90 protein-coding genes and 3 tRNA genes (2 of these 93 only partly in view) are annotated in these 115,343 nt (G+C 54.7%); 54 read left to right on the top strand and 39 right to left on the bottom strand.

Annotation, left to right across the window (positions count from 1 at the left end; translation table 11 throughout):
* Window positions 1-354, bottom strand: the 5' portion of a protein-coding gene (gene folX / locus OCH02_RS00840; protein ID WP_012146035.1) for a dihydroneopterin triphosphate 2'-epimerase. The gene continues 18 nt to the left of window position 1, outside the view; the window shows 354 of its 372 coding nt (coding positions 1-354); its start codon is at window positions 352-354; its stop codon lies beyond the left edge, outside the window.
* 104 nt (window positions 355-458) lie between these two features.
* Window positions 459-1,088 carry a GSH-dependent disulfide bond oxidoreductase gene (gene yfcG / locus OCH02_RS00845; RefSeq protein ID WP_261429280.1) on the bottom strand — a complete coding sequence of 210 codons (630 nt, stop codon included), beginning with the start codon at window positions 1,086-1,088 and terminating at the stop codon, window positions 459-461.
* Window positions 1,089-1,335: 247 nt separating this feature from the next.
* Here yfcG and yfcE point away from each other — a divergent pair, with 247 nt between their 5' ends.
* Entirely contained in the window at window positions 1,336-1,887 is a 552-nt protein-coding gene (gene yfcE / locus OCH02_RS00850; RefSeq protein WP_261429281.1) for a phosphodiesterase, read from the top strand.
* A 90-nt stretch (window positions 1,888-1,977) separates the two neighbouring features.
* The gene (gene yfcD / locus OCH02_RS00855) at window positions 1,978-2,535 is read left to right on the top strand and encodes an NUDIX hydrolase YfcD (protein ID WP_012146032.1); all 558 of its coding nucleotides are present in this window, start codon (window positions 1,978-1,980) and stop codon (window positions 2,533-2,535) included.
* A gap of 66 nt (window positions 2,536-2,601) precedes the next feature.
* Here the strand turns inward: yfcD and pta are convergent, their stop codons facing one another.
* Together pta and ackA are read right to left on the bottom strand one after the other, a co-directional pair.
* Window positions 2,602-4,764 carry a phosphate acetyltransferase gene (pta, locus tag OCH02_RS00860; protein ID WP_261429282.1) on the bottom strand — a complete coding sequence of 721 codons (2,163 nt, stop codon included), beginning with the start codon at window positions 4,762-4,764 and terminating at the stop codon, window positions 2,602-2,604.
* Between the two features lie 196 nt (window positions 4,765-4,960).
* A complete protein-coding gene (gene ackA, locus OCH02_RS00865) occupies window positions 4,961-6,163 on the bottom strand; it encodes an acetate kinase (RefSeq protein ID WP_012146030.1) in 1,203 nt (400 codons plus the stop codon).
* Window positions 6,164-6,517: 354 nt separating this feature from the next.
* Here ackA and yfbV point away from each other — a divergent pair, with 354 nt between their 5' ends.
* The 4 genes from yfbV to OCH02_RS00885 all read left to right on the top strand — a co-directional run bounded on the left by yfbV (window position 6,518) and on the right by OCH02_RS00885 (window position 10,219).
* The gene (gene yfbV, locus OCH02_RS00870) at window positions 6,518-6,973 is read left to right on the top strand and encodes a terminus macrodomain insulation protein YfbV (RefSeq protein WP_261429284.1); all 456 of its coding nucleotides are present in this window, start codon (window positions 6,518-6,520) and stop codon (window positions 6,971-6,973) included.
* Between the two features lie 147 nt (window positions 6,974-7,120).
* Window positions 7,121-7,615: a YfbU family protein gene (locus OCH02_RS00875; protein ID WP_153859661.1), complete on the top strand. Its 495-nt coding sequence runs from the start codon at window positions 7,121-7,123 to the stop codon at window positions 7,613-7,615.
* 16 nt (window positions 7,616-7,631) lie between these two features.
* Window positions 7,632-8,288 carry a sugar phosphatase gene (locus OCH02_RS00880; protein WP_261429285.1) on the top strand — a complete coding sequence of 219 codons (657 nt, stop codon included), beginning with the start codon at window positions 7,632-7,634 and terminating at the stop codon, window positions 8,286-8,288.
* Between the two features lie 98 nt (window positions 8,289-8,386).
* Entirely contained in the window at window positions 8,387-10,219 is a 1,833-nt protein-coding gene (locus tag OCH02_RS00885) for an SLC13 family permease (protein ID WP_261429286.1), read from the top strand.
* Between the two features lie 30 nt (window positions 10,220-10,249).
* On the opposite strand, the gene yfbR is transcribed toward OCH02_RS00885, so the two are convergent.
* Window positions 10,250-10,849, bottom strand: a complete 600-nt coding sequence (gene yfbR / locus OCH02_RS00890; protein ID WP_017893493.1) for a 5'-deoxynucleotidase — start codon at window positions 10,847-10,849, stop codon at window positions 10,250-10,252.
* A 208-nt stretch (window positions 10,850-11,057) separates the two neighbouring features.
* Window positions 11,058-12,272 (bottom strand): pyridoxal phosphate-dependent aminotransferase, encoded by a 1,215-nt coding sequence (locus tag OCH02_RS00895; RefSeq protein ID WP_261429287.1) that lies wholly within the window; start codon window positions 12,270-12,272, stop codon window positions 11,058-11,060.
* A gap of 863 nt (window positions 12,273-13,135) precedes the next feature.
* Here OCH02_RS00895 and lrhA point away from each other — a divergent pair.
* The 14 genes from lrhA (at window position 13,136) to nuoN (ending at window position 29,991) form a co-directional block, all read left to right on the top strand.
* Window positions 13,136-14,071: a transcriptional regulator LrhA gene (gene lrhA, locus OCH02_RS00900; RefSeq protein WP_261429289.1), complete on the top strand. Its 936-nt coding sequence runs from the start codon at window positions 13,136-13,138 to the stop codon at window positions 14,069-14,071.
* 712 nt (window positions 14,072-14,783) lie between these two features.
* Complete coding sequence (locus OCH02_RS00905) at window positions 14,784-15,224, top strand: NADH-quinone oxidoreductase subunit A (protein ID WP_012146022.1); 441 nt, start codon at window positions 14,784-14,786, stop codon at window positions 15,222-15,224.
* 23 nt (window positions 15,225-15,247) lie between these two features.
* The gene (locus OCH02_RS00910) at window positions 15,248-15,922 is read left to right on the top strand and encodes a NuoB/complex I 20 kDa subunit family protein (protein WP_012146021.1); all 675 of its coding nucleotides are present in this window, start codon (window positions 15,248-15,250) and stop codon (window positions 15,920-15,922) included.
* Window positions 15,923-16,017: 95 nt separating this feature from the next.
* On the top strand, window positions 16,018-17,814 hold the full coding sequence (nuoC, locus tag OCH02_RS00915) for an NADH-quinone oxidoreductase subunit C/D (RefSeq protein WP_012146020.1): 1,797 nt from the start codon (window positions 16,018-16,020) through the stop codon (window positions 17,812-17,814).
* A gap of 2 nt (window positions 17,815-17,816) precedes the next feature.
* Window positions 17,817-18,368 carry an NADH-quinone oxidoreductase subunit NuoE gene (gene nuoE / locus OCH02_RS00920; RefSeq protein WP_012146019.1) on the top strand — a complete coding sequence of 184 codons (552 nt, stop codon included), beginning with the start codon at window positions 17,817-17,819 and terminating at the stop codon, window positions 18,366-18,368.
* Window positions 18,365-19,717 carry an NADH-quinone oxidoreductase subunit NuoF gene (gene nuoF, locus OCH02_RS00925; RefSeq protein ID WP_012146018.1) on the top strand — a complete coding sequence of 451 codons (1,353 nt, stop codon included), beginning with the start codon at window positions 18,365-18,367 and terminating at the stop codon, window positions 19,715-19,717. Before nuoE ends, nuoF begins: the two co-directional genes overlap by 4 nt.
* Before the next feature lie 79 nt (window positions 19,718-19,796).
* On the top strand, window positions 19,797-22,535 hold the full coding sequence (gene nuoG / locus OCH02_RS00930; RefSeq protein WP_261429290.1) for an NADH-quinone oxidoreductase subunit NuoG: 2,739 nt from the start codon (window positions 19,797-19,799) through the stop codon (window positions 22,533-22,535).
* The gene (nuoH, locus tag OCH02_RS00935) at window positions 22,532-23,509 is read left to right on the top strand and encodes an NADH-quinone oxidoreductase subunit NuoH (protein ID WP_261429291.1); all 978 of its coding nucleotides are present in this window, start codon (window positions 22,532-22,534) and stop codon (window positions 23,507-23,509) included. The genes nuoG and nuoH overlap by 4 nt, the downstream gene beginning before the upstream one ends.
* Before the next feature lie 14 nt (window positions 23,510-23,523).
* Window positions 23,524-24,066, top strand: a complete 543-nt coding sequence (gene nuoI / locus OCH02_RS00940; protein ID WP_004947256.1) for an NADH-quinone oxidoreductase subunit NuoI — start codon at window positions 23,524-23,526, stop codon at window positions 24,064-24,066.
* Between the two features lie 13 nt (window positions 24,067-24,079).
* Entirely contained in the window at window positions 24,080-24,640 is a 561-nt protein-coding gene (gene nuoJ, locus OCH02_RS00945; protein WP_174353862.1) for an NADH-quinone oxidoreductase subunit J, read from the top strand.
* Complete coding sequence (nuoK, locus tag OCH02_RS00950; RefSeq protein ID WP_012146014.1) at window positions 24,637-24,939, top strand: NADH-quinone oxidoreductase subunit NuoK; 303 nt, start codon at window positions 24,637-24,639, stop codon at window positions 24,937-24,939. The genes nuoJ and nuoK overlap by 4 nt, the downstream gene beginning before the upstream one ends.
* The gene (nuoL, locus tag OCH02_RS00955; RefSeq protein ID WP_261429292.1) at window positions 24,936-26,783 is read left to right on the top strand and encodes an NADH-quinone oxidoreductase subunit L; all 1,848 of its coding nucleotides are present in this window, start codon (window positions 24,936-24,938) and stop codon (window positions 26,781-26,783) included. The genes nuoK and nuoL overlap by 4 nt, the downstream gene beginning before the upstream one ends.
* Before the next feature lie 214 nt (window positions 26,784-26,997).
* On the top strand, window positions 26,998-28,527 hold the full coding sequence (gene nuoM, locus OCH02_RS00960) for an NADH-quinone oxidoreductase subunit M (protein ID WP_012146012.1): 1,530 nt from the start codon (window positions 26,998-27,000) through the stop codon (window positions 28,525-28,527).
* A 6-nt stretch (window positions 28,528-28,533) separates the two neighbouring features.
* The gene (nuoN, locus tag OCH02_RS00965) at window positions 28,534-29,991 is read left to right on the top strand and encodes an NADH-quinone oxidoreductase subunit NuoN (protein WP_261429294.1); all 1,458 of its coding nucleotides are present in this window, start codon (window positions 28,534-28,536) and stop codon (window positions 29,989-29,991) included.
* A gap of 60 nt (window positions 29,992-30,051) precedes the next feature.
* Here the strand turns inward: nuoN and OCH02_RS00970 are convergent, their stop codons facing one another.
* Window positions 30,052-30,927, bottom strand: a complete 876-nt coding sequence (locus OCH02_RS00970; protein ID WP_153859670.1) for a LysR family transcriptional regulator — start codon at window positions 30,925-30,927, stop codon at window positions 30,052-30,054.
* 336 nt (window positions 30,928-31,263) lie between these two features.
* On the opposite strand from OCH02_RS00970, the gene OCH02_RS00975 reads away from it, so the two are divergent.
* The 5 genes from OCH02_RS00975 (at window position 31,264) to OCH02_RS00995 (ending at window position 36,713) form a co-directional block, all read left to right on the top strand.
* On the top strand, window positions 31,264-33,093 hold the full coding sequence (locus OCH02_RS00975; protein WP_261429295.1) for a thiamine pyrophosphate-binding protein: 1,830 nt from the start codon (window positions 31,264-31,266) through the stop codon (window positions 33,091-33,093).
* 90 nt (window positions 33,094-33,183) lie between these two features.
* The gene (locus OCH02_RS00980) at window positions 33,184-33,609 is read left to right on the top strand and encodes a cupin domain-containing protein (protein ID WP_017893486.1); all 426 of its coding nucleotides are present in this window, start codon (window positions 33,184-33,186) and stop codon (window positions 33,607-33,609) included.
* Between the two features lie 92 nt (window positions 33,610-33,701).
* Entirely contained in the window at window positions 33,702-34,565 is an 864-nt protein-coding gene (locus OCH02_RS00985; RefSeq protein ID WP_261429296.1) for a DMT family transporter, read from the top strand.
* Between the two features lie 148 nt (window positions 34,566-34,713).
* Window positions 34,714-35,958 carry an MFS transporter gene (locus OCH02_RS00990; RefSeq protein WP_261429297.1) on the top strand — a complete coding sequence of 415 codons (1,245 nt, stop codon included), beginning with the start codon at window positions 34,714-34,716 and terminating at the stop codon, window positions 35,956-35,958.
* Between the two features lie 260 nt (window positions 35,959-36,218).
* On the top strand, window positions 36,219-36,713 hold the full coding sequence (locus OCH02_RS00995; RefSeq protein WP_261429300.1) for a DUF1097 domain-containing protein: 495 nt from the start codon (window positions 36,219-36,221) through the stop codon (window positions 36,711-36,713).
* A gap of 1 nt (window position 36,714) precedes the next feature.
* Here OCH02_RS00995 and OCH02_RS01000 read toward each other — a convergent pair whose 3' ends face one another.
* Window positions 36,715-37,698 (bottom strand): substrate-binding domain-containing protein, encoded by a 984-nt coding sequence (locus tag OCH02_RS01000; RefSeq protein ID WP_261429302.1) that lies wholly within the window; start codon window positions 37,696-37,698, stop codon window positions 36,715-36,717.
* A gap of 270 nt (window positions 37,699-37,968) precedes the next feature.
* On the opposite strand from OCH02_RS01000, the gene idnO reads away from it, so the two are divergent.
* From idnO to elaB, 4 genes are all read left to right on the top strand, one after another.
* A complete protein-coding gene (gene idnO / locus OCH02_RS01005) occupies window positions 37,969-38,733 on the top strand; it encodes a gluconate 5-dehydrogenase (protein ID WP_261429304.1) in 765 nt (254 codons plus the stop codon).
* A gap of 24 nt (window positions 38,734-38,757) precedes the next feature.
* Window positions 38,758-39,789 carry an L-idonate 5-dehydrogenase gene (idnD, locus tag OCH02_RS01010; protein ID WP_261430775.1) on the top strand — a complete coding sequence of 344 codons (1,032 nt, stop codon included), beginning with the start codon at window positions 38,758-38,760 and terminating at the stop codon, window positions 39,787-39,789.
* A gap of 265 nt (window positions 39,790-40,054) precedes the next feature.
* The gene (locus OCH02_RS01015) at window positions 40,055-41,215 is read left to right on the top strand and encodes an RNA-guided endonuclease InsQ/TnpB family protein (RefSeq protein ID WP_261430776.1); all 1,161 of its coding nucleotides are present in this window, start codon (window positions 40,055-40,057) and stop codon (window positions 41,213-41,215) included.
* Between the two features lie 119 nt (window positions 41,216-41,334).
* Window positions 41,335-41,646, top strand: coding sequence for a stress response protein ElaB (gene elaB, locus OCH02_RS01020; protein ID WP_026142458.1), 312 nt, complete (start codon window positions 41,335-41,337; stop codon window positions 41,644-41,646).
* 42 nt (window positions 41,647-41,688) lie between these two features.
* Here the strand turns inward: elaB and OCH02_RS01025 are convergent, their stop codons facing one another.
* Entirely contained in the window at window positions 41,689-50,331 is an 8,643-nt protein-coding gene (locus OCH02_RS01025) for a GH36-type glycosyl hydrolase domain-containing protein (protein ID WP_261429306.1), read from the bottom strand.
* Between the two features lie 287 nt (window positions 50,332-50,618).
* Here OCH02_RS01025 and menF point away from each other — a divergent pair, with 287 nt between their 5' ends.
* The 6 genes from menF (at window position 50,619) to menE (ending at window position 57,829) form a co-directional block, all read left to right on the top strand.
* Window positions 50,619-51,911, top strand: a complete 1,293-nt coding sequence (gene menF, locus OCH02_RS01030; protein WP_261429308.1) for an isochorismate synthase MenF — start codon at window positions 50,619-50,621, stop codon at window positions 51,909-51,911.
* A 252-nt stretch (window positions 51,912-52,163) separates the two neighbouring features.
* Window positions 52,164-53,837, top strand: a complete 1,674-nt coding sequence (menD, locus tag OCH02_RS01035; protein WP_261429310.1) for a 2-succinyl-5-enolpyruvyl-6-hydroxy-3-cyclohexene-1-carboxylic-acid synthase — start codon at window positions 52,164-52,166, stop codon at window positions 53,835-53,837.
* Complete coding sequence (gene menH / locus OCH02_RS01040; RefSeq protein ID WP_261429311.1) at window positions 53,834-54,604, top strand: 2-succinyl-6-hydroxy-2,4-cyclohexadiene-1-carboxylate synthase; 771 nt, start codon at window positions 53,834-53,836, stop codon at window positions 54,602-54,604. The genes menD and menH overlap by 4 nt, the downstream gene beginning before the upstream one ends.
* Window positions 54,605-54,615: 11 nt before the next feature.
* Window positions 54,616-55,473 carry a 1,4-dihydroxy-2-naphthoyl-CoA synthase gene (gene menB / locus OCH02_RS01045; protein WP_153859682.1) on the top strand — a complete coding sequence of 286 codons (858 nt, stop codon included), beginning with the start codon at window positions 54,616-54,618 and terminating at the stop codon, window positions 55,471-55,473.
* Window positions 55,473-56,456, top strand: a complete 984-nt coding sequence (gene menC, locus OCH02_RS01050; protein ID WP_261429313.1) for an o-succinylbenzoate synthase — start codon at window positions 55,473-55,475, stop codon at window positions 56,454-56,456. The genes menB and menC overlap by 1 nt, the downstream gene beginning before the upstream one ends.
* Window positions 56,444-57,829 carry an o-succinylbenzoate--CoA ligase gene (gene menE, locus OCH02_RS01055; protein WP_261429315.1) on the top strand — a complete coding sequence of 462 codons (1,386 nt, stop codon included), beginning with the start codon at window positions 56,444-56,446 and terminating at the stop codon, window positions 57,827-57,829. The genes menC and menE overlap by 13 nt, the downstream gene beginning before the upstream one ends.
* A gap of 98 nt (window positions 57,830-57,927) precedes the next feature.
* Here the strand turns inward: menE and OCH02_RS01060 are convergent, their stop codons facing one another.
* From OCH02_RS01060 to katA, 3 genes are all read right to left on the bottom strand, one after another.
* Complete coding sequence (locus OCH02_RS01060; protein WP_261429317.1) at window positions 57,928-59,103, bottom strand: hypothetical protein; 1,176 nt, start codon at window positions 59,101-59,103, stop codon at window positions 57,928-57,930.
* A gap of 45 nt (window positions 59,104-59,148) precedes the next feature.
* Window positions 59,149-60,135, bottom strand: coding sequence for an iron-containing redox enzyme family protein (locus OCH02_RS01065; RefSeq protein ID WP_261429319.1), 987 nt, complete (start codon window positions 60,133-60,135; stop codon window positions 59,149-59,151).
* 643 nt (window positions 60,136-60,778) lie between these two features.
* Window positions 60,779-62,215 (bottom strand): catalase KatA, encoded by a 1,437-nt coding sequence (katA, locus tag OCH02_RS01070; protein ID WP_261429321.1) that lies wholly within the window; start codon window positions 62,213-62,215, stop codon window positions 60,779-60,781.
* A gap of 327 nt (window positions 62,216-62,542) precedes the next feature.
* Here katA and OCH02_RS01075 point away from each other — a divergent pair, with 327 nt between their 5' ends.
* Window positions 62,543-63,085, top strand: a complete 543-nt coding sequence (locus OCH02_RS01075; protein ID WP_261430777.1) for a YfaZ family protein — start codon at window positions 62,543-62,545, stop codon at window positions 63,083-63,085.
* A 50-nt stretch (window positions 63,086-63,135) separates the two neighbouring features.
* Here the strand turns inward: OCH02_RS01075 and tyrP are convergent, their stop codons facing one another.
* Window positions 63,136-64,344, bottom strand: a complete 1,209-nt coding sequence (gene tyrP / locus OCH02_RS01080) for a tyrosine transporter TyrP (protein WP_012145991.1) — start codon at window positions 64,342-64,344, stop codon at window positions 63,136-63,138.
* A 243-nt stretch (window positions 64,345-64,587) separates the two neighbouring features.
* On the opposite strand from tyrP, the gene OCH02_RS01085 reads away from it, so the two are divergent.
* Entirely contained in the window at window positions 64,588-65,784 is a 1,197-nt protein-coding gene (locus OCH02_RS01085) for a nicotinamide mononucleotide deamidase-related protein YfaY (protein WP_261429322.1), read from the top strand.
* Between the two features lie 442 nt (window positions 65,785-66,226).
* Here the strand turns inward: OCH02_RS01085 and yfaE are convergent, their stop codons facing one another.
* The 4 genes from yfaE to ubiG form a co-directional block, all read right to left on the bottom strand.
* Entirely contained in the window at window positions 66,227-66,487 is a 261-nt protein-coding gene (gene yfaE / locus OCH02_RS01090) for a class I ribonucleotide reductase maintenance protein YfaE (RefSeq protein WP_261429324.1), read from the bottom strand.
* A 3-nt stretch (window positions 66,488-66,490) separates the two neighbouring features.
* Entirely contained in the window at window positions 66,491-67,621 is a 1,131-nt protein-coding gene (gene nrdB / locus OCH02_RS01095) for a class Ia ribonucleoside-diphosphate reductase subunit beta (protein ID WP_135317316.1), read from the bottom strand.
* Window positions 67,622-67,691: 70 nt separating this feature from the next.
* Entirely contained in the window at window positions 67,692-69,980 is a 2,289-nt protein-coding gene (gene nrdA / locus OCH02_RS01100; RefSeq protein WP_017893469.1) for a class 1a ribonucleoside-diphosphate reductase subunit alpha, read from the bottom strand.
* A gap of 437 nt (window positions 69,981-70,417) precedes the next feature.
* Complete coding sequence (ubiG, locus tag OCH02_RS01105; RefSeq protein ID WP_261429326.1) at window positions 70,418-71,143, bottom strand: bifunctional 2-polyprenyl-6-hydroxyphenol methylase/3-demethylubiquinol 3-O-methyltransferase UbiG; 726 nt, start codon at window positions 71,141-71,143, stop codon at window positions 70,418-70,420.
* Between the two features lie 212 nt (window positions 71,144-71,355).
* Between ubiG and gyrA the strand changes: the two genes are divergently transcribed.
* Window positions 71,356-74,004: a DNA topoisomerase (ATP-hydrolyzing) subunit A gene (gene gyrA / locus OCH02_RS01110; protein ID WP_261429328.1), complete on the top strand. Its 2,649-nt coding sequence runs from the start codon at window positions 71,356-71,358 to the stop codon at window positions 74,002-74,004.
* Between the two features lie 163 nt (window positions 74,005-74,167).
* The gene (gene rcsC / locus OCH02_RS01115) at window positions 74,168-77,041 is read left to right on the top strand and encodes a two-component system sensor histidine kinase RcsC (protein ID WP_261429330.1); all 2,874 of its coding nucleotides are present in this window, start codon (window positions 74,168-74,170) and stop codon (window positions 77,039-77,041) included.
* Window positions 77,042-77,092: 51 nt separating this feature from the next.
* Here rcsC and rcsB read toward each other — a convergent pair whose 3' ends face one another.
* Genes rcsB through OCH02_RS01130 form a run of 3 tightly spaced genes read right to left on the bottom strand, consistent with a single transcriptional unit; the run spans window position 77,093 to window position 81,614 of the window.
* Entirely contained in the window at window positions 77,093-77,743 is a 651-nt protein-coding gene (rcsB, locus tag OCH02_RS01120; RefSeq protein WP_004947156.1) for a response regulator transcription factor RcsB, read from the bottom strand.
* Entirely contained in the window at window positions 77,736-80,438 is a 2,703-nt protein-coding gene (gene rcsD / locus OCH02_RS01125; RefSeq protein ID WP_261429331.1) for a phosphotransferase RcsD, read from the bottom strand. Before rcsD ends, rcsB begins: the two co-directional genes overlap by 8 nt.
* A gap of 21 nt (window positions 80,439-80,459) precedes the next feature.
* Entirely contained in the window at window positions 80,460-81,614 is a 1,155-nt protein-coding gene (locus OCH02_RS01130; RefSeq protein WP_261429332.1) for an MFS transporter, read from the bottom strand.
* An 830-nt stretch (window positions 81,615-82,444) separates the two neighbouring features.
* Between OCH02_RS01130 and OCH02_RS01135 the strand changes: the two genes are divergently transcribed.
* Window positions 82,445-83,557 (top strand): porin OmpC, encoded by a 1,113-nt coding sequence (locus OCH02_RS01135; protein ID WP_261429333.1) that lies wholly within the window; start codon window positions 82,445-82,447, stop codon window positions 83,555-83,557.
* Between the two features lie 158 nt (window positions 83,558-83,715).
* Window positions 83,716-84,132, top strand: a complete 417-nt coding sequence (locus tag OCH02_RS01140; RefSeq protein WP_261429334.1) for a VOC family protein — start codon at window positions 83,716-83,718, stop codon at window positions 84,130-84,132.
* Here OCH02_RS01140 and OCH02_RS01145 read toward each other — a convergent pair.
* Window positions 84,126-84,704, bottom strand: coding sequence for a TetR/AcrR family transcriptional regulator (locus OCH02_RS01145; protein ID WP_261429335.1), 579 nt, complete (start codon window positions 84,702-84,704; stop codon window positions 84,126-84,128). The genes OCH02_RS01140 and OCH02_RS01145 overlap by 7 nt on opposite strands.
* A gap of 115 nt (window positions 84,705-84,819) precedes the next feature.
* Between OCH02_RS01145 and OCH02_RS01150 the strand changes: the two genes are divergently transcribed.
* Window positions 84,820-85,287: a nuclear transport factor 2 family protein gene (locus tag OCH02_RS01150; protein ID WP_261429337.1), complete on the top strand. Its 468-nt coding sequence runs from the start codon at window positions 84,820-84,822 to the stop codon at window positions 85,285-85,287.
* A 6-nt stretch (window positions 85,288-85,293) separates the two neighbouring features.
* On the opposite strand, the gene OCH02_RS01155 is transcribed toward OCH02_RS01150, so the two are convergent.
* Window positions 85,294-86,196 (bottom strand): LysR family transcriptional regulator, encoded by a 903-nt coding sequence (locus OCH02_RS01155; protein ID WP_261429338.1) that lies wholly within the window; start codon window positions 86,194-86,196, stop codon window positions 85,294-85,296.
* Between the two features lie 79 nt (window positions 86,197-86,275).
* Between OCH02_RS01155 and blaSPR the strand changes: the two genes are divergently transcribed.
* Window positions 86,276-87,172, top strand: coding sequence for an SPR family subclass B3 metallo-beta-lactamase (gene blaSPR, locus OCH02_RS01160; protein ID WP_261429340.1), 897 nt, complete (start codon window positions 86,276-86,278; stop codon window positions 87,170-87,172).
* Window positions 87,173-87,239: 67 nt separating this feature from the next.
* Here the strand turns inward: blaSPR and OCH02_RS01165 are convergent, their stop codons facing one another.
* On the bottom strand, window positions 87,240-87,803 hold the full coding sequence (locus OCH02_RS01165) for a DUF2946 domain-containing protein (protein WP_261429342.1): 564 nt from the start codon (window positions 87,801-87,803) through the stop codon (window positions 87,240-87,242).
* Between the two features lie 29 nt (window positions 87,804-87,832).
* Between OCH02_RS01165 and OCH02_RS01170 the strand changes: the two genes are divergently transcribed.
* From OCH02_RS01170 to OCH02_RS01190, 5 genes are all read left to right on the top strand, one after another.
* Window positions 87,833-89,245 (top strand): PepSY-associated TM helix domain-containing protein, encoded by a 1,413-nt coding sequence (locus OCH02_RS01170; protein WP_261429343.1) that lies wholly within the window; start codon window positions 87,833-87,835, stop codon window positions 89,243-89,245.
* 67 nt (window positions 89,246-89,312) lie between these two features.
* On the top strand, window positions 89,313-89,642 hold the full coding sequence (gene osmE, locus OCH02_RS01175; protein ID WP_012145974.1) for an osmotically-inducible lipoprotein OsmE: 330 nt from the start codon (window positions 89,313-89,315) through the stop codon (window positions 89,640-89,642).
* A 156-nt stretch (window positions 89,643-89,798) separates the two neighbouring features.
* Window positions 89,799-89,886 (top strand) — tRNA-Ser (locus OCH02_RS01180).
* Between the two features lie 6 nt (window positions 89,887-89,892).
* Window positions 89,893-89,968, top strand: a tRNA-Thr gene (locus tag OCH02_RS01185).
* A gap of 151 nt (window positions 89,969-90,119) precedes the next feature.
* Complete coding sequence (locus tag OCH02_RS01190) at window positions 90,120-90,326, top strand: DUF2767 family protein (protein ID WP_017893457.1); 207 nt, start codon at window positions 90,120-90,122, stop codon at window positions 90,324-90,326.
* 302 nt (window positions 90,327-90,628) lie between these two features.
* On the opposite strand, the gene OCH02_RS01195 is transcribed toward OCH02_RS01190, so the two are convergent.
* The 3 genes from OCH02_RS01195 to OCH02_RS01205 form a co-directional block, all read right to left on the bottom strand.
* Window positions 90,629-90,705: transfer RNA gene (locus tag OCH02_RS01195), tRNA-Pro, on the bottom strand.
* 78 nt (window positions 90,706-90,783) lie between these two features.
* Window positions 90,784-92,565 (bottom strand): LPS biosynthesis-modulating metalloenzyme YejM, encoded by a 1,782-nt coding sequence (gene yejM, locus OCH02_RS01200; RefSeq protein WP_261429344.1) that lies wholly within the window; start codon window positions 92,563-92,565, stop codon window positions 90,784-90,786.
* A 9-nt stretch (window positions 92,566-92,574) separates the two neighbouring features.
* Window positions 92,575-92,802 (bottom strand): YejL family protein, encoded by a 228-nt coding sequence (locus OCH02_RS01205; protein WP_017893455.1) that lies wholly within the window; start codon window positions 92,800-92,802, stop codon window positions 92,575-92,577.
* A gap of 292 nt (window positions 92,803-93,094) precedes the next feature.
* Between OCH02_RS01205 and yejK the strand changes: the two genes are divergently transcribed.
* Window positions 93,095-94,105 carry a nucleoid-associated protein YejK gene (gene yejK, locus OCH02_RS01210; protein ID WP_261429345.1) on the top strand — a complete coding sequence of 337 codons (1,011 nt, stop codon included), beginning with the start codon at window positions 93,095-93,097 and terminating at the stop codon, window positions 94,103-94,105.
* An 84-nt stretch (window positions 94,106-94,189) separates the two neighbouring features.
* Here the strand turns inward: yejK and rplY are convergent, their stop codons facing one another.
* Together rplY and OCH02_RS01220 are read right to left on the bottom strand one after the other, a co-directional pair.
* Complete coding sequence (rplY, locus tag OCH02_RS01215) at window positions 94,190-94,474, bottom strand: 50S ribosomal protein L25 (protein ID WP_261108634.1); 285 nt, start codon at window positions 94,472-94,474, stop codon at window positions 94,190-94,192.
* Window positions 94,475-94,680: 206 nt separating this feature from the next.
* Window positions 94,681-96,438, bottom strand: coding sequence for a DEAD/DEAH box helicase (locus OCH02_RS01220; protein ID WP_261429346.1), 1,758 nt, complete (start codon window positions 96,436-96,438; stop codon window positions 94,681-94,683).
* A 309-nt stretch (window positions 96,439-96,747) separates the two neighbouring features.
* Here OCH02_RS01220 and rsuA point away from each other — a divergent pair, with 309 nt between their 5' ends.
* The 3 genes from rsuA (at window position 96,748) to OCH02_RS01235 (ending at window position 99,660) form a co-directional block, all read left to right on the top strand.
* A complete protein-coding gene (rsuA, locus tag OCH02_RS01225; protein ID WP_017893452.1) occupies window positions 96,748-97,461 on the top strand; it encodes a 16S rRNA pseudouridine(516) synthase RsuA in 714 nt (237 codons plus the stop codon).
* Window positions 97,462-97,482: 21 nt separating this feature from the next.
* Entirely contained in the window at window positions 97,483-98,709 is a 1,227-nt protein-coding gene (locus OCH02_RS01230) for a Bcr/CflA family multidrug efflux MFS transporter (RefSeq protein ID WP_261429347.1), read from the top strand.
* Window positions 98,710-99,315: 606 nt separating this feature from the next.
* Window positions 99,316-99,660 carry a YejG family protein gene (locus OCH02_RS01235; RefSeq protein WP_135317298.1) on the top strand — a complete coding sequence of 115 codons (345 nt, stop codon included), beginning with the start codon at window positions 99,316-99,318 and terminating at the stop codon, window positions 99,658-99,660.
* A 9-nt stretch (window positions 99,661-99,669) separates the two neighbouring features.
* Here OCH02_RS01235 and yejF read toward each other — a convergent pair whose 3' ends face one another.
* From yejF to OCH02_RS01275, 8 genes are all read right to left on the bottom strand, one after another.
* A complete protein-coding gene (gene yejF, locus OCH02_RS01240) occupies window positions 99,670-101,262 on the bottom strand; it encodes a microcin C ABC transporter ATP-binding protein YejF (RefSeq protein ID WP_261429348.1) in 1,593 nt (530 codons plus the stop codon).
* A 1-nt stretch (window position 101,263) separates the two neighbouring features.
* Complete coding sequence (locus tag OCH02_RS01245) at window positions 101,264-102,289, bottom strand: ABC transporter permease (RefSeq protein WP_261429349.1); 1,026 nt, start codon at window positions 102,287-102,289, stop codon at window positions 101,264-101,266.
* Window positions 102,286-103,380, bottom strand: coding sequence for a microcin C ABC transporter permease YejB (locus OCH02_RS01250; protein WP_261429351.1), 1,095 nt, complete (start codon window positions 103,378-103,380; stop codon window positions 102,286-102,288). Before OCH02_RS01250 ends, OCH02_RS01245 begins: the two co-directional genes overlap by 4 nt.
* A gap of 10 nt (window positions 103,381-103,390) precedes the next feature.
* Window positions 103,391-105,199 carry an extracellular solute-binding protein gene (locus OCH02_RS01255; protein WP_261429353.1) on the bottom strand — a complete coding sequence of 603 codons (1,809 nt, stop codon included), beginning with the start codon at window positions 105,197-105,199 and terminating at the stop codon, window positions 103,391-103,393.
* 89 nt (window positions 105,200-105,288) lie between these two features.
* A complete protein-coding gene (locus OCH02_RS01260) occupies window positions 105,289-106,875 on the bottom strand; it encodes a cyclic di-GMP phosphodiesterase (protein WP_261429354.1) in 1,587 nt (528 codons plus the stop codon).
* A 340-nt stretch (window positions 106,876-107,215) separates the two neighbouring features.
* On the bottom strand, window positions 107,216-107,791 hold the full coding sequence (mepS, locus tag OCH02_RS01265) for a bifunctional murein DD-endopeptidase/murein LD-carboxypeptidase (RefSeq protein ID WP_135317292.1): 576 nt from the start codon (window positions 107,789-107,791) through the stop codon (window positions 107,216-107,218).
* 414 nt (window positions 107,792-108,205) lie between these two features.
* A complete protein-coding gene (locus OCH02_RS01270; RefSeq protein WP_261429355.1) occupies window positions 108,206-108,910 on the bottom strand; it encodes a phosphatase PAP2 family protein in 705 nt (234 codons plus the stop codon).
* A 51-nt stretch (window positions 108,911-108,961) separates the two neighbouring features.
* Window positions 108,962-109,936 (bottom strand): CobW family GTP-binding protein, encoded by a 975-nt coding sequence (locus tag OCH02_RS01275; protein ID WP_261429356.1) that lies wholly within the window; start codon window positions 109,934-109,936, stop codon window positions 108,962-108,964.
* 296 nt (window positions 109,937-110,232) lie between these two features.
* Here OCH02_RS01275 and OCH02_RS01280 point away from each other — a divergent pair, with 296 nt between their 5' ends.
* Window positions 110,233-110,541, top strand: a complete 309-nt coding sequence (locus tag OCH02_RS01280; RefSeq protein WP_261429357.1) for a type 1 fimbrial protein — start codon at window positions 110,233-110,235, stop codon at window positions 110,539-110,541.
* 194 nt (window positions 110,542-110,735) lie between these two features.
* On the opposite strand, the gene OCH02_RS01285 is transcribed toward OCH02_RS01280, so the two are convergent.
* Window positions 110,736-112,217 (bottom strand): mannitol dehydrogenase family protein, encoded by a 1,482-nt coding sequence (locus tag OCH02_RS01285; RefSeq protein ID WP_261429358.1) that lies wholly within the window; start codon window positions 112,215-112,217, stop codon window positions 110,736-110,738.
* Window positions 112,218-112,554: 337 nt separating this feature from the next.
* On the opposite strand from OCH02_RS01285, the gene uxuA reads away from it, so the two are divergent.
* Window positions 112,555-113,748, top strand: coding sequence for a mannonate dehydratase (gene uxuA, locus OCH02_RS01290; RefSeq protein WP_261429359.1), 1,194 nt, complete (start codon window positions 112,555-112,557; stop codon window positions 113,746-113,748).
* 132 nt (window positions 113,749-113,880) lie between these two features.
* Here uxuA and yeiP read toward each other — a convergent pair whose 3' ends face one another.
* Both yeiP and mtr read right to left on the bottom strand, forming a co-directional pair.
* The gene (yeiP, locus tag OCH02_RS01295) at window positions 113,881-114,453 is read right to left on the bottom strand and encodes an elongation factor P-like protein YeiP (RefSeq protein WP_261429360.1); all 573 of its coding nucleotides are present in this window, start codon (window positions 114,451-114,453) and stop codon (window positions 113,881-113,883) included.
* Window positions 114,454-114,581: 128 nt separating this feature from the next.
* On the bottom strand, window positions 114,582-115,343 hold the 3' portion of the coding sequence (gene mtr / locus OCH02_RS01300) for a tryptophan permease (RefSeq protein WP_261429361.1). The gene runs 483 nt beyond the window's last position; only the last 762 of its 1,245 coding nucleotides appear in the window; its start codon lies off the right edge, out of view; the stop codon is at window positions 114,582-114,584.

Genomic DNA, 115,343 nt, shown 5'->3' on the forward strand with positions numbered 1-115,343 from the left:
CATGGTCATCGAAACCGAGTCGGCGTAGCGCAGGGCCAATAGTTTATCTATCTCCACTTCAGCATAGGTTACCCAGGCGTGTTGTTTCACGATATCGAGCACATCCTGAGTTAATTTTTCCAGCAGGGCGAAGCGGTTATCTTCCACGTGACGAATGATGGCCTTGGTGATGGTGCGGTAGTTGAGCGCGTCGTCGATATTTTCACTGTCGCGCGCCTTATCCGCCGGGTAGTGGATCACCACGTTAATCAGGATGTCCTGACGGTTGTTGATTTCTTCTTCCTTGATACCGATGAATGTACGCAACCGCAGATTTTTTATACGAATAATGGCGTCGGGTTGACTGAATGACATCAGAGAATCTCCACAGGTCTGATTATTGGTGCTCAGAATACACGGAAAGCAGGGAAATGATAACGAGCCGGGGGAAACTCCCCGGAGGCCGGGGAGTCGGAAAATTAACCCTGCTCAGCCAGCTTGTAGGCACGCTCGGTTGCCGGGCGGTTGCTGATGCGTTCGAACCAGTTGCGTACCGCCGGATAATCCGCCAGATCGATGCGCTGACGCGGGTGTGACACTACCCAGGGATAAGTGGCGATATCGGCAATGCTGTAGTTGTCACCGCCCAGATAAGGGTGCTTTTGCAGCTCGGCTTCCAGTACCGCATACAGACGTTTGGTTTCCAGGTGATAACGTTCGATGGCATAGGGCACCGGCTGCGGCGCGTAGTGGTTGAAGTGGTGGTTTTGCCCCAGCATCGGCCCAAAGCCCGCCACCTGCCAGAACAGCCACTGTAGCGTGGCTGCACGCTCGCGTAGCCCTTTGCTCAGCAGCTTGCCGGTTTTCTCCGCCAGATACAGCAGAATTTCGCCGGATTCGAAAAGGCTGATTGGCGTACCGCCATCGACCGGCTGATGGTCGACGATCGCCGGAATTTTGTTGTTGGGTGAAATGCTCAGAAAATCCGACTTGAACTGATCGCCGGCGCTGATATTTACGCGGTGGATACGGTAGGGTAAGCCAACCTCCTCCAGAAACAGGGTAATTTTGTGACCATTGGGAGTAGGCGCGTAATACAGGTCAATCATGTTGCCTCCTGCGGTAAGGTGATCTGTAAGTCATTACACGTTGTTGCGGTCTTCGCCGCGCACAAAGGTATATCAGAGATCTTTATATAGGGTACCAACAATAGCAGCTAAGAATAGCAGGCTATGTGAGATTCGTCCGATGCTATCGCCACAAGATGCATTACAATTTTCTGCAGGCACATCTGTGGGTTGTCGCGCAGCGATGGCGCGCTAAAATAGGGCCTATTTGCTTATCAGGGACAAGGTTATGAAGCTGATATTTGCCTCGGATATACATGGTTCGCTTCCCGCCACCGAAAGCCTGTTGGCGCGTTTTGAACAAAGCGGCGCCGACTGGCTGATCCTGCTGGGTGATTTGCTGAATCATGGGCCGCGCAATGCACTGCCGCTGGGGTATCAGCCAGCGCAGGTTGCCGAACAATTGAATCGCTATAGCGACAAGATCATCGCCGTTCGCGGCAACTGCGACAGTGAAGTCGATCAGATGCTACTGTCTTTCCCTATCACTGCGTCTTGGCAGCAGGTGCTATTACAAAAAAGACGATTGTTTTTAACCCACGGTCACCTTTATCATCCCTCGGCACTGCCACCGTTATCTGCCGGTGATGTGCTGGTCTATGGACACAGCCATTTGCCGCAGGCGGAACGGCAGGGGGATATTTACTGCTTTAATCCAGGCTCGGTCAGCATTCCGAAAGGGGGCTTTCCTGCCAGCTATGGCATACTGGAGGACGGCGTTTTAAGTGTGGTCACTTTGCTCGGCGGCAAGGCTGTTGCAGAGGTGGCATTAACGCACTAATTTATACACACACAATAAAAATCTTTGAAAAACACTCATTGATTAACCAGTGCGCGGGATGCATCGCGCCAAAATAGAAGGTTTTAGAGGATGGCGGAACAGGATCAGGCTGCAGATACCGAGTGGGTTGATATCGTCAACGAGCAAAACGAAGTGATTGCTCAATCCAGTCGCCAACAGATGCGTGCCCAACGGCTGCGTCATCGTGCTACCTATATTGTGGTGCATGATGGAATGGGAAAAATTCTGGTGCAGCGTCGCACCGATATTAAAGATTTCTATCCGGGCTGGCTGGACGCCACTGCGGGTGGGGTAGTACAGAGCGGCGAGAACGTGCTGGATTCTGCCCGTCGCGAAGCGGAAGAGGAGCTGGGCATTGCCGGCGTGCCTTTCGCCGAACACGGCCTGTTCTACTTCGAAGAAGATCAGTGCCGGGTATGGGGCGCATTGTTCAGTTGCGTATCGCACGGCCCGTTTGCCCTGCAGGAAGAAGAAGTGGTTGAGGTGAGCTGGCTGACGCCGGAAGAAATCACCGCACGCTGCGACGAATTCACGCCGGATTCGCTAAAAGCGCTGTCGCTGTGGCTGACGCGCAACAACGAACAGGCTTATGGCAAGCCGCTACGCGATAGCGATGAAAATGCCTGATGTGTTCGCGCAAATAAAAAAACCGGTCAATTGACCGGTTTTTTTTATCTGATAATTCAGAAATTATCAGGCTTTGGCTGCTGCTGCATCAGCCTGGGAAGACTGGATGGCGGTCAGCGCCACGGTGTAAACGATATCGTCTACCAGTGCGCCACGCGACAGGTCGTTCACCGGCTTGCGCATGCCTTGCAGCATTGGCCCGATGGACACCAGATCAGCAGAACGCTGTACCGCTTTGTAGGTGGTGTTACCCGTGTTCAGATCCGGGAAGATGAACACGGTAGCCTGGCCTGCAACCGGCGAGTTAGGTGCCTTGGACTTGGCTACGTCAGCCATGATCGCGGCGTCATACTGCAACGGACCGTCGATGATCAGGTCAGGACGTTTTTCCTGCGCCAGGCGGGTTGCTTCACGCACTTTTTCAACGTCGCTGCCTGCACCTGAGTTACCGGTGGAGTAGGAGATCATCGCTACGCGTGGTTCGATGCCGAAGGCGGCAGCAGAGTCGGCTGACTGAATGGCGATCTCAGACAGCTGCTCGGCGGTTGGATCCGGGTTGATCGCACAGTCGCCGTACACCAGAACCTGGTCAGGCAGCAGCATGAAGAACACGGAGGACACCAGCGAGCTGCCCGGTGCGGTTTTGATCAGCTGCAGCGGTGGACGAATGGTGTTGGCGGTGGTGTGAACCGCGCCGGAAACCAGCCCGTCAACTTCGCCTTTCTCCAGCATCAGGGTGCCGAGAACCACGTTGTCTTCCAGTTGCTCACGCGCAACCACTTCGGTCATGCCCTTGCTCTTGCGCAGCTCAACCAGACGCGGCACATACTGTTCGCGGACGGCGACCGGATCAACAATCTCGATGCCTTTGCCCAGTTCAACGCCCTGAGCGGCAGCAACGCGCTGGATCTCTTCCGGATTACCCAACAGCACGCATTCTGCGATACCACGTTCGGCACAGATAGCCGCCGCTTTCACGGTACGTGGTTCGTCGCCTTCAGGCAGCACGATGCGTTTGCCGGCTTTACGTGCCAGTTCGGTCAGCTCGTAACGGAACGCTGGTGGTGACAGACGACGTGAACGCTCGGAGGTGGCGGTCAGAGACTCGATCCACTCGGCGTTGATGTGGCTGGCCACGTAGTTCTGCACTTTCTCGATGCGCTGGTGGTCATCCGCCGGCACTTCGAGGTTAAAGCTTTGCAGGCTGAGCGAGGTCTGCCAGGTGTTGGTTTCAACCATAAATACCGGCAGGCCGGTCTGGAAGGCACGTTCACACAGCTTTCTGATAGGTTCGTCGATGGCATAGCCACCGGTCAGCAGGATAGCGCCGATCTCTACGCCATTCATTGCTGCCAGACAGGCAGAAACCAGCACGTCAGGTCGGTCTGCCGAAGTTACCAGCAGTGAACCCGGACGGAAGTGTTCCAGCATGTGCGGGATGCTGCGCGCACAGAAAGTCACCGACTTCACGCGGCGGGTCATGATGTCGCCTTCATTGACCACAGAGGCCTTCAGGTGACGGGCCATGTCGATAGCGCGGGTGGCGATCAGATCGAAGCTCCACGGCACGCAACCCAGTACTGGCAGCGGGCTGTTGGCGAACAGCTGCGCCGGGTCAACGTTGGTCACGCTGGCCTTGGTGGAATCGTCGAAGATTTCGGACAGGTCAGGACGGGTGCGGCCCTGCTCGTCAACCGGGGCGTTCAGCTTGTTGATGATCACGCCGGTGATGTTTTTGTTTTTGCTGCCGCCGAAGCTGCTGCGCGCCAGTTCGATACGCTCTTTCAACTGTGCCGGGGAATCGTTGCCCAGCGCCAGCACGAAGACGATTTCCGCATTCAGCGTTTTGGCGATTTCATAGTTCAGCGCGTTGGCGAACTGGTGCTTACGGGTCGGCACCAGGCCTTCGATCAGCACCACTTCTGCGTCTTTGGTGTTCTCGTGGTAGCGAGCCACGATCTCTTCCATCAGCACGTCTTGCTGGTTGGAGCTCAATAGGCCCTCAACGTAGCTCATGCGCAGTGGTTCTGCCGCCGTGATGGTGGAGTTGCTGCTGCGGATGATGGTGGTGGTCTGGTCGAGCGAATCGCCGCCAGTACGTGGCTGTGCGATAGGTTTGAATACGCTCAGGCTAACGCCTTTTTGCTCCATGGAGCGAATGACACCCAGGCTGACGCTGGTCAGGCCGACGCTGGTGCCAGTGGGGATCAACATAATAGTACGTGACACAGAATAGTCCTCTTCACGATTTAACATGAGGCTATAGCCAAAATAATTGAAGTTGCAGCTAGGCGGCAAACGCATGAGGCCTGGGAGTTTAGATAACTAAATGACCAGGGTGAACGCGTGCAGTCAACGTGGCTGCGGCTTCAAGTATGAAGGCTAAAACAGCACCGTCAGCCTGGGCTGACGGTGTCGGAGTGCGTTACGCGGTCAGACGGGATGCGTCTTGCGCGATGACCAACTCTTCGTTGGTCGGGATAACCAGCGCCAGACGGCTACCGTCTTTGGTGATGGCACCGGATTTACCGAAGCGAGCAGCCATGTTGCGCTCGTGGTCAATCTCGAAGCCCAGCAGGCCCAGTTTGTTCAGGGTCAGCTCACGCACCATACCGGCGTTTTCACCGATACCGCCGGTGAAGATAACCGCGTCCAGACGGCCGTCCATCAGTGCGCTGTAGGCACCGATGTATTTGGCCAGGCGGTGGCAGAATACGTCCATCGCACGTTTGGCGTCGGCTTTGCTTTCGTAGTTGTCTTCAACATAACGGCAGTCGCTGGTGACTTCGGTCAGGCCCAGCAGACCGGACTCTTTGGTCAGCATTTTGTTGATTTGATCAACGCTCATGCCCAGGGAGTCGTGCAGGTGGAAGATGATGGCCGGATCGATGTCACCACTGCGGGTGCCCATGACCAGGCCTTCCAGTGGGGTCAGACCCATGGAGGTGTCAACGCATTTGCCGTTGCGCACTGCGGTAACGGAACCGCCGTTGCCCAGGTGGCAGGTGATCAGGTTGACTTCTTCAACCGGCTTGTTCAGGGCCTTGGCCGCTTCCTGAGTGACGTAGAAGTGGCTGGTGCCGTGTGCGCCATAGCGACGAACGCTGTGGTCGCGGTACAGGCTGTACGGCAGGGCGTACAGGTAGGATTCTTCCGGCATGGTCTGGTGGAATGCGGTGTCGAACACGGCAACGTTTTTATCCGCCAGTTTAGGGAAGGATTTCAATGCCTCGGCGATACCGATCAGGTGCGCCGGGTTATGCAGTGGTGCAAATGGCACCGAATCTTTGATACCCTGCAGAACTTCGTCGTTGATCACGGCAGAAGCGGTAAACTTCTCGCCGCCGTGCACAATACGGTGACCGATAGCGGTCAGCTGTGCAGAAAGCTCAGGTTTTTGTGCCAGAATAGTATTAACAATGTAGTTCAGTGCTTCGCTGTGCGCAGCGCCGGCACCCAAAGCCGCTTCGTGTTTGGCGCCGTCCATCTTCCATTTGAGGCGAGCCTCAGGCAGGTGGAAACATTCGGCCAGGCCGGAGAGGTGTTCTTCACCGTTGACAGCATCGATGATAGCGAACTTCAGGGAAGAACTGCCGCAGTTCAGGACCAGTACTAGCTTACTCGACATGGAAGTACCTACTTAAATAGTTCGTGTTGTTAAAGGAAAGACCAAAACACGTGGTGAATTAATCGTCAATCAGACAACAAGCGTAGCGCATAATGCCGTTGACATTTATGATTAACATCATGTGAATCGAACAAACCACATGACGATGAAAAAACCGATGATTTCTCTGCGGTTTAAATAATCTTGATTTTTATAGGGCTAAAAGTTGACAGAATTCTTGTCATCTTCTACCGGCCAAAAGGCCGGCTTAGGATACCGATAGCCTGAGGCAAACACAAAATAAATTTAAAGCTTCAACTTTTTTAGTATTGTGTTGGCTGTGTCCTTATTTTCTTTATGACGTTGAGGTACGCGATGACGAGCAAACCGTCCGGTTCCGTAAGCTGGTTTCAGGTCTTCCAGCGCGGGCAGCATTATATGAAAACCTGGCCGTCAGACAAACGTCTGGCTCCGGTCTTTCCGGAGAATCGCGTTGCGAGTGCCACCCGTTTTGCCGTCCGCTTTATGCCGCCGCTGGCGGTGTTTACCCTGACCTGGCAGATAGCCATGGGCGGCCAGCTTGGCCCGGCCATCGCCACTGCACTGTTCGCCTGCAGCATGCCGATGCAGGGGTTGTGGTGGTTGGGGCGCCGTTCGGTTACCCCGTTGCCGCCAACGCTGCTGCAATGGTTCCATGAAGTGCGTAACAAGCTGAAGGAAGCCGGCCAGGCAGTCGCGCCGGTAGAAGGCACGCCGACCTATCAGGCGTTGGCGGATCTGCTGAAACGCGCTTTCAAGCAGTTGGATAAAACCTTCCTGGATGATCTGTAACTTCAAAAATGGCCGCATTGATTGCGGCCTTGTTACCCGTTCCGGCCAATAACCCCGGTTTAAATCAAAGAACCGGCGAGTTGTGATTTCCTGCGATATTGCGCTGTGCGATGCTTCCGCCATAAGTAATTTATCGAGGAAATTATGATGGAAATGACCCACGCCCAACGGCTGATCCTGTCGAACCAATACAAGATGATGACCCTGCTGGACCCGGATAACGCCGAGCGTTATCGCCGTCTGCAAACTATTATCGAACGCGGTTTTGGCCTGCAAATGCGCGAGCTGGATCGTGACTTTGGCGAAATGAGCGAAGACGTGTGCCGCACCATTATCAACGTGATGGAAATGCACCATGCGCTGCAGGTTTCCTGGGACAACCTGAAAGAAAAACAGGGAATTGAGGCACGCCGCCTGGCGTTTCTCGGTTTTGATGCCGCGACTGAAGCGCGTCACCTGAGCTATGTGCGTTTCCTGGTGACCACGGAAGGGCGCTATACTCATTTCGATTCCGGCAGCCACGGCTTTAATGCCCAAACCAAAATGTGGGAAAAGTACCAGCGGATGCTGGCCATCTGGCTGTCATGCCCACGCCAGTATCATCTGAGCGCCGTAGAGATAGCGCAAATTATCAATGCCTGATTAAAAGAGGTTTCCTGTGGAGTGTAAGGGTTTTCTGTTCGATCTTGATGGGACGTTGGTTGATTCACTGCCGGCGGTAGAGCGCGCCTGGATTAACTGGGCCAAACGCCGCGGCATTAATCCGCAGGACGTACTGGATTTTATTCACGGTAAACAGGCCATTACTTCGTTGCGTCACTTTATGCCGGGTGAAAGTGAGGCGGCCATTCAGCAGGAATTTCTGCTGCTGGAGCAGGTGGAAGCGCAGGACACCGACGGCGTCACGGCATTACCGGGGGCCGCTGCCTTGCTCGAGTGCCTCAATCGCCTCGATATCCCATGGGCGATCGTTACCTCAGGGTCGATCCCGGTTGCCAGCGCCCGCCGTAACGCCGGTGGTTTGCCGCAGCCGGAGGTGTTCATTACCGCCGAGCAGGTGAAGCATGGCAAGCCGCAGCCGGATGCCTATTTACTGGGCGCCGAGCGCCTGGGGTTGGCACCACAGGATTGTGTGGTGGTGGAGGACGCCGCCGCAGGTATTCTTTCCGGGCTGGCCGCGGGCTGCCAGGTGATTGCGGTCAATGCGCCGGCCGATGCACCCAAGCTGGAGCAAGTCGATCTGTTACTGTCGTCGCTTGAACAGATTGCGGTAAGTAAAACCGAGCAGGGTGCGACGATTAGCCTGGTGGCATAACGGCCCTATCTTCACCCTAATTGATTAGACCCCGCATCGGCGGGGTTTTTTTATGCTAATTTTTAAGCCCTTGGATATCTCTGTCGGATGAGGCCGTTTTGAACAGCGAATTACTGTGGGTGCTGAGTTTACTGTTGATTGCCATCGTGCTGTTCACCACCAACAAACTGCGTATGGACGTAGTGGCGTTACTGGTGATCATCGCCTTTGTGCTGAGCGGCACGCTGACCCTGTCGGAGGCCACGGTGGGCTTCAGCGACCCCAACGTGATCCTGATCGCCGCGCTGTTCGTGATTGGTGAAGGGTTGGTGCGCACCGGCGTGGCTTACCAGGTGGGAGACTGGCTGGTGAAGGTGGCCGGCAGTAGCGAAACCAGGATGCTGATGTTGCTGATGGTCACCGTGGCCGGTCTCGGGGCTTTTATGAGTTCGACAGGCGTGGTGGCGATCTTTATCCCGGTGGTGCTCAGCGTGGCGGCGCGGATGAAAATTCCCCCCGGCAGGTTGATGATGCCGCTGAGTTTTGCCGGTTTAATTAGCGGCATGATGACGCTGGTGGCGACGCCGCCGAACATGGTGGTGAACAGTGAACTGGTGCGCGAGGGCATTGGCGGCTTTGGCTTCTTTGCCGTGACGCCGGTCGGCCTGGCGGTGCTGGTGCTGGGCGTGGGGTATATGCTGGTGGCGCGGCGCTGGCTGGGCAATGACGACGGTGATAAAACGCGTGAAACCTGGCAGCGCCGTACCTTCCGAGATCTGATCCGCGACTATAAGCTGACCGGCCGTGCCCGTCGGCTGGCGCTGCGCAGCGGCTCGCCGCTGGTAGGTCATTCGCTGGATGAGTTGCATCTGCGTGCCCGCTACGGTGCCAACGTGGTGGGGATTGAACGCTGGAAGCGCTTCCGGCGGGTGATGGTCAGCGCGTCCGGCAGCACCGAACTGCGTGAAGGGGATGTGCTGCTGCTCGACATGTCGGACAGCCAGGTCGATTTGCGCGAGTTCTGCAGCGAGCAGCAGCTGGAGCCGATGGTTCTGCGCGGCGATTATTTCTCTGAGCAGTCGCGTAACGTCGGCATGGCGGAAGTCTCGTTGATCCCCGATTCAACGTTGTTGGGCAAAAGCCTGCGCGAATCCACTTTCCGTAGCCGTTATGATTTGAACGTGGTCGGTATTCGCCGCAATGGCGAAACCCTGGCTGGCAAGCTGGTGGATGAGCCCCTGGCGTTGGGCGATATTCTGTTGGTGATCGGCGACTGGAAGGCGATCCGCCAGTTGCAGGCGAAAACCCATGATTTTATCGTGCTCCATCTGCCGGCCGAAGTGGACGAAGTGGCACCGGCCATCACCCAGGCGCCGCATGCCTTGTTCTGCCTGGCACTGATGGTGGCGATGATGCTGACCGATGAGATCCCCAACCCGATCGCCGCGCTGATTGCCTGTCTGCTGATGGGCAAGTTCCGCTGCATCGACATGGAAAGCGCCTATAAATCGATACACTGGCCGAGCATTATCTTGATTGTCGGTATGATGCCGTTTGCCCAGGCGTTGCAAAAAACCGGCGGGGTAGATTTGATCGTGCGTGGGTTAATGGACGTGGCCGGAGATGCCGGGCCGCGGGTGATGCTGGTGTGCCTGTTTGCGCTGTGCGCCACTATTGGCCTGTTTATCTCCAATACCGCCACTGCCGTACTGATGGCACCGATCGCCATTGCCGCTGCGCGCGAAATGGGCGTTTCGCCGTATCCCTTCGCCATGATTATTGCCATCGCTGCCTCGGCGGCGTTTATGACGCCGGTTTCTTCACCGGTGAACACGTTGGTGTTGGGGCCGGGGAATTATAAGTTTGGGGATTTCGTGCGTATCGGCGTGCCGTTCACGCTGTTGGTGATGTTGGTCAGCGTGATTATTGTGCCCTGGCTATATGCATTTTGATTAACGGCGCAGCGTGCTGCGCCATGAAAATTACAGGGAAGAGTCCAGGCTGATTTCATCCAGTGACAGGCTGAAGCTGGGGATAAACACCTTCATGAAATAATCCATCTCCGGGCTGCTGCGTTGTTGCAGGGTCTTTTCCAGCCGCGCTTTTGCCAGCTTGAATTCGTTATTGCCGGCAGATAACTCCTCCAGACATTTCAGGTAGGCGCACAGCGCATCGGCCTGTTTCACCACCAACTTTTCGTCTTCGGTATAATAGTGTTCATCGAGGATCGAGCGGAAGTCGTTACGCAATTCTTCCGGGATCATATCCAGCAGTTTCTGCTGGGCAATCTTTTCGATCTTCTTGTACTCGTGGGCGATCTGCGGATTGTAGTATTTGATTGGCGTCGGCATATCGCCGGTAATCACTTCGCTGGCATCGTGGTACATCGCCAGCAGGGCGACGCGATCGGCGCTCAGGTTGCCATTGAACTTGCGGTTTTTGATCACCGCCAGCGCATGGGCAACGAATGCCACCTGCAGGCTGTGCTCGGAAACGTTCTCGGTGCGGACATTGCGCATCAGCGGCCAGCGGTTAATCAGTTTCAAGCGTGACAGATGGGCAAAAAAGTGGCTCTGGCTCATGGTGCTCTCTTTTACAACGGCAAGTGAGGACTCCATTGTGAGCAGTGGCAGCAGGTTATGCAAATATCCTTCATGCTTCACGCTGCCTCTTTGTTGGCTGCCTTCACCCACCCCGGTCACATAGCTATCTATGCTCCCGGGGATGTGCTCAGTTGCCGCCTTGATGCAACGCGAAGCATTTCGGTTATTACGAGAGCGCGCTTAATTTTTACTGGTGATAGCCTTCCAGGAAACGACCCAGTTTGCCCACCGCCATTTCCAGTTCGTCCACACGCGGCAGCGTTACGATACGCACGTGGTCCGGGTATGGCCAGTTGAACGCGCTGCCCTGCACCAGCAGCACTTTTTCCTGCAGCAGCAGATCCAGCACCAATTTCTGGTCATCATGAATATTAAAGCGTTTGGCATCGATGCGCGGGAACATATACAACGCACCCTGAGGCTTCACGCAGGAAACGCCGGGGATCTGGTTCAACAGTTCCCAGGTGCGGTTACGCTGTTCATACAGACGGCCGCCGGGTTGAATAAATTCGTTGATACTCTGGTAACCGCCCAACGCCGTTTGGATCGCGTGCTGCATCGGCACGTTGGCGCACAGGCGCATCGACGCCAGCATTTCCAGCCCTTCGATATAGCCCTTGGCATGTTTCTTCGGCCCGTTCAGTACCATCCACCCCTGGCGGAAACCGGCTACGCGGTAAGTTTTGGACAGCCCGTTGAAGGTGACGGTCAGCAGATCCGGTGCCAGCGCTGCGATCGAATGGTGCTCGGCTTCGTCATACAGGATCTTGTCGTAGATCTCATCGGAGAAGATGATCAGGTTATGCTGACGGGCGATCTCAACAATCTGCTCCAGCAGTGCTTTGCTATAGACCGCGCCGGTCGGGTTATTCGGGTTGATGATCACAATGCCACGGGTGCGTGGGGTGATCTTGCTGATGATATCATCCAGATCCGGGAACCAGCCGGCTTCTTCATCACACAGGTAATGTACGGCTTTGCCGCCGGACAGCGAAACCGCCGCGGTCCACAGTGGATAATCCGGCGCCGGCACCAGCATTTCGTCACCGCTGTTGAGCAGCGCCTGCATGGATTGCACGATCAGCTCGGAAACCCCATTGCCGATGTAGATATCCTCAACGGTCACGTCACGTATGTTGCGCGCCTGGTAGTGCTGCATGATCGCTTTACGTGCCGAGAAGAGCCCTTTGGAGTCGGAATAGCCTTGCGCCGTGGGCAGATTGCGGATCACGTCGACCAGGATTTCGTCAGGGGCGTCAAAACCAAACGGGGCAGGGTTACCAATGTTCAGTTTGAGGACTTTATTGCCTTCTTCTTCAAGACGTTTAGCTTCTTTGAGCACCGGGCCGCGAATGTCATAACAGACGTTGTCCAGTTTGCTGGATTTCTCAATGGGGGACATAGAAAGTTGAGCCTTTTGCTGGGATGGGGGCGTTCCTACCGTGGAACACCGCAACCTGCCCAATGTACTCCTGGCGCTGACGCTTTTGAAGGGTTGTGCACGCCTTTGGTGCAAACGAAGGGCTCAGAGGTTGATTTCAGGGATGATAAACAATGTTAAAGTGTTTTATTGGTGTTTAATTCTTGTTTTTATTTGATTTGCAGTTATTTAAACTGATTCGATGGGGGTGCGCAGACGTATAAAGGCCCATGCCATCGGCGCTGAGCTAACGGAAGGGGCTTTACTGTTAAGCCACAGAGGGGATTTAACGGAGTTAAAATGTAAAGAAATGATAATGCCAGAGTCGTCTGATGGTCGCTTGCCCATCTGCGATCCAAACTGAATCATAATAAAATTCACATTAGCGCTATTTTAGTTTCTCTGTTAAGCCGCGTTTAAGTAGTTATTCCTTAGTTATTGACGGGATGAATGTTACTAATTGAATTTATTAATATCATTAAAAAATGTACCGGCTGTTACAACAGAAACTTCTTACTTTTTCGCGTATAGGAAGACGCTCAGGCCAGTCTGGCTGCGGAGGTTGAGCAGCACAATTGGTGTGGTAATCCCGCTATCTGAGTGAGTAAAATATAGTGTTCGGTAAAAATGAAACACTTACACCACTTATAACGTTAGTCGTTGTATAAGCATTCTCGATAGATCACATTTTAAAAGGCGATAGAGGTAACGAAATAAAAGTAATTTTTTTGCCCTCCACTAATGAGTGGGGTACTGTCATGTCTGACATCGTCCCTTTTAAACGATGTCTTAGAAACACACCAGGGTAGTTTGTAAATTAGAATTTAAAAAGTGAAGAAAACACTATGACAACTGCAAATCGTCCGATACTCAATCTCGACCTCGATCTGCTAAGAACCTTTGTAGCTGTTGCTGATTTGAATACTTTTGCGGCGGCGGCAGTCGCCGTTTGTCGTACTCAATCAGCCGTCAGCCAACAAATGCAGCGGTTAGAGCAACTGGTTGGCAAAGAGTTGTTTGCCCGTCATGGGCGCAATAAATTACTGACCGAACACGGTATTCAGCTTCTCGGTTACGCCAGGAAAATCCTGCGCTTCAACGACGAAGCCTGTACTTCACTGATGTACAACAATATTAAAGGTGTTCTGACTATTGGCGCTTCTGATGATACCGCCGATACCATCCTGCCTTTCCTGCTTAACCGCGTCACTTCGGTGTATCCAAAACTGGCGATTGATGTCCGGGTGAAACCCAGCTCGTTCATGATCGACATGCTGGAAAACGGTGAAGTCGATCTGGCGATCACCACTATGGCTACCGCAGATCGCCCGCACATTGTGCTGCGTACTTCGCCAACCCTGTGGTATTGCGCTGCGGATTACCATTTCCAGGCCGGTGAACCGATCCCGTTGGTGGTGATGGACGAACCCAGTCCGTTCCGCTCGATGGCTATCAAACATCTGGATGAGGCCGGGATCCCATGGCGTATTGCCTATGTGGCTTCGACGCTGTCCGCCGTTCGTGCCGCCTGCAAGGCCGGTTTGGGTATCACCGTTCGTCCGATCGAAATGATGAGCCCGGACCTGCGGGTGCTCGGTGCGATGGAAGGGCTGCCGTCACTGCCAGATACTCAATATAGCCTGTGCAAGGATACCCAGTGCGGCAATGAGCTGGCGATGGCGATTTTCAGCACCATGCAGAGCGGCAACGACAACTACAGCTTCAGTGGGCCGGGTACCTCGCTGCAAGATGACACCTGTCTGGTCGACGATGAGGAATAACGCCCAAAAGCGTTAAACCGGGTAAGAAAACCTCTGCTTCGGCGGAGGTTTTTTTTGCTCTGAATTTGATAAAAAGTCAGTTTATGAGAGCTTCGATTGATTTTCAAAGCGAAGTCACTATTTGTTTTACTCTAAGACGGCTAATGAGAACGGTTATCAGACGAAAAAATAGTCTTTCGGTTATTTTTTGAACAAATAATTATAAAGGTAAAGGCCTGGAATCAATATGGTTATTTTGGTAGTTTGTGGCGGGCCGATTTGACCGGCGGGATTGACAAAAATTATTAAAGGGCCACACTTTTTTTGAGGGTTTATGCTGAAAACGTGTCCTGGATCAAAAAAATACCCCTAGGTAGTGAGTGGAAGAACAGGAGATTCCTGAGACAATGGTATAGTAAAACTGAAATGAGCATGTTGGTTTATATCTATCTGTTTCTACACATCAATTAACTGACACGATTTAGCCTAAGCCGGTCGCATCAAATGTTAATTAAATGATGAGTATGTAAACTAGTGTGTAGATACTTTTGTCAAAGTTGACAAAAGGTTATAGAAAGGAGTAAAAAGCCCACAGTAAAACGCTGGCTAACTTGCTGTAATAGCAGTTTGTTTGTGTGGTTTATTTATCCTTCCCTTAAATCGATGTGGTGCACTAACTGCCAGAAACAAGAGCAGAGCGATCGACGCCACTTTTGATGAGTAAGCATAGAGTATGTCAACAACCACTGAAGTTATCGCTCATCACTGGGCGTTCGCCGTATTTTTTGTCGTGGCAATCGGGCTTTGCTGTTTAATGCTGATGGGCGCGTTCTTCTTGGGCGGGAGAGCCCGTGCGCGCGCCAAACATACCCCGTTTGAATCAGGTATCGACTCGGTCGGTACGGCGCGCATGCGTCTGTCCGCCAAGTTCTATCTGGTTGCCATGTTCTTCGTTATTTTCGATGTTGAAGCCTTGTATCTGTATGCCTGGTCGGTCTCCATACGTGAGAGCGGTTGGGTAGGCTTTATCGAAGCCGCCATTTTCATTTTGGTGTTATTGGCTGGGCTGGTTTATCTGGTGCGTATTGGCGCATTGGATTGGACTCCGGTGCGATCCAGACGCCAGAGCAAGCCAGGCACAATCAAAAACGCCACCAACAGTCATCCGCAGTAGTCGGTTAAAAACGAGGCATTAAGATGGACTATACGCTCACCCGCATAGACCCGAACGGTGAGAACGACCGTTACCCCCTGCAAAAACAGGAGGTCGTCGCCGATCCCCTGGATCAACAGGTTCACCGCACGGTTTACATGGGTAAACTCGAACATGCATTGCATGACATGGTGAACTGGGGGCGTAAAAACTCTATTTGGCCGTATAACTTCGGTCTTTCGTGCTGCTACGTGGAGATGGTGACGTCCTTTACCGCCGTTCACGACGTGGCCCGCTTTGGTGCTGAAGTTCTGCGTGCATCGCCACGTCAGGCTGACCTGATGGTGGTGGCCGGTACCTGCTTCACCAAAATGGCCCCGGTTATTCAACGTCTGTACGAACAGATGCTGGAGCCAAAATGGGTGATCTCCATGGGTGCCTGTGCCAACTCCGGCGGCATGTACGATATCTATTCCGTGGTACAGGGTGTGGACAAGTTCCTGCCGGTCGACGTGTACATTCCCGGCTGCCCACCGCGCCCGGAAGCTTACATGCAGGCACTGATGCTGTTGCAGGAATCTATTGGCAAAGAACGCCGCCCTCTGTCCTGGGTTGTCGGCGATCAGGGTGTTTACCGCGCCAACATGCAGTCTGAAAGAGAGCGTAAACACGGCGAGCGTATCGCGGTGACCAACCTTCGGACGCCTGACGAGATTTAAGACGTTCATTTAACGTCCATCTTAGTGCGCTATTGGTTAACACAGCGAAAAGTGAACTTGCGGCGAAATAACCCTTCAGTGTGGTGAAAAAAATTATGACAGATTCAACGACGCACGACGCATTGCCGGCCTGGCAAACCAGAGATCACCTTGACGACCCGGTGATTGGCGAACTGCGCAACCGTTTTGGGCCGGAAGCCTTTACTGTTCAGCCCACCCGTACCGGAATGCCCGTGGTATGGGTCAAACCTGACCAGTTACTGGAAGTAATGACGTTTTTGAGAAAACAGCCGAAGCCTTATGTCATGCTGTTCGATCTGCATGGCGTGGACGAGCGTCTTCGCACCCACCGCGACGGCTTGCCGGCTGCGGATTTTTCTGTTTTCTATCATCTGATTTCTATCGAACGCAACCGTGACATCATGCTGAAAGTGGCGCTGTCTGAAAAAGACCTGCACGTGCCCACAGCGACCAAGGTTTTCCCTAATGCCAACTGGTATGAGCGTGAAACCTGGGAAATGTTCGGTATTACCTTCGACGGCCACCCGCACCTGTCGCGCATCATGATGCCGCAAACCTGGGAAGGCCACCCGCTGCGTAAAGACTACCCGGCGCGCGCCACCGAGTTCGATCCCTTTGTGTTGACCAAACAGAAAGAAGATCTGGAAATGGAGGCGCTGACCTTCAAACCGGAAGACTGGGGTATGAAGCGCGGCACCGAGAACGAGGACTTCATGTTCCTTAACCTCGGTCCGAACCACCCGTCTGCGCACGGTGCATTCCGTATCATTCTTCAGTTGGATGGCGAAGAGATTGTCGACTGCGTACCGGATATCGGTTACCACCACCGTGGCGCCGAGAAGATGGGCGAGCGTCAGTCCTGGCACAGCTACATTCCGTACACCGACCGTATCGAGTACCTCGGCGGCTGCGTGAACGAAATGCCTTACGTGCTGGCGGTTGAGAAACTGGCCGGTATCAAGGTGCCGGATCGCGTTGACACCATCCGCGTGATGCTGTCCGAACTGTTCCGTATCAACAGCCACCTGCTGTACATCAGTACGTTCATTCAGGACGTCGGCGCGATGACCCCGGTGTTCTTCGCCTTTACCGACCGTCAGAAAATCTACGATCTGGTTGAAGCGATCACCGGTTTCCGTATGCACCCGGCCTGGTTCCGTATTGGCGGTGTCGCACACGACCTGCCGCGCGGTTGGGATCGCTTGCTGCGCGAGTTCCTTGAGTGGATGCCAAAACGTCTGGATTCCTACGTCAAGGCTGCGTTGAAGAACAGCATCCTGAAGGGCCGTTCCGTCGGCGTGGCATCCTACAATGCCAAAGAGGCGTTGGAGTGGGGCGTCACTGGCGCAGGTCTGCGTGCCACCGGTATCGAATTCGATGTGCGTAAATGGCGTCCGTATTCCGGCTATGAGAATTTCGACTTCGAAGTTCCGGTCGGTGACGGCAACAGCGACTGCTACACCCGCGTGATGCTGAAGGTGGAAGAGCTGCGTCAGAGCCTGCGCATTCTCGAACAGTGCCTGAACAATATGCCGGAAGGCCCGTTCAAGGCCGATCACCCGCTGACTACGCCGCCGCCGAAAGAGCGCACGCTGCAGCACATTGAAACGCTGATCACCCACTTCCTGCAGGTTTCCTGGGGCCCGGTGATGCCAGCCAACGAATCATTCCAGATGATTGAAGCCACTAAAGGGATCAACAGCTACTACCTGACCAGCGACGGCAGCACCATGAGCTACCGCACCCGGGTACGTACGCCAAGCTTTGCGCACCTGCAGCAAATCCCAGCGGTAATCCGTGGCAGCCTGGTCTCCGACCTGATCGTCTATCTGGGTAGTATCGATTTTGTAATGTCAGATGTGGACCGCTAACTATGCATGATCAAAAAGACAATCACGCGAATAACCAAGCGCTTGAACCTATCAATGCGGCCGCTCCCCAGAGCGGCGTTGATGCATTTGAGCTGAGTGCGGAAGAACGTGATGCGATCGAGCACGAAAAGCACCATTACGAGGATCCACGCGCCGCCTCCATTGAAGCACTGAAAATTGTGCAGAAGCAGCGCGGCTGGGTCCCGGATGGGGCAATTCATGCCATCGCGGAGCTGCTGGGCATTCCTGCCAGCGACGTAGAAGGCGTGGCCACGTTCTACAGCCAGATTTTCCGTCAGCCAGTAGGGCGCCACGTGATCCGTTATTGTGACAGCGTTGTTTGTCACATCACCGGTTACCAGGGCATTCAGGCCGCCATTGAGAAGAAGCTGAGCATCAAACCGGGTCAAACCACCTTTGATGGCCGCTTCACTCTGCTGCCAACCTGCTGCCTGGGCAACTGCGATAAAGGGCCAACCATGATGATTGATGAGGACACTCACAGTCAGCTGAAGCCTGAAGATATCGAGACGCTACTGGAGCAGTATCAATGATTAAAGACATTGTACGCACTCCCGAAATGCACCCGCTGACCTGGCGGCTGCGCGATGACAAACAGCCGGTCTGGCTGGATGAATACCGCAGCAAGAACGGCTATGCCGGTGCGGAAAAGGCCATCAAGGGCCTGGCCCCGGACGAGATCGTTACCCTGGTGAAAGACGCCGGGCTGAAAGGTCGCGGCGGTGCAGGTTTCTCCACCGGTTTGAAGTGGAGCCTGATGCCGAAAGACGAATCCATGAACATCCGTTACCTGCTGTGTAACGCCGATGAAATGGAGCCGGGTACCTATAAAGACCGCTTGCTGATGGAGCAACTGCCGCACCTGTTGGTGGAAGGCATGCTGATCTCGGCGTTCGCGCTGAAGGCCTATCGCGGCTATATCTTCCTGCGCGGTGAGTACATCGAAGCTGCGGTGCATTTGCGCCGTGCGATCGCCGAAGCTACCGAAGCCGGTTATTTGGGCAAGAACATCATGGGCAGCGGCTTCGACTTCGAACTGATTGTTCATACCGGTGCCGGTCGTTACATCTGTGGCGAAGAAACCGCCTTGATTAACTCGCTGGAAGGCCGCCGTGCCAACCCGCGTTCCAAGCCACCATTCCCGGCTTCCTCCGGCGTTTGGGGCAAACCGACCTGCGTCAATAACGTAGAAACCCTGTGCAACGTTCCGGCGATCCTGGCGAACGGCGTTGAGTGGTACAAGGGGATCTCCGCCGGCAAGAGTAACGATGCCGGTACCAAACTGATGGGCTTCTCCGGCCGGGTGAAAAACCCAGGCGTTTGGGAGCTGCCGTTTGGCACCACCGCACGTGAAATTCTGGAAGATTACGCCGGTGGCATGCGTGACGGCCTGCGTTTCAAAGCCTGGCAGCCAGGCGGCGCGGGCACCGACTTCCTGACCGCCGATCACCTGGATCTGCCGATGGACTTCGAGAGCATCGGTAAAGCCGGCAGCCGTCTCGGCACCGCGCTGGCGATGGCAGTAGACCACGAGATCGGCATGGTTCCGCTGGTGCGCAACCTGGAAGAGTTTTTCTCTCGCGAGTCCTGCGGCTGGTGTACGCCATGCCGTGACGGTCTGCCGTGGAGCGTCAAGATCCTGCGTGCGTTGGAAAACGGCGAAGGGCAGCCGGGGGATATCGAAACCCTTGAGCAGCTGTGCCGTTCTCTCGGCCCGGGCAAAACCTTTTGCGCCCACGCGCCAGGTGCCGTAGAGCCACTGCAAAGCGCAATTAAATATTTCCGTGAAGAGTTCGAAGCGGGCATCAAAGTGAAGCACTTCAGCAACGCGCATGCGATTGGCGGTATTCAGGCCAATAATCTGCTGAAACAACGCTGGTAAGCCGACTCGCCCCGACGACACGGCCAGAATTTTTGATTAACGCCTGCCGCAAGGCAGGCCACTTGGAAGCATGCTGACTATGGCTACGATTCATGTAGACGGCAAAGAATACGACGTAGATGGGGCCGACAACCTGCTGCAGGCTTGTCTCTCCCTCGGGCTCGATATTCCTTACTTTTGCTGGCATCCGGCGCTGGGAAGCGTCGGCGCTTGCCGCCAATGTGCGGTAAAGCAATACCAAAACGCGGAAGATACGCGTGGCCGTTTGGTGATGTCTTGTATGACACCGGCATCCGATGGAACCTTTATTTCCATCGACGATGGCGAAGCCAAACAGTTCCGTGAAAGCGTGGTTGAGTGGTTGATGACCAACCACCCGCACGACTGTCCGGTATGTGAAGAAGGCGGTAACTGTCACCTGCAGGATATGACAGTAATGACCGGCCACAGCTTCCGTAAATACCGTTTCAGTAAGCGTACTCACAACAACCAGGAGCTGGGGCCGTTTATCTCGCATGAGATGAACCGCTGTATCGCCTGTTACCGCTGTGTGCGCTACTACAAGGACTATGCGGACGGCACTGATTTCGGTGTTTACGGCGCGCACGACAACGTCTACTTCGGTCGTACCGAGAGCGGCACGCTGGAAAGCGAGTTCTCCGGTAACCTGGTGGAAGTGTGCCCGACCGGTGTGTTTACCGACAAAACCCACTCCGAGCGTTATAACCGTAAGTGGGACATGCAGTTTGCGCCAAGCATCTGCCAGCAGTGCAGCATCGGTTGTAACACCAGCCCGGGCGAGCGCTATGGCGAACTGCGTCGTATCGAAAACCGTTATAACGGCAGCGTGAACCATTACTTCCTGTGTGACCGCGGCCGCTTCGGTTATGGCTATGTGAACCAGAAAGATCGTCCGCGCCAGCCACAGCAACTGCGTGGCGACGACTGGATCACCCTGAACGCCGAGCAGGCGATGCAGGGCGCGGCGGACATCCTGCGTCAGGCGAAGAAAACCATCGGCATTGGCTCACCACGCGCCAGCCTGGAAAGTAACTTCGCACTGCGTGATTTGGTCGGTGCCGAGAACTTCTATACCGGTATCTCGCAGGCCGAACAGGGCCGTCTGGACCTGATGTTGAACGTGCTGCAAAACAGCGGCGTTCACACGCCTGCGCTGCGCGAAATCGAAGGTTACGATGCGGTGCTGGTATTGGGTGAAGACTTGACCCAGACCGGCGCTCGTATTGCCCTGTCGGTACGTCAGGCGGTGAAGGGCAAGGCTCGCGCCATGGCTGCGGCCCAACGCGTTGCCGACTGGCAGATTGCTGCGGTGCAGAACATCGGCCAGCACGCCAAACACCCGCTGTTTGTCACCAACGTGGATAACACCCGTTTGGACGACATCGCGGCATGGAACTACCGTGCACCGGTGGATGAGCAGGCGCGCTTCGGCTTCGCTATTGCCCATGCGCTGGATAACGCGGCACCGGCAGTCAACGATTTGGCTGACGGCCTGAACAAGAAAGTCGACATCATCGTGCAGGCGCTGACCGACGCGCGTAAACCGCTGATCATCACCGGCAGCAACGCCGGTAGCGAAGCCATCATCGAAGCGGCGGCCAACATCGCCAAGGCGCTGAAGGATCGCGGTTCTGACGTTGGCATCACCTTCGTAGCCAGCGCCGCCAACAGCATCGGTTTGTCGATGATCGGCGGCGGTTCGCTCGATCAGGCGCTGATCCAGTTGGAAAGCGGCGAAGCCGACACGGCCATCGTGATGGAAAACGATCTCTACCGGCATGCGCCGGCGGCGAAAGTGGACGCTGCACTGGCCAAGGTCAGTAACCTGATCGTGGTCGATCATCAGCGTACCGCCATCATGGATAAAGCTAATCTGATCCTGTCGGCGGCCAGCTTTGCGGAAAGCGACGGTACTCTGGTTAATCAGGAAGGCCGCGCCCAGCGTTTCTTCCAGGTTTACGATCCGGCGTACTACGACGACGCGAAGAAAGGCGTTTACACCGTGATGCTGGAAAGTTGGCGTTGGATGCACTCGCTGCATTCCACCTATACCAGCCGCCACGTGGATTGGACGCAGCTTGATCACGTTATCGAAGCCTGTGTTACCGCGTTGCCGCAGTTGCAGGGCATTGTGGACGCCGCACCGGACGCGAGTTTCCGTATCCGCGGTCAGAAACTGGCGCGTTCTCCGATTCGCTCCAGTGGCCGTACGGCGATGCGCGCCAATATCAGCGTGCACGAACCGCGTCAGCCGCAGGATAAAGACACCATGTTCGCCTTCTCAATGGAAGGGAACAACAGCCCGTTGGCCGACCGTCAACAGATCCCATTCGCCTGGGCACCAGGCTGGAACTCACCGCAGGCATGGAACAAGTTCCAGGCCGAAGTGGGCGGCAAGCTGCGTCATGGCGATCCGGGCGTGCGTTTGATAGAAGCGGGGGAGGGCAAGCTGGGTTACTTCGACCGCGTGCCTGCCGCCTTCGGTCAACAGCAAGGCTGGCGTGTTGCGCCGTATTACCACCTGTTCGGAAGTGATGAAATGTCACAGCGTTCCGGGGTGATTCAGCAGCGCATGCCGGAGGCCTATGTGATGGTCAATCCGACCGATGCTGCTGCGCTGGGCGTCAATGCCGGTGCGCTGGTGGAGTTCAGCTGTGCGGGCCAGACCTTGCGTCTGCCGGTGCGTCTGAGTGAAACCCTGACCCAGGGCCAGGTGGGCTTACCGCTCGGCTTGCCAGGGATCCCGCCGGTACTGGTGGGTGCAACGGTTGAAAATCTGCGGGAGGCGACACGATGAGCTGGTTTACCCCTGAGGTGATCGACATTCTGATCTCCATTGTTAAAGCGGTAGTGATCCTGCTGGTCGTCGTCACCTGTGGGGCATTCATGAGCTTCGGCGAACGCCGTTTGCTCGGTCTGTTCCAGAACCGTTATGGACCAAACCGTGTCGGCTGGGGTGGCTCGCTGCAGCTGGTCGCCGACATGATCAAAATGTTCTTCAAGGAAGACTGGGTACCGAAATTCTCCGACCGGGTGATCTTTACCCTGGCGCCGATGATCGCCTTTACTTCCCTGTTGCTGGCATTTGCCATCGTCCCGGTCAGCCCGACCTGGGCGGTGTCCGACCTCAACATCGGTATTTTGTTCTTCCTGATGATGGCCGGCCTGGCGGTATACGCCGTGCTGTTCGCCGGCTGGTCGAGCAACAACAAATACTCACTGTTGGGGGCAATGCGTGCTTCTGCGCAAACCCTGAGCTACGAAGTGTTCATCGGCCTGTCGCTGATGGGTGTGGTAGCGCAGGCGGACTCCTTCAACATGCAGGCGATCGTTGAATCTCAGGCGCATATGTGGAACGTCATCCCGCAATTCTTTGGTTTCATTACCTTTGCGATTGCCGGCGTGGCGGTGTGTCACCGTCACCCGTTTGACCAACCGGAAGCCGAGCAGGAACTGGCTGACGGTTACCACATTGAATATTCCGGCATGAAGTTCGGGCTGTTCTTTGTGGGTGAATACATAGGTATCGTCACCGTTTCTGCCCTGATTGTGACGTTGTTCTTCGGTGGCTGGCAGGGGCCTTTCCTACCGCCATTCATCTGGTTCGCGTTGAAAACGGCTTTCTTCATGATGATGTTCATTCTGATTCGTGCTGCTCTGCCACGTCCGCGCTATGACCAGGTGATGTCCTTCGGCTGGAAAGTCTGTCTGCCGTTGACGCTGCTGAACCTGCTGGCGACTGCCGCAGTCATTTTGTACAACGCTCAATAAGGGGTGAATAAACCATGACATTGAAAGAGTTATTGGTTGGTTTCGGCACCCAGGTGCGCAGCATTTGGATGATAGGCCTGCACGCCTTCGCCAAGCGCGAAACCCAGATGTATCCGGAAGAACCGGTTTACCTGCCGCCGCGCTACCGTGGCCGCATCGTGCTGACGCGCGATCCGGACGGCGAAGAGCGCTGCGTGGCTTGTAACCTGTGTGCGGTTGCCTGCCCGGTGGGCTGTATCTCGCTGCAAAAAGCAGAACAGAAAGATGGCCGTTGGTATCCGGAGTTCTTCCGCATCAACTTCTCGCGCTGCATTTTCTGCGGCCTGTGCGAAGAAGCTTGCCCAACTACCGCCATTCAGCTGACGCCGGATTTCGAAATGGGTGAGTTCAAGCGCCAGGATCTGGTGTACGAAAAAGAAGATCTGTTGATCTCGGGGCCGGGTAAATATCCGGAATATAACTTCTACCGGATGGCCGGTATGGCGATTGACGGCAAAGCCAAGGGCGAAGCCGAAAACGAAGCCAAACCGATCGACGTCAAAGGTCTGTTGCCTTAAGGAGCCAGCAAGCATGGAAATTGCCTTTTATCTGGCAGGTTTTATTGCGGTGATCGCGACAATTCGCGTGATCTCGCATACCAATCCTGTGCATGCGTTGCTGTATCTGATCGTTTCGTTACTGGCGATCTCTGCAGTCTTTTTCTCACTCGGCGCTTACTTCGCCGCGGCGCTGGAAATCATTGTCTACGCCGGTGCCATCATGGTGCTGTTCGTGTTCGTGGTGATGATGTTGAACCTCGGCAACGCGGTGCAGCAACAAGAGCGCGATTGGCTCAAACCGTCGGTGTGGATCGGCCCTGGCATCTTGTCGCTGGCGCTGTTGGTGGTGCTGATTGTCGCTATCCGCAGCGTGTCCGATCAGGGCATCAGCGGTGAGATGGTTGACGCTAAAGCGGTGGGGATCAGCCTGTTTGGTCCTTACGTTCTGGCGGTTGAGCTGGCTTCAATGCTGCTGTTGGCAGGTCTGGTTGTTGCCTTCCACATTGGCCGTGAGCACAAACCGGGTGAGGTGTTGAGCAACGCCCCGGCCAGTAGCGAAATGGCGAGAAGAAAATCGGAGGAGCAAGCATGATCCCTCTTCAACATGGCCTGATCCTGGCGGCAATTCTGTTCGTCCTGGGTCTGACCGGGTTGCTGGTGCGTCGCAATCTGCTGTTTATGCTGATCAGTCTGGAAGTGATGATCAACGCCGCGGCACTGGCATTTATCGTGGCGGGCAGCTATTGGGGCCAGCCGGACGGGCAGGTGATGTATATCCTGGCGATCAGCCTGGCAGCCGCCGAGGCCAGTATTGGTCTGGCACTGCTGCTGCAGCTTTACCGTCGTCGTCATACCCTGAATATTGATACTGTCAGTGAGATGCGCGGATGAACCTATTATATTTAACTATTCTGCTACCGCTGATCGGGTTCCTGCTGTTGGCCTTTTCCCGAGGCCGCTGGTCTGAGAACACCTCGGCAATCGTCGGCGTAGGCTCTATCGGCCTGGCTGCTTTGGTCACGGTTCACGTGGGTATGGACTTCTTCGCCCAGAAAGCCACCGGCGTGCAGCTGTTTGAGCAAAGCCTGTGGAACTGGATGAGCGTCGGTAACTTCAATATCGGTGTGACCCTGACGCTGGACGGCCTGTCGCTGACCATGCTGTCAGTGGTGACCGGCGTGGGCTTCTTCATCCACATGTTCGCTTCCTGGTACATGCGCGGTGAAGAGGGCTACTCACGCTTCTTCGCTTACACCAACCTGTTTATCGCCAGCATGGTGGTATTGGTACTGGCAGACAACCTGTTGCTGCTGTACCTGGGTTGGGAAGGCGTGGGCCTGTGCAGCTACCTGTTGATCGGTTTCTATTACAAGGATCCGGCCAACGGTGCGGCGGCGATGAAAGCCTTCATCGTGACTCGCGTCGGTGACGTGTTCCTGGCATTTGCGCTGTTCATCCTCTACAACGAGCTGGGCACGCTGAACATCCGCGAATTGATGATCCTGGCACCGCAAAAACTGGCGGTTGGCGATACGGCGATCACCTGGGCTACCCTGATGTTGCTGGGTGGTGCGGTCGGTAAATCGGCGCAGTTGCCGTTGCAGACCTGGCTGGCAGATGCGATGGCGGGTCCAACCCCGGTTTCTGCACTGATCCACGCAGCAACCATGGTGACCGCGGGCGTTTACCTGATTGCCCGTACTCACGGTCTGTTCCTGATGGCGCCGGAAGTGCTGCATCTGGTGGGCATTATCGGGGCAGTGACCCTGGTGCTGGCCGGCTTTGCCGCACTGGTGCAAACCGATATCAAGCGCGTGCTTGCCTACTCCACCATGAGCCAGATTGGCTACATGTTCCTGGCGTTGGGCGTGCAGGCGTGGGATGCGGCTATCTTCCACCTGATGACCCATGCGTTCTTCAAGGCGCTGCTGTTCCTTTCCTCCGGTTCGGTGATCCTGGCTTGCCATCACGAGCAGAACATCTTCAAGATGGGCGGCCTGCGCAAGAGCATTCCGCTGGTTTACGTCTGCTTCCTGGTGGGCGGCGCTGCGCTGTCGGCACTGCCGCTGATCACCGCAGGCTTCTTCAGTAAGGATGAGATCCTGGCCGGTGCGATGGCTAACGGTCACATCAACCTGATGATTGCCGGTCTGGTCGGTGCGTTCATGACCTCGCTGTACACCTTCCGTATGATTTTCATCGTGTTCCATGGCGAAGAGAAAATCAAAGCGCATGCAGGTTTTGGCATCACTCACCACCTGCCGCTGTTGGTTCTGCTGGTGCTGTCCACCTTCGTTGGCGCGATGATCGTTCCGCCACTGCAGGGCGTACTGCCAGACACCACCGAGCTGGCGCACGGTAGCGTACTGCAACTGGAGATTACCTCTGGCGTAGTGGCTATTGTCGGCATCCTGCTGGCGGCGGCGCTGTGGCTGGGCAAACGTAGCCTGGTGACCCGCATTGCCAATAGCGCACCGGGGCGTTTCTTCTCGACCTGGTGGTTCCATGCCTGGGGCTTCGACTGGCTGTACGACAAAGTATTCGTCAAGCCGTACCTGGGTATTGCGAAGTTGCTGCAGCGTGATCCGCTGAACTCGATGATGAATCTGCCGGCCATCTTCTCCCGCTGGGGGAACCGAGGTCTGACAGTGAGCGAGAACGGTCAGGTGCGTTGGTATATAGCGTCTATGGGTGTGGGTGCAGTGGTGGTGCTGGCTCTGTTGATTTTGGTTTAACAGAGAACGCAGACACAATTATCGGGCATAGCGCACGTTAACTTGGCGCTATGTACAATGTTTTTGCTTTATACCCAAGGATTTCAAGTTGGGGCTAGGCGGCAAGTGTGTGAATTCCCAGGAGCTTACTTAGGTAAGTGACTGGGATGAGCATACGTAGCCAACAACGCACCAGCTTGAAAGGCGAAGGGTAGAATAAGGGACACAAAACGCCATGCTATTACCTTGGCTAATTCTTATCCCCTTTATTGGCGGTCTGCTGTGCTGGCAGTTTGAGCGCTTCGGTACTAAGGTGCCGCGCTGGATTGCGTTGATCGCAATGGGGCTGACATTGGCGCTTTCTCTGTATCTGTGGATGCAGGGTGGCTACACATTGACTACGCCGAAAGGCATTCCGCAGTGGCAGTCTGAATTCCTGCTGCCGTGGATCCCACGCTTTGGTATTTCCATCCACCTGGCGCTGGACGGCCTGTCACTGCTGATGGTGGTGCTGACCGGCCTGCTGGGCGTGCTGGCGATCCTCTGTTCCTGGCGTGAAATCCAGAAATACCAGGGCTTCTTCCACCTGAACCTGCTGTGGATCCTGGGTGGGGTAATCGGCGTGTTCCTCGCCATCGACATGTTCCTGTTCTTCTTCTTCTGGGAAATGATGTTGGTGCCGATGTACTTCCTGATTGCACTCTGGGGTCACAAGGCGTCGGACGGGAAGACCCGTATCACTGCGGCTACCAAGTTCTTCATCTATACCCAGGCCAGTGGTCTGGTGATGTTGATCGCCATTATGGGCCTGGTGTTCGTGCACTATAACGCGACCGGCGTGTGGACCTTCGATTACGAAGACCTGCTGCAGACGCCAATGTCCCATAACGTGCAATACCTATTGATGCTGGGCTTCTTCATCGCCTTTGCGGTGAAAATGCCGGTGGTGCCATTGCATGGCTGGTTGCCTGATGCGCATAGCCAGGCGCCAACCGCAGGTTCTGTTGATCTCGCGGGGATCTTGCTGAAGACGGCGGCCTACGGCATGTTGCGTTTCAGCCTGCCGCTGTTCCCGGAAGCATCGCACGAGTTTGCGCCAATCGCCATGTGGCTGGGTGTGGTCGGTATCTTCTACGGCGCCTGGATGGCGTTTGCGCAGACCGATATCAAGCGTCTGATTGCTTACACCTCGGTTTCCCATATGGGCTTCGTGCTGATCGCTATCTACACCGGCAGCCAACTGGCTTACCAGGGTGCGGTGATCCAGATGATTGCGCACGGTCTGTCTGCGGCCGGTATGTTCATCATCTGTGGCCAGCTGTACGAACGTCTGCATACCCGTGACATGCGTGAAATGGGCGGCCTGTGGGGGCGTATCAAATACATTCCTGCGCTGTCGCTGTTCTTCGCAGTGGCGACCCTGGGGATGCCGGGTACCGGTAACTTCGTCGGTGAATTCATGATCCTGTTCGGCAGCTATCAGGTTGTGCCGGTGATCACCGTGATTTCTACCTTCGGTCTGGTGTTTGCTTCGGTTTACTCGTTGATCATGATGCAGCGCGCCTATTACGGCAAAGCCAAGTCTGACCAACCGTTGCCGGGCATGACCGCGCGTGAGCTTTTCATCATTCTGCTGCTGGTGGTGTTACTGGTTCTGCTGGGGGTTTACCCGCAGCCGATTCTGGATACTTCCAATGCGGCGATGAGCAACGTGCAACACTGGTTTGGTTCGTCAGTTTCAGCAATTTCAACAACAAGGCCGTAATTCGCCATGACAATAACTCCTCAACAACTGATCGCATTGTTACCACTGTTGATCGTCGGATTGACGGTGGTGGTTGTGATGCTAGGCATTGCGTGGCGACGCGACCACTTCATCAACGCCACCCTGACCGTGATCGGTCTAAACCTGGCGCTGCTTTCGCTGTACTTTGTCGGCCAGGCAGGCCCAATGGACGTCACCCCACTGTTGCGGGTTGACGGCTACTCGATGTTCTATACCGGGCTGGTGATACTGGCGAGTCTGGCGACCTGTACCTTTGCCTATCCTTGGCTGGTCGGTTACCCGGACAACCGCGAAGAGTTCTACCTGCTGGTGCTGATTGCTACCCTGGGTGGCATTCTGCTGGCGAGCGCCAACCATTTGGCGTCGCTGTTCCTCGGTATTGAACTGATCTCGCTGCCGCTGTTCGGTCTGGTGGGCTATGCCTACCGCCAGAAGCGTCCGCTGGAAGCGGCCATCAAGTACATGTTGCTGTCCGCTGCCGCGTCGTCATTCCTGCTGTTTGGTATGGCGCTGCTGTATGCCGAGTCCGGTGACCTGTCACTGGCCGGCCTGGGCAAAAGCCTGCAAGAAAACATGATGCACCAGCCGCTGATCCTGGCGGGTATGGGCATGATGATTGTTGGTCTGGGCTTCAAGCTGTCGCTGGTGCCGTTCCAACTGTGGACGCCGGATGTGTATCAGGGTGCGCCTGCGCCGGTTTCAACCTTCCTGGCGACCGCCAGCAAGATTGCAATCTTCGCCGTGGTGATGCGTTTGTTCCTGTATGCGCCGGCCGCCGACAACGAAGCGCTGCGCATGGTGTTGTCGATCATTGCCGTCTGCTCCATTTTGTTCGGCAACCTGATGGCCATCAGCCAGACCAACATCAAGCGTCTGCTGGGTTACTCGTCGATCGCCCACCTGGGTTACCTGCTGGTGGCGTTGATTGCGGTGCAAACCCATCAGCTGTCGTTGGAAACCGCCGGGGTTTACCTGGCCGGTTACCTGTTCAGCAGCCTGGGCGCGTTTGGCGTAGTCAGCCTGATGTCCAGCCCGTACCGTGGCCCGGACGCCGATTCACTGTTCTCCTACCGTGGTCTGTTCTGGCATAAGCCAATTCTGTCTGCCGTAATGACGGTGATGATGCTGTCACTGGCCGGTATCCCGATGACCCTGGGCTTTATCGGTAAGTTCTTTGTTATCGCGATGGGCGTCAGTGCTCACCTGTGGTGGTTGACCGGCGCAGTCGTGCTGGGCAGTGCCATTGGTTTGTACTATTACCTGCGTGTGACCGTCAGCCTGTTCCTCAATGCGCCGGAAGCGCTGCAGCGCGATACCCCGAACAACTGGGCGTTGACCGCAGGCGGTGTGGTCGTGTTGATCTCCGCCGCGTTGGTGTTGCTGCTGGGTGTTTATCCGCAGCCGCTGATTACGCTGGTGCAGATGGCACAGCCGATGTTCTGATTGGCATCAAGGCAATAAAAAAGGTCGCTTCGGCGACCTTTTTTTATGGCGCGGGTGAGATCAACCGGGATTGTTTTGAAACGAGGTTTCCAGCGCCTGCACTACGGCACGCACCCGCGCGGCACGCTGCAGATCGGGGTGCAGCACCAGCCAGATATCTACCCAGTCTTTATTCTCCGGGAAAATGCGTACCAGATCAGGATCCTTGTCCGCCAGGAAGGAGGACAGCAGGCCGATGCCCAATCCGTTACGCGTTGCCGAGCGTAACAGCAACTGTGAATTGCACTGCAAAACTACGTTGGGGTCGATCAGCGCTTCGCCACAAAAGTCGTTCCAGTGGCGCGGCACCAGCTCGCGTGGAAACATCAGCAGATCATGGCCGCGCAGGTGGTCGCCCTTGGTCGGCAGTCCGTGTTTGTCGAGATAGTCCTGCGTTGCATACAGCCCCATTTCGATGGTTGCCATACGTTTGATAATCAGCTCATCGGACTCAGGCCGTGCGCCACGGATCGCCAAATCCGCTCCTCGGTAGGAAATATCAGAGATATTCACCGCCGTCAGCAGGGTGACGGTGATTAACGGGTGTTGCTCCCGCAGCGCTTTCAAGGCTGGAATGACAAAGGCCTCGGCCATGGTGTCGGTGGTGGCGATGCGTACGTTACCGCACAGGCTGTCGTCGCCGCTGGTGGCTTTGCGGCCAATCGCCTGCACTGCATTTTCCATATTCATCACGTCTGCCAGCATTTCTTCTCCCAGAGGGCTGAGGGAGAATGATTTCGGCGTGCGGATAAACAGCTTGGACCCCAGGCTCTCTTCAAAAGCGGTAATGCGCCGTCCGACGGTGGCCTGGTCGACGTGTAGTTCATTGGCGGCCTTTCGTAAAGTGCCGCAGCGCGCTACTGCAAGGAAGAAGCGTGCATCATCCCAATTCATCATGCCATTTCCTTTATTCTGGCTTATCGGCCTTGTCGGTGTTCATTCTTGCGCAACCTTATGGGCACGGGTTTAGGCGACAGGTCAGGGCTGGTATCATAATTATTTATTATGTTTCAGGATATGAATAAATGCATTAACGTGAAGCAATTTTGCATCTTTATTTTTACCCGACAATCTTTATCCTTATCAACGTTTATGCTGTGATCTGGCGCACGTTTTGTGCCAATGTTACCTTAAACGCGAAAGCAGATGCGCATGAGAGCCTGTCTCTGTTGGCTAACAGCCTGGTGGGATCGACTCTGAATCAGGTTGGCCAACCACGACTGGACATTAAAAATGGAGTCTCACGCAGAGAAGTTATACACCCCCGTAGCACTGGCAACTGCGGACGGTGTCAGGGTTATTGCCACGCCCGGCACGAAAGCGGCGGAGCAAACAAACGCCGATGTGATTATCCAGGGTCTTGAAGCACGCGGCATTCAGCACATATTCCTGGTACCCGGCAAGCTGGTGTACCCACTGATTAAATCCATTGAACATTCGGCCATTAGCGGCATCGTCGGCGCTCATGAAACCGCCTGCGGCTTTATGGCCGACGGCTACGCCCGTGCCAGCCGCAAGTTTGGCGTTTGTCTTGGCATCTCCGGCCCCGGCACCATGAATTTCCTGCCGGCGATGGCCGCGGCTCAGGCCGATAAAATCCCGGTGCTGTATCTGGCCGGCGGTATCGCCACTTATCACGAAGCGCAGGGCGCTTTCCAGGACGGCAGCAATAGCGGCATTGATGAGCTGACTATTGTCAAACCGCTGCTGTCCGCCGCGATAGAAGTGAAAAATAATCTTACGTTGCAGCACGAGCTGCGGCGCAGTTTGTCCTGCCTGAACACCCAGCGGAAAGGCCGTGCTTATTTAAGCGTGCCGGTCGATATGCAAAAGAAAGCGGTGGCCGGCAATTACGAAGCCACCCCACAGCGTACGCCACAGTGCCGTGAAGCGGCGATCGACCAACAGGCGCTGGATCAGGTGTTGGATGATTATCTGCTGCGCGGGCTGAACGTTGCCTGCCTGGTGGGTAACCGCATGAATAATCCGTTGGATGCCGCACTGCTGCTGCGCCTGGCGGAGAAATACCGCTTGCCGGTTGCCACTACGCTGTCCGGCAAGGGCGCTTTTCCCGAAGGGCACGAGCTGGCGTTGGGGCTGTATGGTTTCGCAGGTCATACCCGCGCGGTGGAAACCATCAATGGTGACGAGGTTGATGTGCTGCTGGTACTGGGCTGCGATCTCAGCCAGCGCGACAGCCTGAACTGGAATCCACGGCTGCATGGCACCAAAACGCTGGTGGTGATCGATGAGGATTTCGACAAGGTCAGTTCGCATTATCAGCCGGACATGCAGATTTTCTCCAGCCTGACCGGCACGCTGCAGCACCTGCTGGATGCGGTCAGCGATGAAGATGAGCATCTGGTCGCCATCAAGAGCCTGCGCAATGGCTGGCTTGAACAGGTGCGTCAACTGCCACTGGAGCAACAGCAGCCCGATTTGCAGGCGCGCCTGGCCCTGGGTGAAGCCAATATGTACCCCGGCGATGCCATCAAACGCATTCGCAGCCGGATGGGCCAGGACACCAACGTAGTGGTCGATTCCGGTGCGCACCGTATCTTTATGGCGCACCATTGGCTGGCCAGTGGGCGTGGTGATTACCATACCTCAAGTTCCCTGGCACCTATGGGCTGGGCGATTTGCGCCGGCATTGGCATCAAGCTGGCGGCACCACATCGCGACTGCGTGGTGGTCACCGGCGATGGATGCATGTTGATGCACGGTATGGAGATCCAGACCGCCGCCCGTTATCAGGTCAAAATGACCTTTGTGGTGATGAACAACTGTGCACACGGGGCGATGCATATCGACACCTTGCAGAACCGTGGCGTATCGGCGGACTACACGGCCTTGCCAAACCACGACTGGAAGGCCTTCGCCAACAGTCTGGGGGTTTCCTCCGCCACAGCGGCAACGCTGGAAGAGCTGGACGAGGCACTGGTCGCGGCGGCTGAGCACGAAGGCCCGTTCCTGATAGAAGTGTTGGTGGGAAATCATGTGGCGCCTAATCGCTACTATGCCGAGAGCATCGTAGAATACGAGCAGCGTATCAAAGGCTTGTAAGGACGTAGCCCTGTTATTGCGGGAGTCGTCATTATTATCCTTTGTATCACGCCATTCTATTTTACTTACAGTAGTCATGGAGCGATAACGATGTATAAACTGACACTTCTGGCATTAATGATGGCATTTCAGGGCTATGCACAGGCCGCTGACGATCACGGCGAAGGCATTACCAAGGAAACCCTGCTGAAAACCGAGACCTCGTGGGAGGGATCGCCGTACCAGCACTATCCGGCCGGTGCCCCGCAGATCACCATGTTGAAGGTCACGGTAGAGCCGAATAAGGTGCTCGCCTGGCATACCCATCCGTGCATTAGCGCGGTGTATATGACCGGTGGCAGCGTCTCACTGACGGTTAAGAAAACCGGCGTGAAGCACACCTTCAAGCAGGGCGACTCTTTTACCGACACGGTAGATATCGTGCATCAGGGCGTTTCCGGCGATAAAGGTGCCGAGATGCTGGTATTCTTTGCCTGCGCTGATAACAAGCCCTTGACGGTGAAAGCCGCCGAATAATACGTTCACGCTGCGGTGCTGTCGCCGTAGGGGGCGAATCAATTCGCCCCGTTTTATTTTGTCGCCCATTGGGGCGGCACTCCGAGGAAATCATGGTTGCTTTGTGGATGGTTGTCGCCAGCGGGTTCTTTGCGCTGATGGGGGCCAGCATCAAACTGGCTTCGGCCAAGGTCGGTTTTTTCGACATCATTTTTTACCGTTCTGTGATTAACGTACTGATCGTTGCCGCGTTAATTCAGGTTAAAAAACTCGGTTTTCGCACCCGGCATCTGGGCCTGCATATGAAGCGTGCCGCCATCGGCAATGCGGCGATGTACTGTGGCTTCTACTCGCTGATCCATCTGCCGATCGCCACCGCCACCACGCTGGGCTATACCAACCCAATCTTTCAGTCGGCGATCGCCTTTGTCACCTCCAAAGGCCAGTTGACCGGCAAACTGCTGTTCTCGGTACTGCTGGGGTTTATTGGCATTCTGGTATTGCTGCGGCCTGATACGCCGAACGGGGAGTATGCCGCCACGCTGATTGGCCTGCTTTCCGGCCTGCTGACTGCGCTGGCCTATTTTAACGTCGGCAAGCTGGTGCGCACGGGCGAGCCGGAGCTGCGGGTGGTGTTTTACTTCTCACTGGTGGGCACGGTCGTGGGCGCTGTGATGACCACGGTGGTGGGGTTCAGTACGCTTGATAGCGCCATGATACTGTGCGTCTGTGCTATCGGCGTGTTCGGCAGCCTGGGGCAAATCACCATGACCCGTGCCTATGGCAGCGGCAACGCGGTGATAGTCAGCATTCTGTCCTACAGCACCATCATTTTCTCCACGCTGCTCGGTTATCTGCTGTTTGGCGAGAAACTGTCTTATATTGCCGCAGGCGGCATGGCGTTGATTATTCTTTCCGGTGCGCTGGCTATTTTGAAACGCGCCCCAGCGAAGGTCACCAAGGCTGAGGCCGTGTAATTTTGCATTCAACAGAATGCATTAATGAATCACTATGATGCATTCTTGGCTATTTTGACGGTTATACCCGAAAGGTATGATAAACGCGTTTCCTGATGAGTTTGGTTTCAGGACTTAGCGTTTATCCAGATTGTTTCGGGAGAGAAAAATGTCTGAAGGTGTGGCTGTTGATGAAGCGGCTAAAGCGAATTCGGGCACGTCGCATTTTGCCATTCTGCTGTTTTTAGCGCTGGCATTAATGTCTGCACTGCTCAACAGCAGTGCGCCGACGCCGCTTTATCCGCTTTATCAACATGAGTTGGCGTTAAGCTCGGTCAGCCTGACGGTCATTTATGGCGCCTATGCCGCCGGCGTACTGATCTCACTGTTCGGCGTGGGCAACATGGCCGGTAAGGTCAAAGACTTGCGCAGCATGATTGTGCCGGCGTTGCTGGTGGTGCTGGCCGGGGCTTTGCTGTTCTCGATGGCCGATTCGTTTCTGATGATGTTTATGGCGCGTTTGCTGGCCGGGATCGGCACCGGGGCATTAACCGGTGCGGCCAATATTGCGTTGGTACGTTTTGGGCCGAAAGACGGCGGTAAAAATGCGGCGTTGATTGCCACGCTGTCGTTTACCACCGGTCTGGCGTTGGGGCCGATTTTCAGCGGTGTGGCGCTGCAAACCGGGTTCCATACCACTTCGCTGCCGTTCATTATCATTATGGCGGTGGCGGCTGTGGCTGCGCTGGGCGTGATGCTGAAATGGCCGGTTGAAGTTGTGGTCGCGCCGTTAAGTGGGGCGACGGCGGCTGATGGCGCAGCGGAAAAAAGTTCATTGGCTGACGGCCTGCGTGCGACCGGTGGTAAGTTCTACCTGTGTGCCGGTGCATTGTTTATCTGTTGGGCGGTGGCCGCCAGCATTTTGGCGATTGGCCCGAGCGTGTCGGAAAAGCTGTTGGGCATGCATAGCCGCGGCGTTTATGGTTACGTGATTGCGGTTTACCTGGTGATTGCCGGTATCAGCCAAATCCTGAGCCGTCGCGTTAATGCCCGTCATTCGCTGATGTTTGGCTGTCTGGCGCAGGCGTTGTCGGTAGTGGTGTTCGCCGAAGCGATTCAAATTCACTCGTTGGCCCTGGCCAGTGCCGGTATGGTGATTGCAGGGTACGCCTACGGGGCAATTTTTGTCGGCAGCGCCACGCTGGTGAACCTGATTTCGCCGAAGGCCAGCCATGCAAGACTGATTTCGCTGTTTTATGTTATTGCTTATATCGCCAACTGGGTACCCATTCTGTTGGGGGTAGTGATCGACCATGCCAGCCTGCATCTGGCGGTCAACCTGTTATTTATGGTCAGTGCCGTGGTGTGCTTGATTTTGAGCTTTATGGTGACCCGTGCGGGCTTCCCGCGCTGAAATATTCTTGCTCTTTTAAGCTGAGGTCGTGCTGACTGAAACTTGAAATTAATATGTTCTCGCTGCGCAATGTGGCGAACCGATTTCCCTGGTGTTGTTGTGTGTTATTTCCAGCGTGCTTGCCACGCTGGTTTTTTTTGTGACAAATTCCACATCTCTGTAATTTTCATGTTTCTCATTACATATTTTATGTGAAATGCATCACATAAAAATGCCGATTTTCGAGTAAACTGCGCGCTTTCTCTGCTGCGGGTCGGTTTATGAACGTTATTTTTGCCATTGCTGTGACAACCGGGATCCTCTCCGGCATTTGGGGCTGGGTGGCCGTCAGCCTGGGGTTGATTAGCTGGGCTGGTTTCCTCGGCTGTACGGCCTACTTCGCTTGCCCGCAGGGGGGGTTAAAAGGGTTATTGACCAGCGCGCTAACCTGTTGCAGTGGGGTATTTTGGGCAATGGTGATTATTCACGGCAGTGAGTTGGCCCCAGGCTTGAGCCTCCTCGGCTACCTGCTGACCGGCGCCGTGGCATTCCTGATGTGTATTCAGGCAAAGCAGCAGTGGTTGGCGTTTGTACCCGGTACCTTTATTGGCGCCTGTGCCACCTTCGCCGGTGGTGGCGACTGGCCGCTGGTGACCCTGTCTCTACTGGTGGGATTGGTGTTCGGCTACGCGATGAAAAACAGCGGTCTTTGGCTGGCAGCACGCAACGAGAAACCGAAACAAACGGGTGCTGTTACCGAGCATGTTAACCGCTGATTTAAATGGTGCCCCCGAGTGAAATGCGATAGTGCAGGTCAACGCGCTCGATGCATGGCACCCCTTTGATGCGTTTGAGTAAAATCTCTGTGGCGACTTTACCCATATCAAACCTTGGGGTGATCACGCTGGCGATGCCCGGCGTGGTGGCCTTGCCAATATCCAGACCGTGAAAACCTGACAGCGCAATGTCCTGTGGAACCTGCAATCCGAGCCGCAAACACGCCTGCAACACGCCAACCGCCAGATCGTCATTGGTACACAAGATGCCGTCCAGATCGGGGTAGAGCTGGCGGGCCATCGCCAGCATGTCGGAGCCGACCGAGACTGACGAGACCCGATGCGGCGTGATTTGCCGTGGCGTCAGTCCCTGATTTTCCATCGCCCGGCAGTAGCCCTGGAAACGTTTGGTGTCGCGTGCGTCGGACATGGCACCAAAGTAAACCACCTGGCGTTTCCCGCTGGCGAGCAGCGCTTCGGTCATGTCAAAACCCGCCTGATAGTTATCGAACCCCACGGCGATCCGACCCTCGGGCCCTTCAAGGCTCATCACCTGTGCCACCGGGGTTTTAGTCGCCGCCAGATATTTTTCCGCCCGCAGAGTGTGCTCGGAATCGGTGAGGATCAACCCGGCGATGGGGTAGGCCAGCAGCTGGATAATGTGTTCCTCTTCCCGCTGCCGGCTGTAGTCATAGTTAACCACCAGAGTTTGATAACCGTGCTCAAGCGTGATGGATTCGATGCCGGCCAACAGATCGGCAAAAATCTGGTTGTTGAAGGAGGGGATCAGCACGCCAATGCGCGGCTTTTGGGACGATCGCGCCTCATCGCTGTCGGTGAAGTTAACTTCTTTCATCACCTGGGCAATTTTCGCAGCGGTTTCGGCAGCCACCTTGTCCGGCGTGCGCAGATAGCGGCTGACGGTCATTTTGGTCACACCGGCGAGCAGTGCAATATCCTGCAGCGTGACGCGTTGGTTCTTCATTCAGTGGCCTTAACAGGGTGGGGCGGAAAGATCGTGAATTCTGCCATGTTAACAAATCGATCTGGTGATAACAATCGACGTTGTAAAGTATAAAAACCCTATTTTTCAATGAAATGAATTAATTATCGGTCACGCTGTGATGCGTGGCGTCACGTTAAAGGTAACAGCTTTTAGTAACACGATTTTAAGTGATCTTTATCACGTTTTTACCGGCGATGATCCGTTGAGATAGGCGTCAGTCCTATCCAAATGACATCGCCGGGGAACGTTATGAACAATTTATTTTCACTGGATAACAAAAAAATACTGATTACCGGCGCTTCTCGGGGCATTGGTTTTCTGTTGGCGCGGGGGTTGGCACAGTACGGCGCCCATATTTTGGTTAATGCTACTACCCAGGAGAATGCCCAGCGCGCCCTTGAAACACTGCGGCGAGAAGGTTTCCGCGCCGATGCTGCGGCTTTTGACGTCACCGATTCGCAGGCTATCCATGCCGCCATTGAACGGATTGAAGTGGAAAACGGCGGCATTGATGTGCTGATCAATAACGCCGGGATCCAGCGCCGCCATCCCTTTACCGCGTTCCCTGAAAAAGACTGGGATGACATTATCGCCGTTAACCAGAAGGCGGTATTTATAGTGTCGCAAACCGTAGCTCGCCATATGGTACAACGCCAAAGCGGCAAAATTATCAATATTGGCTCGATGCAGAGCGAACTGGGCCGCGACACTATCACCCCGTATGCCGCCTCCAAGGGCGCGGTAAAAATGCTGACGCGGGGCATGTGCGTTGAGCTGGCGCGTTACAACATTCAGGTCAATGGCATCGCGCCGGGCTACTTCAAAACCGAAATGACTCAGGTGCTGGCGGACAACCCGGAGTTTACCGCCTGGCTGACCAAGCGCACCCCGGCCGCCCGCTGGGGTGACCCGCAAGAGCTGATTGGTGCGGCGGTGTTCCTGTCGTCCCAAGCTTCCGATTTTGTTAATGGTCAGCTGCTGTTTGTCGATGGCGGCATGTCCGCTGCGGTATAGCCGCCTGCTCAGGAGAAAATCATGATGAAAATTCAAACCCAATCCTGCGTGGTGAACGGCAAATATGACGTGGCGGTGGTGGAGCAGGAAGTGGATTATCAGGGGGTCGGTACACTGGTGAAAATCACCCGTGGTGGTATCTGCGGTTCCGACCTGCATTATTACCAGGAAGGCAAGGTCGGCAGTTTCCAGGTGCGCCAGCCGATGGTGCTCGGCCATGAGGTGATCGGTGAAGTGGTGGCCAGTGACACTGTGCGACTGCCTGTGGGGCAGAAAGTGGCGTTAAACCCCAGCAAGCCCTGTGGCCAGTGCAAGTATTGTCTGGCAGATCAGCAAAATCAGTGTACTCAGATGCGTTTCTTCGGCAGCGCGATGTACTTCCCGCATGTTGACGGTGCTTTCACCCAGTACAAAGTGGTCGATAGCGCGCAATGTATTGCTTTTGACGCCGATCGTGATGAAAAGGTGATGGTGTTTGCCGAACCGCTGGCGGTGGCGATACATGCGGCGAAGCAGCCCGGCGCAGTGACAGGGAAAAAGGTGTTTGTCTCCGGTGTTGGTCCAATTGGCTGCCTGCTGGTGGCGGCATTGAAGGCGCTGGGTGCCGGCGAAATTGTCTGTGCCGATCTCAGCCCACGTTGCCTGGATATTGCCCAGAAAATGGGGGTAACCCGTTGTCTGCATGCCGGTAATGACGACTTTAGTTTCTATCAGCAGGAAAAGGGGTACTTTGATATCGCTTTTGAAGTCTCCGGCCATCCGTCGTCGTTGCAGCGCTGTCTGGAAGTCACCCGTGCCAGGGGCACTGTCGTGCAGGTCGGGATGGGGGGCAGTTTCCCGGATTTCCCGTTGATGTTGCTGATCGCCAAAGAGTTGAACTTGCTGGGCTCGTTCCGTTTTGTTGAAGAATTTGATTTGGCGGTGGCCTGGTTAGCGGAAGGGACAGTCAATCCACTGCCGCTGCTTTCGGCCGAGTTTGATAACCAGCAACTGGCGCAGGCGTTGGCCTTTGCCGCTGACAAGAGTCAGGCGGCCAAAGTGCAACTGGTGTTCTGATTTTAGTATTTGCCCCGTAAACCCTCGCCCCCTCGGGCGGGGATATAAGGGGAGCTAATCAGGTATTTTCTGCGATGGTACATAGGTTTTCAGTGTTTCGATTGTTGCGCTGTGGTGAGATAAAAACTCGTCCAGAATGGACAACACATTTGCTGCCCCAATGGCAATGGCGAAGATAACCGGTCAATTTATAGCGATGCACATTTTCTGGTCAAATGTTTCCTAAGGTCATACAGTACAAGCTTATTATATGTGAGCGTCCATGATGAAAAGAGCCACTAAAGTACGCCTGTACCCGACGACCGAACAGGAAGCATTCTTGAATGCTCAGTTTGGCGCGGTGCGTTTTGCGTACAACAAGGCTCTGCATATCAGCCGCCACAGGTACCAGCGGCACGGCATCTCTGTCAGTGTTAAGCGTGACCTGAAACCATTACTGGCTGTAGGAAAAAGGTCCCGCCGTTACCACTGGCTGAAAGACTATGACTCACTGGCGTTACAACAGGCGGTGATTAATCTTGATACCGCTTTTGGACACTTTTTCAAGCGACGAGCTCGTTTCCCCACCTTTAAGCGCAAACATGGCAAACAATCCAGCTATCACCCCAACGGCAAAGTGTTAATCGACGCGATCCAGTTGCCAAAAATGGCACCAATTAAAGCGGTTATTCATCGCGATATTATCGGGAAGGTGTCCAGCATTACCGTCAGCCGTGGTGCGACAGGAAAATATTACGCCGCAATACTTTGTGACGATGGGCTGGCCGCGCCAGCCAAACCCGTACTGATAACCCACGTAATCGGCTGTGATTTGGGCCTGTCCCATTACCTGATCCAGTCGAACGGCAAAAAAATAGCCAACCCACGGCCTCTGGTACGTGCCAGCCGTAATCTGCGGCGCAAACAAAAAGCGCTGTCACGAAAGATAAAAGGCAGTGCAAACCGGGCAAAAGCGCGTTTACTTGTGGCGAAATGCCACGAGCATGTGGCGAATTCCCGTGCTGACTTCCAGCATAAATTGTCTCGTACATTGGTTGACGAAAACCAAGCGGTCATTGTTGAGACACTGAAAGCAGCGAACATGATGAAAAATCACAAGCTGTCGCGGCACATTGCGGATGCGTCGTGGTTTGGGTTCGTGATGAAACTGGAATACAAAGCGGAGCAGGCCGGCAAACATCTGGTGAAAATTGATCAATGGTTTGCCAGCACTAAAACCTGTCATTGTTGCGGTTATAAAATGGCGGAAATGCCGCTGAATAAACGTATCTGGCCATGCCCGGCGTGTGGTGTTGAGCATGACCGCGATATTAACGCGGCCATCAACATCCAACGCAAGGGTATAACGGATTTACAGGCGGCGGGACTCGTCGTTTCTGCCCACGGAGGCCAGCGTAAATCTGTCATATCGACGGTTGCGGCCTGAGAAGTGGGAAGCCTCGCCGTTTACGGCGGTGAGCAGTCACCCAATAGTCTGATGGCGAAGAGCGGCGATCCTTGTCTATAGTTAAGGACCGTATCATTTTTAATCACGGAGAACTTAACATGGCGAGAAATACGGATAGGGATCAAACCACGCTCGATGACGATCTGAGAATGCTGAGCGACACGCTGGAAGAAGTGTTGAAGTACTCAGGCGATCGCGCCGATCAGGCCTATATCGACATCAAGTCACATGCCGAAGAGGCATTGAGCGAGGTCAAGTCGCGACTGGCTGATACTACCGAGTCCTACTATGCGCGAGCCAAGGACGCGGTTTGCCGCACCGACGGTTACGTGCGTGAAAACCCATGGCACAGCGTGGGTATTGGTGCGACGGTCGGTCTGGTGCTGGGCTTGCTGCTGTCACGTAAATAAGCGCCCTGGATGTTGGGCGCGGCCACTGCCGCGCCCCGATATTTATTGCCCCAGCGTCACCTCCACCTGATGGGTTTTGCCATCGTCTACCAGCGTTATCACCGCCTCCGGCTGTAATTCACCGTCGATAGTCACCTGTGCCGGTCCCTGACCCTGACGGACGGTCAATTGATACTCGCTGCCACCTTCCCGATAATTCAGTGTCACCTGCGGCCAGTCCGCCGGCAGACGGGTATTGAGGGTAAGTCGTCTGCCATGGCGTTTCAGCCCCAGCAGTGACTCGACGATCAGCCGGTACATCCAGCCGGCGGATCCGGTATACCAACTCCAGCCGCCACGGCCAACGTGAGGTGCCACCGCGTAAATATCGGCGGTAACCACGTAAGGCTCGACCTTGTAGCGTTCGGCGGCGGTGCTGTCCAGGCTGTGGTTGATCGGATTGATCAGCGCCATCAGCTCCCAGGCGCGTTCAATATTGCCCATCTCGGCAAAGGCCATCACTGCCCATACCGCGCCGTGGGTATACTGGCCGCCGTTCTCGCGCACGCCGGGCAGGTAGCCGCGGATATAGCCCGGATTCGGACCGTTGCCGTCAAACGGCGGCGTCAGCAGTTTGATCAGCCCGGCCTGGTCGTCGACCAGATGTTTATCCAGCGATTGCATCGCCTGCAGGCTGCGTGGCGCATCACCGGCTCCGGACAGCACCGACCAACTCTGGGCGATGGCATCGATACGGCACTCTGTCGATTCATGGGAACCCAGCGGTTCCCCACTGTCGAAATAGCCCCGGCGATACCACTCGCCATCCCAGGCGTGATTGCGCAGGTTTTCGCGCAGGGTGGTGGCCTGTTGGCTGCACTGCGCGGCCAAGCCGGTATCGTTGCGACGCTGTGCCAGTTCGCCGTAACGCTGCAGAATATGGAACAGGAAGAACCCCAGCCACACGCTCTCACCGCGGCCTTCCAGGCCGACCATATTCATGCCGTCGTTCCAGTCACCGGCCCCCATCAGCGGCAGGCCATGCTCACCAAAGGTTAACCCGTGTTTCAACGCCCGCACGCCATGTTGGTACAGCGTCTCCTGTATCGCACTGGGTGCCGGTTGTTCGTAAGAGGACTCCTCGCCCGGCGCCAGTTTGCGCGCCTCCAGATAGCCCACCTGTTCCTCCAGAATGGCGTGATCGTCGGTGGCGTCCAGGTAGTGGCAAATCGCCAGCGGCAACCACAGATAATCATCCGAACAGCGCGTGCGTACGCCATTACCCTGCGGCGGATGCCACCAGTGCTGTACGTCGCCTTCGATAAACTGGCGTGAGGCGCACAGCAGGATCTGTTCTCGCAGGCGTTCGGGGGCGGCGTGGGTCAGCGCCAGCGTATCCTGCAATTGATCGCGGAAGCCAAAGGCCCCGCCGGATTGATAGTAACCGCTGCGTGCCTGAATGCGGCACGAGAGGGTCTGGTACAGCAACCAGCCGTTGGCCAGCAGGTTGACGGCCGGCTGTGGCGTGGCTATTTGCACCTTGTTGAGAATTGCGTCCCAATGCGCTGCGACCTGCTGCAGTTCATCCTGCAGGCTGTCTTCCCGCAGGTATTTTTGCAGCAGCGCTTCGGCCTCATCGGCGTTTTGTCCAAGGCCCAGTGCGAAGACAAAGCTGCGCTGATCGCCGTCGATCAGGCTGATGGCTGACTGAACCGCACCGCAAGGATCCATGCCCGCGCCGGTCTTGCCGGACAGCCGCCGCAGCTTCAGCACCGCCGGACTGGTTAACGTTCCATTGCGGCCAATGAATTCACGCCGATCGCCACTGACAGAACAGTGCGCACCGGTCACGCCAAAGAAAGCCGTTCGTTCCGATCCGCTGCTGCCGTAGTGGTTGGTGGCCAGGATGCCGCAGCCGCTATCGAGCGTAGCCGCCTGGGTGACGATGTGCATGGCCGATTTTTGCCGCAGATCGCCGAGGATGAATTCCACATAGCCGGTGGCCGACAGCTTGCGCGTGCGTCCGGAGGTATTGGTCAGCGTCAGCAGGAACAGTTTGACCGGTGCCTCTTTGGCCACCAGCACCTTGAGCTGGCTGTCGATGCCGTTCTCGCGGTGATCGAACACGCTATAACCGAAACCGTGACGGGTCAGATAGTGGCCGCGGCCACGGGCAGGCAGCGGTGTCGGTGACCAGAAGTGACCGTTCTCTTCGTCACGTAAATAAAAGGCTTCCCCGCTGCGGTCACAGACAGGATCGTTATCCCAGGGTGTCAGTCGGTATTCGTGGGCATTTTCATACCAGGTGTAGGCCTGTCCGCTTTCCGAAATTACCGAGCCGAACATCGGGTTGGCTATCACGTTTGACCAGGGGGCCGGGGTGATCTTGCTTTCGTTCATCGCAATGACGTATTCACGGCCATCTTCCGAGAATCCACCAAGGCCGTTATAGAACTGCAGGGCGTCGATGGCGGGCAACTGCGGTGAATGCAGGTTACGCGGCAGATTATCCACCGTTGCCAGTTTCGACGAGGCGGTGACTGGCGACAGCGGTTGTTGCAGAACCTGCGGCAGTTGCAGGCGTTGGTTGAGCTGTTCGGTCAGTCCGCCGCGCCGATCGTCGAGATAAATTCGTGCCACGCTGAGCAGCAGCCGGTGATCTTCCGGTGACATATGCTCGCTGGTGCGTACGAAGATACCGCCGGGTTTGTCGGTTTGGGTGGATTCCATGCCGGCGGCGATCAGGCTCATGATTTGGTTCTGCAGTTCCTGGCGGTAGCCGCCGACGTCTTCGTTGAGGATCACCAAATCGACCTGCAGGCCTTTCAGGCGCCAGTAGTTGTGGGCCTGGATCAGCTGTTGCACCAGCTCGATATTTTCGCCGTCGGTGACGGTCAGCAACACAATGGGCAGATCGCCGGAGATCGAATGTCCCCACAGCCCTGACTGGCCGCGACGGTTCTGGATGATCTCGTTGCTGGCGGCGCGCATTTCCTGTGCCGGGAACACGACTGCGCTGGCCAGACGGTTGAACAGGTTGGCATCTTCCTCATTGGCGTTCAGTTGGCGCAGTACCACCTGGCTGTGTGACCAGGCCAGTTCAAACACGCGGTCCGCCAGATGACGGTCGCGGTATTTTTCCAGCATCGCCAGGCCACTGGCGCGGTCTTCACTGACGCCGTAGAAAATATCCAGCGTCAGCGGTACGTTCGGCTCCAGAACCACGCGCTGGCGGATAGCGATGATAGGGTCAATGACCGGCCCGGCGCTGTTGCTCAGCGGCGTGTTTTGATACAGCGCCTGTGGGTTGGCGGGGGTACGGCCACGGCCGATAAACCTGGCGCGATCGGTTTCAAACGACGTTTGGCTGGAACGCCCCTGTACCGTCATCATATGCAGTAACCACGGGCATTTTTCCTTGGGTTCACGCGGGCGGCGGTGGCATAAAATGGCGTCCTGATCCGGTAGCAGTTCGGTTTGTACAAACAGATTGCTGAACGCCGGATGAGCCAGATCGTTACCCGCCGGTGCCAGCACCACTTCCGCATAGCTGGTAATTTCGAGGGTACGCGGTTGTTTACCGCGATTGAGCAACGTCACCCGACGCAGCTCGATATCGTCTTCCGGCGAGACCACGATCTGCGTTTTGACCGACAGCGCCCCCTGCTGGCGCTGGAATTCGGCGCCGGCATCATTGAACACGGCGCTGTAGCCCTTGGCAGCCCCCCCGATCGGTTGCCAGGTGTTACTCCATACCTCGCCAGTTTGCGGATCGCGCAGGTAGCAGAATGCTCCCCAGTTGTCGCAGGTAGCATCTTCGCGCCAGCGGGTCAGCGCCAGGTTTTGCCAGCGGCTGTAGCTGCCGCCTGCCTGGGTCAACATCAGGTGATAATTGACGTTGGACAGTAGCTGCACTTCCGGGATCGGCGTGTCCACCCGGTTAAATTCGCGTGCGGCGAAGCTGGCCGGGGTAATGGTGCCTTCATGCGTTTCGAAATGGCGGCGGGCGCTGTACAGCTCAACCGCATCCGGCACCCGTTCCTGCAGCAGTAAACGTGCTGACTGGAACGCCGGATAGTCGGCAAAGCGCGAGACCATCGGCGCATCCAGCAGCAGGTGCGACAGGGCCAGAAAGCTCATTCCCTGATGGTGCGCCATATAAGAACGGATAATCACGTACAGTTGGCCACGGCTGAGGCGAGCGGTGGTGTAATCCAGCGCTTCGTAGAAACCGTAACGGCCTTTGGCGCCATTTTGTTCCAGCGTGACCAGGTTATTGCAGGCGGCTTCCGGGTCGACAATCAGCGCCATCATCGTAGCGTAAGGGGCGACCACCATATCGTCACCCAACCCGCGCCTCAGGCCCAGCCCCGGCACGCCAAAGGCGTGGTATTGATAGTTTTGATCGGCATCGAAGCCAAAATAGCCGGATTCGGAGATGCCCCAGGGCACGCCGCGCTCCTTGCCCCAGGCAATCTGTCGTTCCACTGCCGCCCGGCACATTTGCACCAGCAGCGAGTCAGGGTAGGCGGGCATCACCAACTGCGGCATCAGGTATTCAAACATCGACCCACTCCACGACATCAGCGCCGCTTTATGGTCGATCAGGGTGAACAGGCGGCCAAGCGCAAACCAACTGCGTTGGGGGACCTGGTTGGTAGCTATAGCGACATAGTTGGTCAGGCGGATTTCCGAGGCCAGCAAATCGTACTTACTGCCGTCCATGCGGTTTTGATCGCAGTTAAAGCCGACGGTCAGCAAATGGGTCGATTCGTCATACAGGAAGTGGAAGTCCATTTGCGCCATTTTTTCCAGCCGTTGCTGCAGGTCGTGTAACTGCGCCAGCCGTTCCTGTGCCAGTGCTGTCGCTGCGTCAAGCTTGCCCTGTTGATCGGCCGACAGGGCCAATGACGCCGGTGGATTAGCCAACCAGTGCAGACTGGGCACCTGCTCCAGCGCTGACTGCCCGTCGCTCAGCCAGTCAAACCACTGCGCCCATTCGCGACAAAGCTCGTTGAGCTGTTGATGCAGCGCACCGGCCCAACGCCGGGTTTCCTCATCGTGATTCAGCGCCGGTTCCTGCAGCCCATTGCTGTAATTGCGCATGGCATTCAGCTCCGCCAACAGCGCGACGGGATGACAGTGGTGCGCCTGCTCCCAATGGTTGCGCAGTTTCGGCAGGTTCTTCGGTGCGGCGTCACCCCAGTGTTGCTCCAGCAATTGCAGGCTGTCGCCCAGCCCGGCCAGTACCCGTTGCGGGTCAATGACCGGTTTTTGGGCCAGAGCCGGCAGGCCGGCGCTAAGCGTCAGCAGATGACCGGCCAGGTTGCCGCTGTCGACACTGGAGATATAACGCGGGTTCAGCGGCTCCAGCGTGCGTGTGTCGTACCAGTTGTACAAGTGGCCGCGATAATGTTCCATGCGGTCCAGAGTATTGAGCGTCAACTCGATGCGCCTTAGTGCTTCACTGAGCGTCAGATAGCCGAAGTCATAGGCGGTGAGATTGGCCAAGAGCGACAGTCCGATATTGGTCGGTGACGTCCGGTGCGCCACCACGGGTTCCGGTACCTCCTGATAGTTATCCGGCGGCAGCCAGTTCTCCTGTTGGTTGACGAAGGTATTGAAGAAGTCCCAGGTCTGGCGGCTGGTGTGGCGCAGGAAGCGCCGCTGTTCGTCATTAATCGCGGTTTGACTGCGCTGCGGTTCGTGGCTGAGGTAGTACAACAGCAAGGGGGCCAGGATCCACAGGGTGGCGAAGGGCAGTGTGATAAGCAGCGCCATCGGGTTATGCAGTACGGTGAAAAACAGTAACGCCAGGCCCGTCAATGGGTTAATCCACATGGCGCGGTAAAAGTTTTGCGGCGTGACCTGTTGACGGGTTTTGGATTGATCGTAGCTGGTCCACTCTTGCAGATTGCGTTTAGTGACCAGTAGTCGCCATAGGGTGACAATAATCGCTTTCAGGCTGTACAGCGCTTCATGCGGTAGCGTCGCCAACCGCAGCCCAACCTGTGCCAAGCGGTGCAACGAGCCGTTCAGCGCCAGCCGCAGATGCTGCAGGAAGGGTCTGCGCGGTGGTTTATGCACAATATCCTGAGCCAGCGCCAGCAGGGTGGGGAGCAGCAGAATAATGGCGAACACCGCCAGCCAATAACGGGTATTCGGTAGCCAGACGAAACCGCAAAACAGCAACAGCAGCAGGCTGGACGCCGTCAGGCTGCGGCGCAGGTTATCGAACAGTTTCCAGCGCGACAGGGTGCTCAGTGGGTTGGCGGTGCGGGTGCCGCCTTCTGTTTTCACCCGTGGCAGCAGCCAGTTGAGCAGTTGCCAGTCCCCACGGATCCAGCGGGTACGGCGTGCGACATCCACCAGATAGTTGCTGGGATACTGTTCGTACAGCAGGACGTCACTCAACAGGCCAGAGCGGGCGTAGCAACCTTCGAGCAGGTCGTGGCTCAGTACCAGGTTTGCCGGACAGGTCCCTTTCATGCTGTGTGAGAACACATCCACGTCGTAGATGCCCTTGCCAATAAACGAGCCTTCGCCAAATAAATCCTGATAGATATCCGAGGCCATCAAGGTATAGGGGTCATTGCCCGGCGTGCTGCTGCACAGTGCGGCATAGCGGCCTTGCCCATAGCTCGGGATCTCTTCGGCCATGCGCGGTTGCAGGATGGCGTAGCCTTCCACCACCCGCTGCAGACGGGCGTCATACTGCGGCTGATTGAGCGGGTGCGCCATGGCGGCAATTAGCTGGTGAGCGCTTTCCCGCGGCAGGACGGTATCGCTGTCCAGGGTGATGACGTATTTGACGTTTTTCAGCACCTCCAGCCCGTCGCCAATTTGAGTACAGAAGGCGTTGCCGCGGTTGCGCAGCCAGTCGTTCAGCGCGTTCAGTTTGCCGCGTTTACGCTCCAGCCCCATCCACACGCCCTGTTTTTCGTTCCATTCGCGGTTGCGGTGAAACAGGAAAAAGTGGCTTGGGCCTTCGCAGGGATAGCGTGCGTTCAGCGCCATCATCTGTTGGCTGGCATAATCGAGCAGCGCAACGTCATCGGCATGCTGCTGCTGAGGGGAATCGATAAAGTCGGTAAGCAGGGCAAAGTGCAGGTGTTTCATCGCGTTGCCCAGGTAACAAACCTCAAGGGCATTGATCAACTTATCGATGCCGCTTTTGCTGTCGATTAACGTCGGTATTGCCACCAGAGTACGGAATTCGGCGGGAATGCCGCAGGAGAAGTCGAGCCTGGGCAACGGCTGCGGCGTGCGGCTGCGGGTTGTGACCTCGCTGAGCAGGTTAAGCACGAATTGACTGATGACGATCGCCATGGGGAAAAACAACAGCGCCAGCCCCCAACTGATGCCGGTACTGTAAGCGTGACGCAGCAGTTCTGCACAGCAGGCGGTGGTGATCAGGCTTAGGCTACCAAGCCAGGAAAGCAGTGGTGCCTGATTCAACGCATGGCGCAGCCGGGTAATACGGCCCAGGCGTACGTCAAGCTGCTGCTCCAGTTCCGGGCGGCCATCGTCAATCAGGTAGTAACCGATGTGGTTGCAGCGGGGATCGCTGGACGGAATTTCTGCCGCCACGCGCGCCATATTCAGTACCTGTTGGGCGACCTGCACCTCATTATGCGGGCAGTGCCGCGCCAGCATCTCAATCACGTGGCGATAATTGTCGCGGGTGTTGAAGTGCATCAACGGGTAAACCCCGGCCGGATCCTCTCGCAGGGTTTGTTCGACCTGGCTCATGGTTTCGACAAACTCGGCCCAGTCCATTTCGCTCAGCTGGCGCAGGCCGGAAATACTGTTGCTGACCGACAATTGGCTGACGGCGAGCTGTTGGTTAAAACGGTGGATTAATTCATCTGATGTCAGGCTGACCTCTGCCAGACGTTGCTCGACCCAGGTGAGCGGCAGCGCCAGCATGGTGCCGTGGCCCTGCAGGCGACGAACCAGCTCGGCGACAAAGGCGCTGGTGCGTGGGGGATTGGAGCGCGCCATATCGGCAATCACCACGATCAGGTTGGCCGGATCGTTTTCCGCTGACTCCAGCATTTTAGTCACCCAGCTGTCGGCCAGGTTACGCTCCTGTTGGGCTTGAGCCACCTCAATGCTGACGCGCCGCAGGTTTTCGATCAACGCCAGGCGTAGCATGCCGGGCAGTGCCCAAAGCTCGCCCAGCGTTAAATTGACTTCTTTTTGATAGGCGGCGATATAGCGCGTAAGGCTTTCGGCGTCCCAGCGGCCATCTCCGTGTGCAATGGCTTCGGCGGCAATGTCATAGATGCGCGGGCAGTTATGTGGCGCGCCCAGTTGGGGCAGACCACGGCCGAAGGTTTTAGGCAGATGGTGGCGTACAACCCGGATTTGTTCTTCGATCAGGTAGTAGTTGTCCAGCAACCATTCGCCGGCCGGCGTCATGCTGGCTTTCTTGCCGTTGCTGAGCTGGTGACAGCTTTCCGCCAGAATACGTTCGTTATCGTCCAGCCGTTTCAGCAAATAGTAGGGAGTTTTGCGTGTCGCCAGCTTGTGTGAACGCGCCAGGCGGTGGCCATAACGCTCCATTTGGTCGACAGAAAACAGCTCGGCCTTGATGGTGCCACCTGTCGGTTCCGGCTCACCTTTGGCACGGCGGACAGGCAACGCATTTACTTTGGCTGTTTTGCGTTTCTTTTTTAACCAATTGATTAGTATTTCTTTCACACAAAGGCTCCTTACATCTGACCCAAAGGGCAGCCGGTGAAACCGCTGGGAGATCGTGAATATCCTGTTTTTTTGCGCCGGGTAGATCTGGCGTGGATTTTTAGCAGGCAGGAACATGCCTTTTCAGTATAGCCGCATAATGCTTTGCCGGGCGTTTTTTGAACTAATTGTTTAGATTTAATAAACTATTTGTTGCCAAGAGCGTTGATTAGCGACGCTATTTTTCCGCCGCTGTGCTTTGATTTACCGTATAATTCCCTACATTAAGCTTGGTTATTGAGGTGGTCGTGGAACAACTTTCGCCATTGCTGAGGCGGTTACGCCGGCAGCTTGAGCAACATTTGCCCTCTGAGGGGGGGGTCCACCAGATTTCACTTCCCGTTCCGGCATCGTTAGCCGCCAACGTGCTGGAATGGCTGGCGGTGCAACCGGCATTCCCACAATTTTACTGGCACCACCGCGATGGACATGAGGAGGCCGCCCTGTGCGGCGCGCTGCGGCAGTTTACCCAGCCGCAGCAGGCGCAAACCTTTCTCAGGGCGCATCAGGGCGCGCGGGTATGGGGGCTGAATGCTTTTGACGGCGCGGCGTATTTATTTTTACCGCGGCTGGAAATCCTGACCCGCGACGGTGAAACACAATTAACGCTTAATCTGTTTTCCGAAAGTTCGCTGCGCGACGATGCGGCGTTGGCCGACCGCTGGCTGGATCAACTGTCGACGGCCCAACCGATCGCGCCATTAAAGGCACAGGTGAGCCGGATGCAGCATCAGCCGGACCGCGCCGGCTGGGAAGCCATGCTGTGTGAGGCATTAAAGACCATCAGCGGTCGGCAGATGGAAAAAGTAGTGCTGGCGCGCAGTACCTTACTGACACTGGATGGCCCACTGTCTGCCCCGGCGATGATGGATGCCAGCCGCCGGATCAATCACCGTTGCTATCACTATATGCTGCGCTTTGATGCGCGCAGCGCCTTCCTCGGTTCCAGTCCGGAAAGACTGTATCTGCGAAATGACCGTCGTCTGCTGACCGAAGCGCTGGCGGGCACCGTCGCCAATCATCCCGATCGACAGCAAGCCCAGACACTGGCGCAATGGCTACTGCAGGACGGCAAGAATCAGCATGAGAATCTGCTGGTGGTGGATGATATCTGCCAGCGTTTGCAAGGCGGTGCCGACGCGGTGGATGTGTTGCCGCCCGAAGTAGTGCGTTTGCGTAAGGTGCAGCATTTGCGGCGGCGTATTGAAGGTCGGCTCAACGATAACGACGATGCCGATTGCCTGCAGCGGTTACAGCCCACGGCGGCGGTAGCCGGGTTGCCGCGTCACGCGGCGCGCGAGTTTATTCTGCAACATGAGCCTTTCCCCCGGGGTTGGTATGCCGGATCTGCCGGTTATCTTTCCTCCTCCCGCAGTGAGTTTTGCGTAGCGCTGCGCTGCGCGCAAATTGACGGCCAGGAATTACGACTCTATGCCGGTGCCGGCATTGTGGCCGGTTCTGACGCCGCGGCAGAGTGGCAGGAAATCGAAAACAAGGCCGCCGGGCTGCTGACTTTACTGCTGCCAGAGTCGTTGCGTTGAATTTCCCTGCTTATGATCCGGATTTATTGAGCGAATGACGCGGCGAGTGTAAACTGTTTGTGGTTTTTATGTTTATTTTTTGTTCTAAATCAATTAATTGTCTACCATAAAGTCACCGGGATATACGGCGTTTTTGCGCTGGCGCAAAAGTCGTAAAGATAACTACTCATATAATGCAGAACATCACTCTCGGCGCGCCATTAGCTGGTGGGCGCCAGAGGCAGATTCTGTTAACCGACTTGTGAGCGAATTATGTCGACAAGTGTTTTTAATCGTCGGTGGGCGGCGTTGCTGTTGGAAGCGCTGGCTCGCCATGGAGTACGGCATGTCTGTATCGCTCCGGGATCGCGTTCTACGCCGCTGACGCTGGCTGCGGCGGCTAACAAGTCTTTTATCTGCCATACCCATTTTGATGAGCGCGGGCTGGGCCATTTGGCGCTAGGCCTGGCAAAGGCATCGCGCGAACCGGTGGCGGTGATCGTCACTTCCGGCACCGCCGCCGCTAACCTTTACCCCTCGTTAATCGAAGCCGGGCTGACCGGTGAACGGCTGGTGTTTCTTACCGCCGACCGACCGCCAGAACTGATCGACTGTGGTGCCAATCAGGCGATCCGCCAAAACGGCCTGTATGCCAGTCACCCGACGTTGAGTATTGATCTGCCGCGGCCGACGACGGATATCCCCGCCAGTTGGCTGGTATCAACCGTCGACAGCGCAATGGCACGCCTGCAGCATGGGGCGTTGCATATTAACTGTCCTTTTGCCGAACCCTTGTACGGCGGTGATGAGCAACAGTATGCCGACTGGTCGGCGACGCTCGGCGACTGGTGGCAAGGCAGCCAACCCTGGCTGCGGGAAGAGAGCCGGCAGGGTGTGCTTAAGCAACCTGACTGGTTCTTCTGGCGGCAAAAGCGTGGCGTGGTGCTGGCGGGGCGCATGAGCGCGCAAGAGGGCGAACTCTTGGCGCAGTGGGCCGAGATGCTTGGCTGGCCGCTGATAGGCGACGTGCTGTCCCAGACCGGGCAGCCGCTGCCCTGCGCCGATTTATGGCTGGCCCAGCCGCAGGCGCACACACTGCTGGCCGAGGCACAATTGGTGGTGCAGTTCGGCAGCAGCCTGACCGGCAAGCGCCTGCTGCAGTGGCAGGAACAGTGCCGGCCGCAAGAGTATTGGCTAATCGATGAATTACCGGGACGGCTCGATCCTGCGCACCACCGCGGGCGCAGGATCCGTTCCAGCGTGGCGCAGTGGCTAGAACTGCATCCGGCTCAGCCGCGCTCCCCCTGGGCCGACGAATTGGCGTCGCTGGCGGACAACGCGCTGGATGCCGTTTCCGGCCATTTGGTTAACCGCTTTGGCGAGGCGCAGCTGGCGCATCGCCTGCCGGAACTGCTGCCGGAAAACGGCCAACTATTCCTCGGCAATAGCCTGATCGTACGGTTGATTGATGCGTTGACCCGCTTGCCTGCCGGTTATCCGGTATTCAGCAACCGCGGTGCCAGCGGCATCGACGGTCTGATTTCCACTGCCGCAGGCGTACAGCGGGCGACGGCCAAACCGACATTGGCGGTGGTGGGAGATTTATCGGCACTGTATGACCTGAACGCACTGGCGTTGCTACGCCAATGTTCAGCGCCGACGGTGTTGATTGTCGTTAATAATAACGGCGGCCAGATTTTCTCACTGTTGCCAACGCCGGAAGAAGACCGGCAACGGTTCTACTGCATGCCGCAGGACGTGGAGTTCAGCCATGCGGCAGCAATGTTCAAGCTGGCTTACGCTTGCCCGGAAAATTGGGGGCAGTTGCTGCAGGCGGTGGAACAGGGCTGGCGTCACAGCGGCGCCACGTTGATTGAGCTGCAGGTGCCGCCGAGTGATGGCGCACAAACGCTGCAGCATCTGGTGCAACAGATGGCGGAGCAATGATGCTGGCGACAAAAGTATTGCAACAGGGTGAGGCCGATCGGCCGTGGCTCATCTGGTTACACGGCCTGTTGGGCAACAACAATGAATGGCGAGTGATTGCTTCACGCTGTGCTGAATGGCCGTCGTTGGCGATTGACCTGCCCGGTCACGGTGATTCCGTTGCGGTCAGCTGCACCAACTTCGACGATATCAGTGCGCAGATCAGCGCGACATTGCAGATGCACGGTATCGAACGCTATTGGCTGGTGGGGTATTCGCTCGGCGGGCGGATTGCCATGTACCACGCCTGCTACGGTGAAATCCGTGGCCTGCAGGGGGTGATTGTTGAAGGCGGCAATCCGGGGTTGCCCGACGCAGCACTGCGCGCGCAGCGGTTGGCACATGATGTGGCCTGGGCCGAGCGTTTTCGCCGTGAACCCCTCGCCGAGGTACTGGCAGACTGGTATCAACAACCGGTGTTCGCCAACCTCAGCACGGTACACCGTGATGCGCTGATCGACGCCCGCTCCGACAACAGCGGCGCGGCCGTGGCGGACATGCTGGAAGCCACTTCGCTGGGCAGACAGCCCTGTCTTGCGCCGCGGTTACAACAACTGGCGGTGCCGCTGGTGGTGTTATGCGGCGCCGACGATCACAAATTTCAGCAGTTGGCGCGCGACGCCGGGTTGCCGTTACGCATCGTGCCGCAGGCCGGGCATAACGCGCACCTGGCCAATCCGCAGGCGTTTGTCGCCGAGCTGCGCAATTTTCTCGTTAACCCTGGTTAAAGGAACCGAACATGCTCTATCCAAATGAAGAACAACTGTATGCCGCCATCGAATGGCAAGATTGTTCCGGTGATTTCGAAGATATCCTGTATCACAAGTCCAGCGATGGCATCGCTAAAATCACCATTAACCGTCCACAGGTACGTAATGCCTTCCGCCCGCACACGGTAAAAGAGATGATTGAAGCGCTGTCCAATGCTCGTTACGACGACGGCATTGGCACCATTATCCTCACCGGCGCGGGTGACAAAGCCTTCTGCTCCGGCGGCGATCAGAAAGTCCGCGGCGACTACGGCGGCTATCAGGATGACAGCGGTGTACATCACCTGAACGTGCTCGACTTCCAGCGCCAGATCCGTACCTGTCCGAAGCCGATAGTGGCGATGGTGGCCGGCTATTCAATCGGTGGCGGCCACGTATTGCATATGATGTGCGACCTGACCATCGCGGCGGACAACGCCATTTTCGGCCAGACCGGCCCGAAAGTCGGCTCGTTTGACGGCGGTTGGGGCGCTTCTTACATGGCGCGCATCGTGGGCCAAAAGAAAGCGCGCGAAATCTGGTTCCTGTGCCGTCAGTATGATGCCGCTGCGGCCCTGGACATGGGCCTGGTCAATACCGTGGTGCCTTTGGCTGCGCTGGAGAAAGAAACCGTGCGCTGGTGCCGCGAAATGTTGCAGAACAGCCCGATGGCGCTGCGCTGTCTGAAAGCGGCCCTGAACGCCGACTGCGACGGTCAGGCCGGCCTGCAGGAATTGGCGGGCAATGCCACCATGCTGTTTTACATGACCGACGAAGGTCAGGAAGGGCGCAATGCGTTTAACGAAAAGCGCCAGCCGGACTTCAGCAAATTCAAGCGTAACCCGTAATGAACACAAGCCTCCGTAACGCGGCCCTTTACCGTTACAGCCTGCCTATGGACGCTGGCGTGGTGCTGCGTAATCAGCGCTTAAAAACTCGCGATGGTTTGCTGATCCATCTGCAGCAGGGCGAGCAAGAAGGCTGGGGCGAGATCGCGCCGCTGCCGGAGTTTAGCCAGGAAACGCTGGCGCAGGCCGAGCAGGCGGTGCTGAGCTGGCTGCAGAGCTGGCAACGTGGGGAATCACCTCCCGAAAGCCCGTTAGCTTCAGTGGCGTTCGGTTCCAGCTGCGCATTGGCGGAGTTGGAACAGCGGCTGCCGCAGCAGGCTGATTACCGTAAAGCGCCGCTGTGCACCGGTGACCCTGATGAGCTGTTCGAGATATTGGCCGCTTTGCCGGGTGAGAAGGTCGCCAAGGTGAAAGTTGGGCTGTATGAAGCGGTGCGTGACGGCATGATAGTCAACGTGCTGTTGGAAGCTCTGCCGGATCTCAGGCTACGGCTGGATGCCAACCGCAGTTGGACGCGCGCCAAAGCTGACGGGTTTGCCAAATACGTCAACCCGGCGCTGCGCGAACGCATTGCTTTCCTGGAAGAACCTTGTAAAACCCGTGATGAATCGCGGGATTTCGCTCAGGCGACGGGCATTGCCATAGCCTGGGACGAAAGCGTGCGTGAGGCGGATTTTGTGGTGCAGGCGGAACCGGGGGTGGCAGCGATAGTGATTAAGCCGACGCTGATCGGCAGCCTGACCCGCTGCCGCTCGTTGGTGGAGCAGGCTCATGCGGTGGGGTTGACGGCAGTGATCAGCTCCAGCATTGAATCCAGTCTGGGGTTGACGCAGTTGGCGCGCATTGCGCACTGGCTGACGCCGACCACCGTGCCTGGACTCGATACGCTGGATCTGATGCAGGCTCAATTGCTGCGGCGCTGGCCGGGCAGCAAGCTGCCATTGCTGAGTCAGCAAACGCTGGAGTGTTTATGGCGCAGTTGAATGACTGGCCGTGGCGACATTGGGCGCAGCGACGCCCGCAGGCGGCGGCGCTGATTGTCGGTCATCAGCCGGTGAGCTGGCTGGTGTTACGGCGTCAGGTGGACAAGCTGGCGGCGGATTTTCAGTACCAGGGTGTGGAGCCAGGCTGCGGCGTTGCGTTGTTCGGCAAGAACAGTTATCCATTGTTGCTGGCCTACCTGGCGCTATTGCAGTGCGGGGCGCGGCTGCTGCCGCTGAATCCGGCGTTACCCGTTTCTCAGTTGGCGACGCTGTTGCCCGAGCTGGATATCGATTTTGCCTTCAGCCCGGACCAACTGCCGACCCTGCCGGCCAGGATCATCCGTTTAAATCCCCCGTCTACCCAATCCCGCTGGCTGAATCCGCCGCGCTGGGACCCTCAGCGGTTGGCGACCCTGACCCTGACCTCCGGCTCCAGTGGCAGGCCGAAAGCGGCCGCGCACAGTCACGCCGGCCATTTGGCCAGTGCCAAAGGGGTACTGCAGTTGATGGATTTCCAGGCGCAGGATCGCTGGTTGCTGTCATTACCTTTATTTCACGTTTCCGGACAAGGCATTGTCTGGCGTTGGCTGCTTGCCGGGGCTACGCTGGTGGTGCGTGATATGCATTCATTGGCCGATGCTCTGGCGGGCTGTACTCATGCATCCTTGGTACCGACGCAGCTCTGGCGTCTGCTGGCGCAACCGCTGACGACCCTGACGCTGAAAAAAGTGCTGCTGGGTGGCGCGATGATCCCGGTAGAACTGACCAAACAGGCGGAGGCCGTTGGGATCCGCTGCTGGTGTGGCTATGGCCTGACTGAACTGGCTTCCACGGTGTGCGCCAAGCGTGCTGATGCACGGCCAGGCGTTGGGCTGCCGCTGGCTGGCCGGGAAATTGAATTGGTGAATGAAGAGGTATGGATCCGCGGGCAGAGTCTGGCGCTGGGATACTGGCTGCAGGGCCGATTGTTGCCGATTGTCGATGATCAGGGCTGGTTCCATACCCGCGATCGTGGCGTCATGGAGCAGGGTGAACTACGAATTATCGGCCGGTTGGACAACCTGTTTTTCAGCGGCGGAGAAGGCGTTCAGCCAGAGGATATTGAGCGCGTATTGGCAGCCCATCCGCAGATTTCACAAGTGGTGGTGGTGCCGGTCGATGACGCCGAGTTTGGCCAACGGCCGGTGGCGGTGATCGACAGTGAGGAGCCTCCCTCGCTGGAGGAACTGCTGGCCTGGTCGCAGGGGCGGCTGGTGAACTTCCAGCGGCCAATGGCGCTGTTGGCGATGCCGAATGAGTTGAAGGCTGGGGGGATCAAGATCTCGCGCCGTCAGTTGCAGCAATGGGCAGCGGAGCAGATCTCCATCGAATAGGCAGCATGGATCGAAACGTTATTTTCTGGCAGTGAGATAAAAAGGAAAAGCGGGGCCGATTGTTCCTGGCACCGCTTTTTTTCGGCCAAAACCGTCGCTCAGCGCTCGTGTTCCGCAGCGCTTTCCATCGGTGTGCAGGGTTCTGTCGCCGGATTTTTCGTCAGGACAATTAGCAACAGCACCATTGAATTCAGGGCAATCACGATCTCCCAGGCCACCCAGAAATCCAGTTGGTCGGCTATCAGGCTCAATCCCAGACTTAACACCGTGGACAGGCAAATGAACAACACTTCGTTGAAGGCGAGGATGCGTGCCAGTTCTTTGCTTTCTGCCTGGGTCATGATCAGTGTGTTTCTTCTCACCCGAATATGAGAATGACAGAAGGCGATCACAAAAAGACAGATATAAACGGCGGGGAGACTTTTGAAAAGCAAGGGTAAAAGCAGTCCGATAATAAAGCCGCTGCCAAAAATAATATACACGGATTTTAAGGTTGGCACCCAAGATTGCGTATTTAGCATACTGCCTATAATGGCACCCAGCCCATAGGGTACGACGAGAATAGCATATGCGCTGACGGGGGCCCCTATACGAGTAAATAGTGCCGGATATAATGCGTTCAAGAACACGACGCAAATGTAGGGGAATAATGAGAGCAGTTCAATAATTCGTTTTTTGTCACCGAGGAAAAAGACATAACCATTATGGTACATCGTCAGTTTTTTAGGCTTTGGTGTTGTTGACTCATCCACCTCATTGATAATGTCACGGGGGATATAGCGGTTGATAACTAATGAAAGAGAGAAACAGAACAGGGTAATCAAACAAACGTTTTGAATGGATTTATCCTGCAAGATCAAAAATGCAATTCCGCCGGAAAGAAAAGTTATCCCTTGCCTAACCATTTCCAACAGCCTGTTGGCGTGATACAGCTTATGTTCAGGCAAGACCTTTTTCATGTAGGTGGAACGGATCACTTGGTCAGATGCACGTATCAGCGTAAACACCGCTGTGGATAACAAAATGACGATAAATGAAAGTAATGAGTCGCGCGTGACTGGATTTATTATCAAAAAAACCAGCGCATTGAAGGCCCCCGCGACGTAAATAATATTGAGCATTTTTTTACATGTTGTTTTGTCTGTCAGGTGACCGATGTAGGGCAGGGCAAAAAAGGTGATGATATACCCTGACGACAGAACGACAGAAACCAGCAAGCTGGAATTGAACGTGCTCTCTATAAACCAGGCAATGGCAGTGAAGAATACTGCCATCGAAACGCCGGATGTGAATGCGGAGAGCAGAATGGGAAACATATCTTATATACCAAAGTAGTCGACTCGTTGACGAGGGATGTAGTTGCCTTCTTTTGAATAATACTCTTCAATTTCAAGACACTGAAGATCAATGGCATGTTTTATGTCATGTATGGCATTCAAAATGAAAGAGGTTTTTTCCAGGTCCCCGAGGCTAACCAGATGGCTATGTTCGTCGAGCAGGCGTGAATGGCCCAATTCGTAGTCTATTTGTGAATGTTGGAAGAATGGCTCAAGGGTACCTGGTTCAAGGTCATAGTGCTGTGTGATGTCCTCAATGGCTTTTGTGACTTCTGCCTGGTCAAAGTCATGAGACTCGATGACCTTGGCAATAAGGAATACGGTACTGGGGTGGGTTCTGAACAACGTGCTTATCATGCTGATTAAATTAAGCGTTGAGACCAAAGGAACCGAGCTTTCCACTTCGGCCTGTTTCATTCCCAGTTTCAGTAATGTCGATAATATAAAAGATTCATGCCCTGTTTCTTGCTGTTTGTATTCTGTTAAAACCATTTTTAGCTCGGGATTGTCTGTGTTATCAATCGCAGCGTTAATGATGGATGGGAATGCCTTTATATAATGGTAAGTTTCCATGAAAAAGCCGATAAGAACGTTTCGGTTGGTGTCGCCATACAGAAATTTATTAAATAAATGAGTTTCTTCGACCTGCTCCGCCCACATCTCACAGGCTTGGATAGCTTTGCCAAGAAAATCTTCATTGGCCGGTTTTGTCTCGTTCCTAACCATGCCTATTTCGTTAAGAGAAGCGACCATCTCTTCGATACGCTGAATAGGGATATCTGTTTTACTTGAAATTTCAGCCACGGTGTTATGACCGGTGCAATAGCTACGTATTTTATAAAAATCCCGGGCATCTTCCTTTTCCACTTCGTAAAGCCCTGCGGTAAAACGCAGATAATATTCGTCATCTTCATTAGTGGTCCACAGGTTGTGAACGAATTTTGGAGAAGTCTGGTAGTTTTTATCCATGGCATTTTCCTTTTATTCTGAAGGCAGGGCCGGTGCTTATGACTGGCCCTGCTTATTATGATCACCGGTTAGCCGCAGGTTGCGCCGCCCAGCTTCTTCGTGGATTTTTTGCTGATTTTTTTCAGTTTCATCACATTGATCCTTTTGTAGGGTTGGTCTGCCTGACATCAGGCACCAGCATATTTCTCAGATGTCAGTCGGAAGGGCAAAGGGAATGTGTTTTTTTGTACGAATCATTAGATGTCTATCACAATTCAACTAGCAAGGTTACTTTTTGTACTTTATATCCTTGCGTAATTGCATGCTGATATCTATGCACAGAGAGGTGGGCAGAACAATGAATCCCGCGCCAGGACTGGTTTTTTTCGCTATCCTCAGGTGTTTATGGTGTTTGGTTTGGCCTGGTGCTCGTTTTCGGTGCAGGCTAGATGGCTATAAAATACATTCATAACAATAATGGATGTCATTTGATGTAAAAGGTTTCAAAATCGGATGCCGAGTCTGATTTCAACGCCTTTATTTTCCGGTAAAAAAAGCACCGACGAGATAATCAATCGGTGCTTTATACCTATAGCGGCTTTCCGATTCAGTGAGCTTGCGTGCCTGGTATTAGCCGCAGGGGCAGTTTGTCTTCAGGACAGGTTTATTTCAGACCCAAAGCCTTGGCCACGCCGGCACCGTAATTCGGGTGCACTTTGGTAAACAATTCAACCTGACGGCGCTGGATTTGCTCCGGTACCTGCGACAGTTCACCGGCGATGCGGGTGAACATGCGTTGGTGTTCTTCGGCACTCAGCAGGTTGAACAACGCGCGCGGCTGGCTGTAGTAATCATCGTCTTCACGGTGATTCCAGTGATCAGCGGCACCTTCAATGCTCAGCGGTGGTTCGCTGAAGTCCGGTTGCTCCTGGAATAGGCCGAAGCTGTTCGGCTCGTAGGTTGCTCCGTTACCGCTGTTGCCATCCACTCGCATTGCACCGTCACGGTGATAGTTGTGGAACGGGCATTTCGGGCTGTTAACCGGGATCTGATGGTGGTTTACCCCAAGGCGGTAACGGTGCGCATCCCCGTAAGAGAACAGGCGCCCCTGCAGCATTTTGTCCGGCGAGAAGCTGATGCCAGGCACCACGTTGGCTGGGTTCACCGCCACCTGTTCCACTTCCGAGAAGTAGTTGTCCGGGTTGCGGTGCAGTTCGAAGAAGCCAACGTCGATCAGCGGATAGTCGCCATGCGGCCATACCTTGGTCAGATCGAACGGGTTATAGGGGGTCTGAGAGGCTTCGTGTTCCGGCATGATCTGAATTTGCAGTTTCCAGCGCGGGTAGTCACCCCGTTCGATGGCTTCATACAGATCGCGCTGCGAGCTCTCACGGTCTTTGGCGATAATCGCTTCTGCTTCGTCATCCATCAGGTTTTCAATGCCTTGCTCGCAGCGGAAGTGGAACTTCACCCAGAAGCGTTCGTTATTGGCATTGATAAAGCTGAAGGTGTGGCTGCCGAAGCCGTGCATATGGCGATAGGATTTAGGAATACCTCGGTCGCTGAAGTCGATGGTCAACTGATGCAGGCTTTCCGGCGACAGCGAGAAGAAATCCCACTTGTAGATTGGGTTACGCAGGTTGGTGCGAGGATCGCGTTTGACTACGTGGTTAAGGTCGGGGAATTTCAGCGGATCGCGCAGATAGAATACCGGCGTGTCGTTGCCCACCAGATCCCAATTGCCTTCCTCGGTATAAAACTTCATGGCGAAACCACGAATGTCACGCTCGGCGTCGGCAGCCCCCCGCTCACCGGCTACGGTGGAGAAGCGGATGAACATGTCAGTTTGCTTGCCGATTTCAGAAAAGATTTTTGCGCGGGTGTATTGGGTAATATCGTGGGTGACGGTGAAAGTACCGTAGGCACCGGACCCCTTGGCATGCATACGACGCTCGGGGATCACTTCACGGTCAAAGTGAGCCAGCTTTTCCAGAAACCAGACGTCCTGCAGCAGCATCGGACCGCGTTTGCCTGCGGTGATCACGTTATTATTATCGACAACCGGGGCACCGGCGGCGGTAGTTAATCCTTTCTTGCTCATCACTTGCTCCTTAGCGTATTGCAATCGAGTGAAGACTCGGGCGAATTAAGCGTTCATCATCATAATCTGGCAGGGTGCTGTTACCCTGACTTTGGTTAATACCAGTACTAGTTGTAGACCTATTGGACGCCTGCGGCAAATAGGTCTGAGTTATCGTTGTCATTACCTCAAGGGATGAGGCCTTTGCTTGCAGAACTTTACATTTCTTTGATTAATTAAGGATTTATCCCTTAAAGACCGGTTGTGCTTTGGTATAGACTTGTGACGGTATTATTACGGGTTAATTCATATCATTCGTAATGGATGAAGCAGCAAGAGGGATAGATGATGAAAAAGACTTTGGTCGCCTGCGCAGCAAGTATGCTGTTTGTGACCGGTGCAGCGAGCGCACTCAGCCTGTCGGGCGAGGCCGGGCAGCATTACACCAACCTTGGTTTCGGCCAGGATACCGGCAATTCCGGTTTGGGAATAACCGGCAACTGGGCGCGCAGCGATCATGACGGCAACGTCGGTAGCCTGGGGCTGAGTTTCGGTGTGCCGCTGGGGCCGTTGACCGCCACCGTGGGTGGCAAGGCGCTGTATCTAAGCCCGAAAGATGGCAGTGACGGCGGCGCATTGGCGTTGGGCGGCGGCCTGGACTGGGCTATCAGCCGTTACTTCAGCCTGCATGGCGAAGGTTATTTTGCCCCGGATTCGCTGACCAGCGGCGTGAAGGCGTATAACGAGGCCAGCGGCGGCCTGCGTTGGAATGTTTTCCGCCCGCTCAGCGTGGATGTGGGCTATCGCTACATGAAGATGGAAGGGAAGGACGGACGTCGTGACAACACCTTGGCCGATGGCCCGTATATTGGTGTCGGTCTGAGCTTCTGATGCAAATAAAAAAGGGGCCAAGCGGCCCCTTTGTTTTACCGATCAATTTATTATCCCACCGCCGGCAGAATGCCGCTGGCAATGCCCAACTGAATGGCAATCACCGTTATTCCGCAAACAAACACCAATGCCAGTGCCGGTGTGCCACCCCAGACGCGGTATTTTGCCTGATGCTGCTGACGTGTTTTCCACACCAATAATGATGGCAGCAACAGCGCCAGCACCGCCAACGCAATGGCGGCAAACCCCAGAGCCAACACAAAGCCACGCGGATAGAACAGGGCGAAAGCCAACGGTGGCAAGAAAGTGATAGCACCGGTCTGCAGACGACCGCGCACGTTGTCCTGGCGTTTAAACAGGTCGGCCAGAAAATCAAACAGCCCGAGCGCAACGCCAAGGAACGAGGTAGCCAACGCCAGATCGGCAAACAGATGCACCGCCAGTTCGACATGTGGGGACGCCACGACGTCGCGTACCGCCTGCAACAGACCGTTCAGGCCGGCTTGCTGCGCCAAAATGCCGACGAAAGTGGTGGAGCTGATGCTGCCTAGCGTCGCCAATTGCCAGAAAATATAGGCCACCAGCGGAATGGCGCTGCCGATAATGAACACCCAGCGCAGCTTGCGGATATTGCCGCCCATGTAGTTAACAATGCTGGGCACGCTGCCGTGGAAGCCAAACGAAGTGAAAATCACCGGAATGGCCGACAGCGCCAGCCCTTGCTCAAGCGGTAGGGTCATCAGGTTGGTTTGATGGATATTGGGCAACATCAAACCCAGCATGACAATCAGGAACACCACTTTGGCGCTGAACAGGATACGGTTAAACAGATCGACCGAATGGGTGCCGATGCAGACGACGCCACCCGCCACCAGCGTAAACAACAGCACGCCGAGCGTGGTGGGGAAATCCTGCGAGGTCCATTGGCTGATGCTGGCCGCCAGTAATTCGCCGGCACCGCTGATATAGGCGGCGGTCAGGGCATACATCAGGAACATCATGCTGAAACTGGTCAGCCATTGACCGCCGCCGCCAAGATAGCGTTTTGCCAGAGTACCAAGGCCGGTATCCGCCTGTTCATGCTGGTAAACCTCGACCAGCAGCAGCGCGGTATAACACATCAACAGCCACAGTCCGACCAACAGACCCAGCGTGACGCCAAAGCCAACACCGGCTGCGGCCAGCGGCATCGCCAACATCCCTGCGCCAATGGTGGTTCCAGCCACGATAAAAACACTGCCAAGCGTGCGATTCTTCACGTTTTTCTCTACCAGCCAAAGATTTTGGAAAATTATAGGTAACTCATTCTATGTGCGGCAGGATAGTTGATGGATTATTTCGTGTCAAACAGGCGTTACGGATGGTGTTAACTTATCTTTACGCCGTGATGGGGCGTGTGATATCGCAAAAAAGTGCCTTCGACAGAAATTAACCGGCAATGCGTAGTGAAAACTTATTTACAGGCTTCTATAGTGGAATGATCAGAAAATTAGGAGAGATCAATGTTAAGGGTGGAGATGCTTAGCACCGGTGATGAGGTGCTGCACGGGCAAATTATAGATACAAACGCCGCCTGGCTGGCAGACTATCTGTTCCAGCAGGGTATGCCGATGAGCGGTCGCGAAACGGTGGGGGACAGTCTCTCCTCTTTGATTGAAACATTACTGGAACGTAGTCACATCGCCGATGTGCTGATCGTGAACGGCGGGCTGGGGCCAACCAGTGACGATCTCAGCGCACTGGCGGCGGCTAGCGCTTGTGGTGTTGAGCTGGTGGAACATGCTGAATGGTTGGCGCGTATGGAGGCTTATTTTGCCGAACGTGGTCGACCGATGGCGGCTTCCAACCGTAAACAGGCGCAGATCCCGGCAAACGCCGAAATGCTCGATAACCCGGTGGGTACCGCCTGTGGTTTTGCGTTGAAGCTGAACCGGTGCACGATGTTTTTCACCCCCGGTGTCCCTTCTGAATTCAAAGTGATGGTCGAGCAGCAAATCGTACCGCGCCTGCGTGAGCGCTTTACCTTGCCGGCTGCGCCGCTGTGTTTGCGTTTAACCACCTTTGGTACCTCCGAAAGCGATCTGGCCGCCGAACTCGATGGCATGCCGCTGCCGCCGGATGTGGTACTCGGTTACCGCTCTTCCAGCCCGATCATTGAGCTGAAGCTGACCGGTCCGGTCAGCCAGCGTGCGGCTATGGAGCAGGCCTGGGAACGGGTACGCCAGGTGGCAGGTGACAACACCCTGTTTGAGGGCACAATTGGCTTGCCGGCAGCACTGACGCAACGCTTGAACCAGCAGGGGTTGAAGCTGGCGCTGAGCGAGCAGTTCAGCGCCGGATTGATCAATCTGCAGTTACAGACCGAAGGCGCACCGCTGGCCGGTGGCGAGCTGCTGCCGTCGCACTGTGTGGAAACGCTGGAAACCACCCTGGCCCGTGCGCGTTCACTGGCGGAACTGACCGGGGCACAACTGGCACTGGCGGTCAGTGCCATGAGCGGCAACCAGGTGAGCGTGGTGCTGCATACGCCAAAAGGTGGCATTGGGCAGACGGTACGTTATCAGGCTGCACGTCATGGCTTACGGCTGCGGCAAGAGTCGGTAGCAATGCTGGCATTGGACATGCTGCGGCGTTGGCTGAACGGTGGGCCCGTTTGTGGGAAAAACGGCTGGCTGGAGATCGTCGAGATTATCGAGTAGAGAATGCGTGATGGTAGTGATATATCCCTTATTAATCATGATATTATAAGGGGTTATCGCGTTGAAGACAGGCTGTTACAATCGCTGCGGGTGCTTGAGACTATTCGTCTTGGGCATTGTGTGGCAAGGCGGATAGATGAAAGCCCCAAACTGACTCTCAATCAGAATGGGGCTGCCCTAACGCCTAGACACCGTTATGGTAGCCCCTCACAGCAAGGAGGCAAGCCATGTATAAAAAGCATGCGCTATACGCGTTATCTGTTGTATGTATTACTATTTTGATATTCATACCCGTCGCCTTTCGAGCTGCAGCGTTGTTGACTGCAGGTGCGCACCCCAGTCACTTACCTAAGTAAGCTCCTGGGGATTTACACCCTGGCCGCCTAGCTGCAACTCGAAAGTCATAGGGTATATTTAGGTGATTGAAGAACACTCTTGAAAACTAGAGTTCCAGCTCGATATCGGTCAGTGGCATGCAGCAGCAAGGCAGGATTTCACCGTCGTTGATAAATGCCAGCGGTTGCTGATGGTAAATCACATCACCTTTCACCAACTTCAGACGGCAGGCACCGCAATAGCCGGAACGGCACTGATATTCCACTTCAACGTCGTGCAATTCCAGCACGTCCAGCAGACAGCCTTCACTTTTGGGGCAGGATAGCTGCGTGCCGGTGGCACGCAGCGTGACGATTGATGATGCCATCGCTTAGAGTTCGAAGTCGCTCAGGTCGTCGGCGTGCACTTCCGAGTCGATCTGGCCGACCAGGTAGGAGCTGACTTCTACTTCTTGCGGCGCCACCTGAACGTTGTCTGACACTAACCAGGCGTTGATCCACGGGATCGGGTTTGAGCGGGTGGCGAATGGCAGGCCGAGACCCACCGCCTGCATGCGGATATTGGTGATGTATTCCACATACTGGCACAGAATATCTTTGTTCAGGCCGATCATCGAGCCGTCACGGAACAGGTATTCCGCCCACTCTTTTTCCTGCTCGGCAGCCAGCACAAACAGGTCATAGCACTGCTGCTGACACTCAACGGCGATTTCCGCCATTTCCGGGTCATCTGCGCCGGAACGCATCAGGTTCAGCATATGCTGGGTGCCTGTCAGGTGCAGCGCTTCATCACGGGCAATCAGCTTGATGATTTTGGCATTGCCTTCCATCAGCTCACGTTCCGCAAAGGCAAATGAACAGGCAAAGCTGACGTAGAAGCGGATGGCTTCCAGTGCGTTAACGCTCATCAGGCACAGATAGAGCTGTTTCTTCAGGGCGCGCAGGGTAACGGTCACTGTCTTGCCGTTGACCTGATGGGTGCCTTCACCCAACAGATGATAGTAACCGGTCATCTCGATCAGATCGTCGTAGTAGCCGGAGATGTCTTTCGCGCGCTTGAGGATCTCTTCGTTGGTGACGATGTCGTCAAACACCAGCGCCGGATCGTTGACGATGTTACGGATAATATGGGTGTAAGAACGGGAGTGGATGGTCTCAGAGAAGGACCAGGTTTCTATCCAGGTTTCCAGCTCCGGGATCGAGATCAGCGGCAGCAGGGCGACGTTCGGGCTGCGGCCCTGGATCGAATCGAGCAGCGTCTGATATTTCAGGTTGCTGATGAAAATGTGTTTTTCATGTTCCGGCAGCGCCTGGTAGTCGATACGGTCGCGGGAAACGTCCACTTCTTCCGGACGCCAGAAGAAGGACAGTTGCTTCTCAATCAGCTTTTCGAAAATTTCATGTTTTTGCTGATCGAAACGTGCAACGTTAACCGACTGACCGAAGAACATCGGCTCCAGCAACTGGTTGTTTTTATTCTGAGAAAATGTGGTGTAAGCCATAAGCCTGAATCCATTAGTGCCGTGCTGAATTAGAAGGGGCCGGAAGAGTTCCGGCCCGCTGTGTCAAACTTTAAATCTTGCAGGCGCCGCTTTCGCAGTCATCATCGCCGCCCTTTGCCGGCAGCAAATCTTCCTGAATATCATCGGCACCGTCGCGGGTGTTCTGATAGTACAGCGTCTTGACACCAAATTTGTAGGTGGTGAGCAGGTCTTTCAACAGCTGCTTCATTGGTACCTTACCGCCCGGGAAACGGGTTGGGTCATAGTTGGTGTTGGCAGAGATCGACTGGTCGATAAACTTCTGCATCAGACCAACCAGTTGCAGGTAGCCGTCGTTATTCGGCATTTCCCACAGCAGTTCGTAGTCGTTTTTCAGACGCTCATACTCTGGCACCACCTGGCGCAGAATGCCGTCTTTCGACGCTTTGATACTGATGTGGCCGCGCGGTGGCTCAATGCCGTTGGTAGCATTGGAAATCTGCGAAGAGGTTTCCGAAGGCATCAGCGCCGACAGGGTAGAGTTGCGCAGACCGGTTTCCTTGATCTCTTTACGCAGGGTTTCCCAGTCGTAGTGCAGAGGCTCCTGGCAGATGACATCCAGATCTTTCTTGTAGGTGTCGATCGGCAGGATGCCCTGTGAATAAGTGGTTTCATTGAACCACGGGCAGGCACCCTGTTCCTGAGCCAGACGGTTCGAGGCTTTCAGCAGGTAATACTGAATGGCTTCGAAAGTCTTGTGGGTCAGGGCATTAGCGCTGCCATCGGAGTAGCGCACGCCGTTTTTCGCCAGGTAATAAGCGTAGTTGATTACGCCGATACCCAGGGTGCGGCGGCCCATGGCACCACGATGAGCGGCTTTGATTGGGTAGTCCTGGTAATCCAGCAGGGCATCCAGCGCACGTACCGCCAGGGTAGCCAGCTCTTCCAGATCGTCCAGGCTTTCGATGGCGCCGAGGTTAAAGGCGGACAGCGTACACAGGGCGATTTCGCCGTTTTCGTCGTTGACGTCATCCAATGGCTTGGTCGGCAGGGCGATTTCCAGGCACAGGTTGGACTGGCGTACCGGCGCGATCTGCGGATCAAACGGGCTGTGAGTATTACAGTGGTCAACGTTCTGAATATAGATACGGCCGGTAGAGGCGCGTTCCTGCATCATCAGTGAGAACAGCTCAACCGCTTTCACGCGTTTCTGGCGAATGCTGTCGTCTTGTTCGTACTGGGTATACAGACGTTCGAATTCGTCCTGATCGGCGAAGAACGCGTCATACAGGCCCGGGACGTCAGACGGGCTGAACAGGGTGATGTCCTGGCCCTTGATCAGGCGCTGGTACATCAGGCGGTTCAACTGCACGCCGTAGTCCATGTGGCGCACGCGGTTGCCTTCAACGCCGCGGTTGTTTTTCAACACCAGCAGGCTTTCAACTTCCAGATGCCACATTGGGTAGAACAGCGTGGCCGCACCGCCGCGCACGCCGCCCTGCGAACAGGACTTCACCGCGGTCTGGAAGTGTTTGTAGAACGGAATACAACCGGTATGGAAGGCTTCACCACCGCGGATCGGGCTGCCCAGCGCACGGATGCGGCCAGCGTTGATGCCGATGCCGGCGCGTTGCGAAACGTATTTCACAATGGCGCTGGAGGTGGCGTTGATTGAATCCAGGCTGTCACCGCACTCGATCAGCACGCAAGAGCTGAACTGGCGGGTTGGGGTGCGCACGCCGGACATGATTGGCGTAGGCAGGGAAATCTTGAAGGTGGAGATCGCGTCGTAGAAACGTTTAACGTAGTCCAGACGGGTATCACGCGGGTAGTTGGAAAACAGGCACGCGGCGACCAGGATATACAGGAACTGAGCGCTTTCGTAGATCTCGCCGCTAACGCGGTTCTGCACCAGATACTTCCCTTCCAGCTGTTTAACGGCCGCGTAGGAGAAGTTCATATCACGCCAGTGATCGATAAAGGAGTCCATCTGCTCGAACTCTTCAGAGCTGTAGTCTTCCAGCAGATGCTTATCGTACTTGCCCATTTCTACCATGCGCGTTACGTGAGCGAGCAACTTCGGTGGCTCGAATTGGTCGTAAGCTTTTTTACGCAGGTGGAAAATGGCCAGGCGTGCGGCCAGATACTGGTAGTCCGGCGCGTCGCGCGAGATCAGATCGGCTGCAGCTTTGATAATGGTTTCATGAATATCAGCAGTTTTGATGCCGTCATAAAACTGAATATGGGAACGCAACTCTACTTGAGAAACCGAGACGTTGTTTAACCCTTCCGCGGCCCAGTCGATGACACGGTGGATTTTGTCGAGGTTGATGCGCTCTTTACGGCCATCGCGTTTAGTTACAAGCAGACTTTGGTTCATGTGGTGTTTTACCTGTCCGTATGGTGCCCCTAAGCAGAAGTGTAGTAGCTCTGCTCAGTATGTAAACACTATATATAGGGGTTGTATGTCGGTGAGGTAACAAGATAGTGAGAAAACAGGGCGTTTGCAAGTGAACAAAAGTGGCCTAATTTGTGGATAACTTGGGGGTGAAATGTGACTTGTCTTTCGCAGTGCGCGCTGTGACTGGCGCGACAAGCTTGTCAATAAGCGGGATAAGAATTTCCCTGAAATCAGAAAAACGTGATCGTTTGCCGCTTTATTAAACGTTAGAAAAAATCGGCATATTGATCTGATTTAATATTCTTAAAAACTGTTTACAACGGCGATTTTGATCGAAAGCGGAAAAATTAGGTATTTATCTTAATGTTATCGGCGTACCGGAACTGGCAAGCCAGTCCCGGCGCGGTTTGGCAGGCTCAGCCTTCGTGCTGGGTATATACCATATAGTTCACATCAACGTTGCGACCAAGCTTGAAATGGTCGGTGATTGGGTTGTAATGCAGGCCAATCATATGCTTTTCGCGCAGTGGCGTACCGTCAACCCAACCGATCAACTCAGAAGGGCGGATGAACTTCTTATGGTCATGGGTGCCCTGTGGCACCATCTTCAGAATATATTCCGCACCGACCACCGCCATCAGCCAGGCTTTGGTGTTGCGGTTAATGGTGGAGAAAAACACGTGGCCACCCGGTTTGACCAGGTGAGCGCAGGCGCGTACCACCGAGGCTGGATCGGGAACGTGTTCCAGCATTTCCATGCAGGTCACTACGTCATAGCGTTGCGGGTTGGCCTGTGCATGGCTTTCTACCGTTTCCTGGATGTAAGCCACATTCACACCGCTTTCCAGCGCGTGCAACCGGGCAACCTGCAGCGGTTCGGCACCCATGTCCAGCCCGGTGACCTGTGCGCCTTCGCGCGCCATGCTTTCCGCCAAAATACCGCCGCCACAGCCAACGTCGAGGACGGTTTTGTCAAAAATGCCGCCGGCACGCTGCAGGATGTAGTTCAGACGCAGCGGGTTGATACGGTGCAGCGGCTTGAATTCACCTTCCAAATCCCACCAGCGTGAGGCCACGGCCTCGAACTTGGCGATTTCATGATGGTCTACGTTTTGCGCTTGGCTGGATGATTCTGCATTCATGGGCGTATTTGGCTCCTGGTTCTCGTTGCGCGGATTATACATGTTCCGGCGCAGCACCGTCTGTGCCGATGCATTTTTACTGCACATATATGCACAATTTAAGTTAAACAGCGGCGGTTATTTTCCCGTAAAGCGTGCTTTGTGATATAGTTTTACACCTTTGCCACTATGGCAGCGGGCAGATGAATCATTAGTAGAGGGATAGCAGCTCCATGAGCGACCTTGCCAGAGAAATCACACCGGTAAACATCGAAGACGAGTTGAAAAACTCGTATCTGGACTACGCGATGTCCGTAATTGTCGGACGTGCGCTGCCAGATGTTCGTGATGGACTGAAGCCGGTTCACCGTCGCGTTTTGTTCGCGATGAGTGTATTGGGTAACGACTGGAATAAACCATACAAGAAATCGGCCCGTGTCGTTGGGGACGTAATCGGTAAATATCACCCACACGGTGACAGCGCGGTTTACGATACCATCGTGCGTATGGCTCAACCGTTTTCACTGCGCTATATGCTGGTGGACGGTCAGGGTAACTTCGGTTCTGTCGATGGCGACTCCGCCGCGGCGATGCGTTATACCGAAGTGCGCATGTCCAAAATTGCTCACGAACTGCTGGCGGATCTGGAAAAAGAAACCGTCGACTTCGTGCCTAACTACGATGGCACCGAGCAGATCCCAGCCGTCATGCCAACCAAGATCCCGAACCTGCTGGTAAACGGCGCGTCGGGCATCGCCGTGGGTATGGCCACCAACATTCCGCCGCATAACCTGTCAGAGGTTATCAACGGCTGCCTGGCCTATATCGATGATGAAAATATCAGCATCGAAGGCCTGATGGAACACATCCCGGGGCCGGACTTCCCGACTGCGGCGATCATCAACGGCCGTCGCGGCATCGAAGAAGCCTACCGCACCGGGCGCGGCAAAATCTACTTGCGCGCACGCGCTGAAGTAGAAGCCGATGCCAAAACCGGTCGCGAAACCATCATTGTTCACGAGATCCCGTATCAGGTGAACAAGGCGCGTCTGATCGAGAAGATCGCCGAGCTGGTTAAAGAAAAACGCGTGGAAGGCATCAGCGCGCTGCGTGACGAATCCGACAAAGACGGCATGCGCATCGTGATTGAAATCAAACGCGACGCGGTCGGCGAAGTGGTGCTGAACAACCTGTATTCGCTGACGCAGCTGCAGGTGACCTTCGGCATCAACATGGTGGCATTGCATCAGGGCCAGCCGAAACTGCTGAACCTGAAAGACATTCTGCAGGCGTTTGTTCGTCACCGCCGTGAAGTGGTGACCCGCCGTACCATCTTCGAACTGCGTAAAGCTCGCGATCGCGCCCATATCCTGGAAGCGCTGGCTATCGCACTGGCAAACATCGATCCGATTATCGAGATGATCCGCCGTGCGCCAACCCCTGCGGAAGCGAAAGCCGCGTTGGTGGCTCAAGCCTGGGATCTGGGGAATGTGGCTGCCATGCTGGAGCGCGCCGGTGACGACGCCGCTCGCCCTGAGTGGCTGGAGCCGGAGTTCGGTATCCGTGACGGTAAATACCATCTGACCGAGCAGCAGGCTCAGGCGATCCTGGATCTGCGTCTGCAGAAACTGACCGGCCTGGAGCATGAAAAGCTGTTGGACGAATATAAAGAGCTGCTGACGGCGATTGCCGCGCTGATCTTTATTCTGGAAAACCCAGACCGTCTGATGGAAGTGATCCGTGAAGAGCTGGTGGCAATCAAAGAGCAGTACAACGACGGCCGCCGCACCGAGATCACCGCCAATACTTCAGATATCAATATCGAAGACCTGATCAACCAGGAAGACGTGGTCGTTACGCTGTCGCACCAGGGCTATGTGAAGTATCAGCCTCTGAGCGACTATGAAGCGCAACGCCGCGGTGGTAAAGGCAAGTCAGCGGCACGTATTAAAGAAGAAGACTTTATCGATCGTCTGTTGGTGGCCAACACCCACGATACGATCCTGTGCTTCTCCAGCCGTGGTCGCCTGTACTGGATGAAGGTGTACCAACTGCCTGAAGCCAGCCGCGGTGCGCGCGGTCGTCCAATCGTCAACCTGCTGCCGCTGGAAGCCAATGAGCGTATTACCGCCATTCTGCCGGTGCGCGAGTATGAAGAAGGGCGTCACGTGTTTATGGCCACCGCCAGTGGCACCGTGAAGAAAACCGCATTGACCGATTTTAGCCGCCCACGCAGCGCCGGCATCATCGCCGTTAACCTCAACGAGGGTGACGAGCTGATTGGTGTTGACCTGACCGACGGCAGCAATGAAGTCATGCTGTTCTCTGCCAATGGTAAAGTGGTGCGCTTCCCGGAAACGCAGGTGCGTTCTATGGGTCGTACTGCCACCGGCGTACGCGGTATCAATCTGGGCGAAGGCGATAGCGTTATTTCCCTGATTGTGCCACGTGGTGAAGGCGATATTCTGACCGTCACCCAGAACGGCTACGGTAAACGTACCGCAGTCACCGAGTATCCGACCAAGTCGCGCGCTACCCAAGGGGTTATCTCCATTAAGGTGAGCGAACGCAATGGTCAGGTAGTGGGTGCCGTTCAGGTCGATACCACCGATCAGATCATGATGATTACCGATGCTGGCACGCTGGTGCGTACCCGCGTATCGGAAGTTAGCGTGGTGGGACGTAATACCCAGGGTGTTACACTGATCCGTACTGCGGAAGACGAGAACGTCGTCGGTCTGCAGCGCGTTGCCGAGCCGGTGGAAGACGAAGAGCTGGACAGCCTCGAACCGGGTGCGGAAGTGGCAGAAGAAGATGCTGCACCGCTGGACGAAGGCGATGATTCTGAAGCGCCAGACGACGCGGAAGAAGACAACGCCTAAGCCATAGGGGCTGGCACATGCCCCTATCGCACTGAGGTAACAAGGGCCTGGCAGCGATGCTAGGCCCTTTTTCAGTTCTATGGTTTAATTGCCTGACCCAAGCCAGAGCTCCCGGCTCTGATATGAACGCGCTGGTCGCCACTGATATTCGTATGGTATCCGATTGAAATATTTAGCTTCTTTTCGCACGACGTTAAAGATATCCCGCTATTTGTTCCGGGTGCTGGCGATCATGTTGTGGTCGTTGGGGGCGTTGCTCACCACCTTCTATATCCTGAATATCCTGCATCAGAAAGAGTCTGATATTCGGCAGGACTATAATCTGAACTTCGATCAGGCTCAGGGCTATATCCGCCATTCGGCCGATATCATGCGTGATATCAAATACATGGCGGAAAATCGCCTCAACGGTTCCGTCAGTAGCATGGACATGTTTAGCGGCATCTTTCCCGGCAAGAACAGTCCGCTGGAGTTTGTACCGCTGTATCCCGAGTCCAGTTGTTCACTTAACACCACCTACCGCAGCTCACTCAATTCTTTGAGCGGGTTGATCCAGTATTGGAAAGAGAACTTCGTCGCGGCCTACGATCTCAACCGGGTGTTTTTCATCGACGGCGATACGTTGTGCATGGCGGAGTTTGGCAGCGGCAGCAGCGGTGTAGCCAATCGAGCCGACGCGCTGAAAACGCTGCATGAGCGCATCCTTAAATACCGTAATGCCAAGAACCAGGACAAAGACAATAATCTGTACTGGATCAGCCCAAGCCAGCAGCGACCGGATGTCGGTTATCTGTATGTACTGACGCCTATTTATATTGGTAACAAGCTGGAGGCGTTGCTGGGTATTGAACAAACCATTCGCCTGGAGGACTTTGTCACTGCAGGCAGCTTGCCGACCGGCGTAACCCTGCTGGATGAGAATAACCAACCGATACTGCGGCTGGCAGATGACGAACGAGATGTACAAGCCCCCAACAGCTATCCGGACGAGCCGGCTTACTTTGGCTATGTTGATAATTACCGCGACCTGATCATGAAAAAAGCGCTGCCGCCGTCATCGCTCAGTATTGTTTATTCTGTGCCGGTGAAGACGGTGGTTGAACGCTTCAGAATGCTGATCCTAAATGCGGTGCTGTTGAATATGTTATCCGCCATTGTGTTGTTCAGCCTGGCCTGGCTGTTTGAGCGCAAAATGTTCCTGCCGGCAGAAGATAATGCCTTCCGGTTGGAGGAACATGAACAGTTCAACCGCAAGATTGTCGCCTCGGCACCGGTGGGTATTTGTATTCTGCGCATTAGCGACGGCACCAATATTCTGAGTAATGAATTGGCGCATAACTACATCAACCTGCTGACCCACGAAGACCGTGATCGCATTACGCGCATCATCTGCGAACAGCAGGTGAATTTTGTCGATGTGATGACCAGTAATAACAATAACCTGCAAATCAGCTTTGTTCATTCCCGTTACCGCAATGAGGATGTGGCGATCTGTGTGCTGGTGGACGTCAGCGCCCGCGTGAAAATGGAAGAGTCGCTGCAGGAGATGGCGGCAGCGGCGGAGCAGGCCAGCCAATCCAAATCGATGTTCCTGGCGACCGTCAGCCATGAGTTGCGTACCCCGCTGTACGGTATCATCGGTAACCTCGATTTGTTGCAAACCAAGGCGTTGCCGCAGGGTGTTGACCGACTGGTCAATGCGATGAACAACTCGTCCGGACTGTTGCTGAAGATCATTAGCGACATACTGGACTTCTCCAAAATCGAATCCGAGCAACTGAAGATTGAGCCGCGCGAGTTCTCCTGCCTGGAGGTGATCACCCACATCGCCGGCAACTATTTGCCGCTGGTGGTGAAGAAGCGACTGGGGTTGTACTGCTTTATCGAACAGAACGTACCCGAGCGCATTTCCGGCGATCCGGTACGGCTGCAGCAGGTACTGTCCAATTTGTTGAACAACGCGATTAAGTTTACCGATACCGGCTGCATCATTCTGCAGGTGTGTACGCGCGGCAGCTATTTGGAGTTTAGCATTCGTGATACTGGGGTTGGCATCCCGGAGAAAGAAATTACCCGCCTGTTTGATCCGTTCTTCCAGGTGGGCAGTGGCGTTCAACGCCATTTCCAGGGCACCGGGCTGGGGTTGGCGATTTGCGAAAAGCTGATCAACATGATGGATGGCGACATTGCCGTTGAGTCCGAGCCGGGATTAGGCAGCCTGTTCACCATCCGCATTCCGCTGTTTAACGCTCAGTTCCCGATCCCGCAGCCCAGTGATACCTGGCAAGGTAAAACTCTGTGGCTGGCTATCCGCAACCAGAGGTTGGAAAGTTATCTGATGGAGGTTCTTGGTGGCTATGGCGCGACGGTACTGCGTCATCAGGGGCAGGATACCGCGGCAGGGGATGTGATGCTCAGCGATCACCCGCTGATGATCAATACACCGCTGCTGGCGCAGATCCAGTTTTCTATTGAGCATATTGGCCCGTCGCAGGAAACCCGGCCGGGCTATTGGATGCACAGTACCTCGACGCCGCGTGAAACCCTGGTGCTGCTCAACCGCTTGTTTGGTACCCGTGATGAAAGCGGCAATACTCTGATGCAATTGCCGTTGCCGGCCAAGGCCAACAGGGTAGACAACGGGGATATTCATTTGCTGGTGGTGGATGACCACCCGATTAACCGCCGGTTGCTGTCCGACCAGCTTGGCTCACTGGGCTATCAGGTAGTGACTGCCAATGATGGGGTCGATGCGCTCGACGTGTTGAATCGCAATACCGTCGATATCGTGCTGACCGACGTCAACATGCCTAATATGGATGGTTACCGTTTGACCCAACGCCTGCGTCAGTTGCACTTTACCGCTCCGGTCATCGGCGTGACGGCGAACGCCCTGGCGGAAGAGAAACAGCGCTGTATTGAGGCCGGGATGGATAACTGCCTGTCTAAGCCGGTGACCCTGGAGACGTTGGAACAGACATTAGGGTATTACAGCCAACAGGTGCGCCGAATGCGCGCTGAGTCTGAAGACGCCTGAAAGCAAAAGGGCGCGGCATATTGCCACGCCCTCTGTTAACTACCGGGGATTTTATTCTTTGTCCAGCGGTGCCATGCTGACGGACGAGAGGTAGTTGAGCAATGCAATATCGTTCTCAACACCCAACTTCATCATTGCCGATTTTTTCTGGCTACTGATGGTTTTGATGCTGCGATTGAGCTTCTTGGCGATCTCGGTCACCAGGAAACCTTCGGCGAACAGGCGCAGTACTTCGCTCTCTTTTGGTGACAGACGCTTGTCACCGTAACCACTGGCGCTGATCCTCTCCAACAGTTTGGAGACGCTTTCCGGCGTGAACTTCTTGCCTTTCTGCAATGCGGCCAGCGCTTTCGGCAGGTCGGTCGGCGCACCCTGTTTCAACACGATGCCTTCGATATCCAGATCCAACACGGCGCTAAGAATGGCCGGGTTGTTGTTCATGGTCAGAACGATGATCGATAACTGCGGATAATGGCGTTTGATGTATTTGATCAGCGTAATGCCGTCGCCATACTTATCACCCGGCATCGAAAGGTCGGTGATCAGGACGTTTGCATCCAGTTTGGACAGATTGTTGATCAGTGCTGTTGAGTCTTCAAACTCCCCAACGACATTCACCCATTCAATTTGCTCAAGTGACTTCCGGATGCCAAACAGTACGATAGGATGGTCATCAGCAATAATTACGTTCAGGTTATTCATGTTGTTGGCTACCTTGCTGCAGCAGTCTGCTGACGAAAAAATCAATCTGACTGATGTTATTCTCGATCTTGAGCGCATCACCGTCTGCGATGTGCTGTTCTAACGATTCACACAGTTGCTTGCCGGGAAGCAGATTTAACATGGCAAACACGCCTTTCAGGCGGTGTGCTGTCTGTGACAGAGCATTGAAATCACTGCTGCCCGCCTCAGTATACAGTTTTTTGACATCGTCGGGTACTGTATCAATAAATAGGCCATAGTAATCACTTGATTTCAATTGTTTTTCATAGAGTTGGATGTCATCTGCGGTCAGTGATAATGCACTTTCCTGCTGTTCCAATGCGGCCATTTGCTGCTCAATCAGCATCAATATGGCGTCGATCATGGCTCCACCCAGGTTATAGTTTACCCGAATATACCGTTTCTCAAGCTGTTGCCAACCCGCTTCATCAGTGGTCAACAACAGCGTGTAATCATCCGCTCTTTGCGGGTTATCGGTCAACAAAACGTCGTAGTCGCGATTAATCTGACGTTCGTCAGCAACGATGCAACTCGCACCATAGGCATGCAGCAGGCGGGTGACAATGCTCCGTATTTCCTCAGAAGTAATGTCCAGCAATGCGGTCACACCGTCGAGCAGTTTTTCTTGCGCTTCCGTCTCTTTTTTCTCCATCTCCATAGGGACACGGATGGTGTAGCGGGTGCCGATGTCTATCTTGCTGCGGATATCCAGCTGGCCGTTAAGCTTTTTACACAGTTGATTGCACAGGAAGAAGGTGAGGCCGGAGCCATGATTAAAGCGGTCCACCAGCGTTTGGCTGAGGAACGGATAATTCAGGTTGCTGATTTCTTCGTTGGAAATGCCCGAACCGGTGTCATTGATATGGAATACCAGACGATCGGGGTGATCCGGTTCATGATCGACAACCAGCGAAATCTTGCCGCAGGCGGTAGTGATAATGGCGTAATGCACCAGCAGTGAGATCACCTTGCGCAGTGCGTTGGCATCGCCGATATATTGCTGTTCAACGTCAAGATGGAAATGGTTGAACAACGACAGGCCTTTTTGATTGATGGACGGCAGGGCTTCCTGCAGCAGTTCATCTATCAGGGCCGATGGGCTGAAAGGATGACGCGAAGGCTGCCAGTCCTGGGTTTCCAACCGGGTGAGCAGGGTGATATTTTCAATCAGCCCCAGCACCGTTGAGGATTGAACCGTCAGTTGCTTTTGCAGCGCTTGCTGTTGTTCCTCATCCGCTTGCGTGTGCAGGCGATCGACCAAATCATGCATTTGCCGGACCGGTTGGTTCAGCTCAATGCCCAGATTATGCAACATCAGTTTGCGTGCCTGCACGTTCTTGTCGTACTCGCGCTGCGCCTGCTGCAAACGTTTATTGACCATCACTTCCTTGTCCTGATCGTTGAGCAGGAACAGATAGGTTTCCGGCGACAGCTGGCTGCGGAAGATGCGGATCTCATACACTTCGTTGTTTACCGTCGCCTGAATCACACCGTGATGCTGTTCGGCCATATGGGCGATTTTTTGCAGGCTGAGATGTGGCAGCAGGTGCTGGGCGATCTTATTACTGGCGATTACCGTATTGCTGGCGAAGTTGTACACCAGCAGGCCTGATGGCAGGCTGGCGATGATTTCCTGATTCAGTGCCCGTTCGGCTTCCAGCTCAACCGCCATGTTTTCGCTCGGGCGGATATATTGGCGACGGATAAAGTAAATGCCCACCAATGACAGCGCCAACAGCAACAGATTGATGGCGATCAGCCAGATATTGTTCCGCAGCAGGTCAATCGCCAGGCTGATAGCAGAAACACGGTAAACCACTTTCAGTGGCGCGTTAGGCAGCGGGGCGCTGAACTCCACCCAACTGCCGCTCATCGAAATACCGGTGCTGGTGGCGGTATCCAACGGCAAAGTACCGTCGTCCATGCTGCTATCGTCAGGCAGCAGCATAAAGTTGGAGCGCGCCATATTAATGGGGATGATGTCGTTAATCGGCAGATCGAAGGCGATCACCGTGGCCAAATGCCCCGGTTGGTTAAAAGTGGTGCGGATAGAGAACGAATAGGTGTTCTGGAAGCGCTGTTTGCGCAAGGCAGAGAAGCTTTCACGCTCATCGAGCATATTGGCCTGTTGCAGCATTTCAGCCCGGCGGTCCTCTGCCGAGGTCGTCAGATAGCTTTCTTTGAAGCGTGAGGCCAGTTCTTTTAACGGCTGGGTAGTGATTAGGCTCAGGCTGTTATCCTGACCGTTAAGGTAATACATGGCGTAATTTTCAGTCTTGGCTCCCCAGCGGGTATCCAGATAGTCTGAAATATTGGCGATCATCGCCAGTGTGCCTTCTTCATGACTGCCAAAAATAATCGCATCGGTTTTTTTATGCGGCTTCTCCAGGTAGTAAACGTCCGGGCGCAGTCGGGTTTCCTGCAGGCTGGGATCGACATTCAGTGAAGGCGCATTACCGAACTTGTCGTAAATCTGGTAGGTGACGTAACGGTAGTTGTCGATGCGTTTTTGCAGGCCGTTGGCGATGCCGTTCAGGGCGTATTTCTTTTCAGCCAGCCAGGCGTTGGTATAGTTGTAGCCGTACAGGCCGATGGCAATCGTCAGCAGTACGGAAAATAGCAGGAAGCAGCGGGTAATATTGCTTGAGCTGATGGTCAGTTGTTTATTTTGCATAGTTGACTGCGCATTCCTGAATCAACGGGTTATCGCCCGGGCGCTGGCGGTAACCACCAGGAGTAAAACTGCAACGCAGGCAAAAGCTGCCGTCAGGCTGGAGAGCTGAGCGACAAAGCCAATCAGCGCCGGTCCGGCGAGGATGCCGGCGTAGCCTACGGTGGTCACTGAGGCGATGGCCAGATTGGCCGGCATATCATGCTGGTTGCCGGCAGCACTGAACAGGATCGGGACCACGTTGGAAGCGCCGAGGCCCACCAGCATAAAACCAATCAGTGAAACCATGGCGTTGTTGAAGATAATGGCCAGACTCAGGCCAATGGCCGCGCACAGGCTACCCAGCAGCAATACCTTATATCTTCCCAGCCGGTTTACCACCCAATCGCCGTTCAATCTGCCGATGGTCATGGTGATGGAGAACAGCGCATAGCCTAATCCGGCCTGGCTGTGGTCAACGCCTCGCAGGGTGGTGAGAAACAGGGCGCTCCAGTCGAGCATTGAGCCTTCTGCCAGGAACATGATGAAGCACAGGATGCCAATGAACATCACCCAACCGCGTGGCAGCACAAACATCGGGCCACCTTCGTCACCGCCGCTTTCACGCAGCAAATTGCGACTGGCCAGCATCAGCAATGCGGCAATGGTCAATACGGCGACCCATGTTGCCAGCAAAGGCGACAGTCCCAGCCACAGCATCAGACTAACACCGCCGGCACCGGCAATGCCGCCAACGCTGAAGAAACCGTGAAAACCGGACATCATTGCCTTGCCGCTGGCGCGTTCGACCACTACCGCCTGTATGTTCATCGCCACATCGATCATGCCGATTGCCGCGCCAAACAACAGCAGGGCCAGTGCCATACCGGTGGTGGTGTCCATCAGGACCAGCAGGGGTAAATCAATACACAGTGCCAGCCCGGCAAGCAGGATCACCGGGCGACAGCCCAACCTGCCGGTCAGGAAGCCGGTAAGCGGCATCGCCAACATCGAACCTGCGCCAATGCACAGCAGCAGCAGACCCAAGGAGCCGTCGTCTATGCCGATACGCGCTTTGGCGAAGGGAACCAGGGGAGCCCAGGCGGCCATGCCGAAGCCGGCGACAAAAAAGGCCAAACGCGTTGCGACCTGTGCCGGGACGCCGGGTTTCTGCTGTTCATTACACAAGGTGGATGTCATGTGGGCATCGGGATCTATTGTGGAAATGCGGGCTGAAAGTTATGGAGTGTTTTTATCACAATCCGCGATCCGGGTCGAAAGGATTTGCGCTCGCCCGCGGTTCTGGCCACAAGGTAATGGCTTGAGCAAGGTGGCTGGATATTTTTACAGACTATCAAAATAGAGGGGGCGACCAATATTGCTACACCGAACAGAATGTCGGCCCAGGTAGCAGTTACTTAAGCAATAAAATGCTTTTCTAATTAATGCGATTAATTCGTAGACTGATATAGGTTAATAAATTAGCAATTAGTGCGAAGGTAAATTGTCGAGATAATATCGTGACGTGATTATTTTTTGGCAAAAAGTGCGCATTATGGTGAATTGTGTGGAAGGTTTCAGGCAATAAAAAACCGGCCATAAGCCGGTCGAAGTGTACAAAAATTATCTTACAGATAATGAAGGTAATAATGAAAATAATGATGATAGCGGGATTATTATAACGTCAGTGTTATGAGAATATTTTGGCACAATGTGCTTATTGAGTGTGACTTTTGTATGGCTGTCTTTTTTTTCTTAAAGTTTTGTATAACTTCATGATTTTATATCTATAAATGTATTTTTTGTCATTGCGTGCTTTATTTTAACTGTCTGTAATGTTTTGTGGAAGTTCGCGCAAATTTACATTTTGAAACCTTTATTAATCATAGTGAAACACTATCGGATACTTGGTATCATTTTCTTTCTGGATTAATATAACCCTTGTTACCAGAATGGTAATGCACAGTCGTGCTAATAATGCTCAAAAGGGCAGTGGCCATAGCTCGACATAATTAATGAGGATAATAACGATGAAACTTCGAGTACTCTCTCTGATAGTACCCGCACTGCTGGTTGCAGGCACAGCAGGCGCGGCGGAAATCTACAACAAAGACGGTAATAAACTGGATTTGTTCGGTAAAATCGATGGTCTTCACTATTTCTCTGATGATAAAGGTTCTGATGGCGACCAGTCTTATATGCGTTTTGGCCTGCGTGGCGAAACACAAATCAGTGACCAACTGACCGGCTACGGTGAGTGGGAATATCAGGCAAACCTCAACCATGCGGAAAGCCAGGACAACAATAACTTCACTCGTGTTGGCTTTGCAGGTCTGAAATTCGGCGATTACGGTTCGTTGGATTATGGCCGTAACTACGGCGTGCTGTACGACATCGGCGCATGGACCGACGTACTGCCAGAGTTCGGTGGCGATACCTACGGTGCGGACAACTTCATGTTCCAGCGTACCAACGGCGTGCTGACTTACCGTAACTCAGACTTCTTTGGTCTGGTTGACGGCCTTAACTTTGCTCTGCAATACCAAGGCAAAAACGACAGCGCTACCGAATCCAACAACGGCCGTGACGTGTTGGCGCAGAACGGTGACGGTTACGGCATGTCCGCGTCTTACGATCTGGGCTATGGCATCAGCGCTGCAGCGGCATACTTCTCTTCCGACCGTACCAACGATCAGAACGGTAATAACAACGCCGGCATTCTGGGCCGTGGTGACAAGGCAGAGGCCTACAGCGGTGGTCTGAAATATGACGCCAACAACGTTTACCTGGCAGCGATGTATACCCAGTCTTACAACGCAACCCGTTTCGGCAGCAGCAACAGCAGCACTTACGGTTACGCCAACAAAGCGCAAAACATGGAAATCGTTGCCCAGTACCAGTTCGACTTCGGTCTGCGTCCTTCCGTGGCTTACCTGCAGTCTAAAGGCAAAGACATCGAACGCGGTTACGGCGATCAGGATCTGATGAAGTATGTTGACGTGGGCGCGACCTACTACTTCAACAAAAACATGTCTACCTACGTTGACTACAAAATCAACCTGCTGGATGAAAACGACTTCACCAAGTCTGCCGGTATCAACACCGACAACGTGGTTGCCTTGGGCCTGGTTTACCAGTTCTAAGCTAAGCAACAGAGTGTGAATGTGATTGCGCGGCCTTCGGGCCGCGTTTTTTTTGCCTGTAATTTGGCACAAATTGGCATTTTCGCGGCACGGATTGCCATTCTGATGTGCCGGGGGGTACCTACACTTTCGCCGTATAGAGAAATCAGGAGATGAATATGGAACTCAAGATAGAGCGGGTGATTGAAACGGTACTGTACGTGAAGGATATCGAGCGGGCCGCGGCTTTTTACCAGCAGGTATTAAAGCTGCCGGCGATGGTGGCCAATGAACGTTTTCGCGCCTATGACGTGGGCCGGGAAAGCGTCTTGCTGCTGTTTATTGAAGGTGACTCGGTCAAAGGAGCACATTACCCGGAAGGCTATATTCCCCCGCATGACGGCAACGGACCGCTGCATGTTGGGCTGGCCGTCACGAAAGAACAGCTGCCGCATTGGGAACAACATCTGGCGGCACATGGCATAGAGATAGAAGGGCGCATGAGCTGGGGTCAGGGTGGAGAGAGTATTTATTTCCGCGATCCCGATCATCATTTGCTCGAGCTGGTGACGCCGGGGATCTGGGCTAATTACTGATGCTTCCAGGCGGCAGCCAATGTCTTCAGCATTTCACTCAGCAGCAGCAGCGTATTCTGGGCTTGCTGCTCAATTTGCACCTTGACGATGGCTCCGTCGATCAGCATCGACAGCATCTCCGCTCGCTGTTCCCGCTCAGGGCTTGGGGGCAGATGGCTGGCAATGACTTCGGCCATCTGTACTTTATGCCGGCGGGCTATGTCCAAGTTTTCCGGCAGCATATCCGCTAATTCCACCGCCGTATTGATAAAAGCGCAGCCGCGGAATTGTGGACTGCAGAACCACTCCTCGAAACAAGGCACCAAAGCGAGCATCACATCCCCTGACTGTGCGACATGCTGATCCAGAGACCGGCTGAACCAGCTCAGCCACTGGTCATGACGGTAGGTGAGAAACGCCTCAATCAGCTCATTTTTGCTGGGGAAATGACGATAAAACGTGACCTTGGCTACGCCTGACTCGCTGATAATACGATCAATGCCGGTCGCGCGTACGCCATCGCGGTAAAACAAATCATGTGCTGTCAGCAGGATGCGCTGACGTGGTGGCAGAGTGCCGGGGGCAACAGTCATTAAAACATCTCCTGAAATATCGACTGGAATGATTGTAGACAGCTCTGTCTACATACGCTAGCTTAATTGGGTAGACAAGTCTGTCTACGTGATTGCAACCCAGCAGAGGTGAGCTATGAGCATTAAACCCCCGTTACCGCCGTTCACCCGTGAGTCGGCGATTGAGAAAGTCCGTCTGGCGGAAGATGCCTGGAACAGCCGCGATCCTGAGCGAGTCTCGCAGGTCTATTCCCTAGATACCCATTGGCGCAATCGGGCGGAGTTTGTTGATGGCCGCGAGGCCGTTTGCGCATTCTTGCAGCGTAAATGGGCGAAAGAGCTGGAGTATCGGTTGATTAAAGAGTTATGGGCGTTTGATGGGGCGCGTATCGCGGTGCGCTTTGCCTATGAATGGCGTGATGACTCGGGCAACTGGTACCGTAGTTTTGGCAATGAGAATTGGGAATTTAACCCGAACGGTCTGATGATAAACAGACACGCCTGCATCAACGATATGCCGATTCGCGAGCAGGATCGTCAATTCCATTGGCCGCTTGGCCGTCGTCCGGATGATATTGCGGCACTGAGTGAATTTGGCTTCTGATTGTCGTTACTGATAATAAGGCCGCAGTTCCGTATGAAGCGCGGAAATAAGACGCTTTTTCCACTCAACCTCTCCCTGCCGATAGTGCGAAAACAGATGGCCAATTGCCAGGTTGTCCATGATGGGCAGGGTGAATAACCCTCGTTTATCGGGTTGTGCACTGAACCAGGGCTGCGGAACCACCGCCATCAGCGGGGCCGCCCGCAACACTGGCGGCAACTGGGCATAATCGGCACAGCTGAGCTGGATCCTGCGTTGTAAACCCTGGCGTTCCAACTGACGATCCAGCTCATTTTCCGCCTGTGGCCAAGGGTGACAGTAATAGTGCGCATAGTTTGCCAGTTCGCTGAAGGCCAGACCGTTCTTGTGTTGCAATATCTGCTGCAAGGGGGCCCCAAATACTGCGACCAGGCGAGTGCTGCCAATCAGTGCATAACGCAGTGCGCTGGTACGCTGTTGATGATCGCCCACAGCGATCACCATATCGATGCTGCCTTCCAGCAGTTCGTTCCGCCATGAGCGCCGCTCAAAATTCTGACAACGGATATCCACATTGGCGAGTGTGCATTTCTGTGCCAGCAGCGGCAGCAATATAGGATGCAGTGCCGGCGGTGCAACCAGGTTGAAATGTCGTGGTGCGTCCTGCAAATGGCCGAACAGTTCATTGTCCAGCGAAGAGAACAATGGCGTTAGTTTCTCTTTAAGCGACAGGGCAAACAGCGTCGGTACCTGGCGATGCCCCTCCCGACGAAATAAAGGCTCATTCAGCACTTCACGCAGGCGGGCCAACGCATGGCTGACGGCCGAAGTACTGATGCCTAACTTGTCCGCCGTTTTCTGGCTGGAGCCGGTGCTGGTCAACAGGTAGAGCACTTTCAGCAGGTTCATGTCCATTTGCAGGATGTTCATTAATGGTCTTCTTAATTGAATACGTTTCAATATTGGGCTGAGTATACTTCAGCCCCGTTTACCTCCATAGAATTGGATCATGAAAAAAAACCTTGGTTATCTGACGGCTATGACGGTTGCACTGTGTTTCGGCGCTCAGGCGCAGCTTAATCCGGCACAGCCGTTATCCAGTGCGCCGCCCTATTCGCTTTTTGAACAGTGGGCGCAGCCGGTCGCGCCATTTCAGATGTTCCCGCATGTTTATTACGTGGGTACCCGCAACCTATCGTCCGTGCTGCTGAGCACGCCGGAAGGGCTGATTCTGATCGACGCCGCGCTGGACGCCAGCGCTCCGACGATAAGAGCGCACATAGAGGCTTTGGGTTTCAACATCAAGGATCTGCGCTATATCCTCAATAGCCACGCGCGTCTCGATCAGGCGGGCGGCATTGCGCGTCTGCAAGCCTGGAGCGGGGCAAAGGTTGTCGCCAGCGCTGCCAATGCCCAACAGTTGGCGCTAGGCGGCAAACAGGATTTTGCTCTGGGAGATGCGCTGGGCTTCCCGCAGGTGAAGGTCGATATTATCGTCGGGGAGGGGGACAGCATTACCTTGGGCGACCTGAAATTAACGGCATTGATGACGCCAGGCCATTTGCCGGGTGCCACCTCATGGCTGACCACGCTACATCAGGGAGGGCAAAGTTACCGACTGGTCTATGCCGACAGTCTGGCAACGCCGGACTACTATCTGATCGACAACAAAAACTACCCCAGTCTGGTGCAGGATATCCGTGGCAGTTTTGCTCGGTTGGCTCAGCAGCAGGCGGATATTTTTATCGCCAATAAGGGAACGCGCTTCGATCTGGATAATAAAATGAAACGCCTGCAGGCCGGCGATCTGGATGCCTTTGTTGATCGTCAGGGGTTACAGCAATATGTGCAACAGTCACAACAGACATTTGAAGCTCAGTTAACGCAGCAAAAGAATAATATTTAAACCAGGTCAGGGTTTATTTACAAGCGTAATAAATCCTGCCTAAAAAAATAAGGCATATAAATTAGAATTATTTAACCAAACGATAAAATAACGGCGGCGCACGAGTCTGATAAGGTGGGAAGAGGGGTAAGGCAATGGCGTAATAAATGATTGAAATAAGGGAGGGAGGGCGTTGTCTATCGGGTGTAGGGGCCACTGCCAGCAGGACGACCAGCGATGGGTTGTGGTGAAACAGGCTGCAGTAGCCACAGAAGTCAAAGCAGGCTCCGGCAGCCATATCTGCCATGTTGTGCCCTGCTGGCTGGCTCTCATCGGCACCATGGCTCATCATCGCCATAGGGCCGGCATGCTCCTCGCCCATGGGCATGCCTGTCACCATCTCATTGTTATCAAGGCTATTTTGCGAGAGGTGTGCGGAGATGGACGGCGCGATGAAAATCATCAGCATAGCGAACAGGGCCAACCAGGCCAGCATGCGCATATGTTGAATTGACAGTTTCACCAGCGGGCGTCTTCCAGAATCAGAGTGTAAAGGGATGATAATCTCTGCAATTGTAACATTAATGAAAATTAAGCTAAACAGAGAAGAGATTTGTTTGTTAAATGAATATAATTCGGGTAAGTTTCTCATTAATTCCATTTGACCACGGATGACTTATCATGTCTGAACGCATTTCTGCGTTGCCTGCTGCTGCGCAGAATATTAACCAACAGGTGACTACCCGTAGCTGGTTTATTCCGTTGATGATGCGGCTCCATTTTTATATTGGTCTGTTTGTCGGTCCGTTTTTACTTATTGCCGCCCTGAGTGGCATATTTTACGCGTTGACGCCGCAAATTGAATCCCGCCTCTATGCCCAACAGTTGTTTAACGACAGCACCGGGCCTACATTGCCGTTAAAACGGCAGATTCTTGCCGCGCAGGCGATTGCCCCGTTGCGGGCTTCTCTTTCTGCGGTGCGGCCGTCCGCAGCCGACGGTGAAAATACCCGGGTGCTGTTTAACATCGCTGGATTACAGGCTTCGGAACGTCTGGCGGTGTTTATCGATCCGGTTACGGCAAAAACTCACGGTGAGATGGTGGTTTATGGCACGAGCGGTGTGTTGCCGCTACGCACCTGGCTGGACCAATTTCACCGCAGTTTGTTACTGGGAGATATTGGGCGCAATTACAGCGAACTGGCGGCGTCCTGGCTATGGATTGCAGCGCTGGGCGGTTTAATCCTCTGGGCGGTTCGCAAGCGCAACAAGGCGAGCCGGACGCGTGGCAGTTTACGTTGGCTGCATGAGAAGAGCGGTGTGCTGTTGTTAATCGGCCTGTTGTTCTTTTCTGCTACCGGGCTGACCTGGTCACAATGGGCCGGGGAGAATATCAGCGTATTGCGTCAGCAGTTTGGCTGGGCGACCCCCTCGCTGTCGACGGCGTTAGGCAAACAGAGCGCACAGCCTGCTGACGAACATGCAGAACATCACGGCCACATGATGCCAATGGCCATGACGGAACCCTCGTTGGATGTCGCGATGTATGACAGCGCACTGGCGCGCGCGCGGCGGGCCGGCATTGATGCTGACAGGATTGAAATCAAGCAGCCGGCGGCGGCGGGACAGGCCTGGACGGTGACGGAGATCGATCGCCGTTGGCCGACGCAGGTTGATGCCGTGGCTATCGATCCCGCAACCATGGCGATTGTTGGTCGTGTTAGCTTCGAACAATATCCGCTGGCGGCAAAATTAACGCGCTGGGGTATCGATCTGCATATGGGCGTTTTGTTCGGCCTGGCCAATGAGTGGGTGCTGGTGGTATTTGCCGCCGGGTTGGTGGCGATGGTGGTGATGGGATACCTGATGTGGTGGCGTGGTCGCCCAACGCGGGTGGCGCGCAAGCCCGTGCGTTCCCCCTTTATGTTGCTGCGTAAAACCCCCAAAGGGCCGCTGTTGCTGATTGTCGGTCTTACGCTGTTGCTGGGGTATTGCCTGCCGGTGATGGGCATCAGCCTGCTGGTATTTTTACTGTGTGATGGGCTGTGGTGTCTGGCGGCACGGCAGCGTAAAGCGCACCTATCGACAAAGTGAAATTTGTAGAAAAGCCTTCTCTCTTCTAGACTTAGAAGACAATAAACGTACTCCAAGAGGACAAACCATGACGAATAAGCTGGTTTTAGCCATTTGCACTGCAGCGACTTTCACCCTTCTTGCCGGTTGTACGGCTTATGACAGGGCCGCCAGTTATGTTCAGGAGCCTGTGGTCAGTGATGTCAAAGTAGGGATGACCAAACAGCAGGTTCGTGCAATTGCCGGGCCACCGTCAACGACAGCTACTCTGGTTCATGCACAGGGTACCTGCGATACCTACGCGGTGGCGCCACGTGACGGAAAAGTACAAACCTATTTTGTCAGCTACAGCGATACAGGTCATGTGATGAACAAAGGGTATCAGACCTGTTCAGACTACGACTCTCAGCCTAAATAACGGCTATTATGCTGAGCTATCCGGCCCCGCTTCGGCGGGGTTTTTCATTTTTTGACCGCCAGTGGCATGAAGTTTAACCAAACACACTTTTTCCTGCTTTTTTTTGCATGAAACGATAGACATTTCATAACGGTAGCGCTAATATCTGCGCCCATTGGAAGGATGGCCGAGTGGTTTAAGGCAACGGTCTTGAAAACCGTCGAGTGTAACAGCTCCCAGAGTTCGAATCTCTGTCCTTCCGCCAAATTTAGCCGGCTTAGCTCAGTAGGTAGAGCAACTGACTTGTAATCAGTAGGTCACCAGTTCGACTCCGGTAGCCGGCACCATACAGTTGTACAGACGCTTAATACCGTCTATGAACCCCAGCAATCTTAATGATCGCTGGGGTTTTTCGTTTTCCGCCCGCGCCGAGCTGCCCTGAAAGGGCATTGTCAGGCGCAAGATGTTAATCTGCATAAATTGCAACCGGAGGTAGTTATGGGCAGCGGCTTCGAAGATTCAAAAGCTTTGTATATCGGCATATGTACAGTGATAGGCGATGCGGTTTTGGTGTTAATTAATGAAGAACGCGCCACGGAAAAGGCCGATATCATTGATGTGTTGAAAACGGCCATTACCAGAGAAGGCAGGGATGTCAGCCTGGATGAGGCTCGTATACTGGCCGTTGAATGGCTGGAGCGTTAAGCGCTAAAGGCCCATGCTCGCCAGAATTTTCACGAAAACTGACAGTTTGTTGAAAGACAGTGAGTCATGAATGAGATATAACCAGATAGCGAAAAGATAAGGAGTGTTGGATGAAAAGGGGATTGTTTCTTTTGGTTATTTTAACCCTATCTGGATGTACAGGCTCTTTGGGGTCAATATTGGGTGTTATTCCGCAAAGTTCCGACGTTTGCCCGCAGGGGAAAAACTCTATCACGGGTGAGTGCCGAGTTTAAATCATAAAAAAACCAACCGCTAAGGGTTGGTTTTTTTATGGGTATTTTTGGTCGGCATGAGAGGATTTGAACCTCCGACCCCCGACACCCCATGACGGTGCGCTACCAAGCTGCGCTACATGCCGACGCTATAGAAAATTATACTACCCGTTCTCAATTTCAAATCAAGAGCTCCGCCAACTGACTGATCGTATTTTAATCAGTTAGTTGGCGATAAAGCGTTTCACATCGGTCAGTACCTGCAACAGCAGGGCCAGCTGTGGCTTCTCGTCTTTGATCTCTTTGTCATTCTTATCGTACGCACGGTAGTTACCGCCGCTATCCAATACCAAAGTTTGCGTAGGAGTGGTGATCACTAACAGGCTGTTATCACCGGTAGCGACCCAGTTATTCCTGCGCTGGGCGGTAAACAGGTCTTCACCCTGTGAATAATCATTAGGGTTGGTTTTCACGTGTAGCAAACGTTGCATCAGCGTACGCATCACATCGTTATGGCCGGTTAGCTTACTGATGGTTTGCGCCGGTGTCCCCGGCCAGTGAATAACCAAGGGAACCTGCAGCTGTTGCTGGTTGAAACTGGTACCCGCACCCCAGTAACCCTTGCCGGTGTCATTAAATTCAACGCCGTGCTCTGCGGTTATCACCACTACGGTTTTATCCAGAACACCGCGTTCTTTCAGCGTGCCGAGCACCTGAGCAATTTGCGCATCCACATCCTGCGCACCTGCGCGGTAGCGCTGAATAAAATCGGCCGGGGCTGGGGTTTTCTCATTGGCCGCAGGTTCAGCGCCACGGAAATTGATATAGGAGAACCATGGACCGTTACTGTTTTGGTCAGCCAGCCAGCGTTGCCATTGTTGCGTGGTCGCCGCATCATTTTGCTGTTTTGCTGCCGGCAGCGTGAAATCGGTCAACAGCGCCTGGCGATACAGGCTGGCGTTAAAGCCGTCAGACGAGAATAAACCAAACTGATAACCCTGGGCGCTGAGAGCGCTGACCAGAGCAGAAGGTTTACGCGCGGCGAGAACGCTGTCCAGATAGGTAGGTGAAATGCCGTAGAACAGGCCAAACAGGCCGGTATCCGCATGATTACCGGAACTGTAGTGATCGCTGAAGCGAACATTTTCCTGTGCGAAACGGGTCAGGGCAGGCATGTCCTGTTTCATATCCTGCTCGCGAACGCCGTCCACCACGATCATCAGCAGGTTATAGCCGCTGCCTTTGTCGCTGTAGCTAAGATCGCTCAGCGGATATTCCACCGCAACGGCTTCCGGGTTTCCTTGCTGCACCAGGCGGCGTTCATATTCCTGCGAATCGAGCAGGCCGTGTTTTTCAAGGAATTTACGCGCAGTCATCGGGTACGACAATGGCAGGTTGGCCCGCTGCATGGTGATCGGGCGGTAGAAGTTGGCGTCAGCCCAGATATAAATGAGGTGCGAGGCGAAAAAGGCACTGATGAACAGTGCGGCCAGCGGCTTGCCGAACCGTTGACGATTCAGACTGCGCAGCTTTTGCCAGCTCCAGGTACCAAACAGCATCTCCACCAGGAAGATAACCGGCACGCAGATAAACATCAGCTGCCAGTCGCGCGCCAGTTCACTTTGATCCGGGTTGATCACCAGTTCCCACACCACCGGATTAAGGTGAAGGTGGAAATGCGTGAACACTTCGCTGTCTACCAGCAATAACGTTAGCCCGGCGGTAGCCAAAGCAGCGGAAATAAATCGCAATAACCGCTGTGACATCACCACAAAGGTGAGCGGGAAAATCACCAGCAGGTAGCCGGCGAAAACGATAAAGCTGAAATGCCCCAACAAACTGACCAGCGCATAAACCCGACCCAACAGGGAAGAGGGCCAGTCGGTGACAAACAGGTAGCGGCTACCCAGCCCGAGGGCAAGCAGGATATTGAATAAGGCGAACCAGTGCCCCCAGCTAATCATCTGGGAGACTTTTTCACGATAACGCTGACGGTTTGTCACCATAATTAATTATTAATGCGCTTTATCTTCACGAATAGAAGCTTGCAGAGCTTCTGCAAACGATTTTGCCAATGTTTTCCGCTGCGCGGGAGCCACACTGGTATTGATCAGATTAGTTACCATGTTGCCCAGCACCATCAGAGAAAGATCGGTGGGAGTATGGTGTTTTTCCAGAACATTAACCAGCTCGGAGAGCAGCTGTTCAACGTGTTCGTCACTGTAACGGGATGATTGTGGCATAAAAATTGCGCTCAAAGCCTGACAAAGTCCCATATCTTACCGTATAGGACAGTGATTTTCCGCTCTTTTATCGATTCCCTTTGTCTTTCAAACCGTAGCGTAGCGGGGTTCCCTTTACGGGGGCCGGGCAACTCTCGTCGTGTCTCCTGAAATCCCCCGGTTCTGTCAGCTATTTACGTATTGTATGGGGGCTGGAAATTTATAGATCTCTGATGATGTAAGCACAGCTTTAAAGTTGCAGGCTGGGGCCTTCAGTGATTGAATACGCGCTCAAAGAACAGGAGGATTTACCATGAGTCTGGATATCGACCAGATCGCTCTGCACCAGTTGGTCAAACGCGATGAGCAAACCTTGGACGTGGTGCTGCGCGATTCACTGCTGCCCACCAATGCCGCGGTGGAAGAGATGATGGAAGAGCTGCATCGTGTCTATAGTGCCAAGAGTAAGGCTTACGGCCTGTTCAATGAAGGCAGTGAGCTGGCGGATGCATTGCGTACCTGCCGTAAAGAAGATAAGGACTTCCTGGCCTTCAGCCGTGCGGCGACCGGTCGCCTGCGCGATGAGTTGGCCAAGTATCCCTTTGCCGAAGGCGGCGTGGTGCTGTTTGGTCAGTACCGCTACCTGGCGGTGGAGTATTTGCTGATTGCGGTGCTGAATAGCCGCAACAGTTCGCGTGTTAACGAAGAGCTGGATATCAACACCACCCATTATCTTGATATCAACCATGCCGACATCGTGGCGCGCATCGATCTGACCGAATGGGAAACCAATCCGGAGTCGACCCGGTATCTGACTTTCCTGAAAGGGCGGGTGGGCCGCAAGGTGTCCGATTTCTTTATGGATTTCCTGGCGGCGGCCGAAGGTCTGGATACCAAGGCGCAAAACCGGGGCTTGCTGCAGGCGGTTGACGATTACTGCGCCGACGCGCAGTTGGATAAGAATGAGCGCCAGTCGGTACGTCAGCAGGTTTACAGCTATTGCAACGAACAGTTGCAGGCCGGTGAAGAAATTGAACTGCAGGAATTGTCGAAAGAGCTCGCGCCCGTGGGCGAGAAAGATTTTCTGCAGTTTTCCAGCGAGCAGGGTTATCAACTGGAAGACAGCTTCCCGGCCGATCGTGGCACGCTGCGTCAGTTGACCAAATTTGCCGGCAGCGGCGGTGGCATCAGCATTAACTTTGATGCGATGCTGTTGGGGGAGCGAATTTTCTGGGATGCGGCTACCGATACGCTAACTATCAGAGGGACGCCACCGAACCTGCGCGACCAGTTACAACGTCGTTTGAACAGCGGCAATAAGTAATTTCACCGGATCTCAGACAATAAAAAACGCCGCAATTGCGGCGTTTTCTACTTCGGCGTCCCGAAAGGTTCGATTTCGTTGCGATTAAACGCGACGGAAGTCGATGTGAGCCAGTTTCGGCTTGAACGGGTGACGCTGTACAGCCTGAACTTTCACTTTGGTTTCTTTACCGTCGATAACCAGAGTTACTGCTTCGCTGTAGAATTCTGGTTTGGATTCCATGTTCTTAACAGAATCATGGTCCAGTTCGATGGAAACTGGAGCTTCTTCGCCACCGTAAACGATAGCTGGGAATTTGTTGGCAACACGCAGGCGGCGGCTCGCACCCTTACCCTGGTCTTTACGTACTTCTACATTGATAGTGAACATTGTTTTTTCTCTAAAAAGAAAATTTACCCTGCTACAGGCGACCCAGTAGCAAGTTCGATTTACCCGTCGCCTTCCAGACCGCAGCCTGTCTTGCGTAGGGTATAACCTGCTTTAGCACCGGGCGAACCCAGGCAAAGCGGGCGGCAGTTTAACGGAAAGCCGTCCGCAGGGCAATGGAAACCTGCCCGATTTGCCTGCTATCAGGATCAATACAGCTCGTTGGCACGGCGGAAGCGGCCTTGATAATCGAACACTTTTTCCCGTACCTGCCAGAACTGTCCGCGTTTGCGTGCCACTACAAAATCCGGATGGCGCAAGGCCGCTTGCTGGGCCAGCACGTCGCCAGCGGTTTGCCAGGCAAAAGGGACCCCTGGCGCACGCTGATGCGGGCGCAGGAACAGCATGTCGAAGGCTTTGCGCTGCGCCGGGGTCTGTAGCCGGAAACGTTCACTGGTGCTGGTGCCATCTTCGTCGTAATAAGTGGCTTTCAGCCACTCGCCTTTTTCATCACGGCCGCTTTGCAGCTCCATGCCGCCACAGCGCAATACCAAAGCGTCTTTCAACTTCAGCGCTGCCTTTAGCATATCGTCAGGGTCGACCAAGACTTCCTGACACTGATGACAGCGGCGGGCGGCAATGTCATTTTCAGCGCCGCAATGCGGGCAAATCTTGAAGCGGAAGCGGTAGTCGCATTGCTCGCGATGGCCTTCATCATCCTCCAGCCAGCCCTGGCAACGGCGACCGTAGTGTTCGATGATATCGCCGTTTTCGGTGCACTTGCCCCAAAACAGGTTGGCAAAGCCGCAGCCGGGGCAGAATACCTGTACCGGCTGACTGTCGCTGTGTGGCTTGCTGGCCCCGACCTCCGGGGTAAACAGGTCGTGCGGGTTACCGGCGTAGTCGAGGATCAGGCAATCTTCTTTGCCGGGGGCCAGCCGCAGCCCACGCCCGACGATTTGCTGATACAGGCTGACGGATTCGGTTGGGCGCAGAATGGCGATCAGATCGACATGCGGTGCATCAAAGCCGGTAGTCAGTACCGCCACGTTGACCAGGTAGCGCAATTGCTGTTGTTTGAAAGCCTCAATCAGCGCATCACGCTCGGCTGCGGGCGTTTCGGCGCTGACCAGCGCGGCTTCTCCGGGCGGCAGCAGGCCGTGAATTTCACGGGCGTGCTCAACGGTGGAGGCGAAAATCATCACTCCCTTACGCGTTTCGGCATATTCAACGATCTGGCTGATGATGTGCGGCGTAATACGATTTTGCCGTTTCAGTTCACGGTTCAGGTCGACTTCACTGAATAGGCCGTTGCTTCTGGCCTCCAGACGGCTGAAATCATACTGTACAATCGGCATATCCAGCCTTTCCGGCGGTACCAGAAAGCCGTTTTTGATCATATAGCGCAACGGCAGTTCATAAATACAGTCACGAAACAGACTGTTGGCATCGCCACGGGTAAAACCGTGATAGTGATACTGATAAATCCAGCCTTTACCCAGCCGGTAGGGCGTGGCGGTCAGGCCCAGCAGCCGCAGTTGCGGGTTGGTTTTTTGCAGATGCTGAATAATCTGCTGGTACTGGCTCTCGTCGTCATCGCTGATGCGATGGCATTCGTCGATAATCAACAGCGAAAACTTGCCGTCAAACAGTGGCAGGTTGCGCGCCACCGATTGAACGCTGCCAAATACCACCTTGCCGGCGCTGTCTTTTTGCTGCAGCCCGGCGGCAAAGATATCGGCTTCCAGCCCGTAGGCGCGGTATTTGGCGTGGTTTTGCGCCACCAGTTCTTTCACATGGGCGAGCACCAATACCCGGCCACGTGCGCGCTTCGCCAGCTCGGCGATCACCAGGCTTTTCCCGGCCCCGGTTGGCAGCACGATCAGCGCCGGTTGTGGGTGCTGACGGAAATGTTTGATGGTGGCTTCGACCGCTTCCAGTTGGTAGGGGCGTAGTGTAAAGGCCATAAATTAACGCCGTGGGTTGAGAAGGGACGCCGGAAACAGGTTTTGTAACATCTGTTCCCACAAAAACCGTGACATTTTACTCCCCTGATGGCTAAAAAATTTCTATTATTATGCCTTCTGAGCACCCATGGTGCGAGAAGCGCGGAAATTACCTCTGTCAGGGGGCCGTTTCCACCGCTATACTTGCGTGACAGTAATCGCTGTTTCCCCCTCTTCGAACCTGCCCTGTTGCACCTGGTGCAACGGTGGGTGTCATATTTTAGCAATACGATCAATGCGATCATAACAACGACAGGCAAAGCAGATTCAATGCGACTGGACAAGTTTTTATCTCAGCAGTTAGGTGTTAGCCGTGCGCTGGTAGCGCGTGAACTTCGGGCAAAACGCGTCACCGTAGACGGTGAAGTGGTGAAGAGCGGGGCACTGAAACTGACTCCGGAGCAGGAGGTGACGTTTGACGGTAACCCACTGCAACGCCAAAACGGCCCGCGCTATTTTATGCTCAACAAACCGCAGGGTTACGTTTGCTCCACGGACGATCCCGATCATCCGACGGTGCTGTATTTCCTCGATGAGCCGGTGGCCTACAAGCTGCATGCCGCCGGTCGCCTGGATATCGATACCACCGGCCTGGTGCTGATGACCGACGACGGGCAATGGTCGCACCGCATCACTTCACCCAAGCATCACTGTGAGAAAACCTATCTGGTGACGCTGGAGCATCCGCTGGCGGAAGATACCGCGCAGCAATTTGCCGAAGGCGTGCAGTTGCATAACGAAAAAGATCTGACCCGGCCTGCGCAACTGGAACAAATTGAAGACAAGCTGGTGCGCCTGACCATCAGCGAAGGGCGTTATCACCAGGTGAAACGCATGTTCGCAGCGGTTGGCAACCGGGTTCTCGAGCTGCATCGCGAACGTATTGGCGCCATCGTGATGGATGAGGATCTGGCAGAGGGCGAATATCGTCCGCTGACGGAAGAAGAAATCGCCAGCGTCGGTGCCCCGCACCTGCAAGATTAATTCATTACAAGATTACGGCTGATGAAGGAGTCGTCGAACGTGTTACAGAACCGGTCATCTCACCTCGGTTTGATTTTTATTCTGGGTCTGCTTTCCATGCTGATGCCGCTGGCGATCGACATGTACCTGCCCAGTATGCCGGTGATTGCCAAACAGTTCGGCGTCGAGTCGGGCAGCGTGCAGATGACGCTCAGCGCCTATATGCTCGGCTTTGCCCTGGGGCAGTTGTTCTACGGGCCGATGTCGGACAGCATTGGCCGCAAGCCGGTGATCCTGTGGGGTACGCTGATCTTCGCTATTGCCGGTGGTGCCTGCGCGATGGCGCAATCGATCGACCAATTGATCAATCTGCGTTTCCTGCATGGGCTGTCGGCGGCGGCGGCCAGCGTAGTGATTAATGCCCTGATGCGCGATATGTTCACCAAGGACGAGTTCTCACGCATGATGTCGTTTGTCATCCTGGTGATGACCATTGCCCCCTTGCTGGCGCCGATGATTGGTGGTGCGCTGCTGCTGTGGTTCAGTTGGCATGCGATTTTCTGGACCATGGGCGCCGCGGCGCTGATAGGTTCACTGCTGGTGGCGTTCTTTATTAAAGAGACGCTGCCGAAAGAGCGGCGGCAAAAATTCCATCTGCGTACCACGCTGGGTAACTTTGCTTCCCTGTTCCGCCATAAGCGCGTGCTGAGCTATATGCTGGCCAGTGCCTTCTCCTTCGCCGGTATGTTCTCGTTCCTTAGCGCCGGGCCGTTCGTGTATATCGAACTGAATCATGTTTCACCGCAGCACTTTGGTTACTATTTTGCGCTGAATATTGTTTTCCTGTTCCTGACAACGCTGGTTAACAGCCGTAATGTACGGCGGTTGGGCGCGATCAAAATGTTCCGTCTGGGGCTGTTTGTGCAGTTGGCGATGGGGTTATGGTTACTGGCGGTGAGCGCTATTGGCCTGGGGTTCTGGGCGTTGGTGCTGGGCGTGGCCGTTTATCTGGGATGTATCGCCATGATTTCCTCAAATGCCATGGCAGTGATCCTGGACGATTTCCCGCATATGGCAGGTACGGCGTCTTCACTGGCCGGCACCTTGCGATTCAGCATCGGTGCATTGGTGGGGGCGATACTGGCAATGGCACCCGGCAAGAGTGCCTGGCCGATGGTTTCCTCAATGGCGCTGTGTAGCATTGTTGCGGTGTTGTTCTATCTGTATGCCAGTCGGCCACGACAAAAATCCTTGTCTGATACCCCCTAGTCTTTTCTTCCCGATCCAGGCTCAGCGTTATGTGGGGCCTGGGTGAAATATCCCCTTCGGCCCAAGCCTGCTCTGAAATCCAATGGCAATGAAGACTTTGTTGCTAAACATAAGTGCGCTAATTAAATCCCCTGCGCGCTATCTGTATTCTTTTTGTTAAAAAAATGCGCTGCCTGCTCAGGAAAATAACCCGCCTATCCGTTATTTTACTGGGCTGATGCCAGTGAGTAATTTGTTTTAAGGTCATTTATAGTCAACGGGTTAGCTTGTTGGCTGCTGTTGTGGTGCGAGGCTGAATGTTTCCTCAATGTAAAATTATGACGAGCAATAAGTAACCGTATTGCAAGAAAAAAGAGTTGAGATCGCGGCGGGAAAGGGTTACATATAACGCAAAAATGCGAGCTGAGTCGCAAAATACTGTGAAATGACCCCAAAGGGCGTCACTAAAACCGCAGGACATCAGCGAGCGCAGGGAGCGAGTTAACCATTTGTGATGTATTTTACATTTAAATAACATTCATGAGGGGCAGAGTCGGGCGTCAACGGCTATAACTTAGTTACCCTGTCAGGTAAAAAGTGTTTCATTTTTCAAACTAGGGATTTCATGTGGAAAGTATCCAACTTTCGGTAGTGCATCGCTTGCCGCAAAGTTATCGTTGGCTATCAGGTTTTACCGGCGTCAAGGTTGAACCGATTCCGCTCAGCGGAATAGACGAAGATAACAACCTGATTGGTCTGAAACTGCTCAGCCATGAGGGGGCTGACGCCTGGCAGGTGATGCAACAGCTTAATCTGTCTTTGCAGGAGATCCAGGTCGACTGCGCCATCGTAGAGTGGGAAGGGGAACCTTGCCTGTTTGTGCATCGCTGCGATGAAAGCGCCACCATGTGTCGGCTTAAAAATGTGGGTGCCGCTATTGCCGAGCCGATGAGCGCTCAATATCCTTTCTGAATTCCGTCGCTAATCCGCCAGCTGTAACAACTGCTGCGTATAAGCGGCGGCCGGTGAGTTAAAGATCGTCTGGCAGTCACCTTGTTCAACCACTTCCCCCTGTCGCAGCACAATCACCTGATGACACAGTGAACGTACCACCTGCAAATCATGGCTGATAAACAGATAGGCCAGCCGGTGGCGTTGTTGCAGCGATTTCAGCAACGTCAGGATTTGTGCCTGTACCGATTTATCCAGTGACGAGGTTGGCTCATCGAGGATCAGCAACTGGGGTTGTAAAATCAGCGCACGTGCGATGGCGATGCGTTGGCGCTGACCACCGGAAAACTCGGTGGGATAACGGTGGCGCAGGGCGGGATCCAGCCCCACCTCCTGCAATACTTCGATCACCCGCTGCTCTCGCTGTTCAGCGCTCAGTTTCTGGTGTACCTCCAGCCCCTCGGCGATGATTTGCAGCACATTGAGCCGGGGATTAAGCGCGGAGTAGGGATCCTGGAACACAATCTGCATCTGGCTGCGGTACGGCAGCATCTGCTTCATGCTGAACTGGTGCAACGGCTGGCCTTTAAACCACATCGACCCCTTGGCGCTAAGCAAACGCAGTAACGCCAACCCGGTGGTACTCTTACCGGAGCCGGACTCGCCCACCAACCCGACGCTTTCCCCGGCCTTTAGCTCAAAGCTCAAATCTTTCAGTGCATAATGCTGACCCACAGTGCGCCGCAGTAAACCGCGCCTGATTGGGAAACTGACCTGCAGGTTTTCTACCTTCAGCAACGGGGTGGCGTCAGTCGGCAGCGGCAGCGGATCGCCCACGTTCTCTGCCGCCAGTAATTGTTGGGTATAGGGGTGTTGCGGCCGGCTAAACAGGTTGCTCCGGCTGCTTTGCTCAACGCATTGCCCCTGGCGCATGACCGCTACGTTATCCGCCAGGCGGCGGACAATATTCAGGTTATGGGTGATAAACAGCAGCCCCATGCCCATTTCTTGCTTCAGTTCTTTCAGCAACAGCAGAATTTGCGCCTGAATGGTGACATCGAGCGCGGTGGTGGGTTCATCGGCAATCAGTAGCTTGGGCTGGGTTAACACCGCCATGGCGATCATCACCCGCTGGCGCTCGCCGCCGGAGAGCTGATGCGGGTAGTCTTTCAACCGGCCTTTGGCATTGCGAATACCTACGCGATCCAGACATTGAATAATTTCACCGCGAGCGGCGTCACGCCGCATACCGCGATGCAGCGCCAGAACTTCCGCCAGCTGTTTCTCAATGGTATGCAAGGGATTGAGTGACACCATCGGCTCTTGGAAGATCATTGAAATCTGGTTGCCGCGCACCTTGCGCAGGTCGGCCTCAGGCGCATGCAGCAACGAACTGCCGTTGAACTGGATATCACCGCCGGTATAGACCACCGGTGGTGAAGGCAGCAGGCGCAACACCGACAGTGCGGTGACGCTTTTTCCCGAACCGGACTCGCCCACCAGTGCCAGCGTTTCTGCCTTTTCTATCTGCAGTGAAAGCCCACTGACGACCTGATTCAGTTGGTCACCCTGGCGGAAAGCAACGCCGAGATCCTGAATTGAAAGCAAAGGAGTGCTAGCCATATCAATGTGCCTTGCTGGGGTCAAAGGCGTCGCGTACTGCTTCGCCAATAAAAATAAGTAAAGACAGCAACACCGCCAACACCAGGAACGCGGTAATGCCAAGCCAGGGTGCCTGCAGGTTGTTTTTGCCCTGAAGCAGCAGCTCGCCGAGCGACGGAGAACCGATCGGCAGGCCAAACCCCAGAAAATCAAGGGAGGTCAGGGTGGTGATGGATCCGCACAGGATAAACGGTAAGAATGTCAGCGTCGCCACCATGGCATTGGGCAGCATATGCCGGTACATAATGACCCGATCCTGTACCCCCATGGCACGCGCGGCGCGGATGTAGTCGTAGTTACGGGTGCGCAGGAACTCGGCGCGCACTACGCTCACCAGGCTCATCCAGCCAAACAAAATGGTGATGCCGAGCAGCCACCAGAAATTGGGTTGTACGATACTCGACAGCAGAATAATTAAAAACAGCGTCGGCATACCTGACCACACTTCAATAAAGCGCTGACCCCACAAATCCACACGTCCGCCGTAGTAGCCCTGAATGGCACCGACACAGACGCCAATCACGCTGGAAAACAGCGTCAGTGTCAGCCCGAACAGCATCGAAATACGAAAGCCATACAGCACGCGGGCCAGCACGTCGCTGCCGTTACTGTCGGTGCCCAACAGGTTTTGGCGCGAAGGGGCCGAAGGGAAGGGCACCTCGGTGGCAAAGTTGATGGTGTCGTAACTGAAGCGAATCGGTGGCCAAACTGCCCAACCGTGGCTGTCGATCTGCTTTTTAACGAACGGATCCTGATAGTCGGTGGCGGTATTGAGCTCACCGCCGAAGGTGGTCTCGCTGTAGTCGATAATAAACGGCAGGTACAGCTTACCCTGGTAACGCACCAGTAGCGGCCTGTCGTTGGCGATCAGGTTGGCCCCCAGGCTGAGGATAAACAGCACCAGAAAAATCCACAGTGACCAATAGCCACGGCGGTTGCTGCAAAAACGTGCCCAACGTGCCTGATTGATCGGGCTTAAGCGATTCATTGGCGGGCCTCGAAATCAATGCGCGGATCGACCAGGGTATAGGTGATATCGCTAAGGATATTCAACAGCAGGCCAATCAGGGTGAAGATATACAGCGTGCCAAACATCACCGGGTAATCGCGCTGTAGAGTGGCGTCATAGCCCAGCAACCCCAGCCCGTTGAGCGAGAACATCACCTCGATCAGCAATGAGCCGGTGAAAAACATGCTGACAAAGGTTGCCGGGAAGCCGGCGATCACCAGCAGCATGGCGTTGCGGAACACGTGGCGGTAAAGGATCTTGTTCTCGTCCAGCCCTTTGGCGCGCGCGGTGACCACATATTGTTTGCGGATCTCATCGAGGAATGCGTTTTTGGTCAGCATGGTCAGGGTGGCGAAGCCACCAATCACCGTCGCCAGCACCGGCAGCGTGATATGCCACAGGTAATCGGTGATTTTGCCATACCACGGCAGGGTATCGAAATTGCTGGAAACCAGACCGCGCAACGGGAACCAGTCGAGGTAGCTGCCACCGGCGAACAGCACAATCATCAAAATAGCGAACAGGAAGGCCGGAATGGCATAGCCGATGATAATCAGGGTGCTGCTCCAGGTATCGAAGGCACTGCCGTTATGCACGGCTTTGCGGATCCCAAGCGGGATCGACACCAGGTAGATAATCAGCGTACTCCACAGCCCCAGCGTGACTGATACCGGCAGACTATGACCCACCAGCTGCATCACCGATGCGCCACGGAACAGACTGTCACCGAAGTCGAGGCGCATGTAGTTCCACAACATGGTGAAATAGCGCTCATGCAGCGGTTTGTCGAAGCCATAGCGCTTGGTGATCTCGGCGATCACCTCGGGATCCAGCCCGCGTGAACCACGGTATTGGCTATCTGTCGCGCTGCCGACACCAATACGTGCGTGCCCCAGACCTTCACCGGAACCGCCACCGCCGAAACCGCTGCTTTGGCCCATTTCGATAGTGGCAATAGCCTGATCGACCGGGCCACCGGGAGCGATCTGCACGATAAAAAAGTTAATGGTGATGATCGCCCACAGGGTGGGGATAATCAGCAACAGTCTGCGAATCAAATAAGCCGCCATCGCAGACCCCTTATTGTTGTTGAGTCGGCAAACGCGCCGCCTTGTTGACGTCAAACCACCAGTTATCGAAACCAATCACGTAGGCCGGACGAGTCGACGGCGTAGAGAATTTGTCCCAGTAGGCATAGCGGTCGTGATTGGAATACCACATCGGCAACATATACCTGTTCCAGGTCAATACCCGATCCAGGGCGCGCCCCAGCGGCAGCAGGGCTTTTTCGTCGCCCTGATGTGCGGCTATCTGCCTGACCAGGCTATCGACGGCGGGATCGGTGACGCCGGGAGTATTCCAGCTGGAATTAATGTATCTGGAGTCCCAGAGCGTCTCAAGACTTGAACCAGGGAACGGCATTGCCATATAAACCGTCGGCATCATATCGAAATCACCGTCGCGCATGCGTTTGGTGAATTGGGATATGTCGATTTCACGGATCTGCATATCAATGCCCAGTCGTTTCAGGTTGTGCTGAAACGGCAAGACGTACTGGAAGTTGCTGCCGCTCAGCAACATCAGTTCGAAGCTGAATGGCTGGCCGGTTTGACTGTTCACCAACTTTTGGTTTTTGACTTCCCAGCCGGCCTGTTTCAGCAACTGAGTCGCTTTCAGCAGATTTTGCCGATCGTTGCCGCTGCCGTCAGAAGACGGCGGCTGGTAGATACTGGTGAATACCTCCGCCGGCACCTTGCCCTTTAACGGCCCCAGCAGCGCCAGTTCGGCCGCATCCGGGTAGCCGCTGGCAGCGTAGGGGGTGTTCTGGAAATAGCTATTGGTTCGTTGGTAGGCGTTGTAATACAGTGCCTTATTCATCCAGTCGAAATCGAAAGCCAGCGTGAGCGCTTCGCGCACCCGAGGATCGGCGAACAGAGGTCGCCGCATATTGAAGGCCATCCAGCGGGTGTTTTGCGCCGACTGATTGGTTTCATCCTGTTTGATGATGTAATTGCGAGCGAAATTGCCGCCCTGGTACTGAGTTGCCCAGCTTTTGGGCGAGCCTTCTATGCGGAAGTCATAGGCACCGGCCTTGAAGGCCTCCAGTGCGACTTTGTCGTCCAGATAGTAGTCGTAGCGGATGCTGTCGAAGTTAAAGCGGCCGCGGTTGACCGGCAGGTTGGCGGCCCAATAATTGCGTACCCGTTGATAAGTGATGTATTGGCCGAGTCGATAACTGGCGATCTTATAGGGGCCACTGCTCAGCGGCGGGGTGCTCAGTGGCTCGTTCAGCTTGTGATCTTTCCAGAAGCTCTGCGGCAAAATGGGCAGGCTGAACAGCCCGAGCAACTTATCTTTATCCGGCTGTGGAAATTCAATGCGAACCGTCAGGCGTGAGATGGCCTTGACCGATATGCCCTTATACGCCACGCGAAACTGCGGTACGCCTTCGGTCATAAACTTGGTAAAGGTAAAGGCCACGTCGGCGGCGGTGATGGGCGTGCCATCGTGGAAGCGGGCGCGCGCATTAATATCTACTTCTACCCAGCGCATATCGGCCGGGAAGCGGGCAGATTCGGCTATCAGTGGATAGTAGCTGCCGATTTCATCGTCTGAAGTAGTGAACAGGCTGTCGTACAGCGCATCGGTACGCTCGCCGGGAACGCCACGTGGCGCATAGCGGTTAAAGTTGTCGTAGGTGCCAATGGCTGCCAGTCGCACGTCGCCACCCTTGGGTGCCGCCGGGTTGACGTAGTCATAATGGCTGAAATCGGTGGCGTATTTCGGCTCACCGAGCTGGGCGAAAGCGTAACTTTCATTGAGGGTTTCGGCCTGCAGGCCAAAACTCAGTGCTGAGAGCACCAGGGCAGCAAAAACGCGCACGGACATCTTGACGGTAAGCTCCTGCTGTTAAGTCGATTAAATCTGGGGCAGCATAACATTTACTGCCGTTCCGCAGAGTAAAGAAGTTAAAAGATTCAGTTCGTTAGCGCCTGATGGTCCATGACCGTATGGGCATTGCAGAAGGTAACAAAATTATCGATGCTCAGTGGCTTGCTGAAATAATATCCCTGCATAAAGTTAACGTCCTGTTCCTGCAGGAAGTGCAACTGCTCGGCGGTTTCCACGCCTTCGGCCACGGTTTGCATTTTCAGCTTCTTGGCCAGTGAAATGACGGCGTCCAGAACCGGGGCGGTGACCGTATCCCGGCCGATAGAGTTGACGAAGCCGCGGTCGATTTTCAGATAGTCCATGCTAAAGCGTTCCAGATAGATCAACGCGCTATGGCCGGTGCCGAAATCATCGATGGCAATTTCAATGCCTTGCTGATGCAGCCAGTCGAACTCGGCCAGAGCACTGCCTTCTTCTACCATCCCGCGCTCGGTAATTTCAAACACCAACGTGAAGTAGTTACCCGGCAATTGCGCCAGCAGTTCGTACACGTCGTGGTGGAAGGACGGGGCACTGAGATGGGAAGGGGAGATATTCAGGCCAAGTTTTGCTCCCTGTGGCAAGGCCGTTGCCAGTTTGGGGGCGTCTTCGGCAATCAGACGGAACAGGTGGCGCGTCAGCGGGACAATCAAGCCTTCGCTTTCGGCATAGGGAATAAACAGATCCGGCGGAATACGTCCTTCGATCGGGTGTTGCCAGCGGATCAGCGCTTCCAACCCGGCGATGGTGTCGGTTTTGGTATGAAATACCGGTTGATACTCGATAAAGAATTCGTTGCGTTTGATGCCACGCATCAGTGCGCGCTCTGGGCTTTGGCGCAGCAACAGCGTGTAGTAACACAACACGCCGATCATTAAGGACAGCACCAGACTACCCAGCAGAGTCAGGCGGATATCGTTGGGCGTCAGTTTTTGGTTATAAAAAATAATGATCATCGGGGTGCCGGCGATGGAAATGCGGTCGGCCTTTTCATCCGGCAACTGGTTTACCGGCATCAGGTTTGGACTAAAACTGGTCAGGGCGCGATCGCCCAGAACAATGGCGACGCCCTGGGTCCGATCGGTGCTGGTGCCAAACATCTGTTGGGGCATCAGGCCAATATCCAGGGTAGCCAGTATGCCGGTGTCTTCTTTGCCTTGCTGACGCAACCAAACGGCAACCGCCGGTTTTCCGGGAACCAGTGGGGTGCCCTGCTGCAGTTTGAGATCCAGCCGCTGCTGTTGGTCAATTTCCGGGTAGATATTTTTTAACGCCAGCATCATGTTGCCGGTAGCGGAAGAGCAATAGGCAAAGCCGTTTTTTACCAGCATAAAGGTGCGCACGCCGGAGTGAAATGCCGCCTGAAAGGTAAGTTCCGGCTGGCTGGTTGCGCAGGAGCGTTCGGTCAACGGCATCAACTGTTGCATGATTGCCGTCAGCCCATTAAAGGTCTCGAGGGTGAGTTTCTGCGTCCGTTGCTCTACCGCACGTTGATATTGCGTGCGCTGGTGGCTAATCAAAGAAAGCGTAATAGCCATAAAAAGGATAAAAAATACCAGGGCCACGATGCTGCTTTTAGCCAGGCTGCGTCGTCTGTGCGAGACGTGGCGTGCAAATGCCCTTTTCAAGCCCATAAACCTGCCCCCTGAGCACGGCGTATCAATTTTTTTTTGTTATAGAGTGACTGGCTAATATATCGCAATGACGGTGTTGCAGTCATTATTCATCGTTTATCTACTGGCTGATAATAGTTTAAATTCGGCATTACCGCTGTTTTCCCATTTGCCGATAATAGGTGTGTTTTTCATCGTTGGCATAGTTCACTCCAATAATCTTGTGAAATATAAAGTGGCAATGTTGAAAACATCGCGAGTTTATAATGGGAAGACTGGAGAGGGCAGCGCAAAAAAAAACGCTGCCCGGAGGCAGCGTTCTATCGCTCGTTTGGTCTTCAGGACAATCAAGGTTGCACCGTCAGCTGCTGGTTAGCACCCGGCGGGCTTCGCGATAACGTTTATTCCAGTAGTTATCGCTCAGTTTCGAAATCATCACGCCGCTGCTGGTAGAGGCATGAACGAATTGATCGTTACCTAAATAGATGCCGACGTGGCGTCCGGTAGAGCCGGCGCGGAACAGCACCAGATCGCCAGGACGCAGTTTGGTGCGCAAGATTTTCTTGCCGAGGTCTTCCTGTTCGTAGGTAGAACGAGGTAAGTCCATGCCAAACTGTTCGCGGAAAGTGCGCTGTACAAACGCCGAGCAATCGATGCCGCGTTTGGTTTCACCGCCTAAACGGTAGCGAACGCCTTTCCAGTCTGCATACTGATCCATAATTTTTGACTTAACGTCAACGTTACGGACCATGGCTTCGAATTCATCCTGAGAGGCTTGCAGTAAAAGACCATCTTTGTCATTAACTGCACGCATCTCAGTTTGTGCGTTATTCAAGTTCGAAGTGTGTGTCGTGCTACATGCGGAGAGCATTACCGCTGCGGCAATTGCAGGTACTACCCGCAAAAAATATCTCAGAAACGGTTGAGATTTGACCATTGTTATTGTTTTCCCTTGAAGTCCTTAACGACGTCAGTCGCTACCTGAAAAATGCCAAACGGAACGAGACTAATCTGCACCTGCTTTATCGACAATCAGATACCACTTAAAATGTGCTGGAACGCACATTTTTAGAGGATTTGATGCTGAGTCGAGTTAAACCAGGCACAAACGCATCCGAGATTACCGTAACGGATTGGGGATTGCGAGCCTTTTTCCACCCTTTTATATATGAATTTGTGATGTAACATAATGTAAATCTTCATATAAAAAACGCTGATAGTCTGTTGTGTTGGTTTTGCGTGAAATTAGGTGACAGAAGCGTTAACGCGGTGATGTGCAAATAAGCAGGAAGCGGTGGGGAAGTCATCAGGAGGCCGGCGGCCTCCTGCAGGTCATAACTGTGGGTTATGGCTATACTGGGCGATGCTTGCCGGGCAGCATACGGTTCAGACGCAGGATCAGCACATCGCTGAGCGGGGTCATCAGGCACCAACTGGCACCGACCAGAACCACCGATAGCGAACCTACGGCGATATCCGTAAACCAGTGGGCGCCAATCATCACTCGCGGCAATGAAAACACCACCGTAATCAGCAGCGCGACGGCAAACGCGCGGCGGTTAAAGTAGCGCAGCATAAAACAGGAGAAAATCATCAGCATCATGCCGTGATCGCCAGGAAAGCTGTCGCTGGAGGCGTCTTTGGTCGGAATACCGGTCAGTTCACTGACGCGGTTAACATTATCAAAACTCAGCGACGGGCTGGGGTGCTTGACCGGAAGCAGGTGCCCAAGCTGGTTCAGCACCACGCCGGTCAGCAGCATGATAACGCCGGTTACCAGCAAACGACGACGCCCGGCAGCATCCTGTTGCAGATAAAAGCACAGGTACAGCAGCCCCATGGCAACCAGTGAAATCACGTCAAACGCGCGGTTATTGGTGATAGCCACCAGATGCAGGAATCCGGGGTCCGTTGCCAGATGACGATTAAAAAAGAAGAAAATCGATGAGTCCAGAGTAAACCAATAGCCGTGGTTAACCGGCAGGTACCAGGACAGAAACAGCGCAATGCCCAGTAAATTGAAGAAGATGATGAAGGCTAAATTGCGGCGAGTCATGGCATAACCTGTTGTAAGTCTATAAATAAAAGGGTGCTAAAGGTAAAGATGTCAACTTAAACGAATGTTAAACAGCTTGGATTGCAGCGCGTTCCAGTCTGCGTTATCGCTGTGAATCAGTTCAATTCGGCTGTCCAGTGGTACGACAGGGCGCGTTTCGATGTTGAGGTCCTGCCCCTGGCGGTTGATCAACAGCGTGCCTTCAGCAATGCGTACCACGCCTTTGGCGCGTTCGACCGGTGCCAGCCGTATCCATTCCATAATGCCAACGGTATCGAACACCGTGTCGGCGTCAAAGATCCAGCCACAGCTGGTAAATCCCTGCCCTTGATTGAGCGCGCGCCGCCAGCGTGAGGTTTCCGGCAAGCGCAATGCGGCCAGGCCCGGTGTTTTACTGTGACTATGATGCTGCTGAGCATTCGGTAATTCTGTGCGATTCGTGCGAGGCAGGTCCAGCAAGGTGGCATCCGCCTGGCCCTGTTGAATGTGATAAAGCGGCCGCTGCAGGGGATCCTGCTCTGCCCATTGCTGCAGGGCCAGTAGATCCTGCGGCTGATAGGTGTCGCTTTTGCTGGCCAGAATAACGTCGGCCGCCGCCAGTTGATCGCGGAAATTTTCGTTTGCTAAATAGCGCGGTTCGCTGAGCTGGCGTGCATCCAACAGGCACAGGGTGGCCTGTAGATCGATCCAGCCGGCATAGCTGTCCTGCGTCAGCAATGACAGAATTTGTTTCGGGTGGCCCAGACCTGTGGGTTCGATCAACAATCGGTCGGGTTTACTCTGTTGCAGCAGCATATTCAGCCCGACCTGCATCGGCAAGCCGTTCACACAGCACATGCAACCGCCAGGGATCTCCTTTAACACCGCACCGCTGTCTGCCAGCAATGCGCCATCGATACCAATTTCACCAAACTCGTTCACCAGCACTGCCCAGCGCTCATGTTCTGGTTTGTTAGCCAGCAGGTGACGAATGGTGGTGGTTTTACCGCTGCCGAGGAAACCGGTGATCAGGTTAGTTTTGGTCATGAATTATTCCTGATGTTAATAATATTTGTTGAACGATAATTAAACTGCGCTATTCCAACCTGCGCCAGCTCACAAATTTGGCAGGTTAAGGTGCGATATTTAACCGGTTAAATTCACGATAAGTTGTCGGAAAATTCTTAGTAAAAACCATGAATTAGCCATGGATACTTATTGTTAGTAGCTTGTTTTTTCTTTGTTAATTGCCCGATTAGCTCTCAAATAATTCCTCTGACCTTGCGATTATTCTTAAGAAGATCCTCTATGGTTAAATTGGCTTAACAAAAAATGAGGTTGCCATGAATGTCTTTCGGTTATTTTTGATCGCAGGAATGTTGTTTTCATGGACGGCAGCAAGCTATGCAGGCACCACTGGCGGGGTTGTTCGTTTTGTTGGTTCTGTTGTGGAAAGTCCCTGCACGGTGAACATCGCTGATTCAACGGCCAATACGCAATGTTACCGCAATGGGCAGCACTATCAAGGCCAACAGACGCTGTCAAAATTTGATGCTACACGCAAAGAACTGCCACTGAATTTAGGTTCGACCGAGATGAAGTGGGTAGATCAGCAGAAACAACTTGCAGTAATGACGATAGTTTATCGTTAAGTCGTTAGGCCATGCCGGACAGTTTATCCGGCATGGCCATTTCCCCGTCGCCTTTCAAGTTACAGCGTTGTTACCTGCACTCGCTCACCCCAGTTACTTACTCAAGTAAGCGCCTGGGGATGAGCGAGCTTGGCACCTAGCTGTAATTTGAAATTCATAGGGGATATATTTTATCTTTTACATCATTGTCAGCGCTACGCCAGTTGAGTCGACACCCAGTTCTGCACCGTTTGTCGCGCCCCGCGATCGCGCAGGGACAGATAGGCACGGGTAACCGCCGCCACAAATTCCTCATTAGCCGGCAATTGTTCACCAAAAACGGCTTTCAAGCCTAACAGAGCTTTCACGCGTTGTTCATCGTCCGGCGTTGCGGCTACCGTCTGTTGCAGCGTTGTCAGCAGCGGATCGCGGATATCAATCGGCTGACCGGCATCATCCACGCCGCCGACATAGCGCATCCAGGCCGCCACGCCCAGCGCCAAACCGGCATAGCTGCCGCCATGCTGCAGATGCCAACGAACCGAATCCAGCATCCGCTGCGGCAATTTTTGTGTGCCATCCATGGCGATTTGCCAGGTGCGGTGTTGCAGCGCTGGATTGCTGTAGCGTTCAATCAACTGCGCGGCATAGGCGGCCAGATCGATACCGCTGACGCTGAGCGTCGGTGCCTGCTCGGCCAGCATCAGGTGGTGTGCCGCGCGGCGATAAGACTCGTCGGCCATACAGTCGTTTATATACTGATATCCCCCCAGATAACCCAGATAGGCCAGGAAGGAATGACTGCCGTTCAGCATGCGCAGCTTCATTTGTTCAAAAGGCAGTACATCCTTTACCAATTGTGCACCGGCCAGTTCCCAGGCTGGACGGCCTGCGACAAAATTATCCTCCACCACCCATTGGATAAACGGCTCGCACGCGATGGCGCACTCATCGCGTACGCCGCCCAGTGCGGCAGCCACTTCATCGAGCGTTTCCGGGGTGGCCGCAGGAACAATGCGGTCGACCATGGTACTGGGGAAGCTGACCTGGTGGGCAATCCAATCTGCCAGAGCGCCGTCACGCGCCTGTGCCAGGCCGATGATCGCGTTGCGAAGCACATGGCCGTTTTCGGGAATATTATCGCAAGAGAGCAGGGTAAAGGCGGGCAGGCCGCGTTCCAGGCGCAGGCGCAGGGCTTCTACCAGAATGCCGGGCACCGTGATGGGTTGAGCGGGGTTGGCAAGATCGGCGCGGATCCCCTGGTGTTGCAGATCCAGTTTCCCGCTGCCGGGTTCGATGCAGTAGCCTTTTTCGGTGATGGTCATTGAGACGATGGCGACCTGCGGCTCCGCCAGTTTTTCCAGCACTGCACCGATCCCCTCCAGTTTGCGGTGTACGCTTTCATGCACTGCACCAATCACCACTGCCTGATTCCCCGCAGCGCCTTTTTCCAGCACGCTATAAAGATGGTTTTGCTGACGCAGCGTCTGGAACAGAATATCGCCACCGAACAGGCTAATCTCACAAATCCCCCAGTCTCCCCCCTGGCGGTTCAATACCCGGTCGGTCAGCAGTGCCTGATGGGCGCGGTGAAAGGCCCCGAATCCAATGTGCACCATGCGACTTTGTAATGTGTTGCGGTCATAGCGCGGTTGCTGGACGGCGTCGGGAAGCGGTGAGTTGGCGATAGTCTTCATGCATGGCTCCAAGCTGGGTAAAGGGTGCTGGCCGGGAACTTTTAAAAAGTTATCAGACCAGTTTTGCGAATGGGAAACGGCGCGGCGCTTACCTTTTTCGCATGCGTTCTCTGCCGCCAGTGTAAGGCTGTAAAGGGGCTAATAACATTGTTCAGCCCAAAATAAGCCAGAACCGTGAAGTGGATCAACCAATCAGGGTTTCGCTTTTGACAGTCAGATGCGAAAGAGTAAGGTGAAAGTTAACCGATATCTATTTAATTTTGGTATAACAAGATTGTCAGAACGGTACAATCTTGACCACTACCACAATACTGGGCGATTTTTACAAGGATAAATAATGGAACAAACATGGCGTTGGTATGGGCCGAACGATCCTGTCTCTCTTGACGATGTGCGCCAGGCTGGCGCCACCGGCGTAGTCACCGCCTTGCACCATATCCCGAATGGCGAGGTGTGGCCGATCGACGAGATCAAGGCTCGTCAGGCGTTGTTGGCGGAGAAAGGATTGGTGTGGTCGGTGGTTGAAAGCATCCCGGTACATGAAGAGATCAAAACCCACAGCGGTAACTACCAGCAGCACATCGCCCATTACCAGCAATCGTTGCGTAACCTGGCGGCCTGCGGTATCGACACCGTGTGCTACAACTTTATGCCGATCCTCGACTGGACGCGTACCGATCTGGAGTATTTGCTGCCCGATGGGTCAAAGGCGTTACGTTTTGATCAAATTGCCTTTGCGGCTTTTGACTTGCATATTCTGCAACGTGTGGGGGCAGAGCAGGATTACACGCAGGAAGAGCAACAGCAGGCCGCCGCGCGCTTTGCTGGCATGAGCGAGGCGGATATCGCCAAATTGACCGGTAATATCATCGCCGGGCTACCGGGGGCTGAAGAAGGGTATACGCTCGATCAGTTCCGCGCCCGTCTGGCCGAGTACGACGCCATCGACAAGGCGCAGCTGCGTGAGAATATGGCGGTGTTCCTGCGCGCCATTGTGCCGGTAGCGGAAGAGGTCGGCGTGCGCCTGGCGGTACACCCGGACGATCCGCCACGGCCGATCCTGGGCCTGCCGCGCATTGTCTCGACCATTGAAGATATGCAGTGGTTCAAGCAGACGGTCGACAGCCTGTATAACGGTTTCACCATGTGTACCGGCTCCTATGGGGTGCGTGAGGATAACGATCTGGTGCGGATGATTGAAACCTTTGGCGACCGTATCCATTTCACCCATCTGCGCGCAACCTGCCGTGAAGATAACCCGAAAAGTTTCCATGAGGGCGCGCACCTGCAAGGCGACGTCGATATGGTGGCGGTGATTGAAGCGATCCTCAGTGAGGAACAGCGTCGTCATCAGGCGGGTGATACCCGGCCGATACCGATGCGTCCCGATCATGGGCATCAGATGCTGGATGACTTGAAGAAAAAAACCAATCCGGGTTATTCGGCAATTGGTCGTTTGAAAGGGCTAGCGGAACTGCGCGGTGTCGAGCTGGCGCTCAAACGCCGTTTCTTCCCTGAATTGCCGTTGTGAAGTGGGAATAAAGCCCAATGGATTTTACGCTGCAGCTAGGCGGCAAGAGCCCAAATCCCCAGGAGCTTACATCGGTAAGTGACTGGGGTGAGGGCTAGTAGCCAACAACGCTGCAGTGTGAAAGACGAAGGGCTAGTCTGCGCGGCTCATATAGCGGCGCTCCGCAATATGAATGCGGATTTTGTCACCGGCGCTGAGATATTCCGGTACCTGAATGGTCAGGCCGGTCGCCATGGTGGCCGGCTTGTTGCGGGCACTGGCTGAGGCACCTTTGATGCCCGGTGCGGTGTCGACAATTTCCATATCCACGGTCTGCGGCAGCTCCAGCGCCAGTACCTGGCCTTCCAGCGTCAGCACCTGCATACCCGGCAGGCCGGCTTCAGGAATGAACAGCAGTTCGTCTTCGATCTGCTCTTTCTTGAAGATGTAAGGGGTGTAATCCTCGTCATCCATAAACACGTATTCTTCGCCATCGATGTAAGAGAAGTTCACCTTACGGCGGGATAGGCTAATGGTGTCCAGAATATCGTCGCCCTTGAAACGCTCTTCTACCTTCAGCCCGGTACGGACGTCCGAGAAACGCATTTTGTATAAGGTGCTGGCACCGCGTGCGCTTGGGCTCTGCACATCAATGTCTCTCACCAGCAGCAGTTTGCCGTTGTAGCTGATCGCCATGCCACGCTTAATTTCGTTAGCCTTTGCCATATAAAATAACCTGCAATAAAGAGTTTTTGGGAAGTTGCGACAAGTTACTCGCGCCGATGATTTCAGGCAAGCAGATCAAGCAAAACAGTGGCGGAAAAAGGGGACGGCGAATGCCATCCCCCGCGGTATTACTTGAAGACCGGCAACAGACCCAGCAATGCCAGCACGTGTGCGACGGCGTTGATCACCCCGAACAGAATGATAAACAGGATCATCCCCCGGCCACCGGGAGCGCGATATTGCGCCTGGGCAAAGCGACGACGACTGGCGCGAGCCATCATGGCCGGTACGATCACCGCCCAAATGGTGGCCGCCAGCCCGGCGAAGCCGATGGCATACAGGAAGCCGTTCGGGAACAGCAGGGCGGCTATGGTCGGTGGTGCAAAGGTCACCAACGCGGTTTTACTGCGCCCGGCGGTGTCATCACTGAATTTGAAGAAGTCAGCCAGATAATCGAACAGGCCAAGAGAGACCCCAAGGAACGAACTGGCCAGTGCCATATAAGAGAAGGCGCTCAGCAGTTGGCCCACGGTCTGGCTGCTGGAGACGTTACCCATTTGTTTCAGCAGGCTGCCGATATTGCCGCCTTCGGCAATCACCTGCCGGAAGGCATCGCGGGCGATATTGCCCTGGATCACATACTGCCACAGGATATAGATCGCCAGCGCCAGCAGCGTGCCGTACACCAGGCTGCGCACCACGGCACCGCTGTCCTTGTGATAATACTTCACCAGTCCCGGCACATTGCCGTGATAGCCGAACGAGGTTAACAGATAAGGCAGCGCCGCCAGGGCGTAAGGCAGATAGCTGGCCTGGCTGTCGTCGCGGTTGAATAAGACTGCCGGTTGCACATGAGTGAACATATCGCCCACCGACATCACAAAAGTGAT

It is taken from the genome of Serratia quinivorans (assembly GCF_946227985.1).
GTDB lineage: Bacteria > Pseudomonadota > Gammaproteobacteria > Enterobacterales > Enterobacteriaceae > Serratia > Serratia quinivorans_A.

Coding starts and splice junctions, on each gene's coding strand:
- yfcD (WP_012146032.1), top strand. CDS start 1,978: ATGGCGGAACAGGATCAGGCTGCAGATACCGAGTGGGTTGATATCGTC.
- rsuA (WP_017893452.1), top strand. CDS start 96,748: ATGCGACTGGACAAGTTTTTATCTCAGCAGTTAGGTGTTAGCCGTGCG.
- OCH02_RS01155 (WP_261429338.1), bottom strand. CDS start 86,196: ATGAACATCCTGCAAATGGACATGAACCTGCTGAAAGTGCTCTACCTG.
- OCH02_RS00995 (WP_261429300.1), top strand. CDS start 36,219: ATGAACGTTATTTTTGCCATTGCTGTGACAACCGGGATCCTCTCCGGC.
- osmE (WP_012145974.1), top strand. CDS start 89,313: ATGACGAATAAGCTGGTTTTAGCCATTTGCACTGCAGCGACTTTCACC.
- OCH02_RS01255 (WP_261429353.1), bottom strand. CDS start 105,199: ATGTCCGTGCGCGTTTTTGCTGCCCTGGTGCTCTCAGCACTGAGTTTT.
- yfbR (WP_017893493.1), bottom strand. CDS start 10,849: ATGAGCCAGAGCCACTTTTTTGCCCATCTGTCACGCTTGAAACTGATT.
- menE (WP_261429315.1), top strand. CDS start 56,444: ATGGCGCAGTTGAATGACTGGCCGTGGCGACATTGGGCGCAGCGACGC.
- OCH02_RS01140 (WP_261429334.1), top strand. CDS start 83,716: ATGGAACTCAAGATAGAGCGGGTGATTGAAACGGTACTGTACGTGAAG.
- katA (WP_261429321.1), bottom strand. CDS start 62,215: ATGAGCAAGAAAGGATTAACTACCGCCGCCGGTGCCCCGGTTGTCGAT.
- OCH02_RS01170 (WP_261429343.1), top strand. CDS start 87,833: ATGTCTGAACGCATTTCTGCGTTGCCTGCTGCTGCGCAGAATATTAAC.
- OCH02_RS01280 (WP_261429357.1), top strand. CDS start 110,233: ATGAATGTCTTTCGGTTATTTTTGATCGCAGGAATGTTGTTTTCATGG.
- yeiP (WP_261429360.1), bottom strand. CDS start 114,453: ATGGCAAAGGCTAACGAAATTAAGCGTGGCATGGCGATCAGCTACAAC.
- OCH02_RS01150 (WP_261429337.1), top strand. CDS start 84,820: ATGAGCATTAAACCCCCGTTACCGCCGTTCACCCGTGAGTCGGCGATT.
- OCH02_RS00970 (WP_153859670.1), bottom strand. CDS start 30,927: ATGATGAATTGGGATGATGCACGCTTCTTCCTTGCAGTAGCGCGCTGC.
- OCH02_RS01075 (WP_261430777.1), top strand. CDS start 62,543: ATGAAAAAGACTTTGGTCGCCTGCGCAGCAAGTATGCTGTTTGTGACC.
- uxuA (WP_261429359.1), top strand. CDS start 112,555: ATGGAACAAACATGGCGTTGGTATGGGCCGAACGATCCTGTCTCTCTT.
- OCH02_RS01190 (WP_017893457.1), top strand. CDS start 90,120: ATGGGCAGCGGCTTCGAAGATTCAAAAGCTTTGTATATCGGCATATGT.
- OCH02_RS00905 (WP_012146022.1), top strand. CDS start 14,784: ATGTCAACAACCACTGAAGTTATCGCTCATCACTGGGCGTTCGCCGTA.
- OCH02_RS01145 (WP_261429335.1), bottom strand. CDS start 84,704: ATGACTGTTGCCCCCGGCACTCTGCCACCACGTCAGCGCATCCTGCTG.
- nuoI (WP_004947256.1), top strand. CDS start 23,524: ATGACATTGAAAGAGTTATTGGTTGGTTTCGGCACCCAGGTGCGCAGC.
- gyrA (WP_261429328.1), top strand. CDS start 71,356: ATGAGCGACCTTGCCAGAGAAATCACACCGGTAAACATCGAAGACGAG.
- yfbV (WP_261429284.1), top strand. CDS start 6,518: ATGACGAGCAAACCGTCCGGTTCCGTAAGCTGGTTTCAGGTCTTCCAG.
- OCH02_RS00985 (WP_261429296.1), top strand. CDS start 33,702: ATGGTTGCTTTGTGGATGGTTGTCGCCAGCGGGTTCTTTGCGCTGATG.
- nuoE (WP_012146019.1), top strand. CDS start 17,817: ATGCATGATCAAAAAGACAATCACGCGAATAACCAAGCGCTTGAACCT.
- OCH02_RS01285 (WP_261429358.1), bottom strand. CDS start 112,217: ATGAAGACTATCGCCAACTCACCGCTTCCCGACGCCGTCCAGCAACCG.
- lrhA (WP_261429289.1), top strand. CDS start 13,136: ATGACAACTGCAAATCGTCCGATACTCAATCTCGACCTCGATCTGCTA.
- nuoH (WP_261429291.1), top strand. CDS start 22,532: ATGAGCTGGTTTACCCCTGAGGTGATCGACATTCTGATCTCCATTGTT.
- nrdA (WP_017893469.1), bottom strand. CDS start 69,980: ATGAACCAAAGTCTGCTTGTAACTAAACGCGATGGCCGTAAAGAGCGC.
- OCH02_RS00910 (WP_012146021.1), top strand. CDS start 15,248: ATGGACTATACGCTCACCCGCATAGACCCGAACGGTGAGAACGACCGT.
- blaSPR (WP_261429340.1), top strand. CDS start 86,276: ATGAAAAAAAACCTTGGTTATCTGACGGCTATGACGGTTGCACTGTGT.
- OCH02_RS01000 (WP_261429302.1), bottom strand. CDS start 37,698: ATGAAGAACCAACGCGTCACGCTGCAGGATATTGCACTGCTCGCCGGT.
- OCH02_RS01205 (WP_017893455.1), bottom strand. CDS start 92,802: ATGCCACAATCATCCCGTTACAGTGACGAACACGTTGAACAGCTGCTC.
- yejF (WP_261429348.1), bottom strand. CDS start 101,262: ATGGCTAGCACTCCTTTGCTTTCAATTCAGGATCTCGGCGTTGCTTTC.
- OCH02_RS01085 (WP_261429322.1), top strand. CDS start 64,588: ATGTTAAGGGTGGAGATGCTTAGCACCGGTGATGAGGTGCTGCACGGG.
- elaB (WP_026142458.1), top strand. CDS start 41,335: ATGGCGAGAAATACGGATAGGGATCAAACCACGCTCGATGACGATCTG.
- menD (WP_261429310.1), top strand. CDS start 52,164: ATGTCGACAAGTGTTTTTAATCGTCGGTGGGCGGCGTTGCTGTTGGAA.
- OCH02_RS01230 (WP_261429347.1), top strand. CDS start 97,483: ATGAAGGAGTCGTCGAACGTGTTACAGAACCGGTCATCTCACCTCGGT.
- OCH02_RS00980 (WP_017893486.1), top strand. CDS start 33,184: ATGTATAAACTGACACTTCTGGCATTAATGATGGCATTTCAGGGCTAT.
- idnO (WP_261429304.1), top strand. CDS start 37,969: ATGAACAATTTATTTTCACTGGATAACAAAAAAATACTGATTACCGGC.
- ubiG (WP_261429326.1), bottom strand. CDS start 71,143: ATGAATGCAGAATCATCCAGCCAAGCGCAAAACGTAGACCATCATGAA.
- rcsD (WP_261429331.1), bottom strand. CDS start 80,438: ATGCAAAATAAACAACTGACCATCAGCTCAAGCAATATTACCCGCTGC.
- OCH02_RS01165 (WP_261429342.1), bottom strand. CDS start 87,803: ATGAGAAACTTACCCGAATTATATTCATTTAACAAACAAATCTCTTCT.
- OCH02_RS01260 (WP_261429354.1), bottom strand. CDS start 106,875: ATGGGCTTGAAAAGGGCATTTGCACGCCACGTCTCGCACAGACGACGC.
- nrdB (WP_135317316.1), bottom strand. CDS start 67,621: ATGGCTTACACCACATTTTCTCAGAATAAAAACAACCAGTTGCTGGAG.
- OCH02_RS01065 (WP_261429319.1), bottom strand. CDS start 60,135: ATGGATAAAAACTACCAGACTTCTCCAAAATTCGTTCACAACCTGTGG.
- OCH02_RS01015 (WP_261430776.1), top strand. CDS start 40,055: ATGAAAAGAGCCACTAAAGTACGCCTGTACCCGACGACCGAACAGGAA.
- OCH02_RS01135 (WP_261429333.1), top strand. CDS start 82,445: ATGAAACTTCGAGTACTCTCTCTGATAGTACCCGCACTGCTGGTTGCA.
- OCH02_RS01220 (WP_261429346.1), bottom strand. CDS start 96,438: ATGGCCTTTACACTACGCCCCTACCAACTGGAAGCGGTCGAAGCCACC.
- ackA (WP_012146030.1), bottom strand. CDS start 6,163: ATGTCGAGTAAGCTAGTACTGGTCCTGAACTGCGGCAGTTCTTCCCTG.
- yfcG (WP_261429280.1), bottom strand. CDS start 1,088: ATGATTGACCTGTATTACGCGCCTACTCCCAATGGTCACAAAATTACC.
- yejM (WP_261429344.1), bottom strand. CDS start 92,565: ATGGTGACAAACCGTCAGCGTTATCGTGAAAAAGTCTCCCAGATGATT.
- OCH02_RS01245 (WP_261429349.1), bottom strand. CDS start 102,289: ATGAATCGCTTAAGCCCGATCAATCAGGCACGTTGGGCACGTTTTTGC.
- OCH02_RS01250 (WP_261429351.1), bottom strand. CDS start 103,380: ATGGCGGCTTATTTGATTCGCAGACTGTTGCTGATTATCCCCACCCTG.
- menC (WP_261429313.1), top strand. CDS start 55,473: ATGAACACAAGCCTCCGTAACGCGGCCCTTTACCGTTACAGCCTGCCT.
- yejK (WP_261429345.1), top strand. CDS start 93,095: ATGAGTCTGGATATCGACCAGATCGCTCTGCACCAGTTGGTCAAACGC.
- yfcE (WP_261429281.1), top strand. CDS start 1,336: ATGAAGCTGATATTTGCCTCGGATATACATGGTTCGCTTCCCGCCACC.
- yfaE (WP_261429324.1), bottom strand. CDS start 66,487: ATGGCATCATCAATCGTCACGCTGCGTGCCACCGGCACGCAGCTATCC.
- OCH02_RS00895 (WP_261429287.1), bottom strand. CDS start 12,272: ATGTCCCCCATTGAGAAATCCAGCAAACTGGACAACGTCTGTTATGAC.
- OCH02_RS01270 (WP_261429355.1), bottom strand. CDS start 108,910: ATGACTCGCCGCAATTTAGCCTTCATCATCTTCTTCAATTTACTGGGC.
- OCH02_RS01060 (WP_261429317.1), bottom strand. CDS start 59,103: ATGGCAGTATTCTTCACTGCCATTGCCTGGTTTATAGAGAGCACGTTC.
- OCH02_RS01275 (WP_261429356.1), bottom strand. CDS start 109,936: ATGACCAAAACTAACCTGATCACCGGTTTCCTCGGCAGCGGTAAAACC.
- rcsB (WP_004947156.1), bottom strand. CDS start 77,743: ATGAATAACCTGAACGTAATTATTGCTGATGACCATCCTATCGTACTG.
- OCH02_RS00875 (WP_153859661.1), top strand. CDS start 7,121: ATGGAAATGACCCACGCCCAACGGCTGATCCTGTCGAACCAATACAAG.
- nuoN (WP_261429294.1), top strand. CDS start 28,534: ATGACAATAACTCCTCAACAACTGATCGCATTGTTACCACTGTTGATC.
- nuoK (WP_012146014.1), top strand. CDS start 24,637: ATGATCCCTCTTCAACATGGCCTGATCCTGGCGGCAATTCTGTTCGTC.
- OCH02_RS00990 (WP_261429297.1), top strand. CDS start 34,714: ATGTCTGAAGGTGTGGCTGTTGATGAAGCGGCTAAAGCGAATTCGGGC.
- nuoJ (WP_174353862.1), top strand. CDS start 24,080: ATGGAAATTGCCTTTTATCTGGCAGGTTTTATTGCGGTGATCGCGACA.
- OCH02_RS00975 (WP_261429295.1), top strand. CDS start 31,264: ATGGAGTCTCACGCAGAGAAGTTATACACCCCCGTAGCACTGGCAACT.
- nuoG (WP_261429290.1), top strand. CDS start 19,797: ATGGCTACGATTCATGTAGACGGCAAAGAATACGACGTAGATGGGGCC.
- menB (WP_153859682.1), top strand. CDS start 54,616: ATGCTCTATCCAAATGAAGAACAACTGTATGCCGCCATCGAATGGCAA.
- mepS (WP_135317292.1), bottom strand. CDS start 107,791: ATGGTCAAATCTCAACCGTTTCTGAGATATTTTTTGCGGGTAGTACCT.
- nuoF (WP_012146018.1), top strand. CDS start 18,365: ATGATTAAAGACATTGTACGCACTCCCGAAATGCACCCGCTGACCTGG.
- nuoL (WP_261429292.1), top strand. CDS start 24,936: ATGAACCTATTATATTTAACTATTCTGCTACCGCTGATCGGGTTCCTG.
- nuoM (WP_012146012.1), top strand. CDS start 26,998: ATGCTATTACCTTGGCTAATTCTTATCCCCTTTATTGGCGGTCTGCTG.
- idnD (WP_261430775.1), top strand. CDS start 38,758: ATGAAAATTCAAACCCAATCCTGCGTGGTGAACGGCAAATATGACGTG.
- nuoC (WP_012146020.1), top strand. CDS start 16,018: ATGACAGATTCAACGACGCACGACGCATTGCCGGCCTGGCAAACCAGA.
- menH (WP_261429311.1), top strand. CDS start 53,834: ATGATGCTGGCGACAAAAGTATTGCAACAGGGTGAGGCCGATCGGCCG.
- rplY (WP_261108634.1), bottom strand. CDS start 94,474: ATGTTCACTATCAATGTAGAAGTACGTAAAGACCAGGGTAAGGGTGCG.
- OCH02_RS01130 (WP_261429332.1), bottom strand. CDS start 81,614: ATGACATCCACCTTGTGTAATGAACAGCAGAAACCCGGCGTCCCGGCA.